Origin of the sequence: Winogradskyella psychrotolerans (assembly GCF_018860565.1) — a bacterium.
Classification (GTDB): Bacteria; Bacteroidota; Bacteroidia; order Flavobacteriales; family Flavobacteriaceae; genus Winogradskyella; species Winogradskyella damuponensis.
In genome coordinates, this window is sequence record NZ_JAHKPS010000022.1 from 26,297 (window position 1) to 141,639 (window position 115,343).

Genomic DNA, 115,343 nt, shown 5'->3' on the forward strand with positions numbered 1-115,343 from the left:
CAATTCAACAATTCAACAGTTTTTGTTAATCATTATATCAATAATTGAATAAAAAGACTTCAATGATTATTTTTATTAAACACTCGTTTTCGAAACCGCAATAAAAACCGTAACAATCGTCTTTAAACACTACAACAGATTAAAAGTAATGGTAAAAAAAACCGTAATAAAACCGTGAAAATCATTTTTTCAATACTACAGCAGGTTAAAAAAATGGTAAAAAAACCGAAAGAAAACCGTAGCAACAATATACTCTTAATCTTACAACAGAAAAAAAACGTAGAAAAACCGTGAAAATCACATTCGATTACTAAAACAGACAGATAAAAACCGAAAGAAAACCGTTTTAACTACCGTTCATCTAAATTATAACAACCCAATACTTAAAACACGGTATTACCTTTGTTTCATTTATCATTTTACAAGAATCCTTTCTTTTTCAAATAAAACTAGACCAAACTATTAAAAACACTAATTTGATTCTCTTATACTATTATATTAAGCATTCTTTGATATTCGCTTACATTAACATCTGAAGTACCACTCTCTCTCAAAACCCTTGAAAAATATCTTATAAATTGCATTACGAAAATTTATCTGCAATAAATACTATTGCTTCAATTTGTAGCATTTTAGTTTTTTTAATGTTTTATAAATTTCACTTTTCAACCTTTATATAATTGAAATCTAAATAAATTCTTGGTATATTTCAAGTCTTTAAATTAATTCAAATACTACTTTATGTTGCCTAGTTTTATTAATTTAATCATTAATAAAATTTGACACATCCTCTTTTTTTTTAGATTTAATCATAACATCAATAAAATAATGTCAGAAGACCATAAAAAACAATTAGAACAACAACTCTGGAATATTGCCAACACCCTACGTGGTAAAATGAATGCCGATGAGTTTCGTGATTACATCTTAGGCTTTATTTTTTACAAGTACCTTTCTGAGCGTATGGAAATTTACGCCAATACCATTCTTACAGAAGGTGGCGATGCTTTTTTGTTTTCAGAAATAGACGAAAACACCCAAGACGGACAAGAATACATAGAAGCCATTAAAGAAGAAGCTTTAGGGAAACTAGGTTACTTCTTAAAACCAGCCGAGTTATTTTCTGCGATTTCTAAACGTGGGAATCATAATGAGGATGAGAAAGAAAGTGATGCCGTAGCAGAAGATACTTCTGAAACTTACAATACAAAAGACAACTTCATATTAGAAGACCTACAAAAAATCTTAAACAACATCCAAAACAGTACAATGGGTACGGATAGCGAAGAAGATTTTGAAGACCTTTTTGAAGATATGGATTTAAACTCTACCAAGTTAGGAAAAAGTCCAGAAGCGCGTAATGAGATTATCGCTAAAGTACTCGCACACTTAGATAAAATAGATTTTAAATTAGAAAATACCGAATTAGATGTATTGGGCGATGCTTACGAATACTTAATAGGGAAATTTGCAAGTGGTGCAGGTAAAAAAGCAGGCGAATTTTACACGCCACAAGAAGTAAGTATGGTATTAGCCAAGTTGGTAACCACAGGGAAGACCAAGCTAAAATCTGTATACGACCCAACCTGTGGTTCTGGTTCCTTGTTACTTCGTGTAGCTAAAGAAGTCGAAGAAGTAAATAACTTTTACGGACAAGAATTAAACCGAACCACCTACAATTTAGCACGTATGAATATGATTTTGCACGGTGTGCATTATCGTAAGTTTGATATTAAACAAGAAGACACTTTAGAACACCCACAACATTTAGAACACCGTTTTGAAGCCATTGTAGCTAATCCACCATTTTCTGCCAAGTGGAGTGCCAATAAGCTCTTTATGAGTGATGACCGTTTTAGCCAATACGGTAAACTAGCACCCAGCAGCAAAGCCGATTTTGCCTTTGTGCAACACATGGTACATCATCTTGCCGAAAACGGACAAATGGCAGTCGTATTACCGCACGGTGCCTTGTTTAGAGGAAGCGCCGAAGCCCACATACGTAAGTATTTAATCGAAGAAAAAAACTTCTTAGATGCTGTTATTGGCTTACCCGCCAATATATTTTATGGTACTAGCATACCGACTTGTATTTTAGTATTTAAAAAATGTAGAGAAAACCCTAACGATATTTTATTTATAGATGCCAGCTCACATTTTGAGAAAGTGAAAACTCAAAATATGTTAAGTGAAGCTAATATAGATAAAATTGTAAGCACCTATAGAGCACGCAAAACCGAAGATAAATACAGTTATGTTGCACCTTTAAGCGAAGTGGTAGAAAACGACTACAACCTAAACATACCACGTTATGTAGATACTTTTGAAGAGGAAGAACAAATTGATATAGATGTAGTAGCTACTGAAATTCAAATTTTAGATGCTGACTTACAAGAAAGAGAAACCCTTATTGCTTCTTTCTGCCAAGAGTTAAATATTAAAACACCGTTTTAAGATGCAGGAAGAAAAACAGTTATTACCAGAATTGAGGTTTCCAGAGTTTGAAGAAATTTGGAAACAAAAGAAGTTAGGAGAGATTTGTAAAATACAAACGGGTAACAAAGATACACAGGATAAAGAAGAGAACGGGTTATATCCATTTTATGTTAGATCTAATACGATTGAAAGTATTAATTCTTATTCGTTTGATGAACAAGCTATATTAACATCTGGTGATGGAGCTGGAGTAGGTAAAATATATCATCTTGTTGATGGTAAATTTGATTTACATCAAAGAGTTTATGCTTTGACTAATTTTGACTCTAATTTTTCAATCAGATACACTTATCATTTTTTTTCGGAAAAGTTTTATAAGAGAGTTATGCGTCTTAGTGCCAAAAACTCTGTTGATTCCGTTAGAAGAGATATGATATTTGATATGAAAATGCCATACCCTAACAAAGAAGAACAACAAAAAATAGCCAATTTCCTAACAGCCATAGACACCCAAATCCAAACTTTAGAAAAAAAGAAAAACCTTTTAGAGCAATATAAAAAAGGTGTCATGCAAAAAATCTTTAAACAAGAATTAAGATTTAAAGATGAAGATGGAAATGATTTTGCTGAGTGGAAGAAAAAGAAGTTAGGAGATTTAACTTATAAGGTTGGTAAAAAGAATAAAGAGAATATTCAATATCCAATTTATTCAATTAATAATCAAGAAGGTTTTAGACCACAATCAGAACAATTTGATGGTTTAGACAGTAATGAAAGAGGTTATGATATTAGTATGTATAAAATTGTATATGAAAAAACATTTGCATACAATCCAGCAAGAATAAATGTAGGTTCAATTGGTTATAGCTATGATTTGAATGAAGTTATTATTAGCTCATTATATGTTTGTTTTAAAACTAATGAGGAATTAGAAGATTTATATTTATTAGCTTATTTAGATACAGATAGATTCAATAAAGATATTTTAAGATACCAAGAAGGAGGTGTGCGTCAATATCTCTTTTATGAGAATTTCTCACAAATAAAAATTCCTCTACCATCAAATGAAGAACAAACCAAAATCGCTAATTTTTTATCAGCCTTAGATAAAAACATAGCTTTAGTAAATACCAAAATAGAAAAAACAAAAGCCTATAAAAAAGGCTTGTTACAGCAGATGTTTGTTTGATGAAGAAAAGGCCCAATAACATACAACATACGTTTCACACAAAAGAAGAGTTCGATGCCCATATTATTGCGCTTTTTGATAGAAAGAACTATAGTAAACTTGCTAATATTTTTAACAATATTAGATTAAGGTTTGACATTTCTATACCTTATGCAATTTATCAGGCTTCTAGTTATGAGGAAAACATAAATTCTAGAATTAGTCAGAGCACCATAAACTACAGTCATTGTGAGTTTGAAGGAAAAGTAGATATTCGGTCTACAGCAAGGGAATTAAATTTTTACGATAAATGTTGGTTTAGGGACGAACTAAAAATACGTTCAAGAGACAAGAATATATCATTTAAAAATTGTGAAATTTCTAATCTTAATCTTGAAAATGCTAAGTTTGGAAATCAAGGAAGTAGCTTAGGTAAGTTAAGAATTAAAAGTTGCATAGTTAATAACACTAATTTCAAGAATGCCACTTTCTATGCACTTGTTGACTTCTATTACACCGTTTTTACTAAAAATGTGGTGTTCTATAAAACAGATTTCCTTAACATCATCGTACTATCAGCAACTACATTCAAAGCAAATCTGTTATTTACTTATACGTTGTTAAGTGATAAAGTGATTATGAGGGCAACACAATTTAAAAAGGGTTTTGATTTTTCTTTAGCAATTATCAAGGGTCAGCTAGCTATTTTCAACATAGAACATGGTTATAAGGAATACATAACAATCAAAGACCCTAGTAATGAGAAAGAATACGAAAAAGCAGTTTCCGAAGATGGATTAATACCCCTTCAAAATAAACTAGAGACCTACAGAATCCTAAAAGTAGATTTTGAAAAACAGCAAAACATTCCTGAGTCTTTAAAATTTAAAAGGTTCGAAAAACGTACATATAAGCATGTTTTATCAACCAAAAAAAAATCTTGGGACACAAGTGTTGATAAAGCTACATTATGGCTTAATAGGTGGTCAAATAAGCACGGAACATCTGCTGGAAGAGCACTGTTATTTACAATAGGGTTAGGCTTTTTTTTCTTTTATTTCTCAGCTATTGCTTCAAATAAGTTTTCTTGGTCGGGTTGGGAATGGTCAGCAGTTGGAGATGGAATAGGATACTTTTTTCAGTTTCTAATTCCTACACATAAATTTAGTTATCTTGAGACTGCTGAACCAACTGGTAGCCTGTATTATGTATTAGATTTTTTAGGTCGTATTGCAGTAGGCTACGGTATTTATCAATTTATACAAGCATTTAGAAAATTTAGATAAATGAGTACACAACCAGAACAAGTTTTAGAAAATCAGCTAATAGAGCAGTTATCAAATAGTGGTTATACTAAAGTTAGTATTCCTGATGAAGCTACTTTAATCGTTAGTAATAAAAAAACATAAACCATTAGAAAATGATTACACAGGATCTACTTAATAACAAAGAAGGAATAAGCTTATTACAACCTGAAGATTTAGATACTACAAATTTTATTTTATCGCTATATGGGGCAGACGACATAAACATATCAGAAGCCATTACCTATTTAAAAAATTACATAAGTATTAAATCACCAATAGAAGAACTGGCTTTAAAACATATAGCCCACAATTTTCAGTATTATAAACAAGCTGAAGATACTATTATATATGATTTAGGATTTGATAATGTTTATTGCGCACTTTTAGAACATTCAGTTCTTGGATTTTATGCGATATTAAAAGAGTTTATAACGCCTTCAGCCGAAGATTGGGAGCTAAAACAAATTCGTACTTATAGTCCTTTAACTAATAGTTGTTTTGAAAAGGATTGTTGGGTATCTAAAAAAAGGAGTATTTCTCTAGAGTGGGAAACAGCATCGAGAATGTTAGCAGATATTATCTGTAGTAAGTTTGACCAAAATATATCATCAATAAACAAACGCCTTTATGAAAAACTTGACAAGAAAAGTTTAGCTCATTTTTTTGATATAGAAGAATTTGAAGCGTCATCTGGATATGAAGATTACAGAGATTTAAAAAGAATTTTATTTCTTTAAAGAAAGATTTACATTACATACGGTGATAAAAATGATAAAAGTATGAGTAAAACATTTAACATATACTGCGATGAAAGTTGCCATATAGAAAACGACCATAAAAAATATATGTTTCTGGGTTCGGTAAGTAGTGCATACAATCAAGTAAAACTACATACCGAAAACATTAACGACCTAAAAAAGAAGCATAATTTTTATGCAGAGATTAAATGGTCTAAAGTATCTAAATCTAAACTGCGTTTTTATTTAGATTTAGTAGATTATTTTTTTGCTACAGATTTGCAATTTAGAACCGTTGGTGTAGAAAAATCTAAGATTAATAATGATGCTTTTAATCAAGATTACGACGATTTTTATTATAAAATGTACTATTATTTATTAAACCATAATTTAAGTAGTTTATATAAATATAACGTGTATTTAGACATAAAAGATACATTAAGTGCTTACAAGGTAAACAAGCTAAAGGATATTTTAAACACCAAATTTGGTGTGTTTAGAAATGTGCAAAACATACGTTCTCACGAAAGTATAATAATGCAAATGGCAGATTTTTTAATGGGAGCAATTTCTTATTTACATAATGATAAGCATCAGCAAAATAAAGCAAAGGTGCAAATCATTAAAAAGATTCAACAACATTGTAACGAAGATTTGAGTAAGACCAATTACTCAAAAAAGATGAACCTGTTTTTTATTGAATTAAGATAAGTGTATGCCATTCAATCAGCTAAAAAGATATAACGACTTATTAGATATTACAGGTATGTCACCACACAACAGAAATATTTCTTTAAGAGGTGTTTTTGATAGAGATATTACCAATAATAGTAACTTTAAGTTTAGAACAAAACAAATAACACCTACGCCATTAGATGGGGAAATAAAAATGGATACCTTATTTCTTCATTTAACAAGAGTTATGGTTGATAAAAAAACGAGAGCAAGAGAATATGATGTGCATCGTTCTCAAAGATTACATTGGGTTAAATATCATATAGAGGAAAAAAAGAAAGAAAATATGTTAGTCTATTCTGTTAAAGAACCAGATGGTAACAGAACTTATATATATGATAAAGACGAAAAATATGTTATTGTTTTAGAACCTTTACGAAATAAAAATGAATATTATTTACTATCTGCTTACTATGTAAGAGGTAAAGATGCAAAGCGTAATAAGTTTGAAAAAAAGTATAAAAGAAGGTTGATGGAACTGTTATAAAAGCAAAAAACGCAGAGCTTCTATGGCTTGCGTTTCTCGATTTCCTTTTCTCAAATGAGAAATGAACTCGGTGCAAATATATGATATTATTTAGCTTCCAAACAAACTTTTTAACAATCATCACAAATTATTAACATTTACAAATGAGTTCACAACCAGAACAAGTATTAGAAAATCAGTTAATAGAACAGTTATCAAATCAAGGCTATACTAAAGTTAGTATTCCAGATGAAGCAACTTTATTAGCTAATTTAAAAGCACAGTTAGAAAAGCATAACAACATAACGTTTACTGCTAAAGAATTTGAACGTGTTTTAAATATTTTAAGTAAAGGTTCTGTATTCGAGAAAGCTAAAACACTAAGAGAAAAACAGCATATTGTTAGAGATAATGGCGATAATCTATATTTCGAGTTTTTAAATACGGAGCATTGGTGTCAAAATCAATATCAAGTCACCAACCAAGTTACTATTGAGGGGGCTTATAAAAATCGTTATGATGTAACTTTATTGGTTAATGGTTTACCGTTAGTTCAAATTGAATTAAAACGTAGAGGCTTAGAAATGAAAGAAGCCTTTAATCAAATAAACCGTTATCAAAGACATTCGTTTGGTGCTAAATCAGCCTTATTTCAATACGTTCAAATATTCGTTATCAGTAATGGTGTAAATACCAAATACTATGCAAACAACAGGCATCAATCATTTAAGCAAACATTCTATTGGGCAGATAAAGAAAACAAGCGTTTAACCAATATTTTAAATGGATTTACAAGTGAGTTTTTAGAGCCTTGTCATATCTCTAAAATGATATGTAAGTATATTGTTTTAAACGAAACACATAAAATACTAATGGTGCTAAGACCCTATCAATATTATGCAGTAGAAAGCATTATAGATAAGGTTAAAAATAGTACGCACAACGGTTATATTTGGCATACTACAGGTTCAGGTAAAACGTTGACGTCTTTTAAAGCAAGTCAAATAATTATGAAAATGCCACAAGTTAAAAAAGTGGTATTTGTAGTAGATAGAAAAGATTTAGATTACCAAACTACCAAAGAGTTTAATAGTTTCTCTAAAGGCAGTATAGATGGTACAGACAATACAAAAGCATTAGTAAAACAATTTAGTGATGATACTAAAATTATTGTAACTACCATTCAAAAATTAAATACAGCGATAAGTAAAAAGAACTATTTAGCTAAGATGGAGAAAATGAAAGAGGAGCGCATCGTCTTTATTTTTGATGAATGTCATCGTAGTCAGTTTGGAGAAACGCACAACCGTATAAAAGCATTCTTCAATAACTTTCAAATGTTCGGTTTTACAGGTACACCAATATTTGCAGATAATGCTGTTAAAAATGAATTAGGAAAGCGAACCACTAAAGAATTATTTGGAGATTGTTTACATAAGTACGTCATTACAGATGCTATTAAAGATGAAAATGTATTAAAGTTTGCAGTAGAATATGTTGGTAAATACAAGCAAAAAGAATCAGCAACCGAAATAGATATTGAAGTAGAAGACATTGACCGTAAAGAGTTAATGGAATCACCCAAACGTTTAGAAAAAATAGCAGATTATATTATAGCAAATCACAACCGTAAAACACACAACAAAGAGTTTACAGGAATGTTTTGTGTGGGTAGTACAGATATGTTAGTTAATTATTATGATATTCTACAACGTAAAAAAGAAGCAGGCGAACATAATCTAAAAATAGCAACCATATTTAGTTATGTTGCTAACGAGGAGGATGCAGATGCAAACGGTTATATACCAGAAGAAGTTTCAGTAGTTGAGGAAACACCTGCTTTATATGGCTTAAATGTTCATAAAAGAGACAAGTTAGAAAGTTATATAGGGCATTATAATGAAATGTTTGGTGCTAATTTCTCAACAAAAGACAGTCAGTCTTTTTACAATTATTACAACGATATATCTAAGAAAGTTAAAGAACGTAAAATTGATATTCTGTTAGTAGTAAATATGTTTCTTACAGGTTTCGATAGTCCATCGTTAAATACATTGTACGTAGATAAAAACTTAAAATATCACGGATTAATTCAAGCATATTCAAGAACAAACAGAATTATTAACGAGCAAAAATCTCAAGGTAATATTGTAGTTTTCCGTAACCTTAAAAAAGTAACAGACGAGGCTATAACACTCTTTAGTAATAAAGAAGCGATAGATGTTATTATAATGGAACCTTATGAGGACTATGCAGAGAAATTCAATGATGCTTTTATAGCGTTAATGGAGATTACGCCAACAGTCAATAGTGTAAACAATCTTGTAAGTGAAGAGGACGAATTAGAATTTATCAAGGCTTTTAGAGAATTGATGCGTTTAAAAAATACCATGACCACCTTCGCCAATTTTGACTGGGAAGATCTGGATATGGAAGAGCAATTATTCAATGATTTCCGAAGTAAATATTTAGATTTATGGCAAAAAACTAAAGATGATACAGCTAAAGAAAAAGTATCTATCTTGGATGATGTTGATTTTGAATTAGAATTAATTCATAGAGATGAAATCAATGTTACTTATATTCTCAATCTATTAGCGAATCTAAAAGATGTTAAAAAAGAAGAGCAAGAAGCTAAAAAGAAAGAGGTCGTAGATTTATTAACAGGTGAAGCAAATTTAAGAAGTAAGCGAGAATTAATAGAAAAGTTTATAGAAGATAATTTACCTGAAATTGAAGATTCTGAAACCATACCACAAGAGTTTGAAAAGTTCTGGTCAGAAGAACAGCAAAAAGCATTTAAAGTATTTGTAAAAGAGGAAAATCTATCATCAGAGAAAACGCAAAAACTAATTGAAGATTATCTCTATGCAGAAAGAGAACCTTTGCGAGATGAATTATTAGATTTAATTGAAGGTAATAAACCAAGTGTCTTGAAACGTAAATCAATAGGAGATAGAATTTTAAATAAAGTAATAAACTTTGTAGAGACTTTTATTAATGGAATGGATAATTAATTTCATAATGAGTAACCATTTATAAAGTTCTAAAAGCGTTAATCTATAGACAATAAAAGGCATCTATATACAATTTACCTCAATAAGATAGGACGAACAATTAAATAGTTTTAAATTCTGCAATTATTCTGCAAATAAAAAACCAACACATCGACAAAACTCTCGAATGTATTGGTTTTAGTAGTGGAGAAGATGGGATTCGAACCCACGACCTCTTGACTGCCAGTCAAGCGCTCTAGCCAACTGAGCTACATCCCCAAATTATTCGATATTATTTTAGTCCACTTAAAACCAAAACTGGCAATGTGGAACTGTGAAAATCTTTTTTCAAGATTGTATCCTTTTCCCATAATTTATTGAAAAAACCTCGTTTTCGACGCACTACACATAATAAATCTGGGTCATTCTCTTTATAATGTTCTAAAAGCGCTAAAAATGTATTAGGACTTTCAACGTTTATTGTTGTTGTAATCATCGATTTTAACTCGTCATTAATTTCAAAGTCACGCTTTTTATGATGAGGAGTCTTTACTAAAAGTAAGGTTAATGCAGATTCAAATTGTGTTTTTAAATACTTTAAAGGAAGCAAAACCTTATCTTTTTTTACAGTCGCAGATTTAACGGCCATAAATATTTTTGAATAAGGTTTAAACACGCAGTTTTCAGGAACAATTAATGCTGGTATTTGTGTTTGTTTAATAATCTTACCAGACGTTTTTCCTAAATACACTTCGTCTTTAATAGAATTGGTACGCGGCTCTATAAGGATTAAATCAACATTTAATTTTTTACAGATTTTTTCTAAGGTCTTTACCAACTTCCCTTTATACGTTTTGGTAATGACTTCAACACCTTTAGTATCTATGGACGCTACATGTTTTTCTAAAAATGATTTAGACTCGGCTTCTAAAATATCATCTATCTTAATCATGGTGCCTGCTTTGCTATAAACATCATATATTTGAACCACATAAACCTTAGCACCAAAAGCTTGCGCAAAATCTATAGCATATTGTAAATGCGACTTTGCGTTTTTTGAGGAACCAACAGGAACTAATAGCGTTTTCATCTTTAGAAAATTAAGATTAACATTAGGACAAAAGTAAACATTATAAATGATTCGAATAGCAGAAGAAAAAGATATTCAACCCATTTTAGAAATCACAAAAGCTTGTGCTAAATCTATGGTTTCTAGTGGTATTTATCAATGGAATGAGCACTATCCCAATACATCTGCATTTCGCAAAGACATTAAACGCGAAGAACTTTATGTTTTAGAAATTAATCATGCAATTAAAGCTTGTATTGTGATTTCTACATTTATGGATTCGGAATATGAGCCTATCAAATGGTTAACACCTAATGTTAATAACATTTATATTCATCGTTTAGCTGTTCATCCTCAATTACAAGGCAAAGGTTATGCACAACAATTGATGCATTTTGCAGAGCAATTTGCTATTGATAACAACTATAGTTCTATTCGATTAGATACCTTTTCGCAGAACAAAAGAAACCAAAAGTTTTACGAACTTCGCGGTTATAAACGATTAGGGAATATTTACTTTCCAAAGCAAAGTGAATTTCCTTTTTACTGTTACGAATTGGTATTGTGAGCACAGCTATAACTTTAAAACAAATTAATAAATTAGCGATTCCTGCTTTAATTGCGGGAGTGTCTGAGCCTATTTTATCTTTAACCGATGCGGCAATCATTGGTAATATGGAACAGAATGCTACAACATCTTTGGCAGCCGTTGGTATTGTAACGACATTTTTATCCATGCTAATTTGGGTCTTAGGCCAAACTCGAAGTGCCATTTCTTCAATCATTTCGCAATACTTGGGTGCCGGAAATGTGGAAGCCGTGAAGAATTTACCAGCCCAAGCTATTTTTGTAATTACAGCTTTAAGCTTATTTATTATTGCTATAACCTATCCTTTAGCATCTCACATTTTTCAACTTTATAATGCCTCAGGAGACATATTGAATTTTAGTGTAGACTATTATAAAATTCGGGTTTTTGGATTTCCCTTTACCTTGTTTACCATAGCTGTTTTTGGAACCTTTAGAGGACTTCAAAACACCTATTTCCCTATGCTAATTGCTATTTCTGGTGCATTGGCCAATATTATTCTCGACGTTGTGCTTGTCTATGGTATTAACGGTTTTATTCCTGCTATGCATATTAAAGGTGCTGCATATGCCAGTGTTATTGCGCAATTAATTATGGCTTTACTTTCGGCTTATTACTTACTCAAAAAAACAGATATTCCGTTAATCGCAAAATTGCCTTTTAATCCTGAAATGAAACGTTTCGCGTTAATGATTCTCAATTTATTTATTAGAACGATTGCCTTAAATATTGCCTTGTATTTTGGAACTAGCTTTGCTACAAAATACGGTGAAAATTATATCGCAGCTTATACCATTGCCATCAATCTTTGGTTTTTGGGTGCTTTTCTTATTGATGGTTATGCCAGTGCTGGTAATATTTTATCAGGAAAATTGTTAGGTGCAAAAGACTATAAAAACCTTTTAGAATTAAGTAATAAATTGATTAAATATGGCATTTTCGTTGGACTTTTTATTGGAGTAATTGGTGCTGTGTTTTACTATCCTCTAGGCAACCTGTTTAGTAATGACAAAAACGTACTGAAAGAATTCTATAAGGTATTTTGGATTGTTTTAGCCATGCAACCTTTATGTGCTTTGGCCTTTATTTTTGATGGTGTTTTTAAAGGACTGGGTAAGATGAAGTATCTTAGAAACGTTTTATTATTTTCTACAATTGTAGTTTTTGTTCCAGTTATATTCTGGGTCGATCGCCTAGATTATAAACTCTATGGTATTTTTATCGCCTTTACATTGTGGATGATTGCTCGAGGCTTACCATTAATAATAAAATTTAGAAAAACATTTATTCCTCTAGCGCAAAACACTTAAATTTGATTATTAATTTTATTTCTATAATGAGCTTATTAATAACAATACTACAAGACGGTAATATAGACGAAAAACTTAAAAATGCACCAGACAGCAGTTATGGTGTTGGCGTGTTTATTGGTACACTCTTACCTTTTGTGGTTTTGGTTCTTATCGCTTTTGCGATTTATAGATATAACAAAAACAGATATAAAGACGAATAGTATGGATATTCTTGGCTTTTTGGGTGGAAACGGCTTATTCCTTATATTAGGATTAGTACTTATAATTGTATATTTCTACAACAAATATAAAAGACGTTAATATAGGTTTACCGCGTTTTTAACCAACCTGTAATACTCAATCGCTGTGTATTTACAGGTTTTACTTCATGCTCTAATTCTTGGCTTTCAAAAATAACAACTTTGCCAGGAAATGGATAAATAACCTTGTCTTCACCGTCTAAATAAAGGACTAATTCACCTCCGTTTTCGGGTTTCCAATCTTCACTATTTAAATAACAAACAAAAGATAATTTACGTCTATCATCATTCTGAAATGTATCTAAATGGCGTTTGTAATAGGTGTCCTTAGGATAAATGGCATAATGGAATTCCTTCTGATTAATACCAAGAAAACAGGTGCGATTGAGGTAATCTTTTAAATCATTAATTTTATTGAAGAATAATTGCTCCGCAGAATTGATAACGTTTTCATCTATCCAAAGAATAATATCTCCGCGCACTGCTTTTTTAACAAGCGCATTGATTTTATTCCCAATAGCCGATTTTTTAAACGCATCTTCTTCATACTTTAAAAGCAATGAATGCCGTAGAGCAACAACCTCATCTTCTGAAAAAAAATCATCAACAATACTATATTTTTGCGATGAAATGTCTGAAATAACACGCTCATAAAGCGGGTTTTCAACAAACGGAATAGCTTCGAAAAGGCTACTCACCGTGACTTTTAAAGAAATTTAATCTTTTCATAATTTTTTTAAAATTTAAAAAAAGTGCGCAAATGTAATCTAAAAAGCCATTCCTTTTACATTTATAATATCTTTGCACTATAATTTAAAATCGCATGAGTAAAATTCGCATTACAAAACAATTTTCTTTTGAAACAGGTCACGCCCTATATGGTTACGACGGAAAGTGTAAAAATGTCCACGGTCATAGTTACCACCTTTTTGTTACCGTAATAGGCACACCAATAGCCGATTCCAACAATGTAAAATTTGGAATGGTCATCGATTTTGGTGACTTAAAGAAAATAGTAAAGGAAGAAATTGTAGATGTTTTTGACCATGCTACGGTTTTTAATAAAAACACACCACACGTAGAATTGGCCAAGGAACTAGAAGCTAGAGAGCATAATGTGTTGCTTGTAGATTATCAGCCAACAAGTGAAATGATGGTGATTGATTTTGCGCAAAAAATAAAACAGCGTTTACCAGAAACTATAAAATTACATTCTTTAAGGCTTTCAGAAACCACCTCTTCTTTTGCTGAATGGTACGCTAGTGATAATGAGTAAACCGAACCACATACATATTGCCGACGGAAAAAAAATCTATTTTGCATCAGATAATCATTTAGGCGCACCAACTAGTGAAGCGTCTCGACCTCGTGAAAAAAAATTCGTCGCTTGGTTAGATGAGATCAAACATGATGCGGCGGCTATTTTCTTAATGGGAGATCTCTTCGATTTTTGGTTTGAATATAAAACCGTAGTGCCTAAAGGTTTTACAAGAACTTTGGGGAAATTAGCAGAAATTAGTGATTCCGGAATTCCGATTCATTATTTTGTAGGTAACCACGATTTATGGATGAATGGCTATTTTGAAGAAGAATTAGGTATTCCTGTATATCATAAGCCTGAAGAATTCACGTTTAATGACACCTCTGTCTTTATTGGTCATGGTGACGGTTTAGGTCCTGGAGATAAAGGCTACAAACGCATGAAAAAAGTGTTTACAAGTCCATTTTTTCAATGGTTATTTAAATGGATGCATCCCGATATTGGAGTTAAAATCGGACAATATATGTCTGTAAAAAACAAAATGATTTCAGGCGATGATGATGCAAAGTTTTTAGGAGAAGACAATGAATGGCTAGCGGTATATTGCAAACGTAAACTCGAAGATAAACACCGAGATTATTTTGTATTTGGTCATAGACATTTGCCTTTAGAAATTGACTTAAATGAAACGTCTAAGTACATTAATTTAGGCGACTGGATTCAGTATTATACCTACGGAGTTTTTGACGGTGAAAATTTTGAACTTAAAACCTATTAATGTCGTCCTGTTTTTACTTTAACAGAAGCGTAAGTAGACACAGAATAAGGCACCACAAAGCATAAGCCAAGCTTTACCCAATTTACCTTTTCAAAATTCAAATGATATAAAAGGTCTCCTTGGTTGATAATATTTAAAATACAACCAACCACTATAGCGACTTTAATTGAAGAGATGACAATGTCTTTTTCTAAAGCTATTTTAAGCAGTTTTAGAATCATACTAAATGAAATGTTTAAATATTTTGCTGGCAAAAGTAATAAAAATGATAAGCCTTAAAAGTGATTTTATACTCCATCTTTTTCGTGTTCTTCAATATCTTTAGTAAGATCTAGTTCACGTAATGATTTGTTTTTAAAATGCATTGTTGTCACCGTAATAAGTGTTACGGTACCTCCAAGTATTACAGCCAATGGCGCTCCAAATAGTTTTGCAGCGACTCCACTTTCAAGCGCTCCAAGCTCATTAGAAGACCCAACAAACATAGAGTTAACGGCACCAACTCTTCCTCTCATATCATCTGGAGTCTTAAGCTGAAGAATGGTCTGACGAATCACCATAGACACACCATCAAACACACCAGATAAAAATAAAGCAACCAAACTCAGCCAAAGTAGCTTAGAAGCTCCAAAAATAATCATACATATTCCAAAGCCAAAGACTGAAATTAGCAGTTTTTTCCCTGTGTTTTTTGTGATTGGTAAATAGGTTGTTGCCACCATAGTAATAATACTTCCCGAAGACAACGCTGCATTTAGAAAACCGAAGCCTCTTGGACCTGCATCTAAAACATCTTTTGCAAATACAGCAAATATGGCCACAGCGCCACCAAATAAAACAGCAATCATATCTAGGGTTAATGCTCCTAAAATAACCTTATCGTTAAACACAAATCGTAGTCCAACTTTTAAACTGTCCATCACCGATTCATTCGTTTTTTTATTGAGAACAGGTTTCTTTTTTATACCAAAGACTAATATTAATGCTAACATCACGAGTGAAAATATAATTCCAAGCGTATGATGCACACCAATCCATGCGATTAAAAATCCGCCACAAAGTGCACCAAATACATTAGCACCTTTCCAAGTACTACTGCTCCAAGTCGCTGCATTTGGGTATATTTTTTTAGGTACAATTAAGGCTATAAGCGAGAAAATAGTAGGCCCAAAAAAGGCTCTTAAAACGCCTCCGAAAAACACTAAACTATATATGCCATATAGAATATAGTTGACTGTCCAAGAACTTTCAATAGCTTCTGAAGTGAGCCAAAACAAGCCAAAACTGATTAATGAGAATAAGGCAATGCAAAGCGTAAATAAGTTTCGTTTTTCTTTTTTGTCAACAATATGACCTGCAAAAGGGGCAAATAAAAATGCGGGTAAAAATTCGCAAAGCCCAATAATGCCTAGACTTAATTTATCATTGGTTAAAGCATACACTTGCCATTCGATGACAATAAATTGCATAGACCAACCAAAAACCAAGGCGAATCGCACCAATAAAAAGATGTTGAATTCCTTGATTCTTAATGCCGCGTATGGATCGTTTTTTGCCAAGATGATTTAAGTTACGAGACCTAGCAGGTTTTAAAAACCTAACAGGTCTGCAATTGATTCAATACAAATGTATAATAAGCAAAGGTTTTATTTAGTTTTCAATCAACTTAAAAGCAACACGTCTATTTAATTGGCGTCCTTCTTCTGTATCATTATCTGAAATAGGTTGCGTACTTCCAAAACCAAAGGATTTAATCCTAGTTGCATTCAATCCTTTTTCAATTAAATAATCTAAAACCGCTTTGGCACGTTGTTCTGATAATTCTTGATTCCTAGTTTCTAACCCAGTGGCATCTGTATGTCCGTAAATTTCAACATTTAATGTAAGGTTAGCTTCTAAATGTTTGTAAAGTTGATTGAGTTCTTCTTTTGAAACCACTAACAAGTCCGCTTTATCAAAATCGAATAATACATTTTTGAAGATGTAAACTTCATTGGTATTAATAGTTGGCTCTTCAACTGTTTTGATAGTTTCTATAACGACTTCTTTTTCTAAAAGTTCTATTGAAACATCATCAATGTAGTAGTATGAAAATGGTTTATAACCCGTTTGTCGCGCTTTACTCTTTTTGGTATCGGAATTAGAATTAAAATTACCAATAGCAAAATAGTTTTCAAATCCATTTGCGGTATAAATAAAGGAAACTTCCATCCAGTCTTTGTCATTATCATAGAATTCTTTACTGAACGTTGGACGGAATTTTAAATTCGGAATTCGATTCGCGAAGTGTTTTGCATTAATATTAATTTTACTTTTGGATGCATTGAATTTCTCAGCCGTCATCATCATCCCCAATTCTTTAAGGGCGTATCTTGAGTTTTCCGCTAAACTGATATAGAATTTAACTTGATATTTCTTCCCTCGCTCTAAGGTAGTTTTTAATGTGCCTTGAACATATTCTCTATAGTCTTTCTTGAAATACGCATATATACCAGCATAACCATTTCCTGTTTTGGCTTTTTGATAGCCATTGAAGTTTTGGAAACCCATTTTCTCGCTACACGAATTAAAATAATCCGTTGTGCCATTATTGGGAATCGTCCAGTCTTTTACATTCCTATGAAATAAGCTCATATCTCTTGGACAATCATAAAAATCTTCAAAACTTGGGTTGAGTACTAAGTTTTGACTTGTTAGAATGATGCTATTAAATAGTAAAAAAACTAAGATTATTTTTTTCATTTTTCAATCAACTTAAAAGCAACACGTCTATTTAATTGGCGTCCTTCTTCTGTGTCATTATCTGAAATAGGTTGCGTACTTCCAAAACCAAATGATTTAATCCTAGTTGCATTCAATCCTTTTTCAATTAAATAGTCTAAAACCGCTTTGGCACGTTGTTCTGATAATTCTTGGTTTCTGGCTTCTAATCCAATAGTATCGGTATGACCATAAATTTCAACATTTAATGTAAGGTTAGCTTCTAAATGTTTGTAAAGCTGATTGAGCTCTTCTTTAGAAACCACTAACAAGTCCGCTTTATCAAAATCGAATAATACATTTTTAAAGGTGTAAATCTCATTAGTTTTAATGGTAGGTTCTTCAAGTGTTTTGAGGGTGTCTTTTTTGATGTTCTCTTCTTCTTTTTCTAAGGGTTCAATTGAAACGTCATCGATATAGTAATAGGAAAACAAAAAAGGACTATTAGATAATACATCTTCTTTTTTTGTTTTAGCATTTCTATAAAAATTACCAATAGAAAAGTAGTTCTCATAACCTTCGGCTGTAAATTCGAAAGTATATGCCGCCCAAGACTCTTTATTAGAAAAATAAATATTATCAGGATTTGAATACATTTTAAACTTTCCTTTAGTCGCTTTAGATGGTTTAATAGCCTTATCACAAGCATTAGAGTGATGACAAGGCTTTAGTTTTTCTTCCGTTATTAAAACTTGAATATCCTTTAAAGCAAAAGACGATTTATCTGCTAAACTCAAATAAAAAGTCATTTTGTATTTCTTCCCTTTTATTAATGTTTTAGAAAGTTCTCCTTGAACATATTCTCTATAATTTTTGTCAGTAAACAAATACATGCCAGCATAAGTTGTTCCTGCTTTAGCTTCTTGAAACCCATTATAGTTTCTGCCTCCCATAATCTCTTCGCATGTGTCAAAAAAATCTGTTGATCCATAATTTGGTATAGACCAATTTGTAATATGAATATTAAAACCTCCTAAAATTGAAATGCAATGTTTTGTTCTATGATCCTCAAAACTGGGATTAAGTACTAAGTTTTGACTATTTGAAATAAATCCACAAAGAAAGAAAAGCAATACGACTGGTTGTTTCATATACAATCTACGAAGCGTTATGAGTTTTATTTTTTTATATCCTTCAATTTCAACTGTAAACTGACGTTGCCATTCCAATGATTTTCATCTATGGAATAAGCTGCACTAAACGGTCTTTTACTTTTTATGATATCAATTTTATCGCCTAAACCAAAACCAATACAGACAATTTTATCATTGAAGGATTGGGTTACAGTTAATCTAATGTGTTTATCACCTTCTCCAACACATTTTCCCCAGCCTGTATCTTTTAGATTTTGAGACATAAAGGTGGGTGACATATTCCCAGGGCCAAATGGTGCAAATTGTTTTAGGATTCGCATGAGTTTATCATTGATTTGACCAAGTTCTATTTCTAAATCAACTTTAAGCTCTGGTGTTAACAATTTTGGATCTATGGTGTCTTTTACAACACTCTCAAATTTAGCTTTAAAAGCCTCATAGTTTTTCGGATCTAAAGTTAAGCCTGCAGCATATTTATGACCTCCAAATTGCTCTATATGTTCTGAACAAGCTTCCAACGCATTATACACATCAAAACCAGAAACTGAACGTGCTGAAGCCGCTAGCTTATCTCCACTTTTAGTAAATACTAATGTTGGTCTGTAGTATGTTTCAATTAATCGTGATGCGACAATACCAATCACTCCCTTGTGCCATGATTCGTCATAAACAACAGTGGTAAATCCTTCTTGCTCGTTATTCTCTTCAATTTGAACTAAAGCTTCTTCTGTGATACGTTTGTCCGTTTCACGACGATCGGTATTAAAGGCATCAATATCTACGGCATATTTTGCAGCAAGGTTAAAATCGGTTTCGGTTAAAAGTGTTACAGCGTGGTTACCGTGTTTCATTCGTCCTGCGGCATTAATTCGAGGTGCGATAATAAAAACCACATCTGTTATGGTAAGAATGTCCTTTTTAACCTCAGCGATAATCGCTTTCATGCCAGGTCTTGGGTTGGTATTTATAATGTTTAAACCCATATAAGCCAAGGCTCTGTTTTCATCTACAATGGGTACAATATCTGCACCAATGGCAGTAGCTACCAAATCGAGATATTCGGTTAAATCTTCTACCGTTTGCCCTTGGTTGGCTGCTAAAGCCGTAATTAATTTAAAGCCTACACCACAACCACAAAGTTCTTTAAACGGATAATCGCAATCGTCGCGTTTTGGGTCTAAAACCGCAACAGCGTCTGGAATCTTATCACTTGGTCTGTGGTGATCGCAAATAATAAAATCAATGCCTTTCTCTTTAGCATATGCGACTTTGTCAATGGCTTTTATACCACAATCGAGAGCTATAATTAGTGAAATATCATTATCGTCTGCAAAGTCAATACCTTTATAAGAGACACCATAACCTTCGTCATATCGATCTGGAATGTATGTGGCAACAGCATCTGTCCTTGTTTTTAAATAGGATGACATTAAAGCTACGGAGGTTGTACCATCTACATCATAATCGCCATAAACCATAATATTTTCACCTTGCTCAATCGCTTTTTCGATTCTAGCAACCGCTTTATCCATATCTTTCATGAGGTATGGGTCGTGAAGTTCTTTAAAACTAGGCCTGAAAAATGTTTTAGCAGCATCATAAGTATCGATGCCTCTTTGCAATAATAATGTGGCAACAATATCGTCTACTTGAAGTGCTTTTTTTAGTTCTTCAACTTTTGATGGTTCTGGTTTTGGTTTTAATGTCCAACGCATAATGTCTTATATCGCGATTATTACTTTGTGCTTTCGTGAAAATAAATATTAGTTTTAACAGTAGCAAACCGACGAAACATTTCCATGACTCCACAATATTTATCAACAGATAAATTTACAGCACGTTCGCATTTTTTTTGATTTAAGTCTGCACCATAAAAATGATAATCTACTACTACAGTATGGTAATATTTAGGATGTTCATCCGTTAATTCACCTGTAACATCCATTTTAAAATCATCTATTTCTACTTTCATTTTATCTAACGTAGAAATAACATCTAAGCCAGAACAACCAGCTAGTGATGATAACATCATGGCTTTTGGTGATAGGCCATTACGTTTATCTGTACCTTCAATATTGGTATCCATTATTACGGTTTTTCCACTTGGATTATCAGATTCAAAGGTTAAGCCACCTTTCCATTGGGTTGTGATTTTATTTGTCATTTTTTAAGTTTAAAAGTTATAAGTACTATCTTGTTAGCTCAAAAATACTACTAAAAAAATAACTATGGCACTAGTAACACCTTTGTCTGCAGACCACGATTTGGAAACCAAAGAATTAGCAGAATTCTTTAATGAAACCCTTGGATTTTGTCCAAATTCGGTTTTAACCATGCAACGCAGACCAGCAATTAGCAAAGCATTTATTAATTTGAATAAAGCGGTTATGGCCAATGAAGGCAAAGTAACCTCAGCTTTAAAACGTATGATTGCTTGGGTGAGTAGTAATGCTACAGGTTGTCGTTATTGCCAAGCACACGCAATTAGAGCAGCAGAACGCTATGGTGCAGAACAAGAACAATTAGATAATATTTGGGAATATAAAACGCATCCTGCTTTTTCTGAAGCAGAACGTGCAGCTCTCGACTTTAGTTTAGCAGCTTCGATGGTACCAAATGCTGTCGATGCCGAGATAAAAGAACGTTTATATCAACATTGGGACGAAGGTGAAATTGTTGAAATGCTAGGTGTAATTTCATTATTTGGTTACCTAAACCGTTGGAATGATTCTATGGGTACTGATATTGAAGAAGGAGCTGTGGAAAGTGGCAATAAGTATTTAGGGAAACATGGTTATGAAGTTGGTAAGCATGATGGAAGTCGATATTAGATTGTTAGACTTTTAGAGCGCTTAGCTTTTAGATAAATAAGATTGAAAACCTTACCAGAAATGGTGAGGTTTTCTTATAAAATTTCCTTTACCTTCTTCTCTAGCTCAGGCACAACCAATTCCTCAAACCAAGGATTCTTACTTCTCCAAAACCGATTGGTTGGTGATGGATGTGGAATTGGAAAATAGGTTGGTAAATAAGACTTGTATTCACCAACAGTTTCTGTCAAGGTTCGTTTGGCGCTTTCTTTTAAATAATATTGCTGTGCATAAGCTCCAATTAAAATAATCAATTCTACATTAGGCATTTTGTCTAATAATTGCTGATGCCATTGTGGTGCACATTCTGGTCTTGGTGGTAAATCGCCTGTTTTTGCTTTTCCAGGATAGCAAAATCCCATTGGTATAATGGCAAAATTCTCAGTGTTATAAAATTGTTCTTCTGTAACATTAAGCCACTGCCTTAGTTTCTTTCCGCTTTGGTCGTCCCACGGAATTCCAGATTGATGCACTTTTGTTCCTGGAGCCTGACCGATAATTACAATTTTAGATTTTATGTTTGCAGTTGCTACAGGTCTCGGCCCTAATGGTAAATGTGCTTTACAAATGTTGCATTGACTGATATTATGGAGTAATTCTTTCATTTTTTAATCTTCATCCTTCAACATACTCTTTAGATCATTCGTATAAGATGGATATGTAAATATCTGCTTTTTAAAATCACGAATTGTTAAACCTTCATTCATGGCTAGAGTCAAGATATTAATTGTTTCATTCGCTTGAGAACTTAATAAATTAGCACCCACAATTTTTTGAGTACGCTCATTAACAATAACTTTATAAGCGTAAGCATCGGCATTTTCTTTTTTAGAACTGTACCAATCAGAAGCATCTCCTTTATAAACGATCACATTTTTATACCTGCTTTTAGCTTCTTCTTCAGAATAACCTACACTCGCCAATTGCGGTTTGGTAAAAACAATAGAAGGTACTAATGGGTTTTCAAACTCCTTAGCATTACCATTTATAATGTTATGGCCTGCAATATAACCTTGTAATCCCGATAAGGGTGTTAATGGTAAAGATTTACTAGATACATCTCCACAAGCATACACATTTTCGTTGCTTATACTTTGCATAAAATCATTAACCAAAACCCCAGATTCATCAGCTTTTATACCAGCATTTTCTAAATCTAATTTTTCTACTGCTGGCACACGACCTGCTGTATTAAATATCTTTCTGGCTTTTATTGTTTTTGTTTTACCGCCTTTTTCATACGTCAGTTTTAAGTTTTTCTTCAATTTTTCTATGGAGATCGGTGTTGTATTAAACATAAATTTTACTCCATTCTTTTCTAAAACCTTGGTTAATTTTTCAACCAAAAACGAATCAAACTGTGTTAACGGACTATCTCCAACTTCAATCATAGTAACGTCACATCCCAACGTTGAAAGCATATAGCAAAATTCCATTCCAACATAACCCGAACCAATAAATATGGCGGATTTCGGAATTTTTTTCAAATTGAGAATGTCATCACTAGTTTTTAATAAGTCCGAACCTTCAAGTTTTAAAGTTCTTGGAACGTAACCTGTAGCGATTACAAATTTATCTGCAGAAATGGTTTTACCTTCAACTAAAACTTCATTCTTACTAATGAATTTTGGGGATTGATGATATAAATCAATGCCTAAATCCGTTAAGTTATTTTCGGTTGAAGATGGCACAGGTTTAGTAAAAGACGTTTTAAATTTCTGAACAGCTTTCCAATTAATTTTAGGTAACTTTTTAATTCCGAAACCTTTGAGTTGGTTGGAGTGTTGTACTAAATCTGCAAATTGCATTAGTATTTTTTTAGGATCACAACCTCGTATTGCACAAGTGCCTCCAAATTCGCGTTTATCTGAAATAGCCACTGATAATCCTGAGGCTATACAAGCTTTTGCTGCTGTTTGACCTGCAATACCACTACCAATGACAAATACATTATAATGTTTAGTCTTCATAATTTTAGATTGAAAGTTGAAATTATGAAATCTAACTGGCAAAGACTGATGCGGTAGGTTTAAAACTTAACTCGTTTACAATTATTTTTTACCATCAACAACAATCACAATTTCCCCTTTAGGAGGCTTATTTGTGTAGTATTCTAAAACTTCTTTTGCTGTTCCTCTAATAGTTTCTTCGTACAATTTTGTTATTTCTCTTGATACAGAGACCAAACGATCTTCTCCAAAGTATTCGCAAAAATGCCCAAGCGTTTTTATAAGCTTATGTGGACTTTCATAAAAAATGATGGTTCTAGTTTCTTCAGCTAAGAGTAATAATCGTGTTTGTCTGCCCTTTTTTACAGGCAAAAAACCTTCAAACACAAATTTATCATTTGGCAAACCACTATTGACTAATGCTGGTACAAATGCTGTTGCACCTGGTAAACAATCCACTTCAATATTATTTTCTACACAGGCTCTTACCAATAGAAACCCAGGGTCTGAAATTGCGGGAGTTCCTGCATCACTAATGACAGCGATAGTCATTCCTGCTTTTAATTTTTCGATTAAATGATTCACCGTTTTATGCTCGTTATGCATGTGGTGACTTTGCATTTGCGTGGTAATTTCAAAATGCTTTAACAGTTTTCCTGAAGTTCTGGTGTCTTCAGCCAAGATTAAATCTACTTCTTTTAAAACATCTATTGCTCTAAATGTGATATCTTTTAGGTTTCCTATAGGCGTTGGTACGAGATAAAGTTTACTCATTGTAGGCGGTTTCTTTTCAAATTTACACTGTTTTTAATGATATCAACACAAGCCTTTATGATATTTGGCATCTTTCTTATAAATTAAGGGTTTGGTAGGGAAATTCCTCCTATGCTTGTTATATTGTTGAGATTATTTATTTTCTCACTGCATTAATCAAAACTACTATTTTATGGTTGGAAAACAATTCCGCTTATTGTTTTTATTTCTATTCTGTATACAAGCATATAGCCAAACTACAGATTTGTCTATTGCTATTGAAGCACAAAACTTAAGTGGTACTGCGATATCTCAAGTGGATATTTATGAAGACTTTCAGTATGTAGTAACCGTTTTAAACTCAGGAAACACTGTTGATAATGCAAGTATTTCTATAAATTTTGATACTGATCTTTCAATCATTTCCTATAATTCTCAGAACAATAATGCTGGGGCTTCGGATTTTTCTAACATTGATGTTACAGATAATGTTTTAACAGCCTCCATTGCGACAATACCCAATAACGCCAGTGTAGAATTACTTGTTTTGGTAACGGCACCAACTAATTTAGGTGGTATTACAGCAAATGGTACTGTGAGCCCGCCCACAAATACTCAAGACATTAACACAAGTAATAATCAAGCCATAATATCTATTGATGTATTAGATGTTATAATTGATTTTTCGATAACACACACGCAAATCAATCCTTTAGAAGGTACAGCAATTAATGCTTGGGGAGATTCAGTAACCTATCAATTTACCATTACTAACAATAGTGATATTGACTTTCCTGTTTCTACTATTATTGGCAACTTAAACCTAAGTTCTCCTTCTATTAATGGACAGCCTTTTGCAGAGTTTATCTCGCTAGCTTGTATTAACTCTACAAACGGAACGTTATGTCCAGATTTAACTGATGTTTCAGGAAGTTCAAGTGTTATTCAATCTGCTAACTCATTATTTACTTTTAATAATGCAATTAATATCACATCAGGAGGTAGTATAACCTTTGAAATGATTTACAAATATACAAATCTATCTTGTTCTCCAAATCCAATGCCTATTACTGTTGACAGCAATATTACGATTCTATTAAATTCGGCTAATACTGCTGTTGTTAACTCAAACGACGTAACCACAGAACTCCTTTTGGCAGAACTTTGCCCAGAAACAGATCTTTGTATTGAAACGACACAAACAAATCCAGATATTTCTGAAAGTTTAGATTATGGTCAAGACATTACTTTTATAACAACGGTCTGCAATAACGGCCCTGCAGCTACACCTATGCGTTTCTTTTTTCAAAACTTATCTCCTTTAGATTGGAGTATAAGTTCGCTTACTTGCTTAGGGACAACCGGACCTGTTATCTGCAATGACTTCTCATTAAATATAGGTAATCAAATATGGGTGAGTAATGATTTTGTTTTGCAACCCAATACGACGATAACTATTGAAACAGTTTTGAGCTATTTAGAACCCGAATGTAACGATAGCACCACCGGAATTGTAGCCGTAATACGAAGCGCAACTAATATTTTAGATAATCAATTGGTAGACTCTAATCCTAATAATAATTTTTTCTCTAACCAACTACTTTTGCCTTCTGTAGAACCATGTGATAGTGAAGATTCAATAGATTTACATGTTACTAAAACACAAATAAGTCCAGAATTACCTATAGGAAGTTCTCCTCAAAACACAGCTGCTTGGGGTTTGGTAACCTATGAAATTACAGTTACAAATGCCAGTGAAGAAGATGCAATTATTGAATTACAAGATTATATGCCTACAATAGGTGATGACGATCCTGAAATATCTGCAATATTAACAAATGTAGAATGCGTTGCTACAACAGGAACAGCTTCTTGTTTTAACATTGAAAATGCTAATATCGGAATTTCTTTAGATGGTAGCTCTGAAAATGGAGAACTTAATATTTTTTGGGAAATTACGCCAGAAGAGAATTGGGCATTACCTCCAAATAGCTCTGTAAGCTTTAATGTAACCATAGATTGGATGTTAGAATGTTCGCCAGCCCCAATGATAGGAACCAATATGGTCAGCGTAAATTTTGCAAATGATTTAGAGGACACTAGCCCAGAGAATAATTCAGATTCTGTAAATACATATTTTGCAAAATGTTTAGATTTAATAGTGCAAACCTATCCTGAGTTTACTCAAGTCGACGTCAATCAAACCTTTAATTGGATTGTAGATATTAGTAATAGTACTACTAGTGCTGATGCTATAGATGTTATTTTCGAAAACACTGTTAATCCTATTTTTACTATTGTCGGTAACCCAACCTGTACAGTTACCTCTGGAAATGCAACTTGCATTACTAACTTTAATACTGTTGGTAATTTTATATCAGGAACCATTCCTACAATGGAAGCGGGCTCTACCGTTAGAGTTAGTATTCCTGTCACTGCACCTAGTGTTGGTGGCGCTTTTAATAATATTGCAGAAGCCATTCCTGACCCTACAAACAACCAAGAATTAACACCAGAATCTAATATTTCCATTAATAGCGTTCTAGTCATTGCGCCTGTTTTACAAAAATCATTTACGCCAGAGGTTATTATCGAGGGAGGTGAAAGCGAATTAACATTTACTGTTTTTAATGTAGCGAATACCCCTACACAAAGTCATATTTCATTTACTGATAATTTACCAAATGGAGTAACACTTTTAAGTGCTCCTAATTGGATTCAAGCTAACGGTTGTACTGCAACATTTATAGGAACGACTAATGATACATTTGTTGGTATAGAAAATTTGGTCTTTCCAGAAGGCGTTGTGAGTTGCACATTCTCAGTTTTAGTGACTTCTGAAATTGCAGGTACTTATCTTAATAATTTTCTGAATTTCACAAACAACAATAACATAGACACATCTCAAACCAATGCGACACTCAATGTTATTATTGACACCTCTGATATTGATATTGAAATCATTAAAACCGCGTTACCTACCGAAGCTGTTTTGGGGCAACATGTTGATTTCTCCATTACAGCGACAAACTTAGGAACTACAACCGCCACTTTAATTGAAGTCATTGATACCTTACCGCAAGGTTATGAATTTGTTTCTGCAACCACTAGTTCTGGTGTTTTTGATGACACAACTTTTATATGGAATATCCCCAACCTTGATGCCAATAATTTTGAAACGTTAACCTTAACGGCTAAAGTGGTCTCTTCAGAAAATTTAACTAATGTTGCAAGATTAAATAGCGTTAATGAACCCGATAGAGATCTTACAAATAATGAAGATAATGCTACTGTAGAAATTTCTAATTGTTTATCAATTTCTGAAGGTATTTCCCCTAATAACGATGGAAAGAATGATGTGTTTTTTATTCCTTGCATAGAAGATTATCCTGAAAACACACTTAAAGTATTCAACCGTTACGGCACGCAAATTTACGAAGCCAAAAACTATTTGAATACTTGGAGTGGTAAAGCTAATATGGGACTCTTACAAAGTTCAAAATTACTACCCGTTGGTACGTATTTCTATATTTTAGAAATTAATGGTTTTGATGATGCTTTTGTGGGCTATGTTTATTTAAATTATTAATTAAAACGGCCTTCTACAAGCTCTATAAAACGCTCTTCGTATTCTTCTTTACCATCCCAATTGTTATAATCTGGCTTTACCATTTCTAAAATTAGCGTTCGTGCTTCACTCAAAGAATTTGTTGTATTTATTTGAGAAATTACACGATCGTAATCTTCGTTTCTACCCTCAAATAAATGTTTAATAAAGGCTAATTTATCATTGAGACCTATATTTAAACGCTTTCCTTTAAGTTTATCATTAAGGGATTTTTTTTCTGATTCGGCTTCACGTTTTTGAGCCTCTTCAATAGGTTCAAATTCTGGAATATCTTCAAAACCAGATGTAATAGATTCAAATTCTGTTGACGATGAAGTTTCTATATCTTCTGGTAAAGCATTCTTTAATAAGGTATCTACCGGCTCAGTTTCTTTAGGCATATGTTCAAACATATCCTTTATTTTTGTCATCACAGGTTCCATAATACCATCATCTTCAACCTCATCTAAATTAATGTAAGTTCTATCTTCAACTTCAACATTGTCACTCACCTTATTATTAAAAGCTGTATCCAACATATCAAAGAATGAAGAATCGTGACCAATAGTTGGCATTTTATCCTCAAAATTTTCTTGAGCAAATTTTAAAACAGTCAATTTTTCGTAAAGTACAGCGACTTCCTTGTGTAACTGATCTATATCTTCTCTACCTGTCAGTTTCAGAATCCTATGTGCAATACTAACTAATTCTGATTCTAATTTCTTTTTCATCTTTTCCTGAGTTTTACTTTTGATTTTTAATAAATTTGCGAGACCTTTATAAAAAAACGAAGTCCGACTTCATTTAGTGCTAAAATTACAAAATGTTTCTCGAAAATACAGTAAATCAGAAAGAACAATTTGGGTGGATTGAAGTCATCTGCGGATCCATGTTCTCAGGTAAGACCGAAGAATTAATCCGACGCTTAAAACGTGCGCAATTTGCAAAACAAAAAGTAGAAATTTTTAAGCCTGCTGTAGATGTACGTTACGATGAAGAAATGGTAGTTTCTCACGATGCTAATGAAATCCGCTCTACTCCTGTACCTGCTGCTGCTAATATTCCAATTTTAGCAGATGGCTGCGATGTGGTTGGTATTGACGAAGCACAATTCTTTGATGACGAAATTGTAAGAATTTGTAACGATTTAGCCAACAAAGGTATTCGTGTTATTGTGGCTGGTTTAGATATGGATTTTAAAGGTAATCCGTTTGGACCAATGCCAAACTTAATGGCAACGGCAGAGTACGTTACTAAAGTACATGCCGTTTGTACAAAAACAGGAAATTTAGCACAATACAGCTACAGAAAAGCTCTAAGTGACGATCTCGTTTTACTTGGTGAGGTTGATGAATATGAACCTTTAAGCAGAGCGGCCTATTATAAGAGTATGCAACGCGATAAAGTAAGATTATTAAAGGTAAACGATGCTGAAGAAATAGACTCTAAAGACCAAAATCGGAATGCCTAAAGCTCTAGAAACCGTTCTTGAAATTGATTTAAGTGCACTTACTCATAATTTCAACTACTTAAAATCAAAATTACAACCACAAACTAAATTTTTAGCCGTGGTTAAAGCCTTTGCTTATGGAAGTGATTCTGTAGAAATTGCAAAGCATCTTCAAAAATTAAACATAGATTATTTTGCTGTCGCTTATATAAATGAAGGTATTGCCTTAAGAGATGCAGGAATAACAACACCCATTTTAGTCCTTCATCCACAATCTATAAATTTCAAAACACTTATAGAGCGCTGTTTAGAACCAAGTATTTATAGTCCTCATGTTTTAAATGAATTTATAAAAACTGCCGAAGCACTATCTCAAAACAACTATCCTGTTCATATAAAATTTAATACAGGTTTAAATCGACTTGGCTTTAAAGAAAATGATATTGAAACTATTGTTTCAACACTTCAAAAGACCTCAGTTGTAAAAGTAAAATCTATATTCTCTCATTTAGTAGCGAGTGAAGACGCTAATGAATTAGATTTTTCTAAGCTACAAATCGAAAGATTTAAAACTATTGCTAAAATATTTGAAGAAAAATTAGGTATTAAACCTTGGCTACATCTTTGTAATACTTCTGGTGTTATCAATTACCCTGAAGCTCATTTTAACATGGTACGTTCCGGCATTGGACTCTATGGTTTTGGAAATTCTGCTGAAGAAGACAAAAACCTTAAACCCATTGCGAGTTTAAAATCAGTAATTTCTCAAATTCATGAGATTGAAAAAGGAGAAACCGTAGGTTATAATAGAGCATACACCTCTAAAGGACATGAAAAAACAGCAACCATACCCATTGGTCATGCAGATGGTATAAGCCGTATTTATGGAAATGGAAATGGTTATGTTTTTATAAATGGTAAAAAAGCACCAATAATTGGTAATGTTTGTATGGATATGATTATGGTAAACATTACAGACATTAATTGTAAAGAAGGAGATGAAGTTATTATTTTTGATGCTACCTATACTGCAAGTAACTTAGCAGAATCAGCACATACAATTTCTTATGAAATTCTAACTGCCATATCACAACGTGTAAAACGGGTTTTTCTGCCTGAATAACTTTTTTTTTAACATAATGTGACTTTTTTAACTAACTTAGGGTCTTATCAACATATTAACTAACTATTAAAACACGAATTATGTTAAAAGAATTTAAAGAATTTGCAATGAAGGGTAACCTTGTAGACATTGCTGTCGGTTTTGTAATGGGTGCTGCTTTTAAAGAAGTAGTAACTGCATTTACAGGAGGTATCGTATCTCCATTAATTGGTATGATTTTCGACTCAGACTTTAAAGCATTAAGATACCAGTTAAAAGAAGGCACATTAAATGATGCTGGTGAAATAGTTGGAGACGTTTTCTTAGAATACGGTACATTTTTAACTAATGTTATTGACTTTATCATTGTCGCATTTGTAATGTTCCTTGTAGTAAAAGGAGTAAATAAAATGAAGAAGAAAGAAGAACCTGCACCAGAGGCACCTGCAGGACCATCTGAAGTTGATTTATTAATAGAAATCAGAGATTCATTAAAAAAATAAAACACGTATAGCGTCATCGCTACACTATTATTTTTAACTAAACCCAGGCTAAAAAGCCTGGGTTTTTCTTTTTATATAAACCTTAGTTATTGCAAAATCAATAAAATATAAGCGCAATTTTTATCACATATTTAAGACTAAATTGACTGATTTAATTAAACAAAAGCTATAATTTTGATATTATAAATTTAAACTCACGAAATGAGCATGTTAAAACGCTATTACCTAAGGGAATAATATGTAGCGAGTAACGTGTGACCTTTGAAAAACAATAAATTCAGACACATGAAAGTAGCAATTGTAGGTGCAACAGGTTTGGTAGGTAATGTAATGCTCAAAGTATTAGAAGAGCGTAATTTTCCTTTAGATGAATTATTATTAGTAGCATCGGAACGTTCTGTTGGCAAAAAAATTACATTCAAAGGAAAAGATATCTCTGTGATCAGTATTCCAACAGCTATTGAAGCAAAACCAGATATTGCGCTTTTTTCTGCAGGAGGTTCTACGTCTTTAGAATGGGCACCAAAATTTGCAGAAGTTGGAACAACAGTTATCGATAATTCTTCAGCTTGGAGAATGGATGATACAAAGAAATTAGTTGTTCCTGAAATAAATGCTAAAGAGCTAACTAAAACAGATAAGATTATTGCCAACCCTAATTGTTCTACCATACAAATGGTTATGGCATTAGCTCCACTTCATAAAAACTATAAAATTAAGCGTATTGTTGTTTCTACGTATCAATCCGTTTCTGGTACAGGCGTTAAAGCCGTAGAACAGATGGAAAATGAAATCTCAGGTAAAAAAGGAGACATGGCTTATCCTTACCCAATTCATAAAAACGCCATTCCACATTGCGATGTTTTTGAAGATAACGGCTACACTAAAGAAGAAATGAAGCTGGTTAATGAGACTCAAAAAATATTAAATGATCGTACAATTGCCGTAACTGCAACTGCTGTAAGAATCCCAACTGCAGGAGGACATAGTGAATCTATAAATGTAGAGTTTCAAAATGATTTTGATATTGCAGAAGTAAGACAACTTCTCAATGCTACAGATGGCATTACAATTCAAGATAATTTAGAAACTAATTCATACCCTATGCCAATGTATGCTAACGGTAAAGATGATGTTTTTGTTGGTCGTTTAAGAAGAGACGGGTCACAACCTAATACTTTAAATATGTGGGTTGTAAGTGACAACCTTAGAAAAGGTGCGGCCACCAATACTGTACAAATAGCAGAATTCCTTATCGATAATGCTTTAGTATAAAGCGACTTAGCACAGTTGTAGATTTTTCAAAATGGCGATTAATTTGTGTATTTCAACTAATTAATTATTTAGTTAGTTGTTATAGTCTCTATATTGCCCTCCGTTTCATCCTTAAGTTTTTAGTTTTTTGACATCAGTCAAATAACGAAAGTCTTATATTTGAAGTAAATGCTGTTTATTTCAAAAAAAACTAATTATGAAAAAATTACTTCTCGTTGCTTTAGTACTGAGTATTTTTGTTTCATGTAAAAACGAAACCGAAGCTTTGAAAACAATTACTGTAGATTATCCTAAAACTAATAAAATTGTCGTTACAGACACTATTTTTGGCGAAACTGTATCAGACCCTTATCGTTGGCTAGAAGATGACAGAAGCAAAGAAACTGAAGCTTGGGTAAAATCTCAAAATGAAACTACGTTTGGGTATTTAGACAACATTCCCTACAGGGAAGAATTAAAAGAACGCCTCACTAAACTTTGGAATTACGAAAAAATTGGATCTCCATTTAAAGAAGGTGATTATACCTATTTTTATAAAAATGACGGTTTACAAAACCAATATGTCATTTATAGATATAAAACGGATGCAGACCCAAGTACTGCTGAAGTATTCTTAGATCCCAACACATTTAAAGAAGATGGTACTATTTCTTTAGGAGGTACTAGTTTTTCAAAAGATGGCAAGACACTAGCTTATGCTATTTCTGAAGGAGGAAGTGATTGGAGAAAGATTTTAGTAATGAATACAGAAACTAAGGAAATTGTAGAAGACACCTTAGTAGATATAAAATTTAGTGGGATGTCTTGGTACAAAAACGAAGGCTTCTACTACTCTAGCTACGACAAACCAAAAGGTAGTGAGTTGTCTGCAAAAACAGATCAACATAAAGTTTATTATCACAAATTGGGCACAAAGCAATCTGAAGATCAACTTATTTATGGAGGAACTTCAGAACAAAAACACCGTTATATATATGCCAATGTTACTGAAGACAATCAATATTTAGTGATTACTCCTAGAGTTTCAACGTCAGGAAACAAACTTTATATTAAAAACCTATCGATTCCAAATGCACCATTAGTTGAAATATTAGGTCATACAAATTCAGATTCTAACATTATAGAAAATGTAGGTTCTAAATTATATATTATGACAAACTTGGATGCACCAAATCAAAAAATAGTAACTGTTGATGCTTCAAATCCAAGTCCTGAAAATTGGGTAGATTTTATTCCTGAAACTGATAATGTACTTAGTCCATCAACAGGAGGCGGTTACTTTTTCGCTAATTATATGGTAGATGCGGTATCTAAAGTATTTCAGTACGATTATGATGGCAAACTAATTAGAGAGATTGAATTACCTGGTGTAGGAACTGTTAGTGGCTTTAGCGCTAAGAAAGAAGACAAAGAATTATACTATTCATTTACTAATTATGTAACGCCAGGAAGCATCTATAAGTATGATATAGAAAATGGTACTTCAGAATTGTACAAAAAACCAAGTATCGATTTTAACCCAGAAGACTACCAAAGCAAACAAGTATTTTACACATCTAAAGATGGCACTAAAATACCAATGATTATTACGCACAAAAAAGGAATAAATCTCAATGGTAAAAACCCAACAATTCTTTATGGTTATGGCGGATTTAATATCAGCTTAACTCCTAGTTTTAGTATTGCAAACGCCGTATGGATGGAGCAAGGCGGAATTTATGCTGTGCCAAACTTAAGAGGTGGTGGCGAATACGGAAAAGCATGGCACGATGCAGGTACTAAACTTCAAAAACAAAATGTGTTTGATGATTTTATTGCTGCGGCAGAATATTTAATTTCAGAAAAATACACCTCTTCAGACTACTTAGCCATAAGAGGTGGCTCTAACGGAGGTTTATTAGTTGGAGCAACTATGACACAACGCCCAAAATTAATGAAAGTAGCACTACCTGCTGTTGGTGTTTTAGACATGTTACGTTACCATACATTTACTGCTGGTGCTGGTTGGGCTTACGATTACGGAACCGCAGAAGACAGTAAAGAAATGTTTAACTATCTTAAAGGGTATTCGCCTGTTCACAATGTAAAAGAAGGTGTAGAATATCCCGCAACAATGGTAACTACTGGAGATCATGATGATCGTGTGGTACCTGCACACAGTTTTAAATTTGCAGCCGAATTACAAAGCAAACAAACAGGTAACAATCCAACACTTATAAGAATAGAAACAGATGCTGGACACGGAGCTGGTACACCTGTAAGCAAAACCATTGAACAATATGCCGATATTTTTGGTTTTACACTTTATAATATGGGATTTGAAGTCTTACCAACCAAAATTGAAGAAAAAATAAAAGGGTAACACGTTTTTAGATATTAACCAAATTAAATCATTTGTCACTTAACCAACTTCAAAGTCAACTTAAAGAAAAACATATAAAATTTCTTTTTACTGACTATTACGATACTATTGTTCACAGAAAAGTGCACCCCAATTATACACAACGTATTTGGGCAAAACTTATGATTAGAGAATTGGGCTTATCCACTTCTATTGACGAGCTTTATTTTACAAGACAAGCATCTGTTAACTATCTTATTGAAACCTTAAACAAAGAAGATGTTGAAATTCCTTACGAAGCGTTAAAAGAAGAAATTTGTAAACGCCTTATAAATGCAGATATCGTCTCAATAGATACAAAAGACGATTTTCTGTCTCTTTTTGAAGCTGCTGATGCAAGAGCAGAAGCAAGTGTTCAGTATTTAAATCAAGACGTATTAGATACGCTAAAAAACTTTAAAGCTAATGGAGGAAAAGTATATTTAGTTTCAGATTTTTACGGTTCAAAAACGCTTTTCGAAAAATTATTAACGCATCATGACATCATAGATATCTTTGATGGTATTTATAGTTCTGCCGAATTAGAAAAAAGTAAACATAAAGGTACAATTTACGGCCCTATTCTTTCAGACTTAGCTATTGAAGCAAAGCATGTAATGATGATTGGAGATAATTTAAGAAGCGATTATACCAATGCCATAAAACAGGGACTTAATGCCTTCCAACTACCACATAAAAAATACTTAAAGCAAAATAAACGCAATAATTTTGGAAACGATAAAAAGCGCTTAAACAGCATCATTAATGATGTGTACAAAACCTGTAAAAAAGCGTCTGCAATCCCTTACACAGAGTATATTGTATTTTATCATACGTTTATTGAGCGCATGTATGAAACTGCAAAAAGAAAAGGTCTTAAAGATTTATTCTTTTTGTCACGAGAAGGCCAATATTTAAAAAAACTATTTGATTCTTATCAAGAATTTGCCCTTATCGATAAGAGCAAAAAAATTAATACGCATTATTTAAAAATATCTCGACAAGCATCACTTCAAATTGCATTAAAGGATCTAGAATCTGAAGAATTTGGTTATCTAAGAAAAAAATACAGCAATCTTTCTGTTGCTGATTTTTTAACAGCTGTTAACTGCCCTGATGATTTAAAAACTCAAATCGTATCTGAACTAAACATAGAAAGTAAAACGACTATTGAAGGCTTTTTTACATCTTCTAATTTTCAAAAATTAAAAGAGAACACTACGTTTAAAACGTATTATGATATGCATAGACGTGCAAATCACGAGGCATTTAAAACTTATATAAACTCTTTTAATTCTGATATAGAAGCCAATGGTATTGCCCTTGTAGATATTGGTTGGGGAGGTACAATGCAAGAGGCTATTTACAAGTTTTTTGATTATAAAATTCCTGTTACAGGTTTTTATCTTGGACTAGGCGAAATCTATGATATTCAACCAAAAACACAGCGTTACGGGCTTAATTTTTCATTATTACCATATACAGATTATAATGACAGCATTATAATGGCAAATATGCAACTCTATGAGCAATTTTCTGCTGCAGACCATGGAAGCGCCTTGGGTTATAGTTTAGATGCAAAAGACTATACCTTAGAATACCATAAACCCGAAGAAAAATGGTTGTATGATAACCATATAAAAGCACACCAAGAAGAAATGTTTGGTTTGCATAAAAAACTTTTAGAACGCTTAGACACGTTATGTTACTCTGAAGAAAATATGCAAAACTCAATGTCTAAAATGGCCCTTAAAGTTGGTTTGTTTCAAAACACAAAAAAATTAAAGTTTTTAGACACTTTAAGTCATGGGTTTTATCAAAATGTAGGAGATAACCAAGTTGGAATTACTTATAAAGCTCCAAAAATTGAAAATCCAATAAAATATGCCATTAGCTTTTTAATGACCCCAGAAAAGTACTTTAGGTATTTAGTAAAGTTAAAACCCGCGCTATACAAAAAGAATAAGTTAGTCGCATTCTTTGTACCTATGTACCTTATTTACCTGTATTTTAAATTCAATAAATACGTTAGATTTAAAGTATTGAATCGGTTTTTTCTTTTAAAATACAATGTTTTCAAATAAGTCATAAACGTTTTTTAAATTATTAACGATTTGACTAAATAAATATTAGATTTAATCCTGTTTTTTTTATCTAAAAGGTAGGGTTTTAGCAAAGTTGATTGTCTTATTAATAATACAGGGTTAATACATGAAAAAAAACTACACTAAATTTTTCGGTTTATTTTCAATTCTTATCATGTTTTCATGTGGTACAGATGATAATCTAACGCCCTTAAGTATAGAAACAACTTCAGATGCCTTAACTATAGTTCAAAACTCGGAAGCAGAAATTTTTATTTTTTCAAATGATTCTAATATTCCCTCAAGTGGCCAACTAACAATAAGCAATCCCACAAAAGGAAATGCTGTTATAATTGACAACAATACTCCTAATAACCCAAGTGATGATATTGTAAAATACACAGCAAATCCTAATGAAATTGGTGTAGATAATTTTGAATATACGATATGCACTGTTTCGGGTGATTGTAAAACAGAAACCATAACTATAACCATCGTCTCTGAATCAAACATTACTTTAGATTTAGAAAATGTTCCATATCAAACACTTTCAGAATATAACTTTTTTCAAGGTGACCTTAAGGATTTAAACCCAAACTTTGGAGTTGTTCCATATAATTTAAACTCTGCTTTATTTACAGATTATGCAAAAAAGAAGCGATTTATATGGCTGCCAAACAATTCAAAGGCAACATATATTAGCGATGATGTTTCTTTAGATTTCCCTGTTGGTGCCGTTTTAATTAAAAATTTCTATTATGATAATGTACTTCCAAATAACGAAACACAGCTCATTGAAACACGCTTAATGATTAGAAAAAACGAAGGTTGGGTATTTGCTAGTTATGTATGGAACGAAGCACAAAATGAAGCTATTTTTGATCTTAATGGAAGCTATGTTGATTTACAATGGCAAGAAAATGGAGAAATAAATACCGTTCAATATAGAGTTCCTTCTGAAGCCAAATGCTTTACATGTCATAAAATATTAGAAACACCTGAACCTATAGGTCCAAAGCCAAGAAACTTAAATTTGGAATATGATTACAGTGATGGACCTGAAAATCAACTCAATAAATTAGTATCTTTGGGTTATCTAGACAATTCATTACCGGAAACAATTTCGCGTTTACCCAATTACAGTGATAACTCTGAATCATTAGAATCAAGAGTTAGAGCTTATTTAGATATTAATTGTGCACACTGCCATTCAGAAGAAACACATTGCTCATATAGACCTATGCGTTTTGGATTTAATGACACTCAAGATTATAGTAACATTGGAGTCTGTGTAGATCCAGACACAGACCTTGGAGAAGATCTTGGTCATATTGTTGAGCCTGGCGATCCTAGAAACTCTGTTTTGCACTATAGACTAAACTCAATAGAACCCTCTACAAGAATGCCACTTCTTGGAAGAAGCTTAAGACATAATGAAGGAGTTAATCTCATCGAAGAATGGATAAACTCCCTAAATATAGATTGCAACTAAAAACTAATTAATGATGAAAAAAACTTTACTTATCACATTGCTTTGTACTTTGTTTTGTTTTACTGCAAAAGCACAAGTATTAAACCAATCGGCAAATTGGCCTAACGCTAATTGGAGTATTTCGGGTAGTTACGACGTAGCTTTTTTTTATGAAAATCCAACAGAGAACTCTTCTTCATTTTCTTTTGACGATGACGATGCCGGTGGTACATCAGATAATAATATCGCTGCTGAATCACCAATAATTGATATTTCTTCTGCATTTAACTCAGATGAAACTGAAATTATAGTCACATTTCAATATGTGTACAATATTTTTGGTACTGAAGAATTTAGATTACAATATTGGGATGCAGATAACAGTACATGGACAAATTGGGGTAATGCAATTGAAGACAACACGAATCAAGGTTCGAATTTTTGTAATAGACCACGTACAACTTTTACAAGTGAATTGTTAGATATTACTGCTTTTACAAATAATCAATTACAAAACTTTAGATACCGTATTTATTATAATGACAATACAACTTATGGCTGGGGATTTTGTATAGATTCACCAACAATAATATCTTCTGAGCCTCCTGCATGTCCTAGTGTACTTAATTTAACAGCGAGCAATGTTAATGCTAATAGCGCTCAAGCCAATTGGAATGTTGGAGATTCTGAAACATCATGGGAAGTAGTTGTACAATTAGCTTCAGACGCCCCTCCTACTTCTGGTACAACAACTACTAATGTATCTTACACTTTCTCTGGCTTAACACAAGAGACTGATTATATCATTTATGTTAGAGCCATTTGTGGCTCAGAAGGGTATAGCCTTTGGACAACTACAAGCTTTACAACTGGCACTGACTTATCTAGCTATCCTGTAACTTTCACAGCTAACACAATCAATACTACAGGATCGTATGATATTGCTTTAGTTGATCTTAACGGAGACTTTTTAGATGATGTTGTTTCTGTAAGCACAAATAACATCAATGTACACTACCAATTAACCACAGGAGGTTTTAATGCTGTAAATATCACAACACCTAACGCCAACTATTTACCAACATGGAGTTTAGCTGCTGGAGATTTTGACCGCAACGGTTACAATGACCTTTTATACGGCTCTGGTAATGGAGTCACATTTATGAAAGCAAATGAAACGGGCACTGGATATACCGAAATTTCGGGACCTGAAGATATTTTCTCTCAACGTTCTAATTTTGTAGACATTAATAATGACGGTCATTTAGATGCATTTGTTTGTCACGATATACAAGCCAATGTCTATTATATTAACGATGGTTCTGGAAACTTAAACTACTACCAAGGACAAAGTACAGGAGTGGTACCTAATGGTCTAGGATTAACACCAGGAGGTGGAAATTATGGAACCGTTTGGATAGATTTTGATAATGATCGTGATATGGATTTATTTATTGCAAAATGTAGAGGTGGTTCTACAACAATTAGTACTAATGAGCTATGGAGAAACGACGGAAACGGTGTCTTTACCAATGTTGCAGATAGTAATGGTTGGTACAATACTAACTACCCAGGAGTTGGACATAATAATTCTTCTAATTTAGGAGACAACGTACAAACATGGTCTTCTGCTTGGGCCGATTTTGATAACGATGGTGATATGGATGTTTATGTAGGAGCAAGTAGTTCTACTAACGGATACTCTAAATTAATGCGTAATAATGGAGATGGTACATTTACAGATGTAACAGCGGGTTCTGGAGTTTTAGATGCACAAATGGGAATAGAAAATGCACCTGCAGATTTTGATAATGATGGCTATGTAGACATCTTAAGTAATGGTGATATTTTATTTAATAATGGTGATTTTACATTTACAAACTATGACTCTAATATGCCACCAAGTGGTGCCATAGGAGATGCAAATAATGATGGTTTTTTAGACGTTTTTCGCAGTGGTAATATTCACATTAATAACGCCAACGCTAATAATTGGATAAAAATCAATACCGTAGGTACAGAAAGCAATATTAATGGTATTGGTGCTAGAGTGGAAATACTAACACCATCAGGAAAACAAATTAGAGACGTAAGAAGCGGCGAAGGTTTTGAATTTATGAGTTCGTTAAATACTCATTTTGGTATTGGTACTGATACAACAATTAATAGCATTACAATTTACTGGCCGTCTGGAATTGTAGATTATATTGCTAACCCAGAAATAAATACAACACATACTATAGTAGAAGATTCTACTTTAAGTATTGAAGACGAAACTTTGTTTGATGTATCTATATATCCTAATCCTGTTAAAAATAAGCTTACAATTAAAACATCTGCAGATGTAATTAACAAAATAGCAACTGTTTTTGATATTAATGGGAAACGAGTTCTTAACATGAAACTTAAGTCAAACACCATAGATGTTTCAAATCTAACAAGTGGTATATACTTTTTAAGATTAGAATCTGAAGGAAAAACAATGAAACGAAAATTTATAAAAAACTAATTTAAGACTATAATTATTTTAAAACCGTTTGAGAAATCAAGCGGTTTTTTTATGCTAATTACTTTTTTGAAACCTATATCTTTGTAAAATGCTTCAAGTAAAAAACGTCACTTTTGGATATACAAAAACTAAGGTTTTAAATGCTATTGACTTTAATGTTGAAGCAGGAGAAAACATTGCCATAATAGGAGAAAGCGGCTCTGGAAAAAGTACACTATTAAAATTAATCTATGGTGAATATGATTTAAAACAAGGTCAGATTTACTGGAAAGATGAAGAAATCTTAGGACCAAAGCACAACCTTGTTATAGGTTACGATTTTATGAAATACGTAACTCAAGAATTTGACTTAATGCCGTTTACAACTGTTGAAGAAAACATCAGTAAATACCTCTCTAGATTTTATCCTGAAGAAAAGCAAAAACGTACTGAAGAATTAATAAAAGTTGTAGAACTCGAAGCCTTTGCCAAAACCAAAGTAAAACTATTAAGTGGCGGTCAAAAACAACGGGTTGCCATTGCTAGAGCATTAGCAAAAGAACCTGAAATTTTATTGTTAGATGAACCCTTTAGTCATATTGATAATTTTCAAAAACAAGGCTTACGACGTAATGTTTTTAATTACCTAAAAGTAAAGAACATAACTTGTGTTGTTGCGACTCACGACAGGAATGATGCGCTTGGATTTGCAGACCAAATTATAGTCCTTAATAATGCTGAAATAATTGCTAAAGACACTCCTCAAAATTTATACAAGAATCCAAAATCACCATTAATTGCATCTTTTTTTGGAGAATTTAATGTGATAGAACCCTACGGTATTGTTTACGCCAATCAAATTAAAATTGTTCCAAAATCTCAATTAAAAGCAATTGTAAAAATGGCCTATTTTAATGGTAATTCTTGGTTAATTGAAGCAAAATATAATGCTATATCTATATTTATTGAGCATAATTTTGAACTTAAAAAAGAAAAAATCATCTACATAGAAATTTCAAAATAACAGCTTGGATTTGATGTAAAATAAGACGAATTCACATTACAAAACACTCAAAATTCTAAACCCATTACCTCTAAAAACAATCTCATCATCAACACTTTTAGACAATAATAATTGTGCTATTGGAGTTGACGCAGAAATAGCAAAATAAACCGTATTATCTACAATTATTTCACCAGCACTCACCGCAATAAAATAATTAGCCTGTGTTGTTATTACCACAGAACCTAATGTTACCTTTTGGTGTTTAGTATAGATATTAATTTTTTGAAGAATGTGTTTATGTTTTTCAATTTCGGCTAGTTGATGACCTGCTTTTTCGCGTTCTAATTGCAGCATTGCTCGTCCTGTTTCGTGCTTATCACCTGCACTACTTTTGGTTTCAGATTGAAGTGAATTTTGAATATCAGAAATGGTTTTATTTACGGTAATTAATCGTTCATCAATAAAGTTTAAGCAGCGATTGTATAAAGTTTCTTTAATAATCATTTTTGAGTCTTCAAGTTAAATTCACCATAGAATTGCATTTGCTTTACAATCCATTGCTTTCGTTTTTGTATATAATTGGTAGCTGGGTTAGCACGGTATGTTCTTGGATTAGGCAATATTGAAGCTATTGCAGCAGCTTCATAAACACTTAAATTAGCTGCTGTTTTATTAAACCAATGTTGTGCGGCAGCATCAATACCATAAATATTTGGCCCCATTTCTATACTGTTTAAATATACTTCTAGGATACGCTCTTTACTCCATATGTTTTCGATTAAAAATGTAAAATAGGTCTCTAACCCTTTGCGTAACCAACTTCGCTCTAGCCATAAGAATACATTTTTAGCTGTTTGCTGACTAATAGTACTGCCTCCTCTAATCCGTTTTCCTTTTTTATTGTATTCATAAGCTTTTTCAATAGCTTCAATATCAAATCCATTATGGTCTAAAAACTTCTGATCTTCACTACAAATTACGGCTAATTGTATGTGTTCTGACATATTTTCAATTGGCACCCAATTGTGTTCCCACATTTTAGATTCATTATCTTCAAAATAACGGATTGCCATTAAGGGTGTTCCCGGAATGGGTATATACTTATATAAGACCACTAAGCCAATGGATAAAATAATACTCCATAACAATAGTTTACCAAAAAAACGAAACAGTTTCTTCATGGTTTATTCTACTAAATCTGCCAATTCTCTACCTACTAAACTGCCAATAGCAACTCCCATTCCTCCTAAACGCACTCCACAAAACACATGGTTAGAAATTTGTTTTACAATTGCTTTTTTCTGTTTGCCAACGCCCATTATTCCGCTCCATCGGTGGTCTATTTCAAAGGCAATGTTTGGTAAAATAGTCGTTTTTAAAAGCTCTTCTAGTTTATTCTGAATGATTCGTGTCTCTCCAAACGCAGTAGTTTCTTCAGTTCTAAAATCGAGATGGCGTCCACCTCCTAATAATATTCTATGGTCTATATTTCTGAAATAATAGTAACCTTCATCCAAATGAAACGTACCTTTAACATGTAAATTCTCTATAGGTTTTGTAATTAAAACTTGTGCTCTGGCTGGCTTAACTTCAGAAATCTTGAGTTGTTTTGCAAATCCGTTAGTGGCAATAAATAACTTTTGTGTTGAAAATTCAAAATGCTTCGTTTTGATTTTTACGGTACTTGTATCTTCCGAAAAAGCTTCAATCGCAGTGTTATTTAATATTTTTACACCTAAAGATTGTACTTTATTAAGTAAGGCATCCATCATTTTACCGGTATCTATTTGTCCTTCAAATGGATTAAAACTATAGTCTGATTTTATATTCTTGAAACCAAAATTGTTCGTTTTAAAAGAAAATACACCGGTGTTAAATATGGGATATAAGAGTTGGTTAATCTTATCCTTTGTATTTAAACATGAATTGTATAGTGTATCATCAGACTGTAAAAACAATTCATAACCTCCTAAATTTTGATAGTTTATAGTTTTATCCCCTAGTATTTCACGAAGTATCTTTAGACCATTTATTCGCTTTCTAATCAATTCTAAAACCTCAGCTTCAGAATGTTGCTTCAAGTCATCAATAATCTCACTGAGACTTCCAAAACAGGCAAAACCAGCATTTTTTGTACTTGCTCCTTGAGGTAAAATTCCTTTCTCAAGAATTACAATTTTAGCCTTAGGAAAACGCTTTTTTAATTGTAATGCGCAATTTAGTCCCACAATACCACTTCCAATAATGGTGTAGTCTACGTTAGATAACCACGTTTGTATTTCCCAATAGGATAGATTCATAGCATAAAAAAAGCTCCTAAAGTTAGGAGCTTTTTTAAATATAATTTAATATTTATTCAACTATAATTTTCTTAGTTACTTTTTGAGAACCATCAGCTATAGTTAATAAATAAACACCTGATTCTGCATTATTAAGCTGAATAACTTCTTCAAATCTGTTTACACTACTATATATATTAGTGTAAATAGCTCTACCTCTTATGTCATAAACTTCTACCGTAATAGCTTCTCCAGATTTTGGATTAAAACCAATATTGAACGTGCCATTATTTGGGTTTGGATATATGCTTAAGTTGTCTAATTCACTGTCTTTAACACTTAAAGATTCAGAACAGAATTCTAATGACCAGCTTTTTAATATCCCTGTATCTCCAGAAAAGAAATCTGCTATAAGAATTGTCCAATCTCCCTGAGAACTTAAACCTTCAAATGTAGATAATGGCTCAAATGGGCTATAAGTATTCCCATCTCCAGTAAAATCACAATCTATTGCAGGTGCACCATCTTCAAATTCTATAATAATATCATCACTACTTGCACAGTTTCCAGACCAAACGTTAACTAATGTAGTTCCTCCATTAGGATGGATTAATCTTACTAATAAATCTCCAACAAAAGTATGTTCTATATCTACATTAAATTTAAGAGACTCAATAGTAAAATTATCCGGAACGTTAATCGTTCTTACTAATGGGTCACCATTAGAAGGTGTTCCTGCACCACCTAAACCATCGTCTATTGCAAGGTTGACATTCTCATCACTATAAGTAGTACAATCTATACTAGCACCAATTAGGATATTATTACTATTGACGTTAAAAAATATACCATTTGCTGCTTCAACCATAATTCTACAAGTACTAGAGGACACATTAGGTACTACAATATCATGTGAGCCATCGTTAGCTACATTAGAAGCTAAAACCGTATCAAAGTTTTCACCATCTGTAGACAATAATATATTAACATTTGCTTCATTTACTCCATTTCCAGTTGTTCCTGCAACATCCCAAGTAACGGTTTGTGTTGTACCTACATCCCAAGTTTGTCCAGGTACGTTTTGAGAAGTTACTATAAATGGTCCGGCCGCAGTAGTAACAGTTGCTGTCATCTGATCAGAATCTGTTTGCCCGCCAACAGCATCGTTATCTCTAACAGTTAATTTGAAATTTATATTTCTGTTAACCATTGCTAATTTTTCCCATGTCGTTGATGTACCGCCATTGTTTATTACATCTGAAAGTCTTGGTACATATCTAATAGGGCTTGAAGTGCCTTCAAAAGATCTTACTAATGGACCAGATATTGTAGTTTCTGTTGGTAATCCCGCTGCCCCTAAATCGTATTGTTCCCAAGTGTATGTTAGCGTTGCTGTTCCATCTATATCTGTAGAATTGCTACCATCCAATTTATAAGGTGTTCCACGAGGAATGGTATGATTTGCACCGGCATCGGCTACTGGTTCTGTATTCCCCGTAACAATTCTATTTACTGGACAAGAACCTGTGCTTGTAATATGAGACCATATACGGTTTAAACTATTTTGATGAAAATATGCATCACTTCCTATTTGAATATTGTCTGATCCACAAATACCTGCATAAGCCATTATAGTTGAACCACTTCCTGGCTCGTATGCATTTGAAGCTGATCTGTTTCCGCCAGAACAACTACCAACCGTTCCATTAAATGTGTGTGGTGCACCAAATTGATGACCCAATTCATGAGCTACATAATCTATATCGTAAGAATCGCCTATTGGTTGCGCAATACCCGTTACTCCACTTGCTTTTTGATTGTTAATACAAGTTACCCCTAAACCAGCTAAACCACCAGCTCCAGTACTAAATGTGTGACCTACATCATAATTATTAGCTCCAATAAGACCATTAATTATACTTTGACTTTGGTTTATTAAAACCCCTGTATCGTTATTATTAAAAGGATCTGTGGATGCATTTGTAAAAATTATATTTGTATTAGCAGCAACTAAAGTCATAGTCACTGATAAATCTCTCTCATAAATACCATTAACCCTATTTATTGTTACAACTATTGCCGATAAAGCACCTGCACTTGTACCTCCATGAAAAGCTGCATACTCACCCGTACAAGCTACTGCAAGACGATAGTTTCTTAGCCTTCCGTCGTCTGCATCTCTTGCCGCAGCAACATCTTCATACGATCTTTCTAATAATTCTGAATCATCAATCACAGCACATTCAAAATCAAAATTTCTTGCTTCTAAATCTTTTTTAGCATAAACGGTATAGATGTTACCTTCAACTGAAAACGGATCTATAAATTGAGTGCCATTAGATGTTCCTAAAAACATCGCGTGCAAACCTTTTGGTGTGATACTAAATCTGATTATTTCTGTTGGGTTATCAATACCTTGACCAGCATATGTTCTCATATTAGGAAACTTAGCCTGAAGCTCTGGTTCCATTAACGACGCTTCAAATACTTTATACCTATTTAACTTGCCCTCTGAATTAGGAAAAGATATAACAGTGTTACCCGTATTTTCTCTAGTTCCAACATTTTGTAAGGCATTCTTTAAGCCTTCAATATTGAGTTGAAAAAATGTCTCTGTTTTAAGTTCTATTTTTCTTAAAATTTGTTCTGTTTGTTTAGCCTTTACAGCATTAACTTTTGTCCACAATTCATCTGAATTTTGTGAAGTAGCAGATAATGAGATAAATGCCATTACAATTGTCGCAATTTTTATTACGTAATTCTTATTCATAGTTAGTTTTTTTATAATCCTTAAAGTTAAGGTATTTTTTTATAATTTTAAAAAAGTGTAATAATCTATTTCTATATTACATTTTTTTAGATTCTAACGACAATCATATATATATATAAACCAAGCTAATAAGCTTGGTTTTTTTTTATTCTTCAATCTCTTTTTGAATTACAAAGTCTTCCATAAATTTAGTAGTATAGTTACCTGCTAAATAATCTGGATGATCCATTAATTGTCTATGGAAAGGTATTGTTGTTTTAATTCCTTCAATAACAAATTCATCTAGAGCACGCTTCATTTTATTAATAGCTTCTTCTCTTGTTTGAGCTGTGGTAATAAGCTTTGCTATCATAGAATCGTAATTAGGTGGAATGCTATAACCGGCATAAACATGCGTATCTAATCGTACTCCGTGTCCACCTGGTGCATGAAGTGTAGTGATTTTTCCTGGTGAAGGTCTAAAATCATTAAATGGGTCTTCAGCATTAATTCTACACTCAATAGAGTGTAAATTTGGTGTATAATTTTTACCAGAAATTGGCACACCTGCGGCCACTAAAATTTGTTCACGAATTAAATCGAAATCAATAACCTGCTCTGTAATAGGATGTTCTACTTGGATACGCGTATTCATTTCCATAAAGTAGAAGTTTCTATGTTTATCTACCAAGAATTCTACAGTACCAGCACCTTCATACTTAATGAACTCAGCCGCTTTTACTGCAGCTTTACCCATTTTGGCTCTCAATTTATCTGTCATAAACGGAGAAGGCACTTCTTCTGTTAGTTTTTGATGACGTCTTTGTACAGAGCAATCACGTTCTGAAAGGTGACAAGCTTTTCCGCGAGAATCACCAACAATTTGTATTTCGATATGACGAGGCTCTTCAATAAGCTTCTCCATATACATATCATCGTTTCCAAAAGCAGCTTTAGATTCTGCACGTGCAGATTCCCAAGCATTTTGAAGGTCTTCAGGTTTCCAAACGGCACGCATTCCTTTTCCACCACCACCAGCAGAAGCTTTAAGCATTACTGGGTAACCTGTTTCTTTGGCTACTTTTTTACAATCTTCAAACGTTTCAATTACTCCTTCACTTCCTGGTACACATGGAACTCCTGCTGCTTTCATGGTCGCTTTAGCATTTGCCTTGTCTCCCATTCTATCAATCATCTCTTCAGAAGCACCAATAAATTTGATACCATGTTCTTCACAAATTTTTGAGAATTTTGCATTTTCAGATAAGAATCCATAACCTGGATGTATCGCATCTGCATTTGTTATCTCAGCAGCAGCAATAATATTAGCGACCTTAAGATAAGATTCACTACTTGCTGGTGGGCCAATACAAACAGCTTCATCTGCAAACTTAACATGAAGACTTTCTGCATCTGCTGTAGAGTATACCGCTACGGTTTTAATGCCCATTTCTTTACAGGTTCTAATAACTCTAAGAGCTATTTCTCCCCTGTTGGCAATTAATATTTTTTTAAACATAACTTTTAAGTATTTAAAATTTCAAATTCCAAATTCCAACGTATTGGGATTTATGTTTTGGAATTTTAAATTTGGTTATGATGGATCAACTAAAAATAGTGGCTGATCAAACTCTACTGGTGAAGCATCATCCACCAATACTTTTACAATTTTACCAGAAATTTCTGATTCAATCTCGTTAAATAGCTTCATTGCTTCAATAACGCAAAGCACATCGCCTTCTTTAATATCTGTACCAACCTCAACAAAAACGGGTTTGTCTGGAGAAGGCTTTCTATAAAAGGTACCAATTATTGGTGATTTTATAGTAATGTATTTTGAATCTTCTGTTGCTGCTGGTGCCGCAGGACTTTCTGCTGCTGGCGCTACTGCTTGATGTGCTGGCATATGCTGTTGCATTACAGGAGCTGCTTGCATTGGCACTTGCTGTACTATTGTCGTCTCACTTTCTGAACCCGTTCTAATGGTAATTTTAACGTCATTCATTTCTAACTTAACCTCACTTGCGCCAGATTTAGCTACAAATTTTATTAAGTTCTGAATTTCTTTTAAATCCATAATGTTTAGATATTTGTTAGTTAGTTTTTTATTTAGGAATTATAAGCCCATTTAAGATAAATTGAGCCCCAAGTAAATCCACCACCAAAAGCGGCAAATATTATTTTATCACCTTTTTTAAGTTGTGATTCGTAATCATGTAATAATAAAGGTAAAGTTGCTGATGTTGTATTACCATACTTTTGTATGTTCATCATTACTTTATCTTCTTCTAAATTAATTCTATTTGCAGTTGCATCAATAATACGTTTGTTAGCTTGGTGTGCTGCTAACCATGCAATATCATTGTTAACAAGATCATTTCTGCTCATTATCTTCTCTGCGACATCTGCCATATTAAAAACGGCATTTTTAAATACTGTTTTTCCATCTTGAAACACATAATGTTTTCCTTCGTCAAATGTATCTTTTGTAATTGGATACGATGAACCACCATAAGTAGCTTGAAGAAATTCTCTACCTTCTCCATTACTTCTTAATAATTCATCTTGCAATCCTAAACCTTCTTCATTAGGTTCAAAAAGTACAGCTCCTGCTCCATCACCAAAGATGATACATGTTGCTCTATCTTTATAATTGATGAATGATGAATTTTTATCTGCTCCAATTAATAGAATCTTTTTATAACGGCCAGACTCTATATAAGCAGATGCTGTTGACATTCCAAAAAGAAAACTAGAACACGCAGCTTCTAAATCATAAGAAAAAGCATTTACGGCACCAATTTGACTTGCTGTGTAAGCGGCCGTTGAAGCAGCTTTCATATCAGGGGAAGCGGTACAAACAATAACTAAATCAATTTCTTTTGGATCTAATCCTGTTTTTTGAATTAATTCTTCTGCCGCTTTTATCGCTAAAAACGACGTTCCTTTTCCTTTTTCTTTAAGAATTCTACGTTCTTTAATACCTGTTCTTGAAGTGATCCACTCATCATTGGTATCAACCATAGTTTCGAGGATTTTGTTTGTTAAAACATAATCAGGAACATAGCCTCCTACAGCTGTAATTGCTGCTGTGATTTTACTCATTATTAAGATTTAGATAATTAAAAGTATGCAAAATTGGTAAAAACTGAGGTGTTTTATTCAATTTTCATCATTTTTTGGCAAATATTAACGCAAAGTAAGTGGTTTTTGCGCTATTGAAAAAATAATAACAAAAAAAACGCTCACAATGGAGCGTTTTCTTGTATGCATGCATAATACTTATGCTACATTTTCTTCTTCTACAGAGTTGTCAATTAGTATTTGACCTCTGTAATATAATTTACCTTCGTGCCAATGTGCTCTATGGTATAAGTGTGGCTCACCAGTTGTAGGGCAAGTTGCTATTTGAGGTACAGAAGCTTTATAATGTGTTCTTCTTTTATCTCTTCTTGTTTTCGATATTTTACGCTTTGGATGTGCCATTTTAAATGTTATTTATCCGTTAATAGTTTTTTTAAATTATTCCAACGAGGATCAATATCCTCTGATGATTTTGTTTTATGATCCTCACTAGGACTTAATTCTTCTAATTTTGAAAGTATATCTGACTCTAATGAACCGTCTTCAATACCTGGATGAACTCTTTTAATAGGAACGGCTAAAATAATAAGCTCATATATATATTGTGCTACATTAATTTCATATTCTCCATGTGGTACAATTAAGATATCATCATTATCGTCATTATACTCGTTACCAAACTTAACTACCAATTTAAAATTGTCGTTAATAGCTTGGTTATAGGGTTCATTTGAAATATCACAATTCACATTTACTGAGCCTTCCGCCGAAAAATTCAACTCTAAAAGTGTTGATTTTTTTTCGAATTCTAGATCAATTTTAACGTCAATTGCATTAAATTCATCATATTCAAAATGCTGAAAGAACGTATTATCAATTTGAAAATCAAAATGGTGCATTCCTTCTTTTAATCCTACAAAAGGGATAGTATAAGATTTTAATGCCTTCATTATCACATTCAATTTGAGCGTGCAAATATATAAATTTTTCCTTACTTAAAGCCTAGATATCAACAAATTTTGTTTATAACTATCGAGATCCTTTTTTTAAGGGGTTTTTACTGTAGTAATTATAGCTCTCTCTCTGTCTAAATATTTCGATTGCTGTATAGATTGCTTGCTTCATTGAGCTTTCATCTGCAATCCCTTTTCCTGCGATTTCATATGCTGTACCATGATCTGGAGACGTTCTTACTTTATCTAAACCAGCTGTGTAATTTACTCCTTTTCCAAAAGCAATAGTTTTAAAAGGAATTAAACCTTGATCATGATAAGAAGCAATTATGGCATCAAAATTTTTATAGGTATTAGAACCAAAAAAGCTATCTGCTGAATAAGGGCCATAAACCAACGTACCATCTGCCTTAATTTTTTCTAAGGTAGGTTTTAATATTGTGTCGTCCTCATTACCAATAACTCCATTATCTCCTGCATGTGGATTTATGGCTAAAACTGCAATTTTTGGTTTTCTTATGCCAAAATCTTGAATTAACGATTTTGTTACCGTTGTTATTTTTTCTTTAACAAGACCTTCTGTAATCGCATTACTAGCATCTTTAAGCGGAACATGATCTGTTAGAAGACCAACTCGCAATTCATCTGAGACCATAAACATTAAACTTTTTCCGTTTAAGGCTTTTGCCAGATAATCTGTATGACCTGGGAAATTAAATTTTTCAGATTGAATGTTATGTTTATTAATTGGAGCTGTTACCAATACATTAATAGCGCCTTCTTTTAAAGCTTCAGTCGCTGCTTCAAGAGATTTTATAGCATATTCTCCTATTTTTTTATCTTCAGTGCCAAATAGAATTTTTACAGGTTCGCTCCAAACCTCAACCACATTAACTTTTCCATGAGCTACTTTCTCAACTGAATCAATATTGAAAAAATTAATTTTACTACTAAAGTGATTTTTAAAAAATTGCATGGTTTTAGCCGAAGCAAAAATAACAGGTGTATTAAGTTCTAACGACCTTGGATCCTCATAGGTTTTAATGATAATTTCTGCACCAATACCATTGAGGTCACCAATAGAAATCCCTACAATTATCTTTTCGTCTTTTTTCATTTTTTGTCTTTAACTTTGTAACTGCAAATTTAACTAAATAAAGTACAAATTATGTTTACAGGTATTATAGAAGATTTAGGTACAATTGAAAAATTAGATAGAGATGGTGGAAATCTTCATATTACGATGCATACCTCTATAACAAATGAATTAAAAATAGATCAAAGCGTTGCTCACAATGGTGTCTGTTTAACCGTTGTGAGTATTGAAGGAAACACATATACTGTTACTGCTATCCAAGAGACTCTTGATAAAACCAACATAGGCTCTCTAAAAGAAAACGAATTAGTAAATATAGAACGCGCGATGAAGCTTGGAGACCGACTAGATGGCCATATTGTTCAAGGGCATGTCGATCAAACAGCGAATTGTATTGATATTATTGCCGAAGATGGTAGTTGGGTTTTTACTTTTGAATATGACAAAAACCTTAACAATATTACAATTGAAAAAGGTTCTATTACTGTAAACGGAGTTAGTTTAACCGTTGTAAACTCAAAGTTAAATCAGTTTTCTGTGGCAATAATACCGTATACATATAACCATACCTCTTTTAAAAATTTAAAAATTGGAGATACCGTAAATTTAGAATTTGATGTAATTGGAAAATACGTTAAGAGACTAAATGAGCTCAGACATTAAGCCCTTTGCTTGGTAGATAATTTGTAAGCTTTATAAATACCATAGATTAGAGCAACAACAAATAATGCAATAACTCCGCCATCTATTGGAAGACCAGGTGGTGGTGGCGGTAATGGCGGAGGAGGTGTATTACTCTGCGCCATAGAAACGAAACCTACTAAAAAAACTGATATTGAGGCTAATATATACTTGTTCTGCATTCTGCTAAATAAGGTGTAAAAGTATAAAAAAAACTGAGCTAACAAAATTTATTCGATTAAAAAACATCCTTAAACGGTAAATTTATCCGATGAAATGCTAAAAATGAACTTTATTTAGGGAAGTTAGCTACATTTTTAACCCATTTCAGCGACAAATATAATACATATTTTTAATAATTATTAACAGCATCGAATCTAATCCTAGATTTAACCTAAAATTCACAAACAATCGTAATAAATTCCGAATAACTATCTAAAAATAAACACGTAAAACCGCATTAGTCGTAATTCCTAATGAATATCTGGAAAACCTTATCGCATTATCATATGCATCAATTCTGTAATAGTTGTTGATTGGGTTTTTAACATCAGAGATGTTCCAAGCAGACATACCAACTTCTGAGCGGCATACCTTATTTATCTTAAATTTATAAAGCGCTGAAGCATCAATTCTTAAATAATCTTGTAACCTTTCGTTATTAGCCCTATCAAAATTAATAGCATTAGCTGTAACTTCATTTTCTACTAATGGTATCGATGTTGGTTTCCCTAACCTATAATTTAATCCAGCAGAAATGCTCCACGACTCATTACTATAGGTTGTTCCCAATGTAAAGGCATGCGTAATATCAAAATTGCTAGGAAACTCAATTTCTTCAAGCGTTTTAAAGGTATAATCGTTTTTTATATATGAATAACTCAACCACGTATTTAGATGATTGTAGTTTTTTCGGATTAAAAATTCGGCTCCTAAAACATCGTAGCTTCCTTTTTCTTTTTCAAATTCATACTTAGTGGTAAATCCTTGGCTTTGTGTGGTGATACCATCCACTTTTTTGTAATACGCCTTCGCATCTATTAACCAACCTTTGTTTTTATAAAGCAACCCTAATGAGGCTTGTTTACTTTTAATTATTGGTATACTATCATTATCTGTGAGTTGCCATCGACGTTTTTCTACTCCTAAAAAATCATTTTGGAAATTGATAATTTGCGAGGTGTTTTGATGTTTAAACTCACCTAATGCTTCTAATTCAACATGATTTCCTAAAGCTTTTCGAATACTTAAACGCGGTTCTACAATCAATTCATCAAACTTTTCTAGATAATTCGCCCTAACTCCTAATTTAACGCTAAGATCTTTCGTGTCATTTTCAAACTGTGTCTGAGCAAAAACCGCTTGTTCTCGTAAAACTTCAGAATCACGTCTTACAAATCTTGGCACATCAATATCATTTAAGTTTGTAATTTCCGATTCAATAAAATTATAACCCAAATTGAATTGCCATAGATTTTGGGTATAAAACCCTTCTAATTTTGCTGAAGTTTCAGACACTAGATTTTCTTGCAAGAAACGCTGCTCTGCCATAACGTTAGCATTTACAGCTTGTAATGTATAATCTGTATTATAAACATTGAGCACAGTACTTAATTTATCATTCCATTGCCGACGATAATTTAAGCCTACCGAAATACTATTTTGAGAAATACTACTTTCTCGAGTTTCTTCTACTCCATTAAAAAGGGCCGATTCATCAAAGGTTAAATCGTTATGAACTAGCATAAAATTTAATCGTAAAAAATCCTTATCCGATGGCTTATAAAGCCACCTTAAAGACGCATCATAAAAATCGAAGGCTTGATTTGAGTTACTAACATTAGAGGTGTTTTCTGCGACCTCTGTATCTTGTGTCACACGTTCAAAATACGTTTTATAGGTTGGTGTTCTTACCAATTCATCAATAGATTTACGTCCTGCAATTTGAACTGAAGACTTTTCACCAATTGGTGCATTTAAAAATAAATCGGCATTAAGAAGATTAATTCCAAAGGAGCCTTTAAAATTGGATTCGATGGTTTTACTAGAATGCATATCAATGGTTCCTGAAACACCATCGGTATAAGACGCATCTGTACCGTTATTAATTACGGTTGCCGTTTGTGTGATTTGTGGATTGAAACTTGAAATAAGTCCGAAAAAATGGCTGGATTGATACATTTTTATGCCATCCCAAAGCATTAGATTTTGGTCGTGAGCCCCTCCTCTTATATTAATATTGGAAACGGTTTCGTCAACGCTTAATACTCCAGGCAATGCCTGAACCGTATGTAACACATCAGACTCTATAAGTCCTGGTAATAAGGTAAACTTGCTATAATCAATAGCTATACTTCCGTCTTGTTGCTTGTCTATACCTTTAACAATATAGCCATTAAGCACTACAGAACTAAACACTTCAGCTTCTTCAATTAAAGTAATAGCCTCACAACTATTTAATTTAAAAAATTGGGCTTGACGCTCTATGGTTTTAAAACCTATAAATCGGATGGTAAGAAGCGTCTCTAATGATGGGACTTTAATTTCAAAATAGCCATCATCATTAGTTACTGTATAATTGTGTTTAGTATTGATGGTTGCTCCATAAAGCGGATTTTCTAGGTTGTCTCGCAAATAACCGCAAATTGTAATGGGTTTAGTGATACTAAAGACCACGTCGCTAATTTTAGTAAAAATTAAATTGGTCTGTTGTTCTAAGGTTTCAATTTTAGTATTAAGACTTAGATCATTATCTAAAGGAATGACATAGATATCTTTAAGAAGGTCACTTTTATAATTGAAATTAACATTATGACTTTTAGAAATCTCATTAAGCACTTGTATGATAGACATTTTTCCATCATTAGCTTGTGCTTTTACTGAAAAGCAAATTAATACACTTATTAAAAAAGTTATATACTTAATCTTTAGCATTGTGTATAACGACCTCTTTATTATTTATAATTTCATAGGTCAAACCAAGCGGCTGTGTAATTGCTTTTAAAGCATTATTAAGGTTATCGTGCTCAAATGCGCCTGTAAATCTCAACGTATTTGCAGTAATGGAATCGGTAATTGTGATGTTATATTGACTTTCGAGCTCTAAAAGCACTGCTTGTACTGACGCATCTTTAAATACACTCATATTTTTAAGCCAATAAGGTTCTGCTACAGCAATGTTAGATTTTTTAGCCGTTCCTGATTTTAAAATAAACTCTGAACCAGCTGGTACTTTTATAACCGCATCGTTATAACTGACTTGCACCAAACCTTCATAACACGTTACTTTAAAAATGCTATCCATTGTAAACACATTAAACTCGGTTCCTAAAACGGTTACTTTTCCAAATTCAGTATTGACATCGAATTGCTTTCCTTTTTCGACATCAAAAAAGGCTTCTCCTTTTAAATTTAAGGTTCTTTCGTTATCCCAATTTGAAGGACTATATGTAAGCTGAGACAACTCATTAAGTTCTACTCTAGAATTATCAGGAAGTATAATGGTTTCTTTTTGTGCTAAATCGGTTGCAATTGTATTTGTATTATCTCTATTCAAAAATAAAAATAAGGTTAAACCAATGACAAAAACAGCTGCAAATCGTGAAGCTATATTCATCCAATTAATTGACGCTGATTTTTTATCTTTTAACTGACTTTCTAAGGATTCAAAAGCAGGTACTTTTGCATGATGACGACCACTAAAACGCTGTGCTTCTTCAGCTATTTCATTATACAGCTTCGCATCCTCTAAAGCATTAAAAGCTTTCGCCTCTGCTTCAGATAAGTTCTTGTCCAACCATTTTTTTAGTAAATATTCTTTGTCCATAACTTGATGCTATACTTTTAAAACAACTCAACCTTCAATTGTCCCAAAATTATTTTCAATTCAGTTCTTCCAATTGATCTTTCAACTTATTTAAAGCGGCATAAATTCTGTGTTCAGCTACTTTTTTGGTAATATTTAATAGTTCTGCAATTTCTTTGTGGGTTTTTCCATCTACCTTACTTAAAAGAAAAGCGACACGCTCTTCTTCTTTTAATGTTGACAAAGCTGTTTCGTAGCGCTTTAAAAATTCCTTTTTACGCAGCATGAATTCTGGCGTCTCATTAGTGTAATCCTTAGGCTTTACTTCTTGATGCTTAAAAACAATCTTTTGGTGTTTCACCTGGTTAAGCATCATATTATTTGCAACCGTATATAAATAAGATTTTGCAGCTTCAGGTGCTACTTTAGCACAATTTTCCCATAATTTAATAAAGGCATCTTGCACTTTATCTGAAGGATTTAATACATCACCATATTTGTAGTATAAAATCGTACTCATGCTTTGCGCATACTTTTCGTAAAGTTTAGAAAAGCGCAATTTATCACAGATATCTTTGTGGAGCGACTTAGGCAATTAAAAGTGGGTTTTGAAATTTGAACACCAAAAGTATGCTTTTTTTTAAAGACCGTACAAAAGATAATGTTACTAAAACATCAAATTTATATTTTAAAAATTGCCATAAAAATCAATAAAATAATTGAGGCTATTTTAACATGTAATTGTTTTAAATCTATAAGCCCAGTTTAAAACTACACAACATATAAATCCATCTAATGAAAATAAAAAAACAACGATTCACACCTATCAACGACTCAAATTGCAATTAAATAAATAAAAAAATAATACATTTCTTGGGACATTTAATTAGTGAGTTGTTCTAAGTATAAAGACGGTAATTAAAACGCCTTATTAATTGAAAAACTAAAAAAACAAATTAATTATGAAAACTATCAAACCTTATCTTTTTGCCTTATTAGGTTTATTCTTAACCATGACATCCTGTAGAACTGAGGATGATTTAAGTATTGACCCTCCGGCAGAATCTACCTTACAAGCTAATTCTACTTTGACAAATCAAATTCAAAGAGTTGCTATGAACGATGGTTCTGTTGATAATATAGTTTACAATGCCAATTGTTTTACCATTCAACTGCCTATAACCGTAACTATTAACGGAACAGAATTAACCATTACCAACATTAATGATTATGATGATCTTGAAGATATTTTAGATGAATTTGATGACGATGACGACAATGTTGTTATCGATTTTCCTATCACTATTATTTTTGCAGATTACTCCGAAGTTCAAATTAACAGCTTAGATCAGCTAGAAGATTATGCTGATGATTGTAATGATGAAAATGAATTTGATGATGATATTGAATGTTTAGATTTTGTATATCCAATTACAGCTTCTATTTTTAATACCAACAACGAAGTTATTGAAACACTCACATTCACTAACGATTATGATCTTTATGAATTTATAGACGACATAGATGAAGATGATTTAATTGGTTTTGAATTTCCTATAAGTATTGTAATTGCTAATGGTAACGTAATTGTAATTAATAATTTTAATGAGCTTGATGATGCTATTGATGATTTTGGTGATGATTGTGATGAAGACGATGATTACGACTATGATGATGACGATTGTACAAACTGTACACCAAGCCAATTAGAATCTATTTTAACAGCTTGTTCAGATTGGCATATAGACGAATTAGAACGCAACGACAATGATTTAGAAGACAACTATACAGGTTATCTTTTTAATTTCTTTGCAGATAATACAGTTACAGTGTCTTGGACTGGAAACACTGCCAATGGAACATGGACAACTAGCGAAACAGGAAACAATATCACAGTAACTTTTGATATTCCAGGGTTTGACGATATCAATGATACGTGGATTTTACATGAAATCGATAACGATGATGATGATGATGATGATGATGATAACGAAACCGAAGTAAGTTTTGAAATAGGAGAAGACGACGAACTAGAATTTAAAAACAACAATTGTAACTAAATAGTTGATCAAATTAGTGGCCTATACTTAAGGTCCTTATTTTACATTATTAATAGCAGAACCAGCCATGAAGCAATTCATGGTTGGTTTTTTTATATTGTAGACTTAATTTTTTTTAACCTCTGTGTTTATTGCCTCATAAACCAATTTAACCTCAGCTTCTCCATACTTTCGTTCTAAACGTCTTATGGTAAAATGTGCCGTTGCCATGTTCTGAAAGTGGTCTACAAAGACATAGTTTAAACCACCTCCTCCAATAGCTCCTACAACAGGTACGGCTTGTGCTAAAAATTTTTCACTAATTAAAAGACTTAAACGCGTAGCAATTTTAGATAAAAAATTACCAACCGCATTAGACCCCAAAGCACTTGCTCCTTTAACTAGGCTTTCCAATCCCATTTTAATACCAGCTGTTGATACATTGTTTAATGCTGAATTTAGAGCCATGCGCGTCGTATAGTAACTCATTTCCATTCCATCATCATCTACCGAATCTCCACCAAGCGCAAAAACTTGCAAACACGCCATTTGCCCTTCTAATGAATAAATATCTTCTCCCTCACTTCGTGCAATATCCATTATGGTTCGCATTAAGAATTTAGTTGTAATTGTGACTTCAGACGCAAAAATAGCCGTTCCCAAACCTGTTGAGGCTCCAAAAAAACCACTTAAGGCTCCTGTACCAGTTACAATACTTTTATAGGTGTTTTTTGAAGGCTTTTTAAATGTTTGATTCTTTTTTATCGTTAATAAATTGGCCTTTATAATTTTTAATAATACCGATTCTGTGATCTTCTGTACTTTAACTAACACTTTTTCTGGGACATAATTAATTCCTGTTTCTACGGTATTACCTATTTTATTGACATTGCGTATGGCCCAACCTAAATTTTGCATGCTATATTTTGCTTGCCCTAAGGCTTCTTTGTCTTCTGGTGTTATGGTGTTTGTTGTTAGATTCAAGATTTGAGATTTTATTACGATTGGTCGATAAAACTTAGCAATTGTTACAAAGTCAATAGAATAGCGAGACAATTCTTAAAAACATGTTTTCCCTAGTTTTATATTAAAATGACAAAAATCATCATACATTTATAATCATCATTGTACATTTGTAATATGAATATAGGCTTAGTACTTTCTGGTGGAGGTGCTCGCGGAGCAGCACATATCGGTGTCATTAAGGCATTAGAAGAACACGGTATATTTCCTACACATATATCTGGAGTGAGTGCAGGAGCTATTGTAGGCGCTTTGTATGCAGCAGGTGTTTCTTGGTCCGAAATACTAACTTTCTTTAAGACTATACCTCTTTTTCATACTAAAAGATTTGCCCGTAATAAACCTGGATTTTTAAATTCTGAAAATTTTTATGATGATCTTAAAACTTATTTCCCAAAAGATAATTTTGAAGATTTAAAGAAACCTTTATTCATTCCCGCAGCAAATATCGTTGATGGAACTTCAAAGATTTTTAGCAAAGGACAACTTATAAAACCAATTATAGCTTCAGCTTCTTTTCCTGGTGTTTTTACACCTACCGAAATTAATGGAAAATACTATGTTGATGGCGGCACATTAAATAATTTCCCTGTTGAACCTCTTAAAAAAGAATGCGATATAATTATAGGTGTGTATGTTAACCCTCTAAAAGCAGTGACTATAAAAGATTTAAAACATTCTTTCTCTGTTGTAGAACGCGCTTATAAGATTAAAGTAGCCGCAGAATCCATGAACAAGTTTCCAGATTGTGATTTGGTCATCTGCCCACAAGAACTGGTGAGTTTTGGCACTTTTGGAATGAGTAATGTAGATGCTATTTTTAATTTAGGATACACATCTACACTAGCTGCTCTTAAAGAAAATAAAATGTTATTTATGTCTAAATAATTTCAACTAGGGCACACACCTTACATAAAGAATAACAGAATTAAACATTTTAAAGCCCTAATAAATTATTGAAAGAGACTAATACCACTTCAATCTTACTTTTTATTAGGGTTCTAAAAATTAAGTCTTATTCCTAATTCTAATTATTTTAAAAAATCAGCTTCTTTATACGTTGGATTTGGGTATTTATAAAACCCTTCACCAGTTGCAACTCCTAATTTGTTTTTATCTATATAGTTTTCTTTTAAAAAGGCCACCGTTTTTAGTTTTAAGTCATCTTTAGTTTTCTCTGCCGCTATTTTATCAATATTATATGCTGTAGTAATGCCTACAATATCGAGAATACCAAAAGGGCCAACAGGTGCTCCTGTTGCTTTCATCCATGTTTTATCTATGGTTTCTGGGTCTGAAACCTCACTAACTAATAAACTAGTGGCGGCGCTTAGCAAGGGTACCAATAATGAATTTAATATATATCCAGGCTGCTCTTTATATAAGGGCAATGCCAACATACCAATCGCTTTTGCAAAATCAACAACATCATTAAAAACTTTAGGGTCGGTTGCACTGTGTCCCATAATTTCGGCCGTATTATGAATCCAAATTGAATTCGCAAAATGTAAGGCTAAGAATTTTGAAGGTCGTCCAGTGGCTTCTGCAAAATGACTCGGCAATAGCGTTGAAGAGTTCGTAGCAAAAACCGTTTTTTCAGGAGCAACTTTTGCTAGCATATTATAAAATTCAATTTTAATTTTTGGGTTTTCTGGTACAGCCTCAATTAGTAAATCAGCATCTTTAACAGCTTCGGTTAAATTTGACGTATAACTTAAGTTTTCAAATGTTTTATCTAATTGTTTTTGGGTTGCATTTAGGTCTTTTTTAAATGCATCACTCATGATGCTAAATTTTGCCTTTGCTTTTTCCAAGACTGCATCATTAATATCATAAACGGTGACTTGAAATCCGTGAAATGCGGTTTGAAATGCTATTTGATACCCTAGCACGCCGCTTCCTGCTATAGTTACATTTTTAAAGGTCATTTTGTTATAAATTTTAGAGTATTTTACTTCCGTGAGATTGAAACCTTACGCCTATTCTATTAGGCAATTGTTTCAAATCAGATACATAAGTAACACAAAAATACACCTCTCTACAATGATAAGTTATGACTTAAGTCAGTTCTATAAAAAAAAGAGCTTGTCAATTTCTAGCTCCTGTTATCTATGAAAAAATTGGTAATAAAATATTGCAATTATTACTGAGTTTTAAACACCTCACTCCGTATTACACTATACTATTTATTTAAAATTTTCGCTTTGTTGTATTCGTAATTCATCCGAGCGATATTTAAAACCGAAATATCTTCAGGACATTCCACTTGGCATGCTTCGGTATTAGTACAATGCCCAAATCCTTCTTCTTCCATCTGCTTTACCATACTAATAACCCTTTTACTCGTTTCTGTTTGTCCTTGTGGTAAAAGTTCTAATTGTGTAATCTTAGCACTCGTAAACAATGCTGCACTCGCATTTTTACAACTAGCTACACAAGCGCCGCAACCAATACATGCCGCAGCATCAAATGCTGCTTCTGCCTCCTCATGAGCAATAGGAATACTGTTTGCTTCTGGTGCTTGACCTGTATCTACAGACACATAGCCACCCGAAGTAATAATATGGTCTAAGGAAGAACGGTTCACTTTTAAATCTCTAACAACAGGAAATGCCGCGGCTTTAAAAGGTTCTATATAAATGGTGTCTCCATCTTTAAACGAACGCATGTGAAGCTGACAAGTTGTGGTGTTTTTTAAAGGACCATGCGCAATACCATTAATCATCATGCCACATTGCCCACAAATACCTTCACGACAATCGTGATCAAACTCTACTGGATATTCTCCTTTTTTGACCAATTTTAAATTCAAAGTATCTAACATTTCTAAAAAAGATAATTCTTGATGTACATCATCTAATGTATAATCTTTGAATTCCCCTTTACTTTGGCTATCCTTTTGCCGCCATATTTTTAAGTGTATTTTCATAGTCTCTTATTTATAGCTTCGTACAGAAGGCGTTACAGTTTCAAATATCAACTTCTCTTTATTCAATATTGGGTTTGAAGGATTATTATTCCATTCCCAAGCCGAAGAATAACAAAAATTAGTGTCGTCTCGTTTGGCCTCACTTTCTGCCGTTTGATATTCTGTTCTAAAATGTGCTCCGCAAGACTCTTCTCTTTGTAAAGCATCAATACACATTAGTTCGGCTAACTCCATATAATCTGCTACGCGTCCAGCTTTTTCTAATTCGCTATTGACTTCTGAAGCCTCACCAGGAACAATCAGATCTGTCTTAAATGCTTTTCGTAAGTCTTGGATGTTTTTAATGGCTTGTTCTAAGCCTTCTTTAGAACGCGACAAGCCACACTTATCATACAATTCGCTACCTAATAATTTATTGAATTCCTCAGCTGTTTTAGTGCCTTTGGTGGTAAGGAATCCTTCTATTTGTTTTTTAACGGCTTGTTCCGCCTTATCAAATTCAGGATGGTTAATATCTGTTTTTGGTTGCTTTATCTCATCAGCCAAAAAGTTTTGTAATGTATAAGGCAACACAAAATACCCATCGACACAAGCTTGTAATAATGAATTGGCACCTAATCTATTTGCTCCATGATCTGAAAAATTAGCTTCGCCAATAGCAAAAAGCCCAGGAATAGTTGTTTTTAATTCATAATCTACCCAAAGTCCTCCCATAGAAAAATGGGCTGCAGGCGAAATTTTCATCGGTTCCAAATAAGCATCTATTCCCGTAATTTTCTTATACATGTTGAATAAATTGCCGTAACGTTCTTTAATAATATCTTTTCCGTATTCTTTTATCGCTTTTGAAAAATCGAGGTAAACTGCATTTTTTAATGCGCCAATACCTTTACCGGCATCTATTTGTTCTTTTGCTGAACGAGACGCAATATCGCGAGGTGCAAGATTTCCAAAGGCTGGATATTTACGTTCTAAATAATAATCGCGTTCTTCTTCTGGAATATCGTTGGCTTTCCGAGTGTCATTTTTATCTTTTGGCACCCAAATTCGACCATCATTTCGAAGAGATTCAGACATTAACGTTAGCTTGGATTGGTATTCGCCACTTTGTGGTAAACAGGTGGGATGAATTTGTGTCCAACTCGGGTTTGCCATAAAAGCTCCTTTTTTATGTGCACGCCAAATAGCAGACGCATTACAACCCATAGCTAGTGTAGATAAATAATATATTTTCCCATAACCTCCTGTAGCAAGCACTACAGCGTGTGCACCGTGACGCTCTACCTTTCCAGTATCTAAATTTCTAGCAATAATGCCTTTAGCCTTACCTTCAATAAGTACCAAATCTAACATTTCATGTCTTGCGTATAAGCTCACTTTTCCGGTATTAACTTGTCGCATTAAAGCTTGATAGGAACCTAATAATAATTGCTGCCCTGTTTGACCTCTAGCATAAAAGGTTCGGGATACTTGCACTCCACCAAAAGAACGGTTTCTAAGATAACCACCATACTCTCTTCCAAAAGGCACACCTTGAGCTGTAGCTTGATCTATTAAATTGGCCGAACATTCCGCCAAACGATAGGTGTTGGCTTCTCTAGAACGAAAATCACCTCCTTTTAAAGTATCGTAAAACATACGATAAACACTATCTCCATCGTTTTTATAGTTTTTTGCAGCATTTACACCTCCTTGTGCAGCAACAGAATGGGCTCTTCTAGGGGAATCTTGAAAACAAAAACTCTTTACGTTATACCCCATTTCTGCAAGGGAAGCCGCAGCAGAAGCACCTGCTAAACCTGTCCCAACCACAATAACCTCTAATTTTTTTCGGTTATTTGGACTTACCAGTTTGGCTGTTTTTTTATAATTACTCCACTTCTCGCTAAGTGGTCCTTCTGGTATTTCAGATTTTAAAACGTTTTCCATGATCTAACGATTTAGATAAATAAAAATGGGAATAATGATATAACCTATAGTCATAATTATAGTATATGCCATACCTAAATACTTCACGATTTTAGAATATAGCGGATGATAAAGCCCTAGTGTTCTATGCGCACTAAAAACACCATGCAACAAATGATAACCAAGCGCAATAATGGCAATGATATATACAATAACATACCACAATTGATCGAAAGCTTTAATAACCAAAGTGTATAAATCTTTGTTTCCGTTAGCATCCAAAGGCAATTCTCCGAATTTGAATTGGTACCAAAAATCTTTAAAGTGAATGACTAAAAAGAGGAAAACAATGCTTCCTAAAAACATCATATTTCGAGAATACCATTTGCTTGCACGCCCTCTTCTATCCTTAACATAACCTGATCCTTTTGCTTTTTTACTTTTTACAGTGAGATATATAGCATCTAAAGTGTGTAATATAATACAGAGGTAAAGCACCATAGCTATTATCTTAATTAAGATATTATCTGCCAATAAATCACTATACCAATTGTACTGTAATTTAGCTTCGGCTTCAGGCAATAGAAGTTGAAGATTCCCAAATAAATGAATGATGAGGAAAAAGGAAAGAAAAAGACCTGTTAATGCCATTAAATTCTTTCGGGTTAATGCATTTTTAACGTACCACATGTTTGCTTTTTGTTTATAATTCTATGGCTTTAACATAAACCCCTAAGATAAAAAAAACTGATGAGCTAGAAGGTGGATCTGCCAAAGACATTTTAAACTTTAAAAAAAATGATCATTAATCACGTGAGTCATCATTAGCATAAACAATTTAAGCCTCATAAGCCCTTCCTCACTACACTATTTTTAGGATATCAAATTTTATACAATCTGATTAATTACTTGTTTTATTTGTCTTTTATGATAGGACAGGCTCTGTTTACCCTAGGATTAGTGGGCTATTTATGTACTTTTGAGAGGAGTCGAAGTTTTTTAAACCTGTAAAAAACGACGCTTTTCTAATATATAAAACCCACAAATATGTCAATAAAAAATTACCGTTATGTAGATTATCTATGGGACGACACCAAAGTAGAAAAAATAAAAAATGATGAAGTCGCACAATTTTTATATCGTTCTAACATCTTAGGTAGTGATCTAAGAATTACCAATTACGGTGGAGGAAATACAAGTTGTAAAACCATTGAAAAAGATCCTTTAACAAATAAAGATGTTGAAGTTATGTGGGTAAAAGGTTCTGGAGGAGATATTGGCACCCTAACAAGAAGCGGAATCGCAGGCTTATATACCGATCGCTTAAGAGACTTAAAAAAAGTATACAGAGGTGTTGCCTATGAGGATGAAATGGTGGCACTTTTCAATCATTGTATTTTTGATTTAAACAGCAAAGCACCATCAATAGATACTCCACTTCACGGATTGTTACCCTTTAAGCATATTGATCATTTACATCCAGATGCTTTAATTGCTGTAGCCGCAGCAAAAGACAGTGAAAAGGTAACTAAAGAAATTTGGGGAGACACCATGGGTTGGGTGCCCTGGAAAAAACCAGGTTTTGAATTGGGTTTAATGCTTGAACAATGTTTAGCAGACAACCCAGGCATTCGAGGCATTGTTTTAGGTTCCCATGGGTTATTCACTTGGGGAGATACCTCATACGACTGCTATATCAACAGTTTAGAAGTCATAGAGATGGCATCTGCTTATATCGAAAACAAAATTTCTGAAAATGGAGAGGTTTTTGGCGGCCAAACAGTTGAAAGTCTTCCAAAAGAAGAACGCCTAGAAAAAGCAGCCGTATTAGCACCAATACTAAGAGGCTTATGTGCTTCTGAAAACAGAATGATTGGCCATTTCACAGATGACGATAAAGTTTTAGATTTTATAAATAGTAAAGATTTGCAACGTTTGGCTCCCATGGGAACGTCGTGTCCAGACCACTTCTTAAGAACCAAGATTCAGCCATTAGTACTCAATTTAAGTCCTTCTGAAGATGTAAATAACACCGAACTCATTTTTGAAAAACTAGAGCCGGCATTTGATAACTACAGAAAGGAATATGAAGTATATTACGAGACTTGTAAAAATGACATGAGTCCTGCAATGCGAGATGCAAACCCAGTCATTATTTTGTATCCAGGCATTGGCATGTTCAGTTTTGCAAAAAATAAACAAACAGCACGTGTAGCAAGTGAGTTTTATATAAACGCCATTAACGTAATGCGTGGTGCTGAAGCCATTTCAGAATACACATCATTGCCTAGACAAGAAGCCTTTGATATTGAATATTGGTTATTGGAAGAAGCTAAATTACAACGCATGCCAAAAGAGCAAGCATTGTCTAGAAAAGTAGCACTAATAACTGGTGCTGGTGGAGGTATTGGTAAAGCTATTGCCGATAAGTTAGCGACAGAAGGTGCCAATGTTGTACTTACGGATTTATCAGAAGACCGCTTAAAAGAAGCCATCGCAACCTATAAAAATGATACCGCAATTTATGTCCAAGGAGATGTCACAGACAGCAATTCTATTGCAAACACTTACAAACAGGCTTGTTTAGCTTTTGGTGGTATAGATATCGTAGTGCACAGTGCTGGTTTAGCGATTTCTAAACCTTTAGAAGAAACCACAGATAAAGATTGGGATATTTTGCAAAATGTATTAGTTAAAGGTCAGTTTGAATTAGCAAAACAAGCTGTTACTATTTTCAAAAAGCAAAAATTAGGTGGAGATATTGTAAATATAGCGAGTAAAAACGGTCTCGTTTCAGGGCCAAACAATGTAGGTTATGGTACAGCAAAAGCGGCACAACAACACATGTCTAGATTATTAGCTGCAGAATTAGGGGCAGATAAAATAAGAGTGAATGTTGTGAATCCAGATGGTGTTATTGTTGGCAGTAAAATATGGGAAGGCGAATGGGCAAAAGGACGTGCTGAGGCCTATGGCATTACAGTTGAAGAATTGCCTGCACATTATGCCAAAAGAAATTTATTAAACGAAATAATTTATCCTGCTGACATTGCAAATGGCGTATTTTCTTTAGTTGCTATTTTAGATAAAAGTACAGGAAACATTATTAATGTAGATGGAGGCATGGCAAATGCTTTTGTGCGATAATCGGCCTTTAAAACTATAACAATGCAAATACATCAAAATCAAATAGTAGGCTTAAATAAAGATTTATTAGTTGAGCATAAAGAAAATTTGACACAATTGTCAAAAAAACACGACAATTTAGAACATATAATTGATACAATTTCAAATTATAATATAGCCATACCAAGCTGGGCATTAGGAGCTGGAGGCACTCGATTTGGAAGATTCGGTTTTGGAGGTGAACCTAGTACTTTAGAACAAAAATTAGAAGATATTGGTGTTATTAATGCTTTAACCAAATCTGCAAATGCAGTGTCTTTACATATTCCTTGGGATATTCCTGAAGATGCTAATGCCATTAAAGAAAAAGCAAAACATTTAGGGCTTCATTTTGATGCCATGAATTCTAATACGTTTCAAGATCAAGACAACCAAGACTATAGTTATAAGTTTGGGTCTTTATGTCATACAGATAAAAACGTGAGAGATCAAGCTGTGGCACACAATAAAACCGTTATTGATTATGGAGTTGCCTTAGGTTCAAAATCTTTGACTGTATGGTTAGCAGATGGATCTAATTTTCCCGGACAGCTCAATTTTAGACGTGCTTTTGAAAACACCTTAGCAAGTTTAAAAGAAATTTATGCTCATCTACCAGCTGATTGGAAACTATTTATAGAATACAAGCCTTACGAGCCAAATTTCTATTCTATGGTCATTCAAGATTGGGGAACATCTCATATGTTAGCTAAAGATTTAGGTGAACAAGCCTATACTTTAGTGGACTTAGGTCATCATTTACCAAACACAAATATTGAGCATATTGTAGCCACATTAATGACAAGAGGCATGTTGGGTGGTTTTCATTTTAATGATAGTAAATATGGTGATGATGATTTAAGTGTTGGTGTTATGAAACCTTATCAGTTATTTTTAATATTCAATGAATTGGTTTTTGGAATGGAAAACAATCCAGCTAATAACCCAATTCCCGCGTGGATGATTGATGCAAGTCATAATTTAAAAGACCCTTTAGAGGATTTAATTCAGTCTATTGAAGCCATTGAAACGGCTTATGCAAAAGCTTTATTAATTGACCAAAAAGCACTTGAAGAAGCACAATTGAAAAATGATGTTGTAACGGCACAACGCATTTTACAAGACGCTTTTAACACGGATGTAAAAACAATTTTAGCCGAAGCGAGATTAAGGAATAATGGAGCCATTGATCCTATTTTAGCATATAGGTCGCTTGATGTTAGAAATGTATTGATTAAAGAAAGAGGAATGAATTCTACTGCAACAGGTTTGTAAAAACACTATGAGTACTCCAATAAAACAAGAGGTTATAGCAATATTCGATATAGGGAAGACTAATAAAAAGTTTTTCCTATTCGATACTAATTATAACGAAGTCTATAAAGAGTACACGACTTTAGAAGAAATTGTTGATGAAGATGGGTTTCCAACAGAAGATATTCATGCGCTTCAAAAATGGATACAATTAGTATTTAAAAATATTTTAGATTCCAACACATACACTATTACAGCTGTTAATTTTTCTACATACGGAGCAAGTCTTGTTCATTTAGATAAAAACGGAGATCTACTAACACCGCTTTATAATTATTTAAAGCCTATTCCTTCAGATATCTTAGAACAGTTTAATAACACGTATGGAGATATTTCTATAGAAACAGGTGCACCACCATCTGGCATGTTAAATTCAGGAATGCAGTTGTATTGGCTAAAATATAAGCAACCAGACGTATTCAAAAACATTTCGTATTCCTTGCACTTGCCACAATATCTTAGTTATATGTTTACAGGTGTTCCGCTTAGTGAATTTACAAGTATTGGCTGCCACACCTCACTTTGGGATTATCATAAAAAAGATTATCACAGCTGGATTTATAAAGAAGACATTGACCAAATACTTCCTCCAATTGTTTCAACTGAAACATGTATTTCTAAATACTATAATGGAAAACGTATAAAAATTGGAGTGGGTATTCATGATAGTTCTTCAGCACTCATACCTTATTTAAAAGGGGCTAAAAAACCATTTGTTTTGGTTTCTACTGGCACTTGGAGTGTATCACTAAATCCTTATTCCGACGTATCATTAACCAACGAAGCCCTTCAAAATGACACCATTAATTACATGAAGGTTAATGGGAAGCCTGTGAAATCGGCAAAATTGTTACTAGGAAAAGAATACATATATCAAATAACACAATTAAGTCAATATTTTGATGTGCCATTAGATCAACATAAATCGGTAGCATTTAATAGCCAAATTTTCGACAGATTATCACATAATTTTGATCCATGTTTTAAGTGGAAACATATAGACAACACTGAAACACCAGAGAAAACGAACCTCAAATTTGACAATTATCAAGACGCCTATCATCAATTAATGATAGAGCTTATTGATCTACAAATACAAAGCATAAAAACCACATTAGGCACTAACAGTTCAATAAAACGATTGTATATTGATGGAGGGTTTAGCGATAATGATGTATTTATAAAATTATTGACACATCGTTTACGTAACCTGAAAGTGAGATCAACTTGCTCTTCATTAGGTTCGGCACTAGGAGCCGCTATAGTAATTATGGATGGTAAATTAGATTCTAATTTTTTAAAAAAGAATTACGGATTGAAAAAACATATACCCTTTATTCTAAGGTAAAACACGATGAATTTGAAGATAAACACGAAATATCCGTCGGTTATTGACTTAAGGTTAAAAGCCAAAAAAAAAATACCAAAATTTGCTTTTGAGTATTTAGATGGTGGCTGCAATGAAGATGTCAACCTGCACAGAAATACATCTGAGCTTAGAGACGTACAATTAAAACCTAATTATTTAAAAAACCACTCTGGTGCTTCTTTAAAAACGAAACTTTTTGGAATAGAATATGATGCTCCTTTCGGCATTGCACCAGTTGGCTTACAAGGTTTAATGTGGCCAAATTCCCCTGAAATATTAGCAAAAGCGGCATTTAACCACAACATCCCGTTTATTCTCAGTACAGTTACCACAACAAGTATTGAGCGTACTAGTGAGCTTACGGAAGGTAAAGCATGGTTTCAATTATATCACCCAACAGAAGATCGATTGCGAGATGATATTATTAAACGTGCGGAAGCTGCACATTGCCCTGTGCTTGTTATATTATGTGATGTTCCAACGTTTGGATTCAGACCTCGTGATATCAGAAATGGTTTAGCTATGCCACCAAAAATGTCTGTTAAAAATATTTTACAAATTTTAGGAAAACCACATTGGGCTCTAGAAACTTTAAAACACGGACAACCCAGTTTTGAAACGTTAAAACCCTACATGCCAAAAGGTTTAGATTTAAGACAATTAGGTAAGTTTATGGATCAAACCTTTAGTGGACGATTAAACGAAGAAAAAATAAAGCCTATTAGAGATATGTGGAAAGGAAAACTCGTTTTAAAAGGTGTCGCCTCTGAGCATGACACTGAAGAGGCCATAAGATTAGGCTTAGATGGCATAATAGTCTCCAATCATGGTGGACGACAACTGGACGCTGGGCAATCTACAATAAAACCACTCAAAACCATTGCTGAAAAATATGGCGATAAAATTGAGGTTATGATGGACAGTGGACTTCGTTCTGGCCCAGATGTGGCTAGGTCTTTAGCTTCTGGTGCAAGATTTACCTTTTTAGGGCGTTCATTTATGTATGGTGTTTCGGCATTAGGAAAACAAGGAGGAGACCATACTATATCGTTATTAAAAACGGAATTACAACAAGTAATGGAACAATTGAACTGTGAAAAAACAGAAGATTTTCCGAATTTTTTAATCAACCAATAACGTTTAATTACTATGAAAACTTACGGCTACTTCTTTCTTTTCTTCTTATTCGCACAAGCGACCTACGCAACTGATTTCTATTGTGACCCGGTAAACGGGAATACAAATAACGACGGAAGTAAAGCTAATCCTTGGGGAAGCTTAGAAAGTGTTTTTGGAAAAGGAATAGAATTTAAAGCAGGTGATGCTATATTCTTACTTTCCGGAAATCATGGAGACGTCAAAGTTATTGGCCAAAATGAAAAATATATTACTATTTCCGGACTTACAGGCCAAAATCCTACAATAAACGCTATAACATTTGGAACTGAAGAATCTCCTGCATCCAAGTGGATTCTTAATAACATTACTTTCAATGGAGCCCTACATTCAAATACTGTTTTTATACATCAAAATAGTTCTAAGATCAGATTAACGGAAAATAATTTTATTTCAAACGCCAACCATTACACTGCGATTGAGATCAAAGGAAAGCAATGTAAAATAGAAAGTAATGTCATTTCAAATTACAAAAACGGCATTATAGTTTCTGGTGAAAAAACTCAAATTCGGAATAACCGTATCGAGTTTTTCAGCCATAATGCCATTACGATTTTAGCAGATTATAATTTATTAGAATACAACTTAATTAAAGAAAGTATAGCCACAGATGCTGAAGTAAATTCTGGTATATATTTTACCGAGAAAGAAACAAAAGGTAACATTTTTAGAGGTAATACAATTATCAATTTCACCAAATCAAATAGAGCGCAAATAGGCGTATTAAATGGTATTTATGGATTGAAAACCATTATTTCAGAAAGTATATTTGAGAATAATGTTATTATTACAAATGGTATAAAAGGGATATCTCTTACTGGTCAATTGAACAATCTAAAAATCGTTAATAATACAGTTGTAAATCCCTATTTTGGTTTAAATTTCAACGATAAAAGCGAAACAAATGCACCACTTGCCATACAGATCATTGGCGAAAATGATTCGTCAAATCTGTTTATAAGAAATAATCTCTCTAATGATGTCCTATTTAAGAACATAAAAGGGATTGCAGATTATAATCTAACGCTTCCTGTTTCCGTACATGATTATGACAAATGCTTTAATAATTGGGCTTTGTTTGATTTCTCTTTAGGCCCTAATTCAAAAGCTCTGAACAGTGGAACATCGGATATGGCACCAAATTTAGACGCAAGTCAAAACAAACGGTCCTTAGGTAACTTTGTTAATATTGGAGCCTTTGAGTATACTAAAATTGATGAGGCTAATCAGGTTTTTGAAATACCTTCTGAAGCTTCAGATAGACAGATTCACTCCAAAGGTAAAGGAGACTGGGATGGCCAACCACAAATTCGTATTGGAGGTGTTGGCGAAAATATTGACGGTGCTGGAGTCTTTCCATTTAAGCTTCCAGAAATCCCTGGAGGTAAAAAAATTCTATCTGCTAATTTTAAAGTGTATTTGTCTAAAATAGATAATCAACCAGAAGGAGGCATTGACTTATATGCGTTGCCTCCAAAATCAAATTTTTGGGTTACTGAAGACCTCTATTATCAAGGAACTTTTGGACAAGATGTTTCGGCAAGACCCATTCAGAATAATTTTGTAGACTCCAATATGTATTCTGGAGACATTAAAACAAATAACATTGGGCAAAAAGGACTCAAAGATTATCTGAATACAATTTTTGAAGCAGAAACAAACTCCGAGGACTATATCTTTTTAAGAATGAACCCAAATGCCAAAGATGTTTCAGATTATAATAGATGGAACTTTGTAAGCGCTAACGGTAACAAAAAAGAAAACCAACCAACACTTGAAATTACTGTTGGATATCCTGAACTTAATGAAGAGGCCACCAACAATATCGAATCTATTAAAAATAATGTCGTTATTGCACCAAACTCTATGTATAATGGAGAATTTAATGTTTACTTCTTAGGTTTTAAACAAGGTAAAACTGTACAACTTAAATTGCTGAATTTTTCAGGTGAGCAGGTTTTTGAACAGACTATAAATACTTCTGACCTTTCAGGCGATGTTTTTCGAAGTGAAAAATTACAACTACCTACCGGCAAATACTTATTAGAATATACTACTGAAGGTGAAACAAAAAAACAAATTTTCTTCGTTTGGTAATTGGATGATGTTGCATAATTAGATTTTAACAAATTACAGTTAATCACACTTAAAAGTTATTAAATTGATAATTGATTTTGCAAAATTTAAATTTCTCATAAAAATTATCTACATTTCACCAATTATTCTCAAAAAGCACAATTGAAGTTTATACTATCTGTTTAATTGTTTGTTAGTTTTGTCTGTTTTATTGAGCTAAGCACGGAAAACGCTAGGATTAGTCAGCTATTTGTATTTATATTTGAGAGTAGCGCTTTCTGTTTTTAGCCATATCTGTATCAAACACAGAAGCAAATAATAATTCCCAATAAAAATCAAATGTTTAAAAAAAATATTACCCTTTTCGTCTTCTTAATGATTTTCATACAATCGATTGGACAAAACACTTTTAATCTCGATCCGGCAGTCGGAACAAGGTTTACAGTAACAGATAAAGTTTGGCCAGAAGTCGTAGGTGAAGGAGATGTCTGCTTGTGGAATGATGACAAATTAGCCGCATTCACAATCACCATTGATGATAATAACGAACAAGATATTCCTTTTTGGACATCGATGATTGCTGAATATGGTTTCCATTTTTCGTGGTTTGTGATTACTGAGGCAGATCCGGCATATAATGTTCAAGATTGGAGTCTTTATAATAACCTTGCGGCTTTAGGAAGTCAAATAGATGGGCACGATGATAGAAATTGGTATACTAACCCAGCAGAAGGAGAAACCAACCTGTCTGATGCGGATTATCTCGAAAGATTACAAGCCACAGTTACAACTATTGACACAGAAGTAACCTCTGGCTCTAATAAATGTTTAACCTATGCCTATCCTTATGGAGAAGGTAATGAAACCATTGCTAGAACACAATTTATTGGAATTAGAGGCACCCAAGGGATTCTAAATCAATCCAACACTGTTAATTATTTAGATGTTAATAGCATTTCTAATGTTCATATTTACGGTAACGATACAGACCGAGACCAGTATATATTACCACTTTTGGACAACGAAAACACATTATACGGCACCAATTACTATCGTGGTTGGGGCAGTACACATTTCCATGGTTTAGATGAGGTTGGTGAAATTACCACTAATGAATTTTTACAATACTTAGCAAACAAACCAGAATTGTGGGTTGCCGGATTTACAGAGGTTACACAATACTCTCAATCTTTTGCAACGCATAATTTAACCATAGATAATGTTTCAGAAAGTGAAATAAAATACACACTAACAGATGACATGTTAGACTCCGCTTTTTATTTTCCTTTAACTGTTAAAATAAGAATTGACAATAGTTGGGTCAATGTTACCGCCATACAAAATGGAGAGCCTATAGACTCTGAAATCATAACACATAATGGTAAAAAATATACGTTAGTAAAAACTGTACCAGACGCAGGTCAAGTTACAATAGCAGGTGTTGCAGATTCGGACCCTGCAATAATTTCTCCTTCTATAGAAAATCAATCTATGGTTGAAGAAGCTACATTACAATTAGATTTTTCAGCAGCTACAGTTGGTGATGATCCCATTTCTTTTACAACATCTAACCTACCAAGTTTTGGAGTCTTAACTGACAATGGAGACAATACAGGAAGCATTATATTTTCACCTGCACTTTTAGATGCTGGTGATTACCAATATATTACCGTCATTGCAGATAATGGAAGGAGTATCACATCACAATCTTTTAACTTAACGGTTAGTCCTGATTCTGGTGGAGAACCAACGACAGAATACATAATAACACCTACTGGTGATGGTATCATATCTGATATCGTTAATTTAGAAGAAGGTACTACAAACCCTTGGTTAAATGGAAATGATATCGATGGCACCAAAGTCTTAAAAGTTGGAGCAAGTGCATCAACTGGTGGTGGATTTACAACTAATGCAATTATTCCTTTTCAATTACCAGTACGTCCACCTGGTAAATTAGTAACAGCCGCTAATTTAAATGTAAACATTGCCTATATAAGACATTGGATTTCTTCTGATATCGACTTATACGGATTACCATATAATAGCTCTAACACTATATCGCCAAATGATTTTTATGATGGCTCTTTTGCTAACACCACAGGAACAGCAACAGGACTACAAGATGGATTTATTGTTAGAGATGTAGATGGCAATGAACCTGTTGGCACCTTAATTTTAACAGACCGACAAGTAGATACGGATTCGGAAGGTGATACCAACCTAGCAGCATACATAAATGCACAATATGATGCAGGTGCCGTTGCAGGAGATTACATTTTCTTAAGGTTAAGTGTAGATGCTACATCAGGTTCTACAAGTGCTCATTATTATGGTATAAGTGATGAATCAACAGAAGAAGCACCCACTTTAACTTTGGAAATTGAAAATATTTTGAGTGTAGATGCTTTTGAGAACTCGAGTATAAGCCTCTATCCAAATCCAGTAACAGAAGGCAAATTAACCATCGTATTAAAAGGATTTAAATCAGAAAACACGAAACTAAATATCTATACTCTAACAGGTAGTTTAGTTCATAGTGAAATAATTACAAGCAATTCAAGTTCAAATTTTGAAACAAATTTGAATTTAAATGCTGGGCTATATCTTCTTAAGATATCCGATGGGATAGCCCAAAAAACACAAAAACTAATCATACAATAAACTAAATAAACTAATTCTTTAAAACAATAAACTATGAAAACAACGCTACTAAATTCTTTATTGGGAATTGCATTAGGTGTGACACCATTTGCATTACAAGCCCAAACAACATCCTATGATGTTACACCAGAAATTGTTACAGATCAATCCTATCATGTCGATGGTATTGTTTCTGATATAACTGCTATGCCTGCAAATAACCCTTATTTAAATGGAAATAATGTAGGCGGAATAAATTCATTAAAAATAGGAGCAAGTGCTGCAGACGGAAGTCCAAATACAACAAGTGCCATCATACCTTTTAAACTGCCTGTGCGTCCAGAAGGAAAATTAGTAGTTAATGCGAATTTAAAAGTACATGTCAATTATGGTCGCGAATGGATATCTTCCAATGTCGATTTATATGGACTTCCTTATAATGCGGCTAGCACTATTTATCCTGCAGACCATTTTGATGATGCCTACCCGGATACTACAGCTGATGTTTCAGGAATTCAAGATGATTACTTTTCAAAAAATGTTGACCCTGGATCTTTAGATACAGCACGTTTTGAAGAGACAAATGCTGGTGGAGATACCGCTTTAGTGGACTACTTAAATGCACAATATGATGCTGGAGCTGTTGCAGGCGATTATGTGTTTTTAAGATTAAATGTAGATGACCCAGCGACTACTGGAGCTCATTATTTTGGAGTTGATGATGGTTCAACTGCAAACGCACCAACATTAACTATAGAAGTGGAAGATGCTGAGGTAAGCCCAACAACAGATTATGACTTAGTGCCAGAGATGGTTTTAGATCAAGCTTACCACGTCGATGGTATTGTTTCTGATATAACCGCTTTGCCTGCTAACAATCCTTATTTGAATGGAAATAATGTTGGCGGAATAAATTCGTTAAAAATAGGAGCAAGTGCTGCAGACGGAAGCCCAGTTACAACAAGTGGTATTATTCCATTTAAATTACCTGCGCGTCCATCAGGTCAGTTGGTAGTTTCTGCAAATTTAAAAGTACATGTCAATTATGGTCGCGAATGGATATCTTCTAATGTAGATTTATATGGACTTCCTTATAATGCGGCTAGCACTATTTATCCTGCAGACCATTATGATGGCGCGTATCCAGATGCTACAGCTGATGTTACAGCAATTCAGGATGATTACTTTTCAAAAAATGTAGATGCTGGATCTTTAGATACTGCACGTTTTGAAGAAACAAATGCTAATGGAGATAATGCTTTAGTAGACTATTTAAATGCGCAATATGATGCTGGTGCAGTTGAAGGTGATTATGTGTTTTTAAGATTAAATGTAGATGACCCAGCAACTACTGGTGCTCATTATTTTGGAGTTGACGATGGTTCAACTGCTAATGCACCAACGTTATCAATTTCTATAGATGGTGAATTATCTGTAGATAGCGTAGAAAAATCAACTTTAAAATTATATCCAAACCCTGTAACTGATGGTAAGTTAACAATTACATCAAACGGATTTAGTAATGATTCTAAATTAACTATTTTCTCAATAACAGGTCAGTTAGTCCATTCTGAAAAAGTTGAAGCAAATTTGGCAAATTCTTTTAACACAACATTAAATTTAAAATCAGGTGTGTATATCGTTAAACTTCAAGATGGAACGCGTTCTAAAACACAAAAATTAATCATTCAGTAATTAATAGCAATTTTTGAAAACGAGGGATTAATATATGCCCTCGTTTTCTATTTAATAATTATTATTTAAGTAATCTAGTACTTCCATGTTCTAAAATAGGAACTTCTCAAATAACCGTTTAAGGATTAAAAAGTAAATGCAGCAAACAAATTGACTTAATTAAACCTATCTAACCTTATAATTAAGTGAAGTATTGGCATAAAATACAAAAGGGATTAAGAAATATTACTATTGATAATTTAGTGTAGCCTCAAGCAAAGTGTTATCAAATTTTTAAAAACATTTTCACAATAATACAATCGATTGTCTAACTAAAAATAGTTTATTATGAACATCATAAAATTTCAATATGCATTTATAATGATATTAATAGGAATTATATCTGCAGAGGCACAAAATTCTCAAATTATTTCAGCGCATTCAGACGATATTACCATTAAAAACGATAACACCTCTTGGGGATGGGTTGGTCAAACAACCGCAAGGTTAGGCCATAATAATGCACAAGCCTATATTATTCCATTTCAATTACCTGTTTTACAACCTGGAGAATCTATCACAACTGCAGATTTAGCTGTTGAAGTTATTTCTTATAGTAACCAACCAAGTAATACAAATATCGATTTATACGGTCTCCCCTTTAGAACAACATCTACCGTAGATTTAAATACTGATTATTTTGTGGGAGCATTAGATACTTCAGCAACATTAATTCAAGATAATATATTCGAAGATAATGTCACTGGATTGGTAAATTTAGACTCCAATACTCAGCAAAATTTAGTTTCATATTTAAATGCTCAATACTCAGCTGGTGCTGTAGGAGGGGATTTTGTTTTTATTCGTTTTAGTGCAGACGCTAATAGTTCAGAAACATGGAATTTAGCCTCGCAAGACTATGGAACTACTAGTAATAGGCCTATTTTGGATATCGCTATTTCCAATACCTCGAATACAACACCCACACTTACTTCTATTGGCAATCAAAATGTTCAAGAACAATCAACTTTAAATGTAAACATTAGCGCAAGTGATATGGATGGTGATGCACTTTCCATAGCTTCTAGTACCTTACCCAGTTTTGCAACATTAAGCGACAATGGTGATGGTACAGCCGTCATGTCTTTAAATCCACAACTTGGAGACGCATCAACATATTCAGTAACCATTACTGTTAGTGATGGTATTGAAACGGTTACTGAAACTATTTCTATTGTCGTATCAGCATACCAAACACCTGTGGCTGGAGTTTATTATTGTGATCCTATAAACGGAAATATCAACAATGACGGTTCACAAGCAAACCCATGGAGCACGCTAGCTGCAGTAGTGTATACAAATAAACCCCTTAATTCTGGTGATATAATTTACTTAATGTCTGGTGATCATGGAGATCCATATATTAACAATATGTCTTTTAACGACTACGTTACGGTAAAAGCTTTAAGCGGAAATGCTCCAGTAATTAAGTCAATTCAATTGGTAAATTCCTCGTATTGGGCTTTTGATGGTATTAAGATTGATGGTACAAACAATAATAAAACTAAAGAACAAGTTTTATTTTCTTCGGATGTAAATTCGCATCATACTAAAATCGTAAACTCAACAATATCCTCTGCAGAAAATATAGAAACGTGGACCAAAACAGATTGGTACAATAATGTGACTAGTGGTATTCAAATAAGAAGTGACTACGCTTTTCTAGAAAATAATGTAATAAAAAACACGTACCACGCTTTAGAACTGAGAGGTGAGTTTACAGAAGTACATAATAATTTAATTGATAATTTCGCTGGAGACGCTATACGTGGTCTAGGTAGTAATTCTACATATGAAAACAATACTGTTAGAGATTGTTATATTAACGATTACGCTATTCAGCATGATGATGGTTTTCAAGCTTATAACTTACAAAGTGATCCGAAAATTTCAAACATTACACTTCGTAACAACGTGTTTATGTTATTTGCAGATCCAGTAACTCCTTTTGTTCAATCAAATAACTTAATTGGAGATTTAATGCAAGGAATAATAATTACCGATGGTTACGCTGATGGTTGGATTGTAGAAAATAATATTGTTAGTAATAATCAAGATCATGGTATATCATTATACGGCGCGCGTAATTGTAAAGTACAGAATAATACTGTGGTTCAATCTCCTCTATATTCTGATGCTGATCATGTCCCATGGATCATGTTAACAGATCAAACCAAAACAGGTCAGACTAATTTTAATAATGTCATTAGAAATAATATTTCAGCAAAATATACAACATGGACGTATGACACAACCTCAACAGTAGAACATAATATAACCATAGATGGTAGTAATTATGCTAACTATAGTAATTATTTTGTTGATTATGTAACTAATGATTTTCATTTATCAGCTACGAGCCCTGCTATAGATGCAGGTGTTGATACAGACCTAGCTGTAACAGATTTAGAGGGCAATCCTAGATCTATGGGAACTAGTGTAGATGCTGGAGCTTACGAGTATACAGGCACAGTAGCTCCTCCAGCAAATAATGCCCCTATTTTAGCTTCAATTGGAGGCAAAACAATGAACGAACTTGAAACCTTAGAAGTCTCAATTTCTGCTACTGATTCAGATAATGACACCTTAACTTTCTCAATAACAAACGCACCAAATTTTACAACGTTTGTTGATAATGGAAATGGTACGGCTTCATTAACTTTATCTCCACAAATAGGAGATGCTAATTCTTATAATATAACCGTTTCTGTAACCGATGGAACGGATTCAATTGAAGAAATTATTCTAGTAACTATAAACCCAGAAGGAACGACTCCCTTGAATAATGCTCCTATAATTGCTAATGTAACAAACCAAGCTGTCGAAGAAGATAATATACTTAATGTAAATATTTCGGTAACCGACAGTGATAATGATACCTTAACAATAACATCTACAAGCTTACCAAATTTTGCAACATTTACAGACCATGGTGATGGTACAGCCTTATTTGAATTTACACCTTCTGAAGGTGATGCAGGGACTTATACCATTGATGTTCAAGCATCAGATACTATAGATACTACCACATTGAACTTTGTTGTTAGTGTTTCTGAAATAATTAATGTAGCCGGAACGGCCTATTATTGTGATCCAATTAATGGATCTATGAGTAATCCTGGAACACTAGCTAGCCCATGGAAAAGCTTACAAGACGTATTTACTGCTCAAAAAACGTTTAATTCTGGTGATGTAATTTACTTACTCTCAGGGGCTCACGGAAGCCCTTATATGACTGGTACGCATTCAGATTATGTAACTATAAAGCCGTTAAGTGGAGAGCATCCAGTTTTAGCCTCTGTCCAAGTTGAAAATGGATCTTATTGGGCATTTGATGGATTAACATTTTCAACTGATGGATCTGGCGGTAATTTCGCAAGAGATTACATGTTTTTAACAAAAGACGATGCCACGTATTTAAAAATTGAAAACTGTACGTTCTCTAGTGCAAATGATTCTTCAACTTGGTCTAAAAACGATTGGTATGCAAATTCTGAAGATGCTGTTATTATTCGTGGGGATAATATAATCTTTAATAACAACACCATCAAAAATGTGTATTTTGCATTACAAATAGAAGGTGATTATGCTGAAATTAGAAATAACTTAATTGATAATTTTGGAGCAGATGCTATTAGGGCATTAGGTTCGCACGCTATTTACGAGAATAATATTATTAGAGATGCTTATATCGAAGATTACAATATAAATCATGATGATGGTATACAGATGTACGACAAGGATAATGTTGCAGCAGGAACCATAGAGGATGTCGTTATTAGGAATAATAAAATATTCAACTTTGCAGACCCTATAACTCAGGCGATGGTTAATGATAATTTAATAGGGTATTCCATGCAAGGTATTATTATTACCGACGGTCATACCGAAAATGTCATTGTGGAAAATAATTTAGTCGTTTCCGATCACTATCATGGCATTACCCTTACAGGAGCTATTAATTGTAAAATTCAGAATAATACAGTTTCTAAAACCCCTACGTCCTACAATCCTGTAACCGATGCCATTCCTTGGATACAAATAAAAAATGATAAGCAAGGTAACGGAAGTACAGGGAATATTATAAGAAATAATATAGCCGCAAAATATACACCATGGACTTATGATGAAACAACTAATACAGTAGAATATAACATTGTAGTATCTGCAATTGACGCTATCAATACTTATGAGGATTTTAATAATTTGGACTTTAATTTAAAAGCCGGAAGTTCTGCAATTGATGCTGGTGTTAATGCAGGTCTTACTACTTTAGATATTAATGGAGACCCAAGATCTGTTGGTGCAGCAGTGGACTGTGGCGCATTTGAACTTCAAGCAAGTGCAGATATAACTTCGCCGGTTATTGTAAATGCAAATAATACGTTTTTTAATGATGAATTTGTTATTGTTTTTAGCGAAAGTGTGACTAACGCTTCTTCAGAGTTGCCAGGAAATTATACTTTAAGCGGAGGTGCAACTATAAGTTCAGCCTCTTTATCAGAAGATAATAAAACGGTAACATTAACCTGTTCTGCTTTAAATGGGAATACGACCTATACAATTACAGCCAACAATGTAGAAGACTATGCTGGAAATACAGCTTCTAATTCTTCTGCTACTTTTATTTATGAATGTGATACCAATTGGGCAAGTACTTATCAAGATGATGAATGGGGATATAATCCTTCATCAAATGCTTTTGATGGAGATAATCAAACAAAATGGGCTGCTGAGGGTAATCAGTGGATACAAAAAAGCTTTTGCGAAATTGTTACAGTTCAATCAGTAGATATTAGCTTTGGTTTAGGTGATGAAAGAGCTTATAGTTTTGTAATTGAAGTTTCAACAGATGGACGTAATTTCACTCAAGTACATTCAGCTACGAGTACCGGAACTACAACAGCTGCGGAACATTTTGATTTTGTAGATGTTTCAGCAAAATATATTAGAATAGTAGGTTCAGGAAGTGATGTTAATGGGTGGAATAATTATTCTGAAATTGTTATTAATACATCAGGGTATACACCGCCAACAAATACCGCTCCTGTTTTAGTACCAATTGGAAATCAAACCATCACTGAAGGTGACATTTTAAATATAATTGTTTCTGCTACAGATACCGATGGAGATACATTGAGTTTTACAGCAAACAATTTACCTTCATTTGTAACCTTTATGGATAATAACGATAATACGGCTACATTAACTATTGCTCCAGCTATTGGAGATGCATCAACAAATAGTATTTCTATTTCTGTAAACGATGGTACTACTATTGATACTGAAACCTTAAATATTGTAGTTAATAATGACTCAACTACGGCTAATAATGCACCTGTATTGTCTACTTTAGTAAGTCAAACTCTAAATGTTGATGACGTTAAAATCATAAATATATCTGCAACAGATGCTGATGCTGATGCATTATCGTTTGCAATCAACAATGCACCTGGATATGCAACTCTTGTTGACAATGGCGACAGAACAGCAACAATAACACTATCCCCTATTTCAGGAGATGAAGGTACTTCAAACATAACTGTTACAGTTTACGATGGGGAATTAAATGATAGCGCTATCTTAAATATACAAGTTAATGCTTTACCTCAACAAAATAATTACATCGTAGAGGCAGTTATGGATGACCAAACGGTTTATGATAATGGAGGAATGCAGTGGGTAGGATATCATACGCATAGAATAGGGTCAAACAATAAAACATCCGCTATAATTCCTTTTCAGATTCCAACGTTAGCACAAAACGAAAGGCTTACCTCTGCTACCTTAAATTTTCACCTATTACAAAATGGTGGAAACCTAGCGCATAAAGTCGATCTTTATGGGTTGCCATATAGAAGTAGTAGTACTATTTTAAGTACCGATTATTATGCAGGAGTTTATGATACAGACCTAACAGCTACGGCAATAGAAGATGATATTTTAAATTTAAATTCACCACAAGGGAATCTTCAAAGTTCGTCGTCTCAAAATATTGTTAACTATATCAATAATCAATTAGATAACGGAGCTGTTACAGGAGACTTCATATTTTTCAGATTTAGTTTAGACTATAATGGATCAGGGAATTATAACTATTGGGATATCGCATCTCAAGACCATACAACGTCAAGTTATAGACCCGTTTTAAATTTTGATACGGCCTTAACCCTAGGAAAAGCTTATAACAGTAATACAAAAGAAATAATTGAAATAGAAAATTCAACTGTAAGTATTTACCCAAACCCTATTAATGAAGGTAAAGTTACTATTTCTAGTCGTATGTTAAGTCAGAAATCTACTCTTGAAATTTACTCATTAACAGGTCGTTTAGTATTTAAACAGCATGTGCAGCCAACACAATCTAATACAATGCATACTGATATTCAATTAAATTCTGGGGTATACATTCTGAGATTAAGAAATAAATCAAATACATATTCTCAAAAATTAATCGTTAATTGATTAAGAAGTATATTTAAAAATGAAACAAACCCCTAATAGCACTTTAATTTCATCTCAAGAAGAGAGAAATATAAACCATAAGGCTGAAAACAAATTACCTATACCTTCTACAATTTCAGGAGAAGCAAAGGAGATGTTAAGCAATTGGACAATTGAAGGTAGAAATGCTGGAGCAAATTTACCAAAACATGATGCCCCAATTTCGGTGTGGGAAGAGAGACAACGGGAGTTTCAAATTGAAGCAGAACTACCTTTAGCTAAGTTATTAGAAGTATATCAACCTAAAGTAGAAACCATATTTCTTGATGGCATTAGAGCAATTGACATTAAACCGAAAAATTACCAAGAATCCGACAAAGTCATTATCTACATCCATGGAGGAGGTTTCGTTTTTTATCCTGCTGATGTCACTTTATTATCAAGTGTTCCGTTAGCAGATACAAGCAACTTAAGAATCATAGCCATTGATTATACCTTAGCACCACAAGCCAAGTTTAGTCAAATATTAGAAGAAGTCATTACGGCTTATAAAGCATTATTAAAATCTTATAAAGCAGAACATATTGCCATATATGGTGATTCCGCTGGAGGCACAATTACTGTCGCTTCAATTTTAAAAATGCGAGATTTAAAAATAAATTTACCAAGTTCAGTTGTATTATGGTCGGCTTGGTTAGATTTAGATGAGATAGGAGACTCCTATCATACATTAAAAGACACAGACCCGACATTAATTTATAAAGGATTTTTAGAAAATTGTGCAGAAGCTTATGCCTCAAGATCGGAATGGAAAAACCCATACGTTTCGCCAGTGTATGGCGATTATTCAAAAGACTTTCCCCCTACTCTAATTCAAGTGGGAAGTAAAGAAATATTTTTAAGCAATTCCCTTAGAATGTATCGACAACTAAAAGAAAATAATAAAGACGTGGAGTTAGATATTTATGAAGGGATGTGGCATGTTTGGCAAGGTCATTATGATATTCCAGAATCAAAAATAGCAGTTAAGCACACAAAAAACTTTATCTATAAACACTTAGGGATTACCAAATAGTAGAATTATGAAAAATACAATCTTATTTATAGTATTCTTTAATGGCATTATACTGAATGCTTGTGCTCAGGAAAGCGTTGAGGATAGTAATGAAGACCCACAAACACCTATTGCTGAAAATATAATTTTTGAATTAGATTTTGAAACCGCAGCACAAGGAACCTATACAACACAAAATTTAATAAGTGAAGGAGGAGAAATCCGTTGGTCTTTACTTGGTGATAACGCCAATATTGTTGATGATCCTGAAGGAGAAAAAGGACAGGTTTTAAAAGTAGATTATCCTGAAGGCACTGTTGGACCAGAAACTAATGGTGTTCAATTTATTAAAACCTTACCAGCTTCAAATGAATATTATTTGGACTATTATGTATATTTCGAAGAAGGGTTCGATTTTAGAGAAGGTGGTAAACTACCTGGTTTAACCAGTGGTGGTTCAACGTACACAGGTGGAAATCATCCCGACAATGGTGAAGGCTGGAGCGCACGATACATGTGGGTCAATAGAAATGCTGGCGTTGAAGCCATAGTCTATTTTTATTATATGGATATGACTTCAGAATATGGAGATTCAGTGGATTCTGGAATATATTTTGAAACCGGAAAATGGTATCGCTTAACCCAAAGAATAAAATTAAATCAAAACAACTTACCAAACGGAATTATGCAGGTTTGGATCGATGGTGTAAAAGTAATTGATGATACAGAAATCCGCTATCGTTTATGGGATCAAGGTGACATCGATTCTTTTTACTTTTCAACATTTCACGGAGGCGCTACAGAAGATTGGGCTCCACAAAACGATTCCTTTGCGTTGTTTGATAAGATAAAAGTGACAAAATTAAAACCCGAATTTTAAGTAAGACATACTCCCTATTTTATGAAAATTAAAAATGTTTCTTTTTTCATTTTTCTAAGTTTTTATTCCATTTTTTTAGGTGCACAAAGCAATTTGAAAGTGGATCCTGTTTTTTCTAGTCACATGGTTTTGCAAAGGCATCATAACATCCCTGTTTGGGGAACAGCCAAGCCAGACACCAAAATAGTAGCAACTTTAAAAGATATCACAATTCATACTATAGCTAATAGTGAAGGTCACTGGAACGTTAATTTTGAGGCATTAGAAGCTGGAGGTCCGTACCGTTTAAGTATTGAATCCACAAATGAATCTATTCAACTCACAGATATTTTAATCGGTGACGTTTGGTTAGCTTCTGGGCAATCTAACATGCATCTCGATTTAAAACGCACTTTAAATGGAGATAGCATTGCAAAAAATGCAAACAATCCGAACCTAAGAATTTACAACATGAAACCCACTTACCCAACTGGTAAAGACGGTGTTCATACCTTAGAAGAATTAAATAAAATTCAAAACAATCACTATTTTAATACTAAAGGCTGGGTAAAAGCAACTCCTGAAGAGGTCTTGTATTTTTCTGCTGTTGCGTATTATTTCGCGGAAAAGCTACAAAGTGAATTGAATATTCCTATCGGTATTATTCATAATGCCGTTCCGGGTTCTCCCATTGAATCTTGGTTGTCTAAAAAAGAAATTGAACAAGATTCTACCATGTTAAGTTTTGTAAAGCAACGTTGGAAAGCTAAAGAAGACGAAAAGGATGCGATGATTTCAGTAGCAAAACATCAAATATCATTAAGTGAAAATCCCAATCAGAAACACCCTTGGATGCCAAGTTATAATTATGAAAATGGCATATTACCAATAAAAAACATCCCCATCAAAGGAGTTATCTGGTACCAAGGCGAGTCCAATGCAGAAGCTCCTATATTGTACAAAACTATGTTTAAAAAAATGGTGGCTTTATGGCGATCAGATTTTAATGAAGACTTCCCTTTTTATTCTACACAATTAACTAGTAGAGAAGATAGACTTGCATGGCCAGAGTTTAGGTTTGCGCAAAGCGAATTATTAAATGAAGTCCCAAATTCTAAAATGGTTGTTATAACTGATGTTGGTGATCGGCAAGACACACATGCAAAAAACAAACAACCTGTTGGAGACAGATTGGCACTCTTAGCACTCGGAGACACCTATAAAGCAGTTAAGGATTATGAAAGTCCGGTGTTTGATAAAATCACCTATTCTAACAACACTTATACGATTCATTTTAAAGGGGAGTTTAGTAGTTTAAAAACAAAATCATCAGAAGCTATTATTGGTTTTGAAATAAGTACGGACAACAAACATTTTGAAAAATTAGAACCTAGAATTGAAGGCAAAACAATAGCGTTTAGCTTACCAAATAAACACAAAAAACCATTTTATGTAAGATACGCCTGGAAGCCCTATACAGAAGCTAATTTAACCTCAAATAAAGGATTGCCTGTATCAACTTTTCGAACGAAAATAGATTAATTTTTAATCCTCTTTCAGGAATTTTAATAAAAGATAATATTGAAAATAAATATGATAAACCCAGAGTCTACAGTAAAAGTTAATGGGTCCGGTAAAGATATTAACTTGCTTAAGCATACATGGAAAGCACAATGGATTACACATCCCAGTGCATCAACGTTAGACTATGGTGTGTTCCTTTTTCGACATGTATTTACTCTCGAAGAGAAAATGAGTGAGTTCATCATTTTTGTATCTGCCGATAACCGTTATAGACTTTATGTTAATGGAGAACGTGTTTGTTACGGACCATCCATTGGAGATACAGCACACCAACGCTATGAAACTCTAGATATAGCCCATCAATTAAAGGTTGGTAAAAATGTTATTGCTGCTGAAGTCGTAAATTTTGGAGAGTACAGAAGTGTGTCACAAGTGACTTATCAAACGGCTTTTATTTTACAGGCAGACCGAAACCTCAACTTAGATATTAATACAGGAAGTGCCGATTGGAAAGTGATTAAAAACCATGCATTTTCACCAGTTAAGATTACAAGCGAGATGATGAATGCTTATTATGCCGCCGGACCGCGTGACCATGTTGATGATTCAAAATATCCTTGGGGTTGGAACCAATTACAATTTAATGACAACAACTGGTTGAACCCTAAAAGTACAACAACGGAGTTCGCTGTTGGTAGAGGTTTTTTATATGGAGGAGCTTGGCATTTAGTACCGAGAACCATCCCTTTTATGGAAGAAAAAGTAGAACGATTTCCTGAAATTATTCGGGTGAGTGGTATTGAAAAGAATGACAGTTTTCTAAAAAACAAAGCCTCAATAATTCCTAAAAACTCACATGTAAAAATCCTAATAGATCAAACACATCACACTACAGGATATCCAGAACTAACGTACAGCCATGGAAAGAACAGTGAACTAAAAATAACCTATGCTGAAGCTTTGGTAAAAAATAGCAATCCAGATGAAACAGTTTCTGACGGTAATTTAAATCTCGTTGATTTAAAAGGTAATCGCAATGATTTTGAAGGCAAATCCATATTCGGGTATTATGATATGCTCTTTCCAGATGGAGGAGAGAATAGGTTTTACAAGCCGCTTTCACGACGAACGTATCGTTTTATAGAACTAGAAATAACCACAAAAGAAGAGGCTCTAATTCTAGAAGATTACCATGGTGTTTACACAGGATACCCATTTGAAGAAAAAGCAAAAGTGGAAACAGGAGATCCTTCTCTCACTAAAATTTGGGATGCAGCATGGAGAACATTACGCAATTCTGCAGATGAGATGTATTACGATTCCTATTATGAGAATTTACAATATATAGGCGACACCAAAATAGCATCGCTCATCTCAATTTATGTATCTGGAGATGATCGGTTAATGAGAAAAGCCATACAACAATTCGATGACTCACGCACCTCAGAAGGGTTAACCCAAAGTCGATATCCTTCAAACATAATTCAAATTATACCACCTTTTTCTTTGATTTGGGTAGATATGATTTATGATTATTTCATGTATAGAAATGATCCTGAATTTTTACGTCAATTCATTCCAGGGATTAAATCGGTAATAGATTGGTTTGCCTCTCGTGTTGATAAAACTGGTATGGTTACCAATTTAAAATGGTGGAATTTCACAGATTGGACTATCGATTTTCCAAGTGGCATTCCGCAAGGGGCAGACGATGGTTATTCCGCAAATATTGCCTTGCAGTTTGCAAAGACCTTAGATTACGCCCAAGCTGTATTCCGTTATTTTAATTTGGAACATGAAGTCGATTCGTATCAAATACTGTCTAAACGAATTAAAAAGTCCGTTTTAGAACGCTGTTTTGATACAAAAAAGGGACTTATTGCCGAAACACCTGATAAAAAAGAATTCTCACAGCACACAAATATCTTAGGGATATTAACCGATACATTTAAACAAGATGTTCAATCTGACATAATGAAAAAAGTACTTGAAGACGAGACCCTATTTCAAGCTACAATTTATTTTAAATTTTATCTATTTAGAGCCTTACAAAAGGTTGGTTTAGGAGATCTATATTTCGATTTATTAGGATCTTGGAGAGGTATGATTGATGATGGTATGACGACCTATGGAGAAACGGATATTAATCCACGTTCAGAATGTCATGCGTGGAGCTCGAGTCCCAACTTCGATTTTCTTCATACTGTTGCTGGCATATATCCAGGCGAACACGGTTTCAAATCAGTTATAATAGAACCAAATTTAGGAAAATTAAAAACACTTAATGTCGAATTCCCGCATCCTCAAGGTATGATCATAATTCGCTATTCAAAAAATGACAATAATATAAATGCAGAGATTTCAATGCCAGAAGATCTTACAGGTGAATTTAAATGGCAAGGACAATCTGTTTCGCTTGTTGGGGGAAAACAAAACATAGCATTATAAAAATTTAGAAAACAGTAATATGAAATACGGTAGTTATATAAATAACGGACTTGAATATAAAATAACAAATTCACAACCGCCTCGAGATTGGTTTAACATGTTGTGGAACTCAAAATACTTAGCCAGTGTAGGACAAAACCTTAATGGCTTTTCATTGTATCAAAATGAAGCAGGCGTTCTTACTAATCTATTTGGAAAGCAAGATGATAGAAGTGCGCCACGACATATTTACATAAGAGATAATGAGACTAACGACGTATGGTCCGTTGCACCAAATACAACTGGTGTTGAATTAGATGACTATAGTTGTACTCACGGATTGGGATACACTGTTTTAGAGAGTAAAAAAAATGGCATCAAAGTATCATTTCAAATATTTGTACCTCGTAAAGAAGCCGGAGAAATTTGGTCTGTAAAGGTATTGAATGAATCAGGTAGACCACGAAACATATCTGTATTTAGCGTAGCAAAAGTGATTTTAGATGGAGTAAATCTAACCTATGGGTATAATTCTGCTGTTGATGGTTATCACGATAGAGAAAAACAACGCTTGTTTTTTAGAAACCGATCGGTAAGTGTTATGACGGAAAAGTATCGTGCATTTACGTATACCGATGTGCCTTTTGATCACTTTGATATTAGCCGAGATGTGTTTTTAGGTCACAACCTTAGTTTTGAAATGCCAGAATGTATAATTAAAGGACAATTAAGTGATAGTGATGCTTCAACAGAATATATGGTGTCTGCCTTACAGCACAATTTGAATCTGAATGATGGAGTTGAACAACGTATCAATATTGTCATGGGTATTGTATTTGATGAAGCTGAAGCCGATGAATTTACGACTTTATATGCCAATAGTGTTCGTATTGATGCCGAACTTAAAACTATTAAAAAACAAAATATAGCGAGATTAGGCCTTTCAGAATTAAACACTCCCGATGCCGATTTTAACCACCTATTTAATGTTTGGATGAAACACCAGTTACATCTCATGGCAGATTGGGCGAGGTTTTATTTTAAGGGCTATCGCGATACACTTCAAGATGCCGCAGGCGTTGCTATTATAGACCCTGACCGCGCTTTAAAAATGTTAGAAAAAGCGTTAGAAAATCAAAAGAACAGTGGATTTTGTCCAAGAGCATTTAGAGTATCTTCTATGGAGGTCGCAGCAGCAGATAAACATTATTCTGACTCACCAAGTTGGATCAGTCACGCCACATATTCCATACTTCGAGAAACTGGAGATCTTAGCATGTTAGATAAAGTTGTTTCCTATTCTGATAACGGAGAAGATACCATCTGGAATCACAACTTAAAAGCTTTAGATTTTCTTTGGAACGACAGAGGAGAACATGGCTTAGCATTAATAAGACATGGTGACTGGAATGACCTAATGGACCGCGTTGGTGCTGAAGGAAAAGGAGAAGGTGTTTGGATGAGTATAGCTCTTGCTAAAGCGCTTAAAGTGGTTGAAGAAATCGCAGCCTGGAAAGGTGATACCAAAATAAAAGCACAATGTGCCGAAAGATATCATGAAATTAAAGCGAATATCTTAAAATACGGTTGGGATGAAGATCACTTTATCTACGCTTACACAGATGCCGGAAATAAGGTGGGTGATAATGCCTCAGAAGAAGGACAAGTTTTCATAAATCCGCAGTCATGGGCTGTGCTTTCAGGCATTATTGATGCTGAAAAATATGAGGAGATCATGAAAAAAGTGGAACCTATGGTAGATACCCCTGTTGGTCCTGTTCATAATTGGCCACCATTTACAAAATATAATAAAGACATTGGCTCTATAACTGGGATTCCACAAGGTAATTTTACCAATGGAAACGTGTATTGTCATGCCGCATCATTTAAAATTGCCGCAGATTATGCTGCAGGACGAAACGATAAAGCCTTTGAAACCTTTAAAAGAATTCTACCTTCTGAGGAGAAATCAGAACCTTATGCACAACCCAATAGTTATGTAGGACCTTCGGCATTACGAAAAGATAGACACGTCTCTGACGACCCATGGCGAACAGGTACTGTAGCTTGGAATATGCTCAACTGTTTTGATAACCTATTAGGCTTTAAACGAACCTTAAAAGGAGTTACAATTGATCCTCAAATTCCTTCATTTTGGGACAATGTAACGTATACAAGAGTTTTCAGAGGGACTACTTTTAATGTCACCATAAAACGAGGTGATATACAAAATATGTTGGTTGACGGGAAAGAACAAACAGATAATTTTATTGAAGTACCTGAATCTGGACTCAACAAAAAGGAAATCTCTATAGATTTTCAAATTGGAAAAACTAAAACGAATTAAATGAAGTTAAATAAACAAAATATTGGTGTAGAGGAAAATATATCGATAAAAGAAAAGATTGGTTTTAGTTTAGGCGATACAGCTTCAAATCTTGTGTGGCAGACCTTAATGATTTTTCAACTGTATTTTTATACCGATATTTTTGGCTTGCCAGCAGCTGTCGTAGGAACCATGTTTTTAATAACAAAAATATGGGATTCCATAAACGATCCTGTAATGGGACTTATTGCCGATCGCACCAATACAAAATGGGGAAAATTCCGTCCTTTTCTTTTGTGGTTAGCCTTACCATTTGCACTGGTAGGTGTACTCACTTTTACAACACCAGATTTTAGCCTAACAGGCAAAATTATATACGCCTATGTAACCTATACGCTTATGATGATGGTATATACGGCTATAAATATTCCTTATTCTTCATTGATGGGAGTTGTTTCTGCAAGTCCTTCTCAGCGCGCTAGTTTTTCACAATACAGATTTATGTTTGCGTTTACAGGCGGATTGCTTGTGCAAGCCTTAACACTTCCATTAGTCAATAGTATCGGTGGAGATAATACCAGTGTGTTTTCAGCAGAATTAAATACCAATCAAATTGTGATTACTGAACATGGTGTTGGAGCTTCAAAATTAGTTTTAAATGCAGATATAGGAGAAGAAGACCTGTTAACTAAAAACGTTACCGTAATCGTTTATAAAAATGATCTAAAAAATGAAATAGATGATACAACAGATATTTTATATCTCGAAGAAGGTTTTGGAACCCATACTTTAAATCCTTCAACCTATTTTGACGAAACTATTTCATCTAAGGAAATATCAGTTCAGGTGGTTAATGAAGCTAAAGGCTTTCAAGGGGTCATGATTGTATTTGGAATTATGTCCATCATCATGTTTCTAACCACATTTTATACCACCAAAGAGCGTGTTTCGCCTCCCAAAGAGCAGAAAACAAATATCAAAAATGACTTTAAAGACTTATTTAGCAATAAGCCTTGGTTGGTGCTTTTAGTTATTGGAGTGATAAGTTTGGCGTACGTTGCCATTAGATATGGGTCGGTTATGTATTATTTTAAATACTACATAGAAGATGAATCACTAGTAAGTTCGTTTCTAGTGTCAGGAACTATAGTCACTATCATTGCGATTTCTTTTACAGAGAAACTATGCAACCGATTTGGTAAAAAGAAAGTTGTAATTGCCTGCCAACTCATTGCTGGTACGTTTACAGCCCTATTCTTCTTTGTCGATAAATCTAATATTACTATGATATTCGCTCTTAATATCATTGTAAGTTTAGCTTCAGGTCCACCAGCACCAATCTTATTTGCGATGTATACGGATACGGCAAGTTATTCTGAATGGAAAAATAACAGACGTGCTACTGGCTTAATTATGTCGGCTTCTACCATGGCTCAAAAATTTGGACTTACTATTGGAGCAGCGCTCGCAGGTTGGATATTAGCTTTTTATGGATTTAAGGCTAATACAGTTCAAACAACAGAATCTGCTTTTGGAATTCTTTTAATGGTAAGTTTAATTCCTGCTGCTGGTAGTTTCCTTGTTGCTGGTATTATGAGTTTCTATCCACTTGATAATAAAACCATGGATAAAATTGAGGGTGAATTGAAATCGAGAAGAGCCCTAACAGAAAAACAATAAATTTTGTAAAAAATTAAAAGACTATGACATTGTCAATAAGATTTATAGCGATCACAATTTCGATTTTAGTTTTAACATCGTGTAAAAATAAAGTTGAAGTTAAAGAACACACTGAGGAAACAAAGCAAGAACTCGTGAAACGGGTTTTTTCGTTAGCAGAACATCAGTATGATTATTTAATAAATAAAATAGATACTATTTCACCATTATTGAACCCTAGAAGTTTAAACAAGGATGGGTCGCTTAGAATGGCTTACAAACAAGACTGGACTTGTGGTTTTTTTCCAGGTTCACTATGGTATTTATACGAGCAAACAAATGATAATAAGTGGAAAATAGAGGCCGAAAAATTTACAGAGGCCTTAGATTCTGCTCAATTTGTAAAATGGAATCACGATGTTGGATTTATGATACAAAACTCTTTTGGACAAGGCTATCGTCTTACCGGAAATGAAACTTATAAACAAGCCGTTGTTGATGCAGCAAAATCGTTAAGTACACGTTACCGACCTGTTGCAAAAGTCATCCAGTCTTGGGATACAGATGCCCCATGGATTCAAGGTAAAGGGTTAGATATGCCTATTATTATTGATAATATGATGAACCTGAATTTACTATATCAAGCCACTAAGCACACGGCAGATTCAACGTTTGCAAATATTGCAAATGCACACGCAACCACAACGATTAAAAACCAATATAGACCTGATTATAGTTGTTATCATATTATAGACTACGACCATATTACGGGAGACGTACGTAAAAAAGTAAATTTTCAAGGCTACGCTGATGAGTCTGCTTGGGCACGTGGACAGGCATGGGGTTTATATGGCTATACGGAAGCTTATAAAGAATCGGGACATAAAATATTCCTAGAGCACGCTAAGAAGATAGCTAATTATATAATGAATAACGATAAAATTCCTGATGATAATATTCCTTATTGGGATTATGATGCCGAAAGTACTGAAGAGATTCCTCGAGATGCCTCAGCAGCAGCTATAGTGGCATCAGCATTATTGGAATTACAAGCATTTGATTCAGCGCGTAAAAATGAATATTTAGATTACACCGAAACCATCTTAAGAACGCTTTCATCTGATGACTATTTAGCTCAAAAAAATGAAAACGGAGGCTTTATCTTAAAACATTCTGTGGGCAATTTTCATGAAAATAATGAAACCGATGCTCCACTAAATTATGCTGACTACTACTATTTAGAGGCTTTAATTCGATGGTCTAATATATAACGGTATCATTTAAAAACGGAAATTTATACATACTGCTCAAACCTTTATAAGTTTTGTCTTTTATTCATTGCTGAGCCGTATAATATTATGAATTTAGAAGTTTTTATATATATATTTGAGAATACTATAATAATTAGCTATTATATTACTAACAACTAACTTTTTAGGGTACTTTTTTGACGTTTCTTTAAAAGCCTTATAATTCTAAATTCAATTTTTTATGGGAATTAAACATTTTAAACTCTCTACGTTTCTCTGTGTTTTTATAATTACATCATTTTCAATTTTACATGCTCAAGAAATTCAAATAACTGGAAAAGTGACTTCATTAGAAGATGAAATGCCTATGCCAGGTGTATCGATCATTGTCGTAGGTAAGAACAAAGGAACGAATACTGATTTTAATGGTGATTATTCAATAGACGCAGAAAAAGGAGACGTACTTCGCTTTAGCTATATTGGCTTCTCTGAACAGAAGGTAACTATAGGAGATAATACCGTTATTAATATTCAATTGGTTGAATCTGTTGAGGCACTTAACGAAGTCGTGGTTACTGCTTTAGGAATTTCACGTAAGGAACAAGCTTTAGGCTATGCTATATCTAAGGTTGATGGAGAAGAACTCGCTGAAATAAAAAGTATTAATGCAGTCAACTCATTAGCTGGTAAAGTTGCCGGTGTAGATATTGCCCAACCAAATACAGGATCGGGTGGTTCATCTAAAATTATTATTCGTGGAAACACAAAATTTAATGGCTCTAATCAACCGCTATACGTCATTGATGGTGTACCAATGGATAACAACTCTTTTGGGCAAGCCGGACAATATGGTGGTCAAGATTTAGGAGATGGTATCTCTTCTGTAAACTCAGATGACATAGAAACGATATCTGTTTTAAAAGGCCCTGCAGCAGCAGCGTTATATGGTTCTAGAGGTGGAAACGGTGTCATTTTAATTACAACAAAATCGTTTAAAAAGAACTCGAAATCTAAATTTAATATTAATTTTTCAACAAACTCTACGTTTGATGAGGTCATAAGTGGATACGAAGATGTTCAACATGTGTATGGTCAAGGTATCGGAACACCTCCAAGAGATATAGGTGACGCTACAGGTATGTGGAGTTGGGGTGGTAAAATGGATCCAAATTTACAATTCATCTCTTTCGATGGACAGTATAGAGATTATGGTGTAAAAAAAGATAATATTGAGTCCTTTTTCAGAACAGGTTATACCATTCAAAATACTATCTCTTTATCTGGTGGTAATGAATCTGCCAACTTATTATTTTCTGCATCAGATGTAAAAATGGAGGATATTGTTCCAAATAGCGGTTTACATAGAAATAACTTCACTTTAAAAGGGCATATGAAAATGTGGGAGAAATTAACTTTAGATGCCAAAGTTAATTTTACTCTAGAAGATGTAGATAATAGACCTTATTTGGGTTATTCTGGTGCAAATACGGCATTAGCACTTTTGGGCTTACCAGGAAATATTGATCAGCAATGGTTACAAGATAGTGCAACGGATGTCAACGGTGATTATGTGTTTTGGAATTCTGCAACACGAATTATCAATCCTTACTATTCATTGTATAACATGAAAAATGAATCTAATAAGAATAGAGTTTTAGGATATGCCTCTTTAAACTATCATATCACAGATTGGTTAGATTTCAAATTCAAATCTGGTATAGATACATTTACATATGATTATTATAATTACTCACCAAGAACAACACCTTTAGCTGAATGGGGAGAACTAACAAAAATAGACTCAAGAACTACTGAAATTAATACTGAATTTCTACTTTCTGCGAATAAAGAGCTTAACGATAATTGGACCGTTGGAGCAAGTCTTGGTGGAAACATTATGAATTATGAAAGTTCAACAAATACTATACTTGGTAAAAACCAAGGGTCAGAAGATGTCATCTCTATAAATAATTATAATGAATTCATTGTAGGACGACAAAATCCTAGAAAATCAGTCAGGTCGTTTTACGGATTTGCAAATGTTAGTTTTAAAGATTACGCCTTTTTAGATGTCACAGGCAGACAAGATTGGTCATCTACATTAAAAAAAGGAAATAACGGCTATTTTTACCCATCTTTTACAGGTGCTTTAGTCTTAACCAAGGCCATAGAAAATATAAAATCTAAAACGATACCTTATGCAAAATTAAGAGCCTCATATGCAGAAGTTGGTGGAGATACAGATCCTTATGCTTATAATACCTTTTTCGATTATCCATATTCTTCAAACGGAGCAAATTTTTCAACCGTAAATGATATTACTTATTTTACCAATATTAACCCTTCAAGAACCAAAGGATATGAATTTGGTTTAGACGCAAAACTTTTTAATTGGAGAGTTGGTTTAGATGTCACATACTACAATCAAACTACCTATGACGAAATAATGAATATTCCTATTTCTAATTCAAACGGTTTTGAATCTGCTAGTATTAATGCAGGTGAAATCAACAATAAAGGATGGGAAGTAATGGTAAATTTTGTACCTATTAAAACAGATGATCTCCGTTGGGATTTAACATTCAATTTTGCCAACAATGAGAACAAAATTGTAAAATTACATGAGGAAGCAAAAAGACAAACCATTGCAAGAGCAGATTGGATTAGCTCATTGATTACTGCAGAGGAAGGTGGCTCTTATGGAGATATTGTAGGTTATGACTTTAAACGCACTGAGGATGGTACTCCTATATTAGGTGCTAATGGACTACCTTTAAGATCTGATGAACAAGTGTCTTTAGGTAATGGACAATATAAATTTACTGGAGGTATTACCAATGGTATCCAATATAAAGGATTTAGGTTAAGAGCTTTAATTCAAATTAAATCTGGAGCAGATATATTATCTATGACCAATCAAAAATTATATCAACAAGGGGCACATATTGGAACCTTAGAAGGACGAGAAGGATGGGCACTGTCCGAATCAGAAAGGGAAAGTGCTGGCGAACTTCCAAGTAATTGGGTTGCCACAGGTGGTTACCTAGCACAAGGGGTTATTGAAGATGGAGTTGGCGCAGACGGAAATCCAAATTATAGAGCTAATGACGTTTATGTAAATCCTAAAGATTATTGGGGCAGTATTGCAAATTCGCACATTATAAAACCTTTTATATACGATGCAACGTATGTAAAATTAAGAGAGGTATCTTTATCTTATTCTTTAGGCCCAGAACAATTGAAAAATATTAAATTCTTAAATGGTTTAACCTTTTCTATTATCGGTAGAAATTTATGGTTAATTCATTCAAATGTACCTAATGTCGATCCCGAATCAACTTACAATATTAGTAATGGACAAGGCTATGAATATGGCTCTTTACCACAAAGACGAAGTTACGGATTTAACTTAACTGCAAAATTTTAAAAAAATGAAGACAAGTATAAAGCTATTAATAGTAGTAGTATCTACTTTAACACTAACTACTAGTTGTGAAGATTTTAACGACTTAAATGTTGACCCAACAACCTCAACTATTGCAAACCCTAAAACCTTAATCTCTAAAGTTCAAACAAGCTACTCTGGAGATAGAGAAACACAATGGAGATCTCTAGCGGCGTATCACATGTCAATTACGCAAATGATTTCAGATGGGTGGACAGTATCGCATGGGCAAGCCTATAAACTCGATATAAGTTATATGGAGTATATGTGGAAAAGTTCTTATCGTGAAATCAGTGATTTAACATACGCCATTCAAGAAGCTGAACAAAATCCAGAACTTGTAAATTACGAAGCTGTAGCTAGAATATTAAAAGTCATGATTTTCGCTCAACTCACAGACACTTATGGAGATTTGCCATATTTTGAAGCTGGTGCACAAGCAGAGGACGATAATTTACATCCGGCTTACGACAATCAAGAAGACATTTATAACGATTTTTTTAAAGAATTAAAAGAAGCTGCCGCTCAATTAGATGACTCTAAAGCTTTAGAAGGTGATTTAATGTACAATGGAGATGTAGAAAGATGGAGAAAATTTGCAAATTCTTTAAGGTTAAGATATGCCATGAGATTAGTCAATGTTAATTTGTCTAAAGCCGAAACAGAAGCCGTATTAGCTATTGAAGATGGTGTGATGGAAAATATTGATGACGCCGCCAAAGTAGAACATGGCGATTTTACAGTAAGCACAAGTGGAGCCTCAGAAATTAGAGGAAATGGATTTTCACAAGTTCAAAATTTTTCAGAAGAAATAATGGTGGCCTGTGAAACGTATGTATCTTATTTACGAGACAATGATGACCCAAGACTCTTAATGATGTTTGGAATGTATGCCGCTTACCAAGAAGATGCTACATCGCGATACAACTCAAAATCTTCTACCGAAACCAGTGTGGAAATTACAGATGAATATTTAGCTACCTATGGAGTTCTTGAAGGCTACGCTCCAGGATACTTTTTATTTGAATCACCTGAAGATGCACCGGCCGATATTTGGGCACCACGTTTCGTTGAAAAAAATGGTAGAACCGTTCAAATTGATAAATATTTTAAACCACTTCAGATAAGAAGACATTTAACACGTATTGACTTACCTTCAATATATCAATCTTATTCTGAAGTAGAGCTTTGGTTGGCGGAAGCAGCCCTAAGAGGTTGGAGTAATTTTGGTGGTGATGCAAAAACCCATTATAAAAATGCCATTTTTGCTAACATTGATGAACTGGTTATAATATTAGGTGCTGAACCTAATTTAGATATCAATTCAGATGTTTATGCTGAAAATTTATGGAACAATACTGCAGATAAAATGGAGGCTATAAACATGCAACATTATGTTAATAATTTTTACAATGGTATAGAGGGCTTTGCAAATTGGAGAAGATCAGGTTTTCCTGTACTTAAACCTACAACTGACAACCCTTATACGGATCAAACACTAAATGGTTTAATTCCTAGAAAATTACCATATCCTAATACTGAAATGAATTTTAACAGAAACAATTTAGAACCCCATTTAGATAACGGAGTTAATTTTTGGGGAGCACCTGTTTGGTGGGATAATAGTTTAACAAGAGGAGTTGATTTATCAGATTAACAAAAAAAAAAAAACATTATGAAAATAAAGAATTATAGTGCCTATATTTTTAGTATTTTATTACTTCTTACATCATCTTGCAGTCAAGACGATGTAAGTAATCCAACATTATCTGACACAGATTTAACCGTTTATTTTTGGGGTGAAGGAGATAACATAACAGGTATTGCATGGGAAGGTTATGATGTTTTAATAGGAGAAACATTAGACCTAAACCTACAAGTATCACCAAGCGAAGACACCTCAGTAAAATGGGTAGATGACGAGACTGGTGAGGTGTTAAGCAACGACTTAAATTATACCTACGCTCCTACTGAAGAAGAGACCAAAAGAGTTAATTTTATTGCGACCCGACCTTCTGGATATGAGAAAACAGTGGTCTTTAATTTCAGAGGTAATCTCGATGGTTACACAAGTAGAATTAACGAATGGCAATCTATTCCAATTCCACAAGGCACTCAAACAGGTACATTTACTGTTGAGTTTGATATGATTCCTAGTAAAGACATCATGGATGGTGTTGTAGGTATTTTAGATGGTATAGCTACAACCTATTCAGATAACTCATGCATCGTAAGATTAAATCCTTCAGGAAAAATAGATGCTTATGATGATACTGGGTATGCAGCAGATAACGAGTTAGAATATCATGCCGGTTTAACGTATCATGTAAGAATGGATATCGATGCTGTTACTATGACTTATGACATATACGCCAATGAGCAAGGTGGAGACGTTGTTCAAATTGGAGAAAATTATAAATTTAGACGTAAAATTACACACCAAGATTATTGGTCTATGGTCGCTGGTAATTTTAATTTGGATGACCCAGGAACGCATAGAGTTTTAAATATGGAAATCACAACACTAACACAAAATCAAGCTCCTGTTTTTCTACCTGTGGATGATGTTGTATTAGCAGAAGGAGCTGTTTTAGAGGTAGAAATTGAAGCCGTAGATCCTTTGGGCGGCAATATTACTATGGAAGCAAATGATTTACCACAATTCGCAAATTTTGTAGATAACGGCTTTGGATCTGGTGCAATAACTTTTGATCCATATTCCGATTGTGGAGGATGCGATTTAGGCACCTATGATATTACCATCGTTGCTACCAATGGTGTAGAATCCTCTGAGTTAACTTTTACTATAGATATTGTTGATCCAAACGCAGCCTTCGATGTAACTGTAGATGCAGGAGATGCTACCATTTGGAGTGGAGGATCTGTGGATGCAACATGGACTCAACTATTTGGTGGTCACGTAGCCACAGGTGTTGGAGGTGATGATCAAGTCGTTAGTGTGATGCCATTTGCTTTACCAGAAATACCTGAAGGTAAAAGAGTAAAATCAGCCGTTTTAAAGGTCAATGTCGTTAATAATAACTCTTGGGTTCCTGTAGAGTTTGATGTGTACGCTATAGCTTCCAGATCAACTTCAGAGGTTCTATCTACAGACTATTTTACAGGAGACTATGATACCGATGCCAATGCTACTGCAATTCAACAAGGTTTTATTACAGATGGAGATGCTCTTGGAGAATATATTATGGACGATCCTTCTGGTATAGCTTTAGCAACCTTTATGAACGACCAATATGACAATGGCGCAAGTGCTGGAGAATTTATGTTTCTTAGAATTGGTGCTAACCGAAATGACATGCCACTTTGGGCACATCTACAATTTGACAGTGCTGAATCAGGGGTAACGGCTCCTATTCTAACAGTGACTTTAGAAGATGAATAAAAGCTATAAACAACTCTGATTGCTTGAGCAGTTAACTAAAAAAACCTCCATTACAGATTTATAAATTTGTAATGGAGGTTTTTAAATTATATGCTTTCTAGTAAAACATTAATTCAATGTTTTACTAGATAAATGAGCGGATTTTAAGCAGGTTCAAAATCTTTTTTCAATACATCTTTGGCCAATTTTAATTCAGTTTCTGTAAATGGCTTTGCTTCTGAGGCAGAGACTGCACCTTTTAACTCACTTATATTTTTGGCTCCTGATAAAACTGTTGAAATCCCTTTTTGATCTAAAACCCAACGTAATGCTGCCTGTGGCATATTTTTAACGTCATCTCTCAATAAAAACTTAAAAGCCTCTACTTGATCAACGCGCTCTGCAATGTCTTCACGCGAATAACGTGCATTCAATGTACCTTCTGCAAATCTTGTATCTTTTGTAATAGCTCCTGATAAAAACCCGTTAGCCAAACATTCTCTCCCAAAGACTCCTATAGGGTATGTTTGTAATTCTTCAATTAACTGCTGAGCTTCTTTATTCATTAAACTCAATACCACTTGAATAACGTCTATTTTACAATCTTTTGCCCATTGACGTGCCATATTTTCGGTCTGATGAAACATGGAAATAGAATGCCCAATAAAACGTACTTTACCCTGTTTTTTAACGTGTTCAATTCCTTCCCAAACATCATCATTGATTTCTTCAGGAGAAAAAGGGGAATGAAAAAATAGCACATCTATATAGTCGGTTTGTAACCGTTTTAAACTCTCTTCTACAGAGTCTACAATACGCGATTTATAGAATTGAGATGCTCCATTTTTAATAGTCGGATTTCGTCCAAATTTTGTAGAGATATGCACCTTATCACGTTTGCCTTTTAGTGCCTTTCCTAGAACTATTTCGGCAACACCATCTTGTTCTGGAGTACCATATTGAGGTGCTGTATCAAAAATATTTATACCCATATCAATACCTGCATGAATGGTATTTATCCCATCTTGTTCATCAACACCACCATAAACTTTATTACCAAAAGCCCAAGTACCTAAACTGATTTCACTAATTTCTATACCTGTTCTTCCTAATTTTCTATACTTCATAAATATTTTTGTTTTAACTCTTCTATAATTAAAGATGCATTTCTTAAAAATAATTTTACAATCTTTTCACCTAGCGCTTTGGTTGATAATCTTGGATCGTCACCAGAAACAGCATCTAGTTCTAGGGTAATTGACCTATCCTTTGGTAAGGTCTCTAAATCTACCGTTTCAGATGCGTAGTATAATTGTAAAGATGTTTCACCTATAGCCGAATGGTTAGCGACCAATACATCATCTGGTAAAATATCGAATTCTGCCAATGCCCAAAATCTCCTATCTGGATATTTATTATTAAACGTTTCTGCTACAGTTTTTAAAATGGTGAGATGAGGTTCACCAGCATGTCCAGATAATAAAACAATAATTTTAAAACCTTGTATAACCAGTTGTTCTAAATATTCTTCACAAGCAAGCCTAATGAGGTTCTCTGAAAATTCTATAGAATGCTTAGGGAAGTTGACACCAGGATAAGACTTAATTAAATTAGCAGCCAAACTAATTACAGGAAAAACAAGACCTCCATTTTTTTCTGCTAAGTCTTTGCACAAGCTAAACGCTTTAATGCTATCGAGACCTGTAGGGTTATGATTTCCATGATATTCAATGGCTCCCCAAGGCAAATATGCAATAGGTGTGTGTTTTTGAATCGCTTCAATTTCCTGAGGTCGCATTTGGTCGTATAGTCCCCATTTAGAAGCTGTATTTATTGTTTCATTAACAATGTTCATATCGTTCAGTATTAAAACTCATCAAAAGCAATTTGATGACTTGTCACCCCTAATTGCGTCAACATTTTGGTACAGGCCTTAATCATCTTTGGTGGACCACATAGATAAAACTCTATAGCTTTTGGATTAGGATGTGTTTTTAAATAATTGTCAAAAACGACTTGATGAATAAAACCCGTTTGTCCTTCCCATTTATCGTCTTTTAATGGCTCAGAAAGTGCTATTTGAAAATTGAAATTAGTATGTGCATCTTCAATACTTTCAAAATAATCATCATAAAATATTTCTTGTTTAGAACGTGCTCCATACCAGTAACTCACTTTTCTATGGGTAGACTCATTTTCGAATAGATGCGCAATATGAGAACGGATTGGAGCCATACCAGCTCCACCTCCAATATAAACCATTTCTCTCTGTGTCGGTTTTATATGAAAATCTCCAAAACTACCAATAGCAGTTACACGATCACCTGGTTTTAGATTAAAAATATAACTAGAACCAATGCCTGGAGGACAATCTTGACCAGGTGGTGGAGTCGCTATACGAACATTAAATTTAAGTGTGTGTTCTTTAAGTCCGTTATTGGCTAATGAATAATTATTGACACGACCAACCTCTGTATTACTACAACTTAAATCAAACATTCTTTGATGATTCCAAACGGCAGCATAAGGCTCTGGAATATCAAATTGATTAAATGGTATTTCATTGTATTCTGGAATGTTAATTTGCATATAATCTCCAGGTATAAAATCTATTTTTTCATTCGTATTTATAGGCTCAAGAATGAGTTCCTTTATAAATGTTGAAACATTTTGGTTACTAATTACTTTTAAATCATAGCTTTTTTTCTTGCGCGCTCCTGCTCCACCTGCCTTTTCAATATTAAGCCAGATTTTATCATTTCGAGTTTCAATGGGATAAGTTGCCAATCCTTGACAAATAGGAGCACGAGCAGGAGAGCCATCTTCGATATTAAAACGTCCATTATGTTTTGGACATTCTATGATTTTACCTTTAATTAGGCCTTCACTTAAGTGCGTATTGCCATGTGTACAAATACCATCTGTAGCATGAAGACAGCCTTGGTTATCTCTAAAAAGGGCAAAGGTTTTCTTTACATGATCGAATCTAATAATGTCTTCAATCTCCAAATCTTTGTTTGCACAAACCTCTAACCAACCTTCAGAATCGGGTAATACATTAGATTTCACCAATCCTTCTGCTGCTACGTTTTTTGCTTCTGGTAATTTACGTTTCACGTAATAACCAGGTTCTTTAACTTGTCTTTTTATGGCAGGTAGTATTTCACTCCAAGCGGCGTAAATAGACGTATACACTGGCGGACAGTCGTCTTTTATAAGTTCGTGTAACTTGGGAAGCGCATGGTAAGGCACAAGCGGAAACATATGATGTTCTGTATGGTAGTTCATATTCCAATAGATAAACCTGCTTATTGGATTCATATAAACGGTACGACAATTTAAACGATGATCCAAAACATTTTCTGCTAAGCCAGCATGTTGTGTTGTGTTGTGCACAATCATGAGCCAAGTCCCAAAAATTTGAGGTAATACAAATAGAAATATGGGAATCCAAGTCTGTAAAATTATGGATGTACTAATCACTACAGCATATATGGCTAAGTAAATACGTGCGATTTTAAATATTTTCCCAAATTCAGTTTCTGGAATATAGGTTTTTTCGGATGCTGTAATTTTTCCAAATGCATGCCGAATTAAACTTGGAAAGAATGTTTTGTAACCTCCCCAATTAAATAGAGACAAAATAAGATTCTTGATATTTGGTGGACGCGGTATTTGAATTTCTGGATCGCGTCCAACAATAATAGTATCACTGTGATGACGTGTATGACTCCAGCGCCAAACTACAGATTCTCTCATCACCATAAACGAGGCTACTTCATAAACAACATTATTCATCCAATCGGTTTTAAACGCTGTTCCATGGCTACACTCATGCCATCTAGAGTCTGAACTTGTACTATAAAATACAGCATAAATAAGATAAGGAATTATAACCCACCAAGTTCCCCAAAGTAAAATGGCAGCTACCGCAGTACTGACTAAAATAGCAACTAAAAGTATGGTATCCATAATGGCAGGTCCATCTTTTCTTACCAATAATTTTCGCATTGTTTTGCGAGGCACAGGAGTTTGGTACCAATCTGCCTCAGCAAGTCCTAATTCTATAGCTCTGGCAGTATTTTTCCCTGTTAATGAATAGTCTAATTCAATTTGAGGATTTGACATAGACGTTTCATGAGCCAAAGTCTTTTCTTTATGTGTTTTTTGTATTACAACCTTTGGTTCTAGATCTATCATTTTAATTTTTTACTGTTTTCATACCTTATGTCAAATTTGCAAACGGTTAATTTTTGCTCTTTTAAATTGACGCGATGAAAATTGATTATAGCTCCTTGAGAAACACTTTATTCAATATGGGTGATTTACAAACTTAGAGGAATCACCTATTCCAAACAATAGACGTTTTGTTGGTTTTGTTGTTCAAAATGTCTACATTTGATTAGATATGGACAGTTTTTTTCACTATTTAGCTGACGACCCTGAAGCCGAGGTTTGGGGTGTTTATGTGCCTACTTGTGGGTATCAACATATTTACCCTGGAGCTCAATACCCATTAGAAGGTCACCCAGATACACATGACTTTCAACAAGCCATGGGAAGAACGCTACCTGGATGTTATCTTGTGTATGTGCCTACAGGAAAGGGTACACTAGAGACAAAATCTGGTAAATGGGAAGTGAACTCAGGAGATGTCATGTTATTATACCCAGGAGAATGGCATAAGTACAAACCCGATGAAGACACAGGATGGGAAGAATATTGGATGGGAATACGAGGTGAGGTTTTATCGAATAAAATACTTAAAGATTTATTTCCTAATAACACGTCCTATGTGAAACAAATGGGATATCAGGATGAGCTCATATTTTTATTTAATCAATCTATAAAATTAGTTAAAAGAAATAGCCCAGGATTTAGAAAAATTTTAGCAGGCATCGTTTTACAGTTGGTAGCTTATGTTATTTCTTATGAAAACCAAGAAACTGGTAATCGAGAAGAAGAGCTTTGTAAAAAAATAATTGATTTTATTAGAGAGAATCTTAATACTGAAGTAGACTTCAAAAAACTTGCTAGTGAGCATCACTTAAGTTACAACAGATTTAGAACGGTTTTTAAAAATAATACAGGTGTTTCATTACAGCAATATCTTATTCAAGAACGACTAGAACATGCGAAACGACTTATGGTGAATACCACGCTTTCTTTAAAGGAAATTTCAGCTAAAACAGGATTTAATTCGCTATTCTATTTTTCAAAAGTATTTAAAAATAAAATGGGATATTCTCCAGGACAAATTAGAAGAAAGCCATAGCTTTAATGTTGTAAAACTATGGCTTTAAGGTTTTTTTAATGTTCTGAAATTAAACAATACTTCAAGAAATTATCTTCATTGAAACAAGTTTAAACTCCTAATGACATCTGATTAATACTCTACTTATTCAAGCTAATTTCCAAAGGGTTGTTTACACATTTTGAAAATGCAGCTATATAGTCTTCCCACGCTTTCTCGGACGTAAACTGACCACTTTTTTTCCACCCAAAACCAGCGTAATAAATAACGTTATTGTCTTTAACATTAAGATGCGCATAGGCATTACTAAGGTCTTTTATATTACTATTATAAGTCTCAAAATCATTAAAATAATCTTTAGAAGCGATAATAGCAGTTCCTAATTCTGAATCGGCATGAGGCTGCCAATAACTCACCCAGCCTTCTTCTTTATTACCAGAAACTTCACCATCTTTTTCATGCAAGGTTAAACCAGCTGAAATGTTTTTCACACCTTCTAATGACACATTAAATTTTGAAAAATTCTGACCTAAATCTAAACTGATTACTTTTGATTCTGTAATAGTGTTTCCTCCGGCATCCCAATTTTCATATTCCAAATAAAAACTAGTTCTAAGAGGACCCGTTGATATTGTACGCCAATTGGTAAAGTTTTTAGCTGTATAATACGTCGTATCAACTTTTACAGCAATACCACCTACTCCACGACTAGCACCAACATGAAAATCGTCTAATCCTTCTCCTGAATCGATATGATAACTTCCATCTGTTTCAGTTTCTTTTTTGTACCATTTATTAATAATGGGATATTCAACTCGTTTTAACCACGCATCAACACCACTAGAAAGCGTACCTCCTGGAACACTATCTTCAACCATTTGTTGTGCCGTTGGTCCATATACGCGAAACGCGACTTTATCATTTTCCCACGTATAATCATCGGTTCGTTCTGGTACAAAACGCGAATAACACAAATCTGCTGCTTTAGGTTGTTCTGCTTCGGTAATTGTCACCACCTCAAATTTAGCTACAGATTTTGAAGCCACTTTAGGTTGAAATAAAATGACATCCATAGTGCCATCTCCATCATTATCGACTAATTGGGTCACTTGAAGCTCACCTGTATTCACATCTTTTATACCAATATTTGATGAATTTTCTACATCTAATGACGTTATATCAATCTCTACCGTCTCAAAAGAGCGTTCAAAATCTAATGTGTTTTTCACGCTAATAACGGTACTATTTTTCTCTTGCGCACAAGCACATAATAGCACTATCAATACTAAAGCAATAGGATTTTTTATGATTCTCATAATAATATTAAATTTATTAATCTTCGTTGGCTGGCTTCCCAATCGTTGCAAGGATTCCTCCATCAACATACACAACTTGACCATTAACAAAATCACTAGCTCTAGAACTTAAAAATATAGCTGCGCCTTGTAAGTCATCCGGATCTCCCCATTTACCTGATGGTGTTCTATTAACAATAAAATCATTAAAAGGATGACCATCTACTCTAATGGGTTCTGTTTGACTTGTGGCAAAATACCCAGGACCTATTCCATTAGTTTGAATGTTGTATTTAGCCCATTCTGTAGCCATATTTTGTGTCAGCATTTTAAGTCCACCTTTTGCAGCTGCATAAGCACCTACAGAATTTCGACCCAACTCGCTCATCATGGAACAAATGTTAATGATTTTGCCAGTTTTTCTTTCAATCATTCCTTTCACAACATGTTTAGAAACAATAAAAGGAGCGACTAAATCGACATCAACAACCGCCTTAAAATCAACCACCTCCATGTCTACTAATGGAGTGCGTTTAATAATCCCTGCATTATTGACTAAAATATCAATGGGACCAACTTCTTTTTCAATCTTTTCAATATGTTCTTTTACAGCGACCTCATCTGTAACATCAAAAAGGTAACCGTAGGCTTCAATACCAGATTCTTTATAATTTGCAACAGCTTCATCTAATTTTGTCTGTGACGAATTTCCGTTTACAACAATTTTAGCACCAGCATTTCCAATACCTTTAGCCATTGCCATTCCTAAACCATGCGTAGCTCCGGTTATTAATGCTATTTTCCCTGTTAAATCAAATAAGTTAATTGACATAATTACTGTGTTTAATTAATTATTTTAACTCATTAATCTTACAGTGATCCATATCTCCGTAGTCTAAATTTTCTCCAGCCATACCCCAAATAAAAATATAGTTACTCGTCCCTGAGCCTGAATGTATAGACCAAGGTGGAGAAATTACAGCTTGGTTATTGGCCATCCAGATATGTCTTGTTTCTTCTGGTTCTCCCATAAAATGACAAACAGCCTGATCTTCTGGCACCTCAAAATAAAAGTAAACCTCCATACGTCTATCGTGTACATGAGCTGGCATAGTATTCCAAACACTTCCTGTTTTTAACTCAGTCATACCCATTTGTACTTGACATGTTTCAACTACACTATTTACAATTAGTTTTCTAATCGTTCTAGCATTTGCTGTTTCCAGAGCACCTAATTCTACCACTTCTGCATCTTCTCTACTAATTTTTTTAGTTGGAAACGTTTTGTGAGCAGGTGTAGAGTTTAAATAAAATTTTGCCGGATTTGTAGCATCGTCGCTACTAAAACTAACGTCTTTAGTCTCTCTACCTATGTATAGTGCCTCTTTATAGTCTAAATTATAAGCTACACCATTAACAGAAACAGTGCCTTTACCACCTACATTTATAATTCCTAATTCGCGTCGTTCTAGAAAATAATCTGCTTTTAAGAGCTCTATGGATTCAAGTTTTAATTCATTTTTCACTGGAACTGCTCCTCCAGTTATAAATCTATCATAATGCGAATAAACTAAATTTATAGCATCATCTTCCATGACGTTACTAATTAAAAATTCGTCTCTTAATCTATTCGTATCGTAATTTTTCACGTCTTGTGGTGATGCCGCATATCGTGTTTGATAGTGAGTTGTCATTGCCAAATATATTTAAGTTAATTTTTGTAAAAGTAATAAAAATATCCAAAATACAATCGATTGTATTTTGAATATCATATATTTGTTATATAATATTGCTTGATTACAGCTAAAAAATTACGTAATCTAGAAGGCGCAAACTATTTACCAAAACGTATTCAAATGCAAAACAATAAGGTGACCATACACGATATTGCTAAGGCCTTAAATCTCGATAGCTCAACCGTGTCTAGAGCTTTAAACGATAGCCCAAGAGTGATACAAAAAACTAAAGATATTGTTTTAGCTAAGGCTGCAGAAATGGGTTACCAACGTAACCATTTAGCCTCTAGTTTAAGAAAAAGTAAAACAAATACCATTGGAGTTATTGTACCAAGAATTTCGCGTCATTTCTTTTCATCTGTAATTAGTGGTATTGAAGAGACCGCATATGAAGCGGGCTACACGGTAATTATTTGTCAATCTTTAGAGCAATTCAATCGTGAAAAAAAAATTATAAACACACTTTTGGGGCAACGTGTTGACGGTGTGCTCATGTCCATTTCAATGGAAACTAAAGACTATAAGCATTTAGAAGTCTTAAAAAAGCAAGGCATTCAACTCGTTTTTTTTGATAGACATTGCGACATTCCTAATTATTCTAATGTGTTAATTGACGATTTTAATGGTGGTTTTGAGGCGACAGAACATCTCATTTTAAAAGGATGTAAACATATCGCTCATTTTTCTGGTCCGCAAAACCTAGAAATTTATAAAAACCGATTTAAAGGTTATAAGCATGCCCTTTCAAAACATAATTTGCCCTTTGAAGAAGCACTTGTATTTCCATCAAAATTAATGGAAGAAGATGGTAGGAAAAATTCTGAGAAATTATTAGCTCTACCAAATCCCGTTGATGGTATATTTTCTGCAAACGATGTGGCTGCTATTGGAGCCATGAAATATTTAACTGACAACGGTGTTAAAATCCCTGAAGATATTGCAATTGTTGGCTTTAGTAATGAACCAATTTCAACCGTTATTAATCCTGCTTTAACCACGATTAATCAGCCAGGAATTGAAATAGGTAAGGCAGCTACAGCATTACTTTTGAAGCAAATAACAAAAGAAAATGGTGCATTAGACCCACAAACCATCATAATGGATTCTAATTTAATAGAACGTCAATCGTCAAAAAAGTGAAAGCTTAATTTAAAATGATTTCAATGAAAACAATTGTTCCGATATTTATTTCATTTCTATTATTAATGATTTCTACGTCTTGTGAAACGTTACAAAGCGAAAAAACAATCAAATTAGCTCACGGATTAGACACAAATCATCCTGTACACAAGGCCATGATACGTATGGGTGAAGAGCTCGACAAAAATTCCAAAGGAAAATTAAAATTAGAAATATATCCTAACCAGCAATTAGGTTCTGAGCGTCAATGCTTAGAGCTGCTTCAAATAGGAAGTTTAGATATGACCAAAGTATCTGCAGCAGTGATGGAAAATTTTTCACCAGATATGAAAGTGTTTGGTCTCCCTTTCATTTTTAAAGATCGCGAGCATACGTTTAATGTTTTAGATGGTGCTATTGGGAAGGAATTATTGGATGGTGGACAAAAATATTGGCTGAAAGGTTTAGGCTATTATGATGCTGGAAGTCGCAGTTTTTACACTAAAGAAAAAACCGTTGAAACTCCAGAAGATTTAGAAGGCTTAAAAATCAGAGTTATGGAAAGCGTTACAGCCATGCGTATGGTTACAAGTCTTGGAGGCTCTCCTACTCCAATATCATCAGGTGAGTTATATACCGCTTTACAGCAAGGTGTTGTAGATGGTGCAGAAAACAATCCTCCGACATTTTATCTTTCAAGACATTATGAAGTCTGCAAGTATTTTTCTTTAGATGAGCATACTACGATTCCAGATGTACTAATTATCAGTACACATTTGTGGGAAACCTTGAGTGCTCAAGAAAAAGAATGGTTGCAATCAGCTGTAGATGTTTCTGTAACATACCAAAGAAAACTATGGGCAAAAGCAGAATTAGAAGCCTTAAAAGCTGTAAAAGAAGCGGGAGTTACCGTTATTCAACCAGATAAAACGATTTTTAAAAATAAGGTAGAATCTATTTATGAATCTTATAAAGATGATGCACAGATGTATAGCCTTATTAAGCGAATTCAAGAAAGCCAATAATTATGAAATTAAGACAAAAAGTGGATAAAGTATTGGGCACATCACTTGCACTTATTATGGGCGTGATGGTTATAAACGTTTTGTGGCAGGTATTTACAAGATTTGTCATGGGCACTCCAAGTTCATTTACAGACGAATTAGCACGATATCTCATGATTTGGGTCGGTGTTTTAGGAGCTGCTTATATTTCTGGAAAGCGACTACATGTTGCCATAGATTTATTGCCATCACGATTGAGTAAAAAAGGACAAACCAATTTAAAGGTGGTTATTAATTGGGTTATTATTGTTTTTTGCTTTGCAGCACTTGTAATTGGAGGATTACGTTTAGTATATATCACCTTTACCTTAAAACAGTCTTCGCCTGCATTACAAATTCCATTAGCTGTGGTTTATGCGATAATTCCTATTAGTGGCATCTTGATTATTTATTACAAACTTTCTGATATTATAAACAAACAATTATAATGGAATATCTACCTATACTCGTTTTAGTATTAAGTTTTATTGGTTTATTATTACTAAGTGTTCCTGTAGGATGGAGTATTGCCATTTCATCATTATTAACAATGATGACAAGTATAGCCGTGCTTCCTGCGTTAACCACTGTATCGCAACGTATGGCCACAGGTTTAGATAGTTTTGCTTTGTTAGCCATACCGTTTTTTGTACTCTCTGGTCAACTTATGAATAAAGGAGGTATAGCACACCGTTTAATCGATTTTGCTAAAACACTTGTAGGTGCGCTTCCCGGTGGATTGGCATTAATTAATGTCATTGCCGCCATGTTAATGGGAGCCATAGCAGGATCAGCCATGGCATCTGCATCAGCTATGGGAAGTATTTTAGGACCCGAAATGGAAAAGGAAGGCTATTCAAAAGAATTTGGAGCAGCTGTAAACATAACATCTTCAACTACAGGATTAATAATTCCACCAAGTAATGTGCTCATTGTATATTCCTTAGCAAGTGGAGGTGTCTCTATCGCTGCCTTGTTTTTAGCAGGCTATATTCCCGGAATTTTAACAGGATTATTTCTTATGATTGTGGCCTCTTTTTGGGCGAAAAAGAAAGGGTATAATGTAGGAAAGAAAAGTTCATTAAAAGACGTTGGACGTACATTTTTTAGAGCTTTTCCTAGTTTAATGTTACTTGTCGTTGTGATTGGAGGTATTGTAGCCGGTATTTTTACAGCCACAGAAGCATCTGCTATTGCTGTTCTTTATACGTTAATATTAGGCTTTTGGTATAAGGAAATCACCCTTAACGATTTACCAGAAATATCGTTAGAAGCTTGCGGCACTACAGCGATTGTAATGTTATTAATTGGCGCATCTACGAGCATGTCTTGGGTCATGTCTTACGAGAATATTCCGAATGATATTAGTACAGCTTTATTAGGAGCAAGCAATAATCCTATAGTGATATTACTAATTATAAATTTGATATTATTGGTTGTTGGAATATTTATGGATATGACACCTGCAGTACTCATTTTTACTCCAATATTTTTACCTATCGTAGAAGAGCTTGGCATGGATCCCGTACATTTTGGTATCGTTATGATTCTAAATTTATGCATTGGCCTTTGTACGCCACCTGTAGGGTCGGTATTATTTGTAGGAGTTGGTGTAGCAAATACAACCATAGAGAAAGTGGTTAAGCCACTTTTACCGCTTTTTGCAGCCATGATAATTTCCTTACTCTTGGTTACGTATTTTTCCGAATTAAGCTTATGGTTGCCAGGTTTATTTGGGTATTAAACTGTTTTTTAGGAAGTATTCTTCTGAGTTTATAAATAATAGACACGCTATCACTTAATATCCTATTATAGAAAAAATGGATCATGATATCATTATAATATCCATCTTATTACTATAATCTCATAAAAATAAAAAAGCCCTACATCTCTGTAAGGCTTTATTTTACTAGTGGTCCCACATGGACTCGAACCATGGACCACCTGATTATGAGTCAGGTGCTCTAACCAACTGAGCTATAGGACCATTGACAATTGTCAATCGCTTCATTTCTAAAGCGAGTGCAATATTACTACATATTTTAAAACTCTACAAGAAAAATAAACCGTTTTAATCCTTTATATCTTGACACAACTCAATTAAAACTCCATTTGTGGATTTTGGATGTAAAAAAGCAATCAACTTATTGTCGGCTCCTTGCTTTGGTTTTTTATGAATCATGGTAAAACCTTCTGCCGTTAAGCGTTGTATTTCCGCTTCAATATCATCAACGGCAAAGGCAATATGATGCATGCCTTCTCCCTTTTTTTCAATGAATTTGGCTATTGGACTCGCTTCATTAGTAGCCTGAAGCAATTCAATTTTATTAGGGCCGCATTTAAAAAAGGAGGTTTTTACACCTTCACTTTCTACATCTTCAATCTTATAATGGTCTTCACCAAATAAGGCTTTAAAAAGCGTATTAGATTTTTCTATATCCTTTACAGCAATGCCTATATGTTCTATTTTTTTCATCTAAAAATTTGATTCAGTTTCCGCAAAAGCAGAAATCTCATTAATAATTTACACTCAAAAATAAGATAATCCTTAAATAACCTCTACTTTTGCAGATGATTAGTTATAATAATCATCATGGAAGAATTTACACAAAGACAA

The 115,343-nt window shown here is 33.7% G+C and carries 89 protein-coding genes and 2 tRNA genes (1 of these 91 cut by a window edge); 51 read left to right on the forward strand and 40 right to left on the reverse strand.

All coding sequences use genetic code 11. The annotated features are described in order from the left end of the window. The first annotated feature begins 828 nt into the window (after window positions 1-828). The 8 genes from KO504_RS09085 to KO504_RS09120 all read left to right on the forward strand — a co-directional run bounded on the left by KO504_RS09085 (window position 829) and on the right by KO504_RS09120 (window position 9,866). The gene (locus tag KO504_RS09085) at window positions 829-2,454 is read left to right on the forward strand and encodes a type I restriction-modification system subunit M (RefSeq protein ID WP_215926149.1); all 1,626 of its coding nucleotides are present in this window, start codon (window positions 829-831) and stop codon (window positions 2,452-2,454) included. A 1-nt stretch (window position 2,455) separates the two neighbouring features. Further along, the gene (locus tag KO504_RS09090; RefSeq protein ID WP_215926151.1) at window positions 2,456-3,625 is read left to right on the forward strand and encodes a restriction endonuclease subunit S; all 1,170 of its coding nucleotides are present in this window, start codon (window positions 2,456-2,458) and stop codon (window positions 3,623-3,625) included. Beyond that, entirely contained in the window at window positions 3,625-4,890 is a 1,266-nt protein-coding gene (locus KO504_RS09095) for a hypothetical protein (RefSeq protein ID WP_215926153.1), read from the forward strand. Before KO504_RS09090 ends, KO504_RS09095 begins: the two co-directional genes overlap by 1 nt. Continuing rightward, window positions 4,891-5,013, forward strand: coding sequence for a complement resistance protein TraT (locus KO504_RS09100; protein WP_215926155.1), 123 nt, complete (start codon window positions 4,891-4,893; stop codon window positions 5,011-5,013). Window positions 5,014-5,024: 11 nt separating this feature from the next. Beyond that, a complete protein-coding gene (locus tag KO504_RS09105; protein ID WP_215926157.1) occupies window positions 5,025-5,648 on the forward strand; it encodes a hypothetical protein in 624 nt (207 codons plus the stop codon). A 42-nt stretch (window positions 5,649-5,690) separates the two neighbouring features. After that, window positions 5,691-6,359 (forward strand): DUF3800 domain-containing protein, encoded by a 669-nt coding sequence (locus KO504_RS09110; protein WP_215926159.1) that lies wholly within the window; start codon window positions 5,691-5,693, stop codon window positions 6,357-6,359. A gap of 4 nt (window positions 6,360-6,363) precedes the next feature. After that, window positions 6,364-6,870: a hypothetical protein gene (locus KO504_RS09115; RefSeq protein WP_215926161.1), complete on the forward strand. Its 507-nt coding sequence runs from the start codon at window positions 6,364-6,366 to the stop codon at window positions 6,868-6,870. Between the two features lie 143 nt (window positions 6,871-7,013). Beyond that, entirely contained in the window at window positions 7,014-9,866 is a 2,853-nt protein-coding gene (locus tag KO504_RS09120; protein ID WP_215926162.1) for a type I restriction endonuclease subunit R, read from the forward strand. Window positions 9,867-10,050: 184 nt separating this feature from the next. On the opposite strand, the gene KO504_RS09125 is transcribed toward KO504_RS09120, so the two are convergent. Then, window positions 10,051-10,124, reverse strand: a tRNA-Ala gene (locus KO504_RS09125). 13 nt (window positions 10,125-10,137) lie between these two features. After that, entirely contained in the window at window positions 10,138-10,935 is a 798-nt protein-coding gene (locus KO504_RS09130) for a universal stress protein (RefSeq protein WP_215926164.1), read from the reverse strand. A 46-nt stretch (window positions 10,936-10,981) separates the two neighbouring features. Between KO504_RS09130 and KO504_RS09135 the strand changes: the two genes are divergently transcribed. The 3 genes from KO504_RS09135 to KO504_RS09145 are packed head-to-tail and all read left to right on the forward strand — an operon-like array spanning window position 10,982 to window position 13,016. Next, window positions 10,982-11,482, forward strand: coding sequence for a GNAT family N-acetyltransferase (locus KO504_RS09135; protein WP_215926166.1), 501 nt, complete (start codon window positions 10,982-10,984; stop codon window positions 11,480-11,482). Then, window positions 11,479-12,813, forward strand: a complete 1,335-nt coding sequence (locus KO504_RS09140; RefSeq protein ID WP_215926167.1) for an MATE family efflux transporter — start codon at window positions 11,479-11,481, stop codon at window positions 12,811-12,813. Before KO504_RS09135 ends, KO504_RS09140 begins: the two co-directional genes overlap by 4 nt. A gap of 2 nt (window positions 12,814-12,815) precedes the next feature. Beyond that, complete coding sequence (locus KO504_RS09145) at window positions 12,816-13,016, forward strand: hypothetical protein (protein WP_215927451.1); 201 nt, start codon at window positions 12,816-12,818, stop codon at window positions 13,014-13,016. Between the two features lie 107 nt (window positions 13,017-13,123). Here the strand turns inward: KO504_RS09145 and KO504_RS09150 are convergent, their stop codons facing one another. Beyond that, window positions 13,124-13,753, reverse strand: a complete 630-nt coding sequence (locus tag KO504_RS09150) for a 2OG-Fe(II) oxygenase (RefSeq protein WP_215926169.1) — start codon at window positions 13,751-13,753, stop codon at window positions 13,124-13,126. A gap of 125 nt (window positions 13,754-13,878) precedes the next feature. On the opposite strand from KO504_RS09150, the gene KO504_RS09155 reads away from it, so the two are divergent. Both KO504_RS09155 and KO504_RS09160 read left to right on the forward strand, forming a co-directional pair. Next, entirely contained in the window at window positions 13,879-14,331 is a 453-nt protein-coding gene (locus KO504_RS09155) for a 6-pyruvoyl trahydropterin synthase family protein (RefSeq protein WP_215926171.1), read from the forward strand. 10 nt (window positions 14,332-14,341) lie between these two features. Continuing rightward, window positions 14,342-15,094, forward strand: a complete 753-nt coding sequence (locus KO504_RS09160) for a UDP-2,3-diacylglucosamine diphosphatase (RefSeq protein ID WP_092466868.1) — start codon at window positions 14,342-14,344, stop codon at window positions 15,092-15,094. On the opposite strand, the gene nrtS is transcribed toward KO504_RS09160, so the two are convergent. The 6 genes from nrtS to KO504_RS09190 form a co-directional block, all read right to left on the reverse strand. Further along, complete coding sequence (gene nrtS / locus KO504_RS09165) at window positions 15,091-15,315, reverse strand: nitrate/nitrite transporter NrtS (RefSeq protein WP_092466106.1); 225 nt, start codon at window positions 15,313-15,315, stop codon at window positions 15,091-15,093. The two genes, KO504_RS09160 and nrtS, sit on opposite strands and share 4 nt — an antisense overlap. Window positions 15,316-15,381: 66 nt before the next feature. Beyond that, a complete protein-coding gene (locus tag KO504_RS09170) occupies window positions 15,382-16,653 on the reverse strand; it encodes an MFS transporter (RefSeq protein ID WP_179318662.1) in 1,272 nt (423 codons plus the stop codon). A 91-nt stretch (window positions 16,654-16,744) separates the two neighbouring features. Then, window positions 16,745-17,836 carry an OmpA family protein gene (locus KO504_RS09175; RefSeq protein WP_215926173.1) on the reverse strand — a complete coding sequence of 364 codons (1,092 nt, stop codon included), beginning with the start codon at window positions 17,834-17,836 and terminating at the stop codon, window positions 16,745-16,747. Further along, entirely contained in the window at window positions 17,833-18,945 is a 1,113-nt protein-coding gene (locus KO504_RS09180; protein WP_215926175.1) for an OmpA family protein, read from the reverse strand. Before KO504_RS09180 ends, KO504_RS09175 begins: the two co-directional genes overlap by 4 nt. A 26-nt stretch (window positions 18,946-18,971) precedes the next feature. Beyond that, on the reverse strand, window positions 18,972-20,663 hold the full coding sequence (gene recJ / locus KO504_RS09185; protein ID WP_215926177.1) for a single-stranded-DNA-specific exonuclease RecJ: 1,692 nt from the start codon (window positions 20,661-20,663) through the stop codon (window positions 18,972-18,974). A 20-nt stretch (window positions 20,664-20,683) separates the two neighbouring features. After that, a complete protein-coding gene (locus KO504_RS09190; protein WP_215926179.1) occupies window positions 20,684-21,112 on the reverse strand; it encodes an OsmC family protein in 429 nt (142 codons plus the stop codon). A 64-nt stretch (window positions 21,113-21,176) separates the two neighbouring features. Between KO504_RS09190 and KO504_RS09195 the strand changes: the two genes are divergently transcribed. Continuing rightward, a complete protein-coding gene (locus tag KO504_RS09195; RefSeq protein WP_215926182.1) occupies window positions 21,177-21,779 on the forward strand; it encodes a carboxymuconolactone decarboxylase family protein in 603 nt (200 codons plus the stop codon). Window positions 21,780-21,853: 74 nt separating this feature from the next. On the opposite strand, the gene KO504_RS09200 is transcribed toward KO504_RS09195, so the two are convergent. The 3 genes from KO504_RS09200 to rsmI all read right to left on the reverse strand — a co-directional run bounded on the left by KO504_RS09200 (window position 21,854) and on the right by rsmI (window position 24,541). After that, entirely contained in the window at window positions 21,854-22,423 is a 570-nt protein-coding gene (locus tag KO504_RS09200; protein ID WP_215926184.1) for a uracil-DNA glycosylase family protein, read from the reverse strand. Between the two features lie 3 nt (window positions 22,424-22,426). After that, complete coding sequence (locus tag KO504_RS09205; protein ID WP_215926186.1) at window positions 22,427-23,788, reverse strand: dihydrolipoyl dehydrogenase family protein; 1,362 nt, start codon at window positions 23,786-23,788, stop codon at window positions 22,427-22,429. Between the two features lie 81 nt (window positions 23,789-23,869). Continuing rightward, window positions 23,870-24,541, reverse strand: a complete 672-nt coding sequence (gene rsmI / locus KO504_RS09210; RefSeq protein ID WP_215926188.1) for a 16S rRNA (cytidine(1402)-2'-O)-methyltransferase — start codon at window positions 24,539-24,541, stop codon at window positions 23,870-23,872. A 172-nt stretch (window positions 24,542-24,713) separates the two neighbouring features. On the opposite strand from rsmI, the gene KO504_RS09215 reads away from it, so the two are divergent. Continuing rightward, a complete protein-coding gene (locus KO504_RS09215) occupies window positions 24,714-28,109 on the forward strand; it encodes a gliding motility-associated C-terminal domain-containing protein (RefSeq protein ID WP_215926190.1) in 3,396 nt (1,131 codons plus the stop codon). On the opposite strand, the gene KO504_RS09220 is transcribed toward KO504_RS09215, so the two are convergent. Next, window positions 28,106-28,858, reverse strand: coding sequence for a hypothetical protein (locus KO504_RS09220; protein WP_215926192.1), 753 nt, complete (start codon window positions 28,856-28,858; stop codon window positions 28,106-28,108). The genes KO504_RS09215 and KO504_RS09220 overlap by 4 nt on opposite strands. A gap of 92 nt (window positions 28,859-28,950) precedes the next feature. On the opposite strand from KO504_RS09220, the gene KO504_RS09225 reads away from it, so the two are divergent. The 9 genes from KO504_RS09225 (at window position 28,951) to KO504_RS09265 (ending at window position 41,904) form a co-directional block, all read left to right on the forward strand. Next, window positions 28,951-29,598, forward strand: a complete 648-nt coding sequence (locus KO504_RS09225) for a thymidine kinase (protein WP_215926194.1) — start codon at window positions 28,951-28,953, stop codon at window positions 29,596-29,598. After that, window positions 29,591-30,700, forward strand: coding sequence for an alanine racemase (gene alr / locus KO504_RS09230; RefSeq protein ID WP_215926196.1), 1,110 nt, complete (start codon window positions 29,591-29,593; stop codon window positions 30,698-30,700). Before KO504_RS09225 ends, alr begins: the two co-directional genes overlap by 8 nt. Before the next feature lie 80 nt (window positions 30,701-30,780). Beyond that, complete coding sequence (mscL, locus tag KO504_RS09235; protein WP_215926198.1) at window positions 30,781-31,182, forward strand: large conductance mechanosensitive channel protein MscL; 402 nt, start codon at window positions 30,781-30,783, stop codon at window positions 31,180-31,182. Window positions 31,183-31,467: 285 nt separating this feature from the next. Beyond that, window positions 31,468-32,457 carry an aspartate-semialdehyde dehydrogenase gene (locus KO504_RS09240; protein WP_215926200.1) on the forward strand — a complete coding sequence of 330 codons (990 nt, stop codon included), beginning with the start codon at window positions 31,468-31,470 and terminating at the stop codon, window positions 32,455-32,457. Between the two features lie 196 nt (window positions 32,458-32,653). Then, window positions 32,654-34,819, forward strand: a complete 2,166-nt coding sequence (locus KO504_RS09245) for a prolyl oligopeptidase family serine peptidase (RefSeq protein ID WP_215926202.1) — start codon at window positions 32,654-32,656, stop codon at window positions 34,817-34,819. 32 nt (window positions 34,820-34,851) lie between these two features. Continuing rightward, the gene (locus tag KO504_RS09250; protein ID WP_215926204.1) at window positions 34,852-36,921 is read left to right on the forward strand and encodes an HAD family hydrolase; all 2,070 of its coding nucleotides are present in this window, start codon (window positions 34,852-34,854) and stop codon (window positions 36,919-36,921) included. Window positions 36,922-37,048: 127 nt separating this feature from the next. Continuing rightward, window positions 37,049-38,413, forward strand: coding sequence for an SO2930 family diheme c-type cytochrome (locus KO504_RS09255; protein ID WP_215926206.1), 1,365 nt, complete (start codon window positions 37,049-37,051; stop codon window positions 38,411-38,413). A 10-nt stretch (window positions 38,414-38,423) separates the two neighbouring features. Further along, window positions 38,424-40,901 carry an FG-GAP-like repeat-containing protein gene (locus KO504_RS09260; protein WP_252723655.1) on the forward strand — a complete coding sequence of 826 codons (2,478 nt, stop codon included), beginning with the start codon at window positions 38,424-38,426 and terminating at the stop codon, window positions 40,899-40,901. Window positions 40,902-40,989: 88 nt separating this feature from the next. Next, a complete protein-coding gene (locus KO504_RS09265) occupies window positions 40,990-41,904 on the forward strand; it encodes an ABC transporter ATP-binding protein (RefSeq protein ID WP_215926208.1) in 915 nt (304 codons plus the stop codon). Between the two features lie 36 nt (window positions 41,905-41,940). Here the strand turns inward: KO504_RS09265 and KO504_RS09270 are convergent, their stop codons facing one another. From KO504_RS09270 to pdxA, 10 genes are all read right to left on the reverse strand, one after another. Further along, on the reverse strand, window positions 41,941-42,390 hold the full coding sequence (locus KO504_RS09270) for a 3-oxoacyl-ACP synthase (protein WP_215926210.1): 450 nt from the start codon (window positions 42,388-42,390) through the stop codon (window positions 41,941-41,943). Next, entirely contained in the window at window positions 42,387-43,067 is a 681-nt protein-coding gene (mtgA, locus tag KO504_RS09275) for a monofunctional biosynthetic peptidoglycan transglycosylase (protein ID WP_215926212.1), read from the reverse strand. Before mtgA ends, KO504_RS09270 begins: the two co-directional genes overlap by 4 nt. 3 nt (window positions 43,068-43,070) lie before the next feature. Next, window positions 43,071-44,186, reverse strand: coding sequence for an NAD(P)/FAD-dependent oxidoreductase (locus tag KO504_RS09280; protein WP_215926214.1), 1,116 nt, complete (start codon window positions 44,184-44,186; stop codon window positions 43,071-43,073). Between the two features lie 52 nt (window positions 44,187-44,238). After that, window positions 44,239-46,935 carry a zinc-dependent metalloprotease gene (locus KO504_RS09285; protein ID WP_215926216.1) on the reverse strand — a complete coding sequence of 899 codons (2,697 nt, stop codon included), beginning with the start codon at window positions 46,933-46,935 and terminating at the stop codon, window positions 44,239-44,241. A gap of 145 nt (window positions 46,936-47,080) precedes the next feature. Further along, window positions 47,081-48,433: an acetyl-CoA carboxylase biotin carboxylase subunit gene (gene accC, locus KO504_RS09290; RefSeq protein WP_215926218.1), complete on the reverse strand. Its 1,353-nt coding sequence runs from the start codon at window positions 48,431-48,433 to the stop codon at window positions 47,081-47,083. Between the two features lie 75 nt (window positions 48,434-48,508). Next, a complete protein-coding gene (gene accB, locus KO504_RS09295; protein WP_215926220.1) occupies window positions 48,509-48,991 on the reverse strand; it encodes an acetyl-CoA carboxylase biotin carboxyl carrier protein in 483 nt (160 codons plus the stop codon). Between the two features lie 32 nt (window positions 48,992-49,023). Continuing rightward, on the reverse strand, window positions 49,024-50,019 hold the full coding sequence (locus KO504_RS09300; protein WP_215926222.1) for a beta-ketoacyl-ACP synthase III: 996 nt from the start codon (window positions 50,017-50,019) through the stop codon (window positions 49,024-49,026). A 177-nt stretch (window positions 50,020-50,196) separates the two neighbouring features. Then, a complete protein-coding gene (rpmF, locus tag KO504_RS09305; protein ID WP_215926224.1) occupies window positions 50,197-50,400 on the reverse strand; it encodes a 50S ribosomal protein L32 in 204 nt (67 codons plus the stop codon). Window positions 50,401-50,408: 8 nt separating this feature from the next. Then, window positions 50,409-50,948, reverse strand: coding sequence for a YceD family protein (locus tag KO504_RS09310; protein WP_215926226.1), 540 nt, complete (start codon window positions 50,946-50,948; stop codon window positions 50,409-50,411). Window positions 50,949-51,027: 79 nt separating this feature from the next. Further along, complete coding sequence (pdxA, locus tag KO504_RS09315; protein ID WP_215926228.1) at window positions 51,028-52,068, reverse strand: 4-hydroxythreonine-4-phosphate dehydrogenase PdxA; 1,041 nt, start codon at window positions 52,066-52,068, stop codon at window positions 51,028-51,030. A 51-nt stretch (window positions 52,069-52,119) separates the two neighbouring features. On the opposite strand from pdxA, the gene KO504_RS09320 reads away from it, so the two are divergent. Continuing rightward, window positions 52,120-52,710 carry a riboflavin synthase gene (locus KO504_RS09320; RefSeq protein WP_215926230.1) on the forward strand — a complete coding sequence of 197 codons (591 nt, stop codon included), beginning with the start codon at window positions 52,120-52,122 and terminating at the stop codon, window positions 52,708-52,710. Here the strand turns inward: KO504_RS09320 and KO504_RS09325 are convergent. The 4 genes from KO504_RS09325 to KO504_RS09340 all read right to left on the reverse strand — a co-directional run bounded on the left by KO504_RS09325 (window position 52,707) and on the right by KO504_RS09340 (window position 57,128). Continuing rightward, complete coding sequence (locus KO504_RS09325) at window positions 52,707-52,910, reverse strand: PID-CTERM protein-sorting domain-containing protein (RefSeq protein WP_252723656.1); 204 nt, start codon at window positions 52,908-52,910, stop codon at window positions 52,707-52,709. The genes KO504_RS09320 and KO504_RS09325 overlap by 4 nt on opposite strands. A gap of 253 nt (window positions 52,911-53,163) precedes the next feature. Beyond that, entirely contained in the window at window positions 53,164-55,662 is a 2,499-nt protein-coding gene (locus KO504_RS09330) for a TonB-dependent receptor (protein ID WP_215926232.1), read from the reverse strand. Continuing rightward, window positions 55,649-56,554, reverse strand: coding sequence for a FecR family protein (locus tag KO504_RS09335; RefSeq protein ID WP_215926234.1), 906 nt, complete (start codon window positions 56,552-56,554; stop codon window positions 55,649-55,651). Before KO504_RS09335 ends, KO504_RS09330 begins: the two co-directional genes overlap by 14 nt. Before the next feature lie 55 nt (window positions 56,555-56,609). Further along, window positions 56,610-57,128 (reverse strand): RNA polymerase sigma factor, encoded by a 519-nt coding sequence (locus KO504_RS09340; RefSeq protein WP_215926236.1) that lies wholly within the window; start codon window positions 57,126-57,128, stop codon window positions 56,610-56,612. A 367-nt stretch (window positions 57,129-57,495) separates the two neighbouring features. Here KO504_RS09340 and KO504_RS09345 point away from each other — a divergent pair, with 367 nt between their 5' ends. After that, complete coding sequence (locus tag KO504_RS09345) at window positions 57,496-58,593, forward strand: hypothetical protein (protein WP_215926238.1); 1,098 nt, start codon at window positions 57,496-57,498, stop codon at window positions 58,591-58,593. A 105-nt stretch (window positions 58,594-58,698) separates the two neighbouring features. On the opposite strand, the gene KO504_RS09350 is transcribed toward KO504_RS09345, so the two are convergent. Then, the gene (locus KO504_RS09350) at window positions 58,699-59,556 is read right to left on the reverse strand and encodes an EcsC family protein (protein WP_215926240.1); all 858 of its coding nucleotides are present in this window, start codon (window positions 59,554-59,556) and stop codon (window positions 58,699-58,701) included. 156 nt (window positions 59,557-59,712) lie between these two features. Between KO504_RS09350 and KO504_RS17395 the strand changes: the two genes are divergently transcribed. After that, window positions 59,713-60,483 carry a patatin-like phospholipase family protein gene (locus KO504_RS17395; protein WP_215926242.1) on the forward strand — a complete coding sequence of 257 codons (771 nt, stop codon included), beginning with the start codon at window positions 59,713-59,715 and terminating at the stop codon, window positions 60,481-60,483. A gap of 143 nt (window positions 60,484-60,626) precedes the next feature. Here KO504_RS17395 and KO504_RS09360 read toward each other — a convergent pair whose 3' ends face one another. The 4 genes from KO504_RS09360 to KO504_RS09375 form a co-directional block, all read right to left on the reverse strand. After that, window positions 60,627-61,523: a 3-hydroxyacyl-CoA dehydrogenase gene (locus KO504_RS09360; protein ID WP_215926244.1), complete on the reverse strand. Its 897-nt coding sequence runs from the start codon at window positions 61,521-61,523 to the stop codon at window positions 60,627-60,629. 254 nt (window positions 61,524-61,777) lie between these two features. Further along, window positions 61,778-62,524 carry a succinate dehydrogenase/fumarate reductase iron-sulfur subunit gene (locus KO504_RS09365; RefSeq protein WP_215926246.1) on the reverse strand — a complete coding sequence of 249 codons (747 nt, stop codon included), beginning with the start codon at window positions 62,522-62,524 and terminating at the stop codon, window positions 61,778-61,780. A gap of 6 nt (window positions 62,525-62,530) precedes the next feature. Next, window positions 62,531-64,453, reverse strand: a complete 1,923-nt coding sequence (locus KO504_RS09370) for a fumarate reductase/succinate dehydrogenase flavoprotein subunit (RefSeq protein WP_215926248.1) — start codon at window positions 64,451-64,453, stop codon at window positions 62,531-62,533. Between the two features lie 3 nt (window positions 64,454-64,456). Beyond that, window positions 64,457-65,122 (reverse strand): succinate dehydrogenase cytochrome b subunit, encoded by a 666-nt coding sequence (locus KO504_RS09375; protein ID WP_215926250.1) that lies wholly within the window; start codon window positions 65,120-65,122, stop codon window positions 64,457-64,459. A gap of 357 nt (window positions 65,123-65,479) precedes the next feature. Here KO504_RS09375 and KO504_RS09380 point away from each other — a divergent pair, with 357 nt between their 5' ends. The 18 genes from KO504_RS09380 to KO504_RS09465 all read left to right on the forward strand — a co-directional run bounded on the left by KO504_RS09380 (window position 65,480) and on the right by KO504_RS09465 (window position 102,300). Next, window positions 65,480-67,579 carry a bifunctional aldolase/short-chain dehydrogenase gene (locus tag KO504_RS09380; protein ID WP_215926252.1) on the forward strand — a complete coding sequence of 700 codons (2,100 nt, stop codon included), beginning with the start codon at window positions 65,480-65,482 and terminating at the stop codon, window positions 67,577-67,579. A 21-nt stretch (window positions 67,580-67,600) separates the two neighbouring features. Next, window positions 67,601-68,872 (forward strand): TIM barrel protein, encoded by a 1,272-nt coding sequence (locus KO504_RS09385; RefSeq protein WP_215926254.1) that lies wholly within the window; start codon window positions 67,601-67,603, stop codon window positions 68,870-68,872. Between the two features lie 7 nt (window positions 68,873-68,879). Further along, window positions 68,880-70,259, forward strand: a complete 1,380-nt coding sequence (locus KO504_RS09390) for an FGGY-family carbohydrate kinase (protein ID WP_252723657.1) — start codon at window positions 68,880-68,882, stop codon at window positions 70,257-70,259. A 6-nt stretch (window positions 70,260-70,265) separates the two neighbouring features. After that, window positions 70,266-71,417, forward strand: a complete 1,152-nt coding sequence (locus KO504_RS09395) for an alpha-hydroxy acid oxidase (RefSeq protein WP_215926256.1) — start codon at window positions 70,266-70,268, stop codon at window positions 71,415-71,417. Window positions 71,418-71,429: 12 nt separating this feature from the next. Next, window positions 71,430-73,553, forward strand: a complete 2,124-nt coding sequence (locus KO504_RS09400; protein WP_215926258.1) for a right-handed parallel beta-helix repeat-containing protein — start codon at window positions 71,430-71,432, stop codon at window positions 73,551-73,553. 354 nt (window positions 73,554-73,907) lie between these two features. Further along, the gene (locus tag KO504_RS09405) at window positions 73,908-76,196 is read left to right on the forward strand and encodes a T9SS type A sorting domain-containing protein (protein WP_215926260.1); all 2,289 of its coding nucleotides are present in this window, start codon (window positions 73,908-73,910) and stop codon (window positions 76,194-76,196) included. Between the two features lie 33 nt (window positions 76,197-76,229). Beyond that, window positions 76,230-77,870, forward strand: coding sequence for a T9SS type A sorting domain-containing protein (locus KO504_RS09410; protein WP_215926262.1), 1,641 nt, complete (start codon window positions 76,230-76,232; stop codon window positions 77,868-77,870). 327 nt (window positions 77,871-78,197) lie between these two features. Continuing rightward, window positions 78,198-84,374, forward strand: coding sequence for a choice-of-anchor Q domain-containing protein (locus KO504_RS09415; RefSeq protein WP_215926264.1), 6,177 nt, complete (start codon window positions 78,198-78,200; stop codon window positions 84,372-84,374). Between the two features lie 19 nt (window positions 84,375-84,393). Next, window positions 84,394-85,428 (forward strand): alpha/beta hydrolase, encoded by a 1,035-nt coding sequence (locus KO504_RS09420; RefSeq protein ID WP_215926266.1) that lies wholly within the window; start codon window positions 84,394-84,396, stop codon window positions 85,426-85,428. Between the two features lie 7 nt (window positions 85,429-85,435). Continuing rightward, entirely contained in the window at window positions 85,436-86,287 is an 852-nt protein-coding gene (locus KO504_RS09425; RefSeq protein ID WP_215926268.1) for a polysaccharide lyase, read from the forward strand. 99 nt (window positions 86,288-86,386) lie between these two features. After that, a complete protein-coding gene (locus KO504_RS09430) occupies window positions 86,387-87,808 on the forward strand; it encodes a sialate O-acetylesterase (protein ID WP_215926270.1) in 1,422 nt (473 codons plus the stop codon). A gap of 51 nt (window positions 87,809-87,859) precedes the next feature. Further along, window positions 87,860-90,238: an alpha-L-rhamnosidase N-terminal domain-containing protein gene (locus tag KO504_RS09435; RefSeq protein ID WP_215926272.1), complete on the forward strand. Its 2,379-nt coding sequence runs from the start codon at window positions 87,860-87,862 to the stop codon at window positions 90,236-90,238. A 19-nt stretch (window positions 90,239-90,257) separates the two neighbouring features. Beyond that, window positions 90,258-92,564, forward strand: a complete 2,307-nt coding sequence (locus KO504_RS09440; RefSeq protein WP_215926274.1) for a GH36-type glycosyl hydrolase domain-containing protein — start codon at window positions 90,258-90,260, stop codon at window positions 92,562-92,564. Then, complete coding sequence (locus KO504_RS09445) at window positions 92,565-94,223, forward strand: MFS transporter (RefSeq protein WP_215926276.1); 1,659 nt, start codon at window positions 92,565-92,567, stop codon at window positions 94,221-94,223. It begins immediately after the preceding gene. A gap of 23 nt (window positions 94,224-94,246) precedes the next feature. Then, complete coding sequence (locus KO504_RS09450; protein WP_215926278.1) at window positions 94,247-95,473, forward strand: glycoside hydrolase family 88 protein; 1,227 nt, start codon at window positions 94,247-94,249, stop codon at window positions 95,471-95,473. 220 nt (window positions 95,474-95,693) lie between these two features. Further along, on the forward strand, window positions 95,694-98,879 hold the full coding sequence (locus KO504_RS09455; protein WP_215926280.1) for a SusC/RagA family TonB-linked outer membrane protein: 3,186 nt from the start codon (window positions 95,694-95,696) through the stop codon (window positions 98,877-98,879). Between the two features lie 4 nt (window positions 98,880-98,883). Then, the gene (locus tag KO504_RS09460; RefSeq protein ID WP_215926281.1) at window positions 98,884-100,554 is read left to right on the forward strand and encodes a SusD/RagB family nutrient-binding outer membrane lipoprotein; all 1,671 of its coding nucleotides are present in this window, start codon (window positions 98,884-98,886) and stop codon (window positions 100,552-100,554) included. A gap of 18 nt (window positions 100,555-100,572) precedes the next feature. Beyond that, window positions 100,573-102,300, forward strand: coding sequence for a hypothetical protein (locus tag KO504_RS09465; RefSeq protein ID WP_215926283.1), 1,728 nt, complete (start codon window positions 100,573-100,575; stop codon window positions 102,298-102,300). A 143-nt stretch (window positions 102,301-102,443) separates the two neighbouring features. Here KO504_RS09465 and KO504_RS09470 read toward each other — a convergent pair whose 3' ends face one another. Genes KO504_RS09470 through nqrF form a run of 3 tightly spaced genes read right to left on the reverse strand, consistent with a single transcriptional unit; the run spans window position 102,444 to window position 106,479 of the window. Continuing rightward, on the reverse strand, window positions 102,444-103,406 hold the full coding sequence (locus tag KO504_RS09470; protein ID WP_215926285.1) for an aldo/keto reductase: 963 nt from the start codon (window positions 103,404-103,406) through the stop codon (window positions 102,444-102,446). Further along, on the reverse strand, window positions 103,403-104,134 hold the full coding sequence (locus KO504_RS09475; protein WP_215926287.1) for a creatininase family protein: 732 nt from the start codon (window positions 104,132-104,134) through the stop codon (window positions 103,403-103,405). The genes KO504_RS09470 and KO504_RS09475 overlap by 4 nt, the downstream gene beginning before the upstream one ends. An 11-nt stretch (window positions 104,135-104,145) precedes the next feature. Further along, entirely contained in the window at window positions 104,146-106,479 is a 2,334-nt protein-coding gene (gene nqrF / locus KO504_RS09480) for an NADH:ubiquinone reductase (Na(+)-transporting) subunit F (protein ID WP_215926289.1), read from the reverse strand. 208 nt (window positions 106,480-106,687) lie between these two features. Here nqrF and KO504_RS09485 point away from each other — a divergent pair, with 208 nt between their 5' ends. Then, window positions 106,688-107,554, forward strand: a complete 867-nt coding sequence (locus KO504_RS09485) for an AraC family transcriptional regulator (protein ID WP_115838215.1) — start codon at window positions 106,688-106,690, stop codon at window positions 107,552-107,554. Between the two features lie 119 nt (window positions 107,555-107,673). On the opposite strand, the gene KO504_RS09490 is transcribed toward KO504_RS09485, so the two are convergent. From KO504_RS09490 to kduI, 3 genes are read right to left on the reverse strand one after another with little or no spacing between them, the layout of a single operon-like run. After that, on the reverse strand, window positions 107,674-108,849 hold the full coding sequence (locus KO504_RS09490) for a DUF4861 family protein (protein ID WP_215926291.1): 1,176 nt from the start codon (window positions 108,847-108,849) through the stop codon (window positions 107,674-107,676). A gap of 16 nt (window positions 108,850-108,865) precedes the next feature. Next, window positions 108,866-109,660, reverse strand: a complete 795-nt coding sequence (locus tag KO504_RS09495) for a gluconate 5-dehydrogenase (protein ID WP_215926293.1) — start codon at window positions 109,658-109,660, stop codon at window positions 108,866-108,868. A 19-nt stretch (window positions 109,661-109,679) separates the two neighbouring features. Beyond that, the gene (gene kduI, locus KO504_RS09500) at window positions 109,680-110,522 is read right to left on the reverse strand and encodes a 5-dehydro-4-deoxy-D-glucuronate isomerase (RefSeq protein ID WP_215926295.1); all 843 of its coding nucleotides are present in this window, start codon (window positions 110,520-110,522) and stop codon (window positions 109,680-109,682) included. A 162-nt stretch (window positions 110,523-110,684) separates the two neighbouring features. On the opposite strand from kduI, the gene KO504_RS09505 reads away from it, so the two are divergent. Genes KO504_RS09505 through KO504_RS09520 form a run of 4 tightly spaced genes read left to right on the forward strand, consistent with a single transcriptional unit; the run spans window position 110,685 to window position 114,470 of the window. Beyond that, on the forward strand, window positions 110,685-111,704 hold the full coding sequence (locus tag KO504_RS09505; RefSeq protein ID WP_215926297.1) for a LacI family DNA-binding transcriptional regulator: 1,020 nt from the start codon (window positions 110,685-110,687) through the stop codon (window positions 111,702-111,704). 23 nt (window positions 111,705-111,727) lie between these two features. Beyond that, on the forward strand, window positions 111,728-112,708 hold the full coding sequence (locus tag KO504_RS09510) for a TRAP transporter substrate-binding protein (RefSeq protein ID WP_215926299.1): 981 nt from the start codon (window positions 111,728-111,730) through the stop codon (window positions 112,706-112,708). Between the two features lie 2 nt (window positions 112,709-112,710). Continuing rightward, window positions 112,711-113,175, forward strand: coding sequence for a TRAP transporter small permease (locus KO504_RS09515; protein WP_115838210.1), 465 nt, complete (start codon window positions 112,711-112,713; stop codon window positions 113,173-113,175). Continuing rightward, window positions 113,175-114,470: a TRAP transporter large permease gene (locus KO504_RS09520; protein ID WP_215926301.1), complete on the forward strand. Its 1,296-nt coding sequence runs from the start codon at window positions 113,175-113,177 to the stop codon at window positions 114,468-114,470. Before KO504_RS09515 ends, KO504_RS09520 begins: the two co-directional genes overlap by 1 nt. A gap of 169 nt (window positions 114,471-114,639) precedes the next feature. On the opposite strand, the gene KO504_RS09525 is transcribed toward KO504_RS09520, so the two are convergent. Continuing rightward, window positions 114,640-114,713: transfer RNA gene (locus tag KO504_RS09525), tRNA-Ile, on the reverse strand. Between the two features lie 84 nt (window positions 114,714-114,797). Then, the gene (gene mce / locus KO504_RS09530) at window positions 114,798-115,202 is read right to left on the reverse strand and encodes a methylmalonyl-CoA epimerase (RefSeq protein ID WP_215926306.1); all 405 of its coding nucleotides are present in this window, start codon (window positions 115,200-115,202) and stop codon (window positions 114,798-114,800) included. A 117-nt stretch (window positions 115,203-115,319) separates the two neighbouring features. Here mce and rbfA point away from each other — a divergent pair, with 117 nt between their 5' ends. Continuing rightward, a protein-coding gene (rbfA, locus tag KO504_RS09535) for a 30S ribosome-binding factor RbfA (RefSeq protein ID WP_215926308.1) crosses the window boundary here: on the forward strand, window positions 115,320-115,343 show its 5' portion. Its footprint extends 375 nt past the window's final position; only the first 24 of its 399 coding nucleotides appear in the window; it begins with the start codon at window positions 115,320-115,322; the stop codon falls past the right edge of the window.

Bases quoted from the DNA above. Each gene is read 5' to 3' on its own strand.
- KO504_RS09280 (WP_215926214.1), bottom strand. From the start codon at position 44,186: ATGAATCTATCCTATTGGGAAATACAAACGTGGTTATCTAACGTAGAC.
- KO504_RS09470 (WP_215926285.1), bottom strand. From the start codon at position 103,406: ATGAAGTATAGAAAATTAGGAAGAACAGGTATAGAAATTAGTGAAATC.
- nrtS (WP_092466106.1), bottom strand. From the start codon at position 15,315: ATGATTCTAAAACTGCTTAAAATAGCTTTAGAAAAAGACATTGTCATC.
- KO504_RS09475 (WP_215926287.1), bottom strand. From the start codon at position 104,134: ATGAACATTGTTAATGAAACAATAAATACAGCTTCTAAATGGGGACTA.
- KO504_RS09435 (WP_215926272.1), top strand. From the start codon at position 87,860: ATGATAAACCCAGAGTCTACAGTAAAAGTTAATGGGTCCGGTAAAGAT.
- KO504_RS09095 (WP_215926153.1), top strand. From the start codon at position 3,625: ATGAAGAAAAGGCCCAATAACATACAACATACGTTTCACACAAAAGAA.
- KO504_RS09520 (WP_215926301.1), top strand. From the start codon at position 113,175: ATGGAATATCTACCTATACTCGTTTTAGTATTAAGTTTTATTGGTTTA.
- KO504_RS09135 (WP_215926166.1), top strand. From the start codon at position 10,982: ATGATTCGAATAGCAGAAGAAAAAGATATTCAACCCATTTTAGAAATC.
- KO504_RS09400 (WP_215926258.1), top strand. From the start codon at position 71,430: ATGAAAACTTACGGCTACTTCTTTCTTTTCTTCTTATTCGCACAAGCG.
- KO504_RS09370 (WP_215926248.1), bottom strand. From the start codon at position 64,453: ATGGAAAACGTTTTAAAATCTGAAATACCAGAAGGACCACTTAGCGAG.
- KO504_RS09380 (WP_215926252.1), top strand. From the start codon at position 65,480: ATGTCAATAAAAAATTACCGTTATGTAGATTATCTATGGGACGACACC.
- KO504_RS09285 (WP_215926216.1), bottom strand. From the start codon at position 46,935: ATGAATAAGAATTACGTAATAAAAATTGCGACAATTGTAATGGCATTT.
- KO504_RS09255 (WP_215926206.1), top strand. From the start codon at position 37,049: ATGAAAAAAAACTACACTAAATTTTTCGGTTTATTTTCAATTCTTATC.
- KO504_RS09310 (WP_215926226.1), bottom strand. From the start codon at position 50,948: ATGAAGGCATTAAAATCTTATACTATCCCTTTTGTAGGATTAAAAGAA.
- KO504_RS09215 (WP_215926190.1), top strand. From the start codon at position 24,714: ATGGTTGGAAAACAATTCCGCTTATTGTTTTTATTTCTATTCTGTATA.
- KO504_RS09105 (WP_215926157.1), top strand. From the start codon at position 5,025: ATGATTACACAGGATCTACTTAATAACAAAGAAGGAATAAGCTTATTA.
- KO504_RS09085 (WP_215926149.1), top strand. From the start codon at position 829: ATGTCAGAAGACCATAAAAAACAATTAGAACAACAACTCTGGAATATT.
- KO504_RS09130 (WP_215926164.1), bottom strand. From the start codon at position 10,935: ATGAAAACGCTATTAGTTCCTGTTGGTTCCTCAAAAAACGCAAAGTCG.
- KO504_RS09320 (WP_215926230.1), top strand. From the start codon at position 52,120: ATGTTTACAGGTATTATAGAAGATTTAGGTACAATTGAAAAATTAGAT.
- KO504_RS09510 (WP_215926299.1), top strand. From the start codon at position 111,728: ATGAAAACAATTGTTCCGATATTTATTTCATTTCTATTATTAATGATT.
- KO504_RS09405 (WP_215926260.1), top strand. From the start codon at position 73,908: ATGATTTTCATACAATCGATTGGACAAAACACTTTTAATCTCGATCCG.
- recJ (WP_215926177.1), bottom strand. From the start codon at position 20,663: ATGCGTTGGACATTAAAACCAAAACCAGAACCATCAAAAGTTGAAGAA.
- nqrF (WP_215926289.1), bottom strand. From the start codon at position 106,479: ATGATAGATCTAGAACCAAAGGTTGTAATACAAAAAACACATAAAGAA.
- kduI (WP_215926295.1), bottom strand. From the start codon at position 110,522: ATGACAACTCACTATCAAACACGATATGCGGCATCACCACAAGACGTG.
- KO504_RS09425 (WP_215926268.1), top strand. From the start codon at position 85,436: ATGAAAAATACAATCTTATTTATAGTATTCTTTAATGGCATTATACTG.
- mscL (WP_215926198.1), top strand. From the start codon at position 30,781: ATGTTAAAAGAATTTAAAGAATTTGCAATGAAGGGTAACCTTGTAGAC.
- KO504_RS09395 (WP_215926256.1), top strand. From the start codon at position 70,266: ATGAATTTGAAGATAAACACGAAATATCCGTCGGTTATTGACTTAAGG.
- KO504_RS09195 (WP_215926182.1), top strand. From the start codon at position 21,177: ATGGCACTAGTAACACCTTTGTCTGCAGACCACGATTTGGAAACCAAA.
- mtgA (WP_215926212.1), bottom strand. From the start codon at position 43,067: ATGAAGAAACTGTTTCGTTTTTTTGGTAAACTATTGTTATGGAGTATT.
- KO504_RS09465 (WP_215926283.1), top strand. From the start codon at position 100,573: ATGAAAATAAAGAATTATAGTGCCTATATTTTTAGTATTTTATTACTT.
- KO504_RS09265 (WP_215926208.1), top strand. From the start codon at position 40,990: ATGCTTCAAGTAAAAAACGTCACTTTTGGATATACAAAAACTAAGGTT.
- KO504_RS09415 (WP_215926264.1), top strand. From the start codon at position 78,198: ATGAACATCATAAAATTTCAATATGCATTTATAATGATATTAATAGGA.
- pdxA (WP_215926228.1), bottom strand. From the start codon at position 52,068: ATGAAAAAAGACGAAAAGATAATTGTAGGGATTTCTATTGGTGACCTC.
- KO504_RS09375 (WP_215926250.1), bottom strand. From the start codon at position 65,122: ATGTGGTACGTTAAAAATGCATTAACCCGAAAGAATTTAATGGCATTA.
- accC (WP_215926218.1), bottom strand. From the start codon at position 48,433: ATGTTTAAAAAAATATTAATTGCCAACAGGGGAGAAATAGCTCTTAGA.
- rsmI (WP_215926188.1), bottom strand. From the start codon at position 24,541: ATGAGTAAACTTTATCTCGTACCAACGCCTATAGGAAACCTAAAAGAT.
- KO504_RS09175 (WP_215926173.1), bottom strand. From the start codon at position 17,836: ATGAAAAAAATAATCTTAGTTTTTTTACTATTTAATAGCATCATTCTA.
- KO504_RS09410 (WP_215926262.1), top strand. From the start codon at position 76,230: ATGAAAACAACGCTACTAAATTCTTTATTGGGAATTGCATTAGGTGTG.
- KO504_RS09180 (WP_215926175.1), bottom strand. From the start codon at position 18,945: ATGAAACAACCAGTCGTATTGCTTTTCTTTCTTTGTGGATTTATTTCA.
- KO504_RS09385 (WP_215926254.1), top strand. From the start codon at position 67,601: ATGCAAATACATCAAAATCAAATAGTAGGCTTAAATAAAGATTTATTA.
- KO504_RS09260 (WP_252723655.1), top strand. From the start codon at position 38,424: ATGATGAAAAAAACTTTACTTATCACATTGCTTTGTACTTTGTTTTGT.
- KO504_RS09090 (WP_215926151.1), top strand. From the start codon at position 2,456: ATGCAGGAAGAAAAACAGTTATTACCAGAATTGAGGTTTCCAGAGTTT.
- KO504_RS09325 (WP_252723656.1), bottom strand. From the start codon at position 52,910: ATGCAGAACAAGTATATATTAGCCTCAATATCAGTTTTTTTAGTAGGT.
- KO504_RS09200 (WP_215926184.1), bottom strand. From the start codon at position 22,423: ATGAAAGAATTACTCCATAATATCAGTCAATGCAACATTTGTAAAGCA.
- KO504_RS09115 (WP_215926161.1), top strand. From the start codon at position 6,364: ATGCCATTCAATCAGCTAAAAAGATATAACGACTTATTAGATATTACA.
- KO504_RS09440 (WP_215926274.1), top strand. From the start codon at position 90,258: ATGAAATACGGTAGTTATATAAATAACGGACTTGAATATAAAATAACA.
- KO504_RS09245 (WP_215926202.1), top strand. From the start codon at position 32,654: ATGAAAAAATTACTTCTCGTTGCTTTAGTACTGAGTATTTTTGTTTCA.
- KO504_RS09365 (WP_215926246.1), bottom strand. From the start codon at position 62,524: ATGAAAATACACTTAAAAATATGGCGGCAAAAGGATAGCCAAAGTAAA.
- alr (WP_215926196.1), top strand. From the start codon at position 29,591: ATGCCTAAAGCTCTAGAAACCGTTCTTGAAATTGATTTAAGTGCACTT.
- KO504_RS09515 (WP_115838210.1), top strand. From the start codon at position 112,711: ATGAAATTAAGACAAAAAGTGGATAAAGTATTGGGCACATCACTTGCA.
- KO504_RS09490 (WP_215926291.1), bottom strand. From the start codon at position 108,849: ATGAGAATCATAAAAAATCCTATTGCTTTAGTATTGATAGTGCTATTA.
- KO504_RS09220 (WP_215926192.1), bottom strand. From the start codon at position 28,858: ATGAAAAAGAAATTAGAATCAGAATTAGTTAGTATTGCACATAGGATT.
- KO504_RS09155 (WP_215926171.1), top strand. From the start codon at position 13,879: ATGAGTAAAATTCGCATTACAAAACAATTTTCTTTTGAAACAGGTCAC.
- KO504_RS09330 (WP_215926232.1), bottom strand. From the start codon at position 55,662: ATGCTAAAGATTAAGTATATAACTTTTTTAATAAGTGTATTAATTTGC.
- KO504_RS09205 (WP_215926186.1), bottom strand. From the start codon at position 23,788: ATGAAGACTAAACATTATAATGTATTTGTCATTGGTAGTGGTATTGCA.
- KO504_RS09120 (WP_215926162.1), top strand. From the start codon at position 7,014: ATGAGTTCACAACCAGAACAAGTATTAGAAAATCAGTTAATAGAACAG.
- KO504_RS09270 (WP_215926210.1), bottom strand. From the start codon at position 42,390: ATGATTATTAAAGAAACTTTATACAATCGCTGCTTAAACTTTATTGAT.
- KO504_RS09495 (WP_215926293.1), bottom strand. From the start codon at position 109,660: ATGTCAATTAACTTATTTGATTTAACAGGGAAAATAGCATTAATAACC.
- KO504_RS09345 (WP_215926238.1), top strand. From the start codon at position 57,496: ATGAAAACTATCAAACCTTATCTTTTTGCCTTATTAGGTTTATTCTTA.
- KO504_RS09225 (WP_215926194.1), top strand. From the start codon at position 28,951: ATGTTTCTCGAAAATACAGTAAATCAGAAAGAACAATTTGGGTGGATT.
- KO504_RS09460 (WP_215926281.1), top strand. From the start codon at position 98,884: ATGAAGACAAGTATAAAGCTATTAATAGTAGTAGTATCTACTTTAACA.
- KO504_RS09390 (WP_252723657.1), top strand. From the start codon at position 68,880: ATGAGTACTCCAATAAAACAAGAGGTTATAGCAATATTCGATATAGGG.
- KO504_RS09190 (WP_215926179.1), bottom strand. From the start codon at position 21,112: ATGACAAATAAAATCACAACCCAATGGAAAGGTGGCTTAACCTTTGAA.
- KO504_RS09100 (WP_215926155.1), top strand. From the start codon at position 4,891: ATGAGTACACAACCAGAACAAGTTTTAGAAAATCAGCTAATAGAGCAG.
- KO504_RS09505 (WP_215926297.1), top strand. From the start codon at position 110,685: ATGCAAAACAATAAGGTGACCATACACGATATTGCTAAGGCCTTAAAT.
- KO504_RS17395 (WP_215926242.1), top strand. From the start codon at position 59,713: ATGAATATAGGCTTAGTACTTTCTGGTGGAGGTGCTCGCGGAGCAGCA.
- KO504_RS09335 (WP_215926234.1), bottom strand. From the start codon at position 56,554: ATGGACAAAGAATATTTACTAAAAAAATGGTTGGACAAGAACTTATCT.
- KO504_RS09445 (WP_215926276.1), top strand. From the start codon at position 92,565: ATGAAGTTAAATAAACAAAATATTGGTGTAGAGGAAAATATATCGATA.
- KO504_RS09455 (WP_215926280.1), top strand. From the start codon at position 95,694: ATGGGAATTAAACATTTTAAACTCTCTACGTTTCTCTGTGTTTTTATA.
- KO504_RS09420 (WP_215926266.1), top strand. From the start codon at position 84,394: ATGAAACAAACCCCTAATAGCACTTTAATTTCATCTCAAGAAGAGAGA.
- accB (WP_215926220.1), bottom strand. From the start codon at position 48,991: ATGGATTTAAAAGAAATTCAGAACTTAATAAAATTTGTAGCTAAATCT.
- KO504_RS09300 (WP_215926222.1), bottom strand. From the start codon at position 50,019: ATGAGTAAAATCACAGCAGCAATTACAGCTGTAGGAGGCTATGTTCCT.
- KO504_RS09110 (WP_215926159.1), top strand. From the start codon at position 5,691: ATGAGTAAAACATTTAACATATACTGCGATGAAAGTTGCCATATAGAA.
- rpmF (WP_215926224.1), bottom strand. From the start codon at position 50,400: ATGGCACATCCAAAGCGTAAAATATCGAAAACAAGAAGAGATAAAAGA.
- mce (WP_215926306.1), bottom strand. From the start codon at position 115,202: ATGAAAAAAATAGAACATATAGGCATTGCTGTAAAGGATATAGAAAAA.
- KO504_RS09450 (WP_215926278.1), top strand. From the start codon at position 94,247: ATGACATTGTCAATAAGATTTATAGCGATCACAATTTCGATTTTAGTT.
- KO504_RS09485 (WP_115838215.1), top strand. From the start codon at position 106,688: ATGGACAGTTTTTTTCACTATTTAGCTGACGACCCTGAAGCCGAGGTT.
- KO504_RS09360 (WP_215926244.1), bottom strand. From the start codon at position 61,523: ATGACCTTTAAAAATGTAACTATAGCAGGAAGCGGCGTGCTAGGGTAT.
- KO504_RS09240 (WP_215926200.1), top strand. From the start codon at position 31,468: ATGAAAGTAGCAATTGTAGGTGCAACAGGTTTGGTAGGTAATGTAATG.